The organism is Bradyrhizobium sp. USDA 4353 (genome assembly GCF_054063215.1).
On the sequence record NZ_JBSSGB010000001.1, the window covers coordinates 5,143,771 to 5,256,001 of the forward strand.

General features: G+C 65.9%; 108 protein-coding genes and 1 pseudogene (2 of these 109 running past the window's edge). 75 read left to right on the forward strand and 34 right to left on the reverse strand.

Features of this window, described 5'->3' with window-relative positions:
• The 22 genes from ACVILH_RS23190 to ACVILH_RS23295 all read left to right on the forward strand — a co-directional run.
• Positions 1–37, forward strand: partial view of a DUF5076 domain-containing protein gene (locus ACVILH_RS23190; RefSeq protein WP_008963957.1) — the 3' portion only. 269 nt of this gene lie to the left of the window's left edge; the window shows 37 of its 306 coding nt (coding positions 270–306); the start codon falls outside the window, past its left edge; it ends in the stop codon at positions 35–37.
• Positions 38–39: 2 nt separating this feature from the next.
• Positions 40–1,398 carry a pyruvate dehydrogenase complex dihydrolipoamide acetyltransferase gene (locus ACVILH_RS23195; protein WP_456714953.1) on the forward strand — a complete coding sequence of 453 codons (1,359 nt, stop codon included), beginning with the start codon at positions 40–42 and terminating at the stop codon, positions 1,396–1,398.
• A gap of 160 nt (positions 1,399–1,558) precedes the next feature.
• Positions 1,559–2,980 carry a dihydrolipoyl dehydrogenase gene (lpdA, locus tag ACVILH_RS23200; protein ID WP_456714954.1) on the forward strand — a complete coding sequence of 474 codons (1,422 nt, stop codon included), beginning with the start codon at positions 1,559–1,561 and terminating at the stop codon, positions 2,978–2,980.
• A 128-nt stretch (positions 2,981–3,108) separates the two neighbouring features.
• The gene (locus ACVILH_RS23205) at positions 3,109–4,350 is read left to right on the forward strand and encodes a threonine synthase (RefSeq protein ID WP_456714955.1); all 1,242 of its coding nucleotides are present in this window, start codon (positions 3,109–3,111) and stop codon (positions 4,348–4,350) included.
• Between the two features lie 74 nt (positions 4,351–4,424).
• Positions 4,425–5,396 carry a tripartite tricarboxylate transporter substrate binding protein BugD gene (locus ACVILH_RS23210; protein ID WP_456714956.1) on the forward strand — a complete coding sequence of 324 codons (972 nt, stop codon included), beginning with the start codon at positions 4,425–4,427 and terminating at the stop codon, positions 5,394–5,396.
• A gap of 233 nt (positions 5,397–5,629) precedes the next feature.
• Positions 5,630–7,354 (forward strand): dihydroxy-acid dehydratase, encoded by a 1,725-nt coding sequence (gene ilvD / locus ACVILH_RS23215; protein WP_456714957.1) that lies wholly within the window; start codon positions 5,630–5,632, stop codon positions 7,352–7,354.
• Positions 7,341–8,174, forward strand: a complete 834-nt coding sequence (locus tag ACVILH_RS23220) for a tetratricopeptide repeat protein (protein WP_456714958.1) — start codon at positions 7,341–7,343, stop codon at positions 8,172–8,174. Before ilvD ends, ACVILH_RS23220 begins: the two co-directional genes overlap by 14 nt.
• A 42-nt stretch (positions 8,175–8,216) precedes the next feature.
• Positions 8,217–8,690 (forward strand): GNAT family N-acetyltransferase, encoded by a 474-nt coding sequence (locus tag ACVILH_RS23225; protein WP_456714959.1) that lies wholly within the window; start codon positions 8,217–8,219, stop codon positions 8,688–8,690.
• Between the two features lie 201 nt (positions 8,691–8,891).
• The gene (locus ACVILH_RS23230; protein WP_456714960.1) at positions 8,892–9,941 is read left to right on the forward strand and encodes a substrate-binding domain-containing protein; all 1,050 of its coding nucleotides are present in this window, start codon (positions 8,892–8,894) and stop codon (positions 9,939–9,941) included.
• A 123-nt stretch (positions 9,942–10,064) separates the two neighbouring features.
• Positions 10,065–11,303, forward strand: a complete 1,239-nt coding sequence (locus ACVILH_RS23235; protein ID WP_172131936.1) for an urea ABC transporter substrate-binding protein — start codon at positions 10,065–10,067, stop codon at positions 11,301–11,303.
• A gap of 247 nt (positions 11,304–11,550) precedes the next feature.
• Entirely contained in the window at positions 11,551–12,417 is an 867-nt protein-coding gene (locus tag ACVILH_RS23240; protein ID WP_006614376.1) for a branched-chain amino acid ABC transporter permease, read from the forward strand.
• A complete protein-coding gene (locus ACVILH_RS23245; protein WP_456714961.1) occupies positions 12,417–13,472 on the forward strand; it encodes a branched-chain amino acid ABC transporter permease in 1,056 nt (351 codons plus the stop codon). The genes ACVILH_RS23240 and ACVILH_RS23245 overlap by 1 nt, the downstream gene beginning before the upstream one ends.
• A gap of 1 nt (position 13,473) precedes the next feature.
• Positions 13,474–14,202 carry an ATP-binding cassette domain-containing protein gene (locus ACVILH_RS23250; RefSeq protein ID WP_456714962.1) on the forward strand — a complete coding sequence of 243 codons (729 nt, stop codon included), beginning with the start codon at positions 13,474–13,476 and terminating at the stop codon, positions 14,200–14,202.
• Entirely contained in the window at positions 14,199–14,900 is a 702-nt protein-coding gene (locus ACVILH_RS23255; RefSeq protein WP_456714963.1) for an ABC transporter ATP-binding protein, read from the forward strand. Before ACVILH_RS23250 ends, ACVILH_RS23255 begins: the two co-directional genes overlap by 4 nt.
• Positions 14,901–14,986: 86 nt before the next feature.
• The gene (locus tag ACVILH_RS23260) at positions 14,987–16,501 is read left to right on the forward strand and encodes an amidase (RefSeq protein ID WP_456714964.1); all 1,515 of its coding nucleotides are present in this window, start codon (positions 14,987–14,989) and stop codon (positions 16,499–16,501) included.
• The gene (locus ACVILH_RS23265; RefSeq protein ID WP_434877198.1) at positions 16,501–16,803 is read left to right on the forward strand and encodes an antibiotic biosynthesis monooxygenase; all 303 of its coding nucleotides are present in this window, start codon (positions 16,501–16,503) and stop codon (positions 16,801–16,803) included. The genes ACVILH_RS23260 and ACVILH_RS23265 overlap by 1 nt, the downstream gene beginning before the upstream one ends.
• 547 nt (positions 16,804–17,350) lie before the next feature.
• Positions 17,351–17,800: an urease accessory protein UreE gene (gene ureE / locus ACVILH_RS23270; RefSeq protein ID WP_456714965.1), complete on the forward strand. Its 450-nt coding sequence runs from the start codon at positions 17,351–17,353 to the stop codon at positions 17,798–17,800.
• Positions 17,793–18,470, forward strand: coding sequence for an urease accessory protein UreF (locus ACVILH_RS23275; protein ID WP_456714966.1), 678 nt, complete (start codon positions 17,793–17,795; stop codon positions 18,468–18,470). The genes ureE and ACVILH_RS23275 overlap by 8 nt, the downstream gene beginning before the upstream one ends.
• 12 nt (positions 18,471–18,482) lie before the next feature.
• The gene (ureB, locus tag ACVILH_RS23280; protein WP_456714967.1) at positions 18,483–19,181 is read left to right on the forward strand and encodes an urease subunit beta; all 699 of its coding nucleotides are present in this window, start codon (positions 18,483–18,485) and stop codon (positions 19,179–19,181) included.
• A 3-nt stretch (positions 19,182–19,184) separates the two neighbouring features.
• Positions 19,185–20,891, forward strand: coding sequence for an urease subunit alpha (gene ureC / locus ACVILH_RS23285; protein WP_456714968.1), 1,707 nt, complete (start codon positions 19,185–19,187; stop codon positions 20,889–20,891).
• Complete coding sequence (gene ureG, locus ACVILH_RS23290; RefSeq protein ID WP_456714969.1) at positions 20,888–21,532, forward strand: urease accessory protein UreG; 645 nt, start codon at positions 20,888–20,890, stop codon at positions 21,530–21,532. Before ureC ends, ureG begins: the two co-directional genes overlap by 4 nt.
• Positions 21,529–22,389 carry an urease accessory protein UreD gene (locus ACVILH_RS23295; protein ID WP_456714970.1) on the forward strand — a complete coding sequence of 287 codons (861 nt, stop codon included), beginning with the start codon at positions 21,529–21,531 and terminating at the stop codon, positions 22,387–22,389. Before ureG ends, ACVILH_RS23295 begins: the two co-directional genes overlap by 4 nt.
• Here the strand turns inward: ACVILH_RS23295 and bla are convergent.
• Complete coding sequence (gene bla / locus ACVILH_RS23300; RefSeq protein ID WP_456714971.1) at positions 22,344–23,210, reverse strand: class A beta-lactamase; 867 nt, start codon at positions 23,208–23,210, stop codon at positions 22,344–22,346. The genes ACVILH_RS23295 and bla overlap by 46 nt on opposite strands.
• Positions 23,211–23,227: 17 nt before the next feature.
• A complete protein-coding gene (gene xth / locus ACVILH_RS23305; RefSeq protein WP_456714972.1) occupies positions 23,228–24,019 on the reverse strand; it encodes an exodeoxyribonuclease III in 792 nt (263 codons plus the stop codon).
• Positions 24,020–24,212: 193 nt separating this feature from the next.
• On the opposite strand from xth, the gene ACVILH_RS23310 reads away from it, so the two are divergent.
• Positions 24,213–25,235 carry an aldo/keto reductase gene (locus ACVILH_RS23310; protein ID WP_456714973.1) on the forward strand — a complete coding sequence of 341 codons (1,023 nt, stop codon included), beginning with the start codon at positions 24,213–24,215 and terminating at the stop codon, positions 25,233–25,235.
• A gap of 549 nt (positions 25,236–25,784) precedes the next feature.
• Here ACVILH_RS23310 and ACVILH_RS23315 read toward each other — a convergent pair.
• Positions 25,785–26,312, reverse strand: coding sequence for a flavin reductase family protein (locus ACVILH_RS23315; RefSeq protein WP_456714974.1), 528 nt, complete (start codon positions 26,310–26,312; stop codon positions 25,785–25,787).
• Positions 26,313–26,325: 13 nt separating this feature from the next.
• Positions 26,326–27,573, reverse strand: coding sequence for a styrene monooxygenase subunit StyA (gene styA, locus ACVILH_RS23320; RefSeq protein ID WP_456714975.1), 1,248 nt, complete (start codon positions 27,571–27,573; stop codon positions 26,326–26,328).
• Positions 27,574–27,671: 98 nt separating this feature from the next.
• Here styA and ACVILH_RS23325 point away from each other — a divergent pair, with 98 nt between their 5' ends.
• From ACVILH_RS23325 to ACVILH_RS23335, 3 genes are all read left to right on the forward strand, one after another.
• A complete protein-coding gene (locus ACVILH_RS23325) occupies positions 27,672–28,577 on the forward strand; it encodes a LysR family transcriptional regulator (RefSeq protein WP_456714976.1) in 906 nt (301 codons plus the stop codon).
• A 290-nt stretch (positions 28,578–28,867) separates the two neighbouring features.
• Positions 28,868–29,608, forward strand: a complete 741-nt coding sequence (locus tag ACVILH_RS23330; protein WP_456714977.1) for a metallophosphoesterase family protein — start codon at positions 28,868–28,870, stop codon at positions 29,606–29,608.
• Positions 29,609–30,652: 1,044 nt separating this feature from the next.
• Complete coding sequence (locus tag ACVILH_RS23335; RefSeq protein ID WP_456714978.1) at positions 30,653–32,968, forward strand: ATP-binding protein; 2,316 nt, start codon at positions 30,653–30,655, stop codon at positions 32,966–32,968.
• Between the two features lie 31 nt (positions 32,969–32,999).
• On the opposite strand, the gene erpA is transcribed toward ACVILH_RS23335, so the two are convergent.
• Positions 33,000–33,341 (reverse strand): iron-sulfur cluster insertion protein ErpA, encoded by a 342-nt coding sequence (gene erpA, locus ACVILH_RS23340; protein WP_456717053.1) that lies wholly within the window; start codon positions 33,339–33,341, stop codon positions 33,000–33,002.
• A 140-nt stretch (positions 33,342–33,481) separates the two neighbouring features.
• Between erpA and ACVILH_RS23345 the strand changes: the two genes are divergently transcribed.
• The 12 genes from ACVILH_RS23345 to surE all read left to right on the forward strand — a co-directional run bounded on the left by ACVILH_RS23345 (position 33,482) and on the right by surE (position 45,943).
• Positions 33,482–34,648: a deoxyguanosinetriphosphate triphosphohydrolase gene (locus ACVILH_RS23345; RefSeq protein WP_456714979.1), complete on the forward strand. Its 1,167-nt coding sequence runs from the start codon at positions 33,482–33,484 to the stop codon at positions 34,646–34,648.
• Between the two features lie 8 nt (positions 34,649–34,656).
• On the forward strand, positions 34,657–36,453 hold the full coding sequence (gene argS, locus ACVILH_RS23350; protein ID WP_456714980.1) for an arginine--tRNA ligase: 1,797 nt from the start codon (positions 34,657–34,659) through the stop codon (positions 36,451–36,453).
• Positions 36,454–36,548: 95 nt separating this feature from the next.
• Complete coding sequence (locus ACVILH_RS23355) at positions 36,549–38,108, forward strand: SPOR domain-containing protein (protein WP_456714981.1); 1,560 nt, start codon at positions 36,549–36,551, stop codon at positions 38,106–38,108.
• Between the two features lie 42 nt (positions 38,109–38,150).
• Positions 38,151–39,179 carry a beta-N-acetylhexosaminidase gene (nagZ, locus tag ACVILH_RS23360; protein WP_456714982.1) on the forward strand — a complete coding sequence of 343 codons (1,029 nt, stop codon included), beginning with the start codon at positions 38,151–38,153 and terminating at the stop codon, positions 39,177–39,179.
• Positions 39,176–40,015 carry a segregation and condensation protein A gene (locus ACVILH_RS23365; RefSeq protein WP_456714983.1) on the forward strand — a complete coding sequence of 280 codons (840 nt, stop codon included), beginning with the start codon at positions 39,176–39,178 and terminating at the stop codon, positions 40,013–40,015. Before nagZ ends, ACVILH_RS23365 begins: the two co-directional genes overlap by 4 nt.
• A gap of 19 nt (positions 40,016–40,034) precedes the next feature.
• Positions 40,035–41,204, forward strand: coding sequence for an SMC-Scp complex subunit ScpB (gene scpB, locus ACVILH_RS23370; RefSeq protein ID WP_456714984.1), 1,170 nt, complete (start codon positions 40,035–40,037; stop codon positions 41,202–41,204).
• A 281-nt stretch (positions 41,205–41,485) separates the two neighbouring features.
• Positions 41,486–41,719: a twin-arginine translocase TatA/TatE family subunit gene (locus tag ACVILH_RS23375; protein ID WP_006614346.1), complete on the forward strand. Its 234-nt coding sequence runs from the start codon at positions 41,486–41,488 to the stop codon at positions 41,717–41,719.
• A 104-nt stretch (positions 41,720–41,823) separates the two neighbouring features.
• The gene (gene tatB, locus ACVILH_RS23380) at positions 41,824–42,360 is read left to right on the forward strand and encodes a Sec-independent protein translocase protein TatB (RefSeq protein ID WP_456714985.1); all 537 of its coding nucleotides are present in this window, start codon (positions 41,824–41,826) and stop codon (positions 42,358–42,360) included.
• The gene (gene tatC / locus ACVILH_RS23385; protein WP_456714986.1) at positions 42,357–43,178 is read left to right on the forward strand and encodes a twin-arginine translocase subunit TatC; all 822 of its coding nucleotides are present in this window, start codon (positions 42,357–42,359) and stop codon (positions 43,176–43,178) included. The genes tatB and tatC overlap by 4 nt, the downstream gene beginning before the upstream one ends.
• Positions 43,179–43,306: 128 nt before the next feature.
• Complete coding sequence (gene serS / locus ACVILH_RS23390) at positions 43,307–44,632, forward strand: serine--tRNA ligase (RefSeq protein ID WP_456714987.1); 1,326 nt, start codon at positions 43,307–43,309, stop codon at positions 44,630–44,632.
• 96 nt (positions 44,633–44,728) lie between these two features.
• Complete coding sequence (locus tag ACVILH_RS23395) at positions 44,729–45,085, forward strand: hypothetical protein (protein WP_456714988.1); 357 nt, start codon at positions 44,729–44,731, stop codon at positions 45,083–45,085.
• Between the two features lie 90 nt (positions 45,086–45,175).
• On the forward strand, positions 45,176–45,943 hold the full coding sequence (gene surE / locus ACVILH_RS23400; RefSeq protein WP_456714989.1) for a 5'/3'-nucleotidase SurE: 768 nt from the start codon (positions 45,176–45,178) through the stop codon (positions 45,941–45,943).
• A 33-nt stretch (positions 45,944–45,976) separates the two neighbouring features.
• On the opposite strand, the gene ACVILH_RS23405 is transcribed toward surE, so the two are convergent.
• Positions 45,977–46,360 (reverse strand): response regulator, encoded by a 384-nt coding sequence (locus tag ACVILH_RS23405; protein WP_456714990.1) that lies wholly within the window; start codon positions 46,358–46,360, stop codon positions 45,977–45,979.
• Between the two features lie 278 nt (positions 46,361–46,638).
• On the opposite strand from ACVILH_RS23405, the gene ACVILH_RS23410 reads away from it, so the two are divergent.
• Both ACVILH_RS23410 and ACVILH_RS23415 read left to right on the forward strand, forming a co-directional pair.
• Positions 46,639–47,286, forward strand: a complete 648-nt coding sequence (locus ACVILH_RS23410) for a protein-L-isoaspartate(D-aspartate) O-methyltransferase (RefSeq protein ID WP_456714991.1) — start codon at positions 46,639–46,641, stop codon at positions 47,284–47,286.
• A gap of 107 nt (positions 47,287–47,393) precedes the next feature.
• Positions 47,394–48,860, forward strand: a complete 1,467-nt coding sequence (locus ACVILH_RS23415) for a peptidoglycan DD-metalloendopeptidase family protein (RefSeq protein ID WP_456714992.1) — start codon at positions 47,394–47,396, stop codon at positions 48,858–48,860.
• A 49-nt stretch (positions 48,861–48,909) separates the two neighbouring features.
• On the opposite strand, the gene ACVILH_RS23420 is transcribed toward ACVILH_RS23415, so the two are convergent.
• On the reverse strand, positions 48,910–49,926 hold the full coding sequence (locus ACVILH_RS23420; RefSeq protein ID WP_456714993.1) for an ATP-binding protein: 1,017 nt from the start codon (positions 49,924–49,926) through the stop codon (positions 48,910–48,912).
• 204 nt (positions 49,927–50,130) lie between these two features.
• Between ACVILH_RS23420 and yajC the strand changes: the two genes are divergently transcribed.
• The 5 genes and pseudogenes from yajC to ACVILH_RS23445 all read left to right on the forward strand — a co-directional run bounded on the left by yajC (position 50,131) and on the right by ACVILH_RS23445 (position 54,510).
• Positions 50,131–50,499, forward strand: coding sequence for a preprotein translocase subunit YajC (gene yajC, locus ACVILH_RS23425; RefSeq protein ID WP_456714994.1), 369 nt, complete (start codon positions 50,131–50,133; stop codon positions 50,497–50,499).
• Positions 50,500–50,581: 82 nt separating this feature from the next.
• Positions 50,582–52,184, forward strand: a pseudogene (gene secD / locus ACVILH_RS23430) (protein translocase subunit SecD).
• 8 nt (positions 52,185–52,192) lie between these two features.
• The gene (gene secF / locus ACVILH_RS23435; protein ID WP_456714995.1) at positions 52,193–53,212 is read left to right on the forward strand and encodes a protein translocase subunit SecF; all 1,020 of its coding nucleotides are present in this window, start codon (positions 52,193–52,195) and stop codon (positions 53,210–53,212) included.
• A 54-nt stretch (positions 53,213–53,266) separates the two neighbouring features.
• A complete protein-coding gene (locus tag ACVILH_RS23440) occupies positions 53,267–53,650 on the forward strand; it encodes an Mth938-like domain-containing protein (RefSeq protein WP_456714996.1) in 384 nt (127 codons plus the stop codon).
• On the forward strand, positions 53,647–54,510 hold the full coding sequence (locus ACVILH_RS23445) for a phytoene/squalene synthase family protein (RefSeq protein ID WP_456714997.1): 864 nt from the start codon (positions 53,647–53,649) through the stop codon (positions 54,508–54,510). Before ACVILH_RS23440 ends, ACVILH_RS23445 begins: the two co-directional genes overlap by 4 nt.
• A gap of 12 nt (positions 54,511–54,522) precedes the next feature.
• On the opposite strand, the gene ACVILH_RS23450 is transcribed toward ACVILH_RS23445, so the two are convergent.
• The 5 genes from ACVILH_RS23450 to ACVILH_RS23470 all read right to left on the reverse strand — a co-directional run bounded on the left by ACVILH_RS23450 (position 54,523) and on the right by ACVILH_RS23470 (position 59,266).
• Entirely contained in the window at positions 54,523–55,215 is a 693-nt protein-coding gene (locus ACVILH_RS23450; protein WP_456714998.1) for a TauD/TfdA dioxygenase family protein, read from the reverse strand.
• 242 nt (positions 55,216–55,457) lie between these two features.
• Positions 55,458–56,348, reverse strand: coding sequence for a TauD/TfdA dioxygenase family protein (locus ACVILH_RS23455; protein WP_456714999.1), 891 nt, complete (start codon positions 56,346–56,348; stop codon positions 55,458–55,460).
• A 69-nt stretch (positions 56,349–56,417) separates the two neighbouring features.
• The gene (locus ACVILH_RS23460; protein ID WP_456715000.1) at positions 56,418–57,518 is read right to left on the reverse strand and encodes an AMP-binding enzyme; all 1,101 of its coding nucleotides are present in this window, start codon (positions 57,516–57,518) and stop codon (positions 56,418–56,420) included.
• 7 nt (positions 57,519–57,525) lie between these two features.
• Entirely contained in the window at positions 57,526–58,959 is a 1,434-nt protein-coding gene (gene trmFO / locus ACVILH_RS23465; protein ID WP_456715001.1) for a methylenetetrahydrofolate--tRNA-(uracil(54)-C(5))-methyltransferase (FADH(2)-oxidizing) TrmFO, read from the reverse strand.
• Between the two features lie 154 nt (positions 58,960–59,113).
• Positions 59,114–59,266, reverse strand: coding sequence for a DUF1127 domain-containing protein (locus tag ACVILH_RS23470; protein ID WP_006614327.1), 153 nt, complete (start codon positions 59,264–59,266; stop codon positions 59,114–59,116).
• A 335-nt stretch (positions 59,267–59,601) separates the two neighbouring features.
• Between ACVILH_RS23470 and ACVILH_RS23475 the strand changes: the two genes are divergently transcribed.
• Positions 59,602–60,009, forward strand: a complete 408-nt coding sequence (locus ACVILH_RS23475; RefSeq protein WP_456715002.1) for a hypothetical protein — start codon at positions 59,602–59,604, stop codon at positions 60,007–60,009.
• Positions 60,010–60,078: 69 nt separating this feature from the next.
• Here ACVILH_RS23475 and ACVILH_RS23480 read toward each other — a convergent pair whose 3' ends face one another.
• A complete protein-coding gene (locus ACVILH_RS23480; protein ID WP_456715003.1) occupies positions 60,079–60,894 on the reverse strand; it encodes a lytic murein transglycosylase in 816 nt (271 codons plus the stop codon).
• 204 nt (positions 60,895–61,098) lie between these two features.
• Complete coding sequence (locus ACVILH_RS23485) at positions 61,099–62,010, reverse strand: DUF2189 domain-containing protein (protein ID WP_456715004.1); 912 nt, start codon at positions 62,008–62,010, stop codon at positions 61,099–61,101.
• 401 nt (positions 62,011–62,411) lie between these two features.
• Between ACVILH_RS23485 and ACVILH_RS23490 the strand changes: the two genes are divergently transcribed.
• Positions 62,412–62,819, forward strand: coding sequence for a DUF3597 domain-containing protein (locus ACVILH_RS23490; protein WP_257164951.1), 408 nt, complete (start codon positions 62,412–62,414; stop codon positions 62,817–62,819).
• Positions 62,820–62,913: 94 nt separating this feature from the next.
• On the opposite strand, the gene ACVILH_RS23495 is transcribed toward ACVILH_RS23490, so the two are convergent.
• The 3 genes from ACVILH_RS23495 to ACVILH_RS23505 form a co-directional block, all read right to left on the reverse strand.
• Positions 62,914–63,078 (reverse strand): DUF1127 domain-containing protein, encoded by a 165-nt coding sequence (locus ACVILH_RS23495; RefSeq protein ID WP_456715005.1) that lies wholly within the window; start codon positions 63,076–63,078, stop codon positions 62,914–62,916.
• A gap of 115 nt (positions 63,079–63,193) precedes the next feature.
• Positions 63,194–63,466: a GNAT family N-acetyltransferase gene (locus ACVILH_RS23500; protein WP_009027947.1), complete on the reverse strand. Its 273-nt coding sequence runs from the start codon at positions 63,464–63,466 to the stop codon at positions 63,194–63,196.
• An 18-nt stretch (positions 63,467–63,484) separates the two neighbouring features.
• On the reverse strand, positions 63,485–64,024 hold the full coding sequence (locus ACVILH_RS23505) for a DUF3828 domain-containing protein (RefSeq protein ID WP_456715006.1): 540 nt from the start codon (positions 64,022–64,024) through the stop codon (positions 63,485–63,487).
• A gap of 271 nt (positions 64,025–64,295) precedes the next feature.
• Between ACVILH_RS23505 and ACVILH_RS23510 the strand changes: the two genes are divergently transcribed.
• The 6 genes from ACVILH_RS23510 to ACVILH_RS23535 all read left to right on the forward strand — a co-directional run bounded on the left by ACVILH_RS23510 (position 64,296) and on the right by ACVILH_RS23535 (position 70,667).
• Entirely contained in the window at positions 64,296–65,891 is a 1,596-nt protein-coding gene (locus ACVILH_RS23510) for an acyl-CoA synthetase (RefSeq protein ID WP_456715007.1), read from the forward strand.
• A gap of 6 nt (positions 65,892–65,897) precedes the next feature.
• Positions 65,898–66,755 carry a PCC domain-containing protein gene (locus ACVILH_RS23515; protein ID WP_456715008.1) on the forward strand — a complete coding sequence of 286 codons (858 nt, stop codon included), beginning with the start codon at positions 65,898–65,900 and terminating at the stop codon, positions 66,753–66,755.
• Positions 66,756–66,830: 75 nt separating this feature from the next.
• A complete protein-coding gene (locus ACVILH_RS23520; protein WP_456715009.1) occupies positions 66,831–67,595 on the forward strand; it encodes an AAA family ATPase in 765 nt (254 codons plus the stop codon).
• A gap of 646 nt (positions 67,596–68,241) precedes the next feature.
• Complete coding sequence (locus ACVILH_RS23525; protein WP_456715010.1) at positions 68,242–68,928, forward strand: UPF0149 family protein; 687 nt, start codon at positions 68,242–68,244, stop codon at positions 68,926–68,928.
• A 104-nt stretch (positions 68,929–69,032) separates the two neighbouring features.
• A complete protein-coding gene (locus tag ACVILH_RS23530) occupies positions 69,033–69,602 on the forward strand; it encodes an SRPBCC family protein (protein ID WP_456715011.1) in 570 nt (189 codons plus the stop codon).
• 99 nt (positions 69,603–69,701) lie between these two features.
• Positions 69,702–70,667 (forward strand): YVTN family beta-propeller repeat protein, encoded by a 966-nt coding sequence (locus ACVILH_RS23535; protein ID WP_456715012.1) that lies wholly within the window; start codon positions 69,702–69,704, stop codon positions 70,665–70,667.
• Position 70,668: 1 nt separating this feature from the next.
• Here ACVILH_RS23535 and ACVILH_RS23540 read toward each other — a convergent pair whose 3' ends face one another.
• Entirely contained in the window at positions 70,669–71,307 is a 639-nt protein-coding gene (locus ACVILH_RS23540; protein WP_456715013.1) for an HAD-IA family hydrolase, read from the reverse strand.
• Between the two features lie 342 nt (positions 71,308–71,649).
• Between ACVILH_RS23540 and ACVILH_RS23545 the strand changes: the two genes are divergently transcribed.
• Positions 71,650–71,952: a hypothetical protein gene (locus ACVILH_RS23545; protein ID WP_006609357.1), complete on the forward strand. Its 303-nt coding sequence runs from the start codon at positions 71,650–71,652 to the stop codon at positions 71,950–71,952.
• A 219-nt stretch (positions 71,953–72,171) separates the two neighbouring features.
• Positions 72,172–72,495: a hypothetical protein gene (locus tag ACVILH_RS23550; protein ID WP_456715014.1), complete on the forward strand. Its 324-nt coding sequence runs from the start codon at positions 72,172–72,174 to the stop codon at positions 72,493–72,495.
• Positions 72,496–72,769: 274 nt separating this feature from the next.
• Here ACVILH_RS23550 and uvrA read toward each other — a convergent pair whose 3' ends face one another.
• From uvrA to ACVILH_RS23580, 6 genes are all read right to left on the reverse strand, one after another.
• The gene (uvrA, locus tag ACVILH_RS23555; protein ID WP_456715015.1) at positions 72,770–75,763 is read right to left on the reverse strand and encodes an excinuclease ABC subunit UvrA; all 2,994 of its coding nucleotides are present in this window, start codon (positions 75,761–75,763) and stop codon (positions 72,770–72,772) included.
• A 310-nt stretch (positions 75,764–76,073) separates the two neighbouring features.
• Entirely contained in the window at positions 76,074–76,751 is a 678-nt protein-coding gene (locus ACVILH_RS23560; RefSeq protein ID WP_456715016.1) for an outer membrane protein, read from the reverse strand.
• Between the two features lie 291 nt (positions 76,752–77,042).
• Positions 77,043–77,771 (reverse strand): outer membrane protein, encoded by a 729-nt coding sequence (locus ACVILH_RS23565; RefSeq protein ID WP_456715017.1) that lies wholly within the window; start codon positions 77,769–77,771, stop codon positions 77,043–77,045.
• Positions 77,772–77,986: 215 nt separating this feature from the next.
• Positions 77,987–78,772, reverse strand: coding sequence for an outer membrane protein (locus ACVILH_RS23570; RefSeq protein WP_456715018.1), 786 nt, complete (start codon positions 78,770–78,772; stop codon positions 77,987–77,989).
• Between the two features lie 274 nt (positions 78,773–79,046).
• Entirely contained in the window at positions 79,047–79,802 is a 756-nt protein-coding gene (locus tag ACVILH_RS23575; RefSeq protein WP_456715019.1) for an outer membrane protein, read from the reverse strand.
• Between the two features lie 193 nt (positions 79,803–79,995).
• Positions 79,996–80,748: an outer membrane protein gene (locus tag ACVILH_RS23580; RefSeq protein ID WP_456715020.1), complete on the reverse strand. Its 753-nt coding sequence runs from the start codon at positions 80,746–80,748 to the stop codon at positions 79,996–79,998.
• Between the two features lie 494 nt (positions 80,749–81,242).
• Between ACVILH_RS23580 and ACVILH_RS23585 the strand changes: the two genes are divergently transcribed.
• Positions 81,243–81,740: a single-stranded DNA-binding protein gene (locus ACVILH_RS23585; RefSeq protein ID WP_456715021.1), complete on the forward strand. Its 498-nt coding sequence runs from the start codon at positions 81,243–81,245 to the stop codon at positions 81,738–81,740.
• Between the two features lie 74 nt (positions 81,741–81,814).
• On the opposite strand, the gene ACVILH_RS23590 is transcribed toward ACVILH_RS23585, so the two are convergent.
• Positions 81,815–82,720, reverse strand: a complete 906-nt coding sequence (locus ACVILH_RS23590) for a helix-turn-helix transcriptional regulator (protein ID WP_456715022.1) — start codon at positions 82,718–82,720, stop codon at positions 81,815–81,817.
• Between the two features lie 93 nt (positions 82,721–82,813).
• Between ACVILH_RS23590 and ACVILH_RS23595 the strand changes: the two genes are divergently transcribed.
• Positions 82,814–83,698 (forward strand): SDR family oxidoreductase, encoded by an 885-nt coding sequence (locus tag ACVILH_RS23595; protein ID WP_456715023.1) that lies wholly within the window; start codon positions 82,814–82,816, stop codon positions 83,696–83,698.
• 246 nt (positions 83,699–83,944) lie between these two features.
• Complete coding sequence (gyrA, locus tag ACVILH_RS23600; RefSeq protein WP_456715024.1) at positions 83,945–86,695, forward strand: DNA gyrase subunit A; 2,751 nt, start codon at positions 83,945–83,947, stop codon at positions 86,693–86,695.
• Positions 86,696–86,787: 92 nt separating this feature from the next.
• Here the strand turns inward: gyrA and ACVILH_RS23605 are convergent, their stop codons facing one another.
• Positions 86,788–87,045, reverse strand: coding sequence for a hypothetical protein (locus tag ACVILH_RS23605; RefSeq protein ID WP_006609347.1), 258 nt, complete (start codon positions 87,043–87,045; stop codon positions 86,788–86,790).
• Positions 87,046–87,318: 273 nt separating this feature from the next.
• Here ACVILH_RS23605 and coaD point away from each other — a divergent pair, with 273 nt between their 5' ends.
• From coaD to ACVILH_RS23640, 7 genes are all read left to right on the forward strand, one after another.
• Positions 87,319–87,813, forward strand: coding sequence for a pantetheine-phosphate adenylyltransferase (gene coaD, locus ACVILH_RS23610; RefSeq protein ID WP_456715025.1), 495 nt, complete (start codon positions 87,319–87,321; stop codon positions 87,811–87,813).
• Between the two features lie 68 nt (positions 87,814–87,881).
• On the forward strand, positions 87,882–88,445 hold the full coding sequence (locus tag ACVILH_RS23615; protein ID WP_456715026.1) for a peptidylprolyl isomerase: 564 nt from the start codon (positions 87,882–87,884) through the stop codon (positions 88,443–88,445).
• Between the two features lie 289 nt (positions 88,446–88,734).
• The gene (locus ACVILH_RS23620; RefSeq protein ID WP_456715027.1) at positions 88,735–89,199 is read left to right on the forward strand and encodes a peptidylprolyl isomerase; all 465 of its coding nucleotides are present in this window, start codon (positions 88,735–88,737) and stop codon (positions 89,197–89,199) included.
• 179 nt (positions 89,200–89,378) lie between these two features.
• A complete protein-coding gene (gene queA, locus ACVILH_RS23625; RefSeq protein WP_456715028.1) occupies positions 89,379–90,452 on the forward strand; it encodes a tRNA preQ1(34) S-adenosylmethionine ribosyltransferase-isomerase QueA in 1,074 nt (357 codons plus the stop codon).
• A gap of 228 nt (positions 90,453–90,680) precedes the next feature.
• On the forward strand, positions 90,681–92,144 hold the full coding sequence (locus tag ACVILH_RS23630; RefSeq protein WP_456715029.1) for a DUF7868 domain-containing protein: 1,464 nt from the start codon (positions 90,681–90,683) through the stop codon (positions 92,142–92,144).
• A 10-nt stretch (positions 92,145–92,154) separates the two neighbouring features.
• Positions 92,155–92,940, forward strand: a complete 786-nt coding sequence (locus ACVILH_RS23635; protein WP_456715030.1) for a copper chaperone — start codon at positions 92,155–92,157, stop codon at positions 92,938–92,940.
• Positions 92,933–94,954: a hypothetical protein gene (locus ACVILH_RS23640; protein ID WP_456715031.1), complete on the forward strand. Its 2,022-nt coding sequence runs from the start codon at positions 92,933–92,935 to the stop codon at positions 94,952–94,954. The genes ACVILH_RS23635 and ACVILH_RS23640 overlap by 8 nt, the downstream gene beginning before the upstream one ends.
• 93 nt (positions 94,955–95,047) lie before the next feature.
• On the opposite strand, the gene ACVILH_RS23645 is transcribed toward ACVILH_RS23640, so the two are convergent.
• A complete protein-coding gene (locus ACVILH_RS23645) occupies positions 95,048–96,073 on the reverse strand; it encodes an aspartate-semialdehyde dehydrogenase (protein WP_456715032.1) in 1,026 nt (341 codons plus the stop codon).
• Between the two features lie 271 nt (positions 96,074–96,344).
• Between ACVILH_RS23645 and tgt the strand changes: the two genes are divergently transcribed.
• Both tgt and ACVILH_RS23655 read left to right on the forward strand, forming a co-directional pair.
• Positions 96,345–97,493: a tRNA guanosine(34) transglycosylase Tgt gene (gene tgt / locus ACVILH_RS23650; protein WP_456715033.1), complete on the forward strand. Its 1,149-nt coding sequence runs from the start codon at positions 96,345–96,347 to the stop codon at positions 97,491–97,493.
• 101 nt (positions 97,494–97,594) lie between these two features.
• Positions 97,595–98,989 carry an alpha,alpha-trehalose-phosphate synthase (UDP-forming) gene (locus ACVILH_RS23655; protein ID WP_456715034.1) on the forward strand — a complete coding sequence of 465 codons (1,395 nt, stop codon included), beginning with the start codon at positions 97,595–97,597 and terminating at the stop codon, positions 98,987–98,989.
• Between the two features lie 160 nt (positions 98,990–99,149).
• Here the strand turns inward: ACVILH_RS23655 and ACVILH_RS23660 are convergent, their stop codons facing one another.
• Positions 99,150–99,368, reverse strand: a complete 219-nt coding sequence (locus tag ACVILH_RS23660) for a hypothetical protein (protein ID WP_456715035.1) — start codon at positions 99,366–99,368, stop codon at positions 99,150–99,152.
• 525 nt (positions 99,369–99,893) lie between these two features.
• Here ACVILH_RS23660 and cysK point away from each other — a divergent pair.
• The 7 genes from cysK (at position 99,894) to ACVILH_RS23695 (ending at position 105,979) form a co-directional block, all read left to right on the forward strand.
• Positions 99,894–100,862, forward strand: a complete 969-nt coding sequence (gene cysK, locus ACVILH_RS23665; RefSeq protein ID WP_456715036.1) for a cysteine synthase A — start codon at positions 99,894–99,896, stop codon at positions 100,860–100,862.
• 2 nt (positions 100,863–100,864) lie between these two features.
• On the forward strand, positions 100,865–101,104 hold the full coding sequence (locus ACVILH_RS23670) for a BrnA antitoxin family protein (RefSeq protein WP_456715037.1): 240 nt from the start codon (positions 100,865–100,867) through the stop codon (positions 101,102–101,104).
• Positions 101,105–101,240: 136 nt separating this feature from the next.
• Positions 101,241–101,408 (forward strand): hypothetical protein, encoded by a 168-nt coding sequence (locus ACVILH_RS23675; RefSeq protein WP_456715038.1) that lies wholly within the window; start codon positions 101,241–101,243, stop codon positions 101,406–101,408.
• An 82-nt stretch (positions 101,409–101,490) separates the two neighbouring features.
• Entirely contained in the window at positions 101,491–102,330 is an 840-nt protein-coding gene (locus ACVILH_RS23680; RefSeq protein WP_456715039.1) for a response regulator, read from the forward strand.
• Complete coding sequence (locus ACVILH_RS23685; RefSeq protein WP_456715040.1) at positions 102,327–102,644, forward strand: circadian clock KaiB family protein; 318 nt, start codon at positions 102,327–102,329, stop codon at positions 102,642–102,644. Before ACVILH_RS23680 ends, ACVILH_RS23685 begins: the two co-directional genes overlap by 4 nt.
• Positions 102,637–104,166: a circadian clock protein KaiC gene (kaiC, locus tag ACVILH_RS23690; RefSeq protein WP_456715041.1), complete on the forward strand. Its 1,530-nt coding sequence runs from the start codon at positions 102,637–102,639 to the stop codon at positions 104,164–104,166. Before ACVILH_RS23685 ends, kaiC begins: the two co-directional genes overlap by 8 nt.
• Positions 104,120–105,979, forward strand: coding sequence for a hybrid sensor histidine kinase/response regulator (locus tag ACVILH_RS23695; protein WP_456715042.1), 1,860 nt, complete (start codon positions 104,120–104,122; stop codon positions 105,977–105,979). The genes kaiC and ACVILH_RS23695 overlap by 47 nt, the downstream gene beginning before the upstream one ends.
• A gap of 54 nt (positions 105,980–106,033) precedes the next feature.
• Here the strand turns inward: ACVILH_RS23695 and ACVILH_RS23700 are convergent, their stop codons facing one another.
• The 3 genes from ACVILH_RS23700 to ACVILH_RS23710 form a co-directional block, all read right to left on the reverse strand.
• Entirely contained in the window at positions 106,034–107,452 is a 1,419-nt protein-coding gene (locus tag ACVILH_RS23700) for a caspase family protein (protein ID WP_456715043.1), read from the reverse strand.
• A 165-nt stretch (positions 107,453–107,617) separates the two neighbouring features.
• Positions 107,618–109,078 carry a caspase family protein gene (locus ACVILH_RS23705; protein WP_456715044.1) on the reverse strand — a complete coding sequence of 487 codons (1,461 nt, stop codon included), beginning with the start codon at positions 109,076–109,078 and terminating at the stop codon, positions 107,618–107,620.
• A gap of 214 nt (positions 109,079–109,292) precedes the next feature.
• A complete protein-coding gene (locus tag ACVILH_RS23710; RefSeq protein ID WP_456715045.1) occupies positions 109,293–110,183 on the reverse strand; it encodes a DMT family transporter in 891 nt (296 codons plus the stop codon).
• A gap of 218 nt (positions 110,184–110,401) precedes the next feature.
• Between ACVILH_RS23710 and ACVILH_RS23715 the strand changes: the two genes are divergently transcribed.
• On the forward strand, positions 110,402–110,629 hold the full coding sequence (locus ACVILH_RS23715) for a hypothetical protein (protein WP_456715046.1): 228 nt from the start codon (positions 110,402–110,404) through the stop codon (positions 110,627–110,629).
• A gap of 7 nt (positions 110,630–110,636) precedes the next feature.
• Here the strand turns inward: ACVILH_RS23715 and ACVILH_RS23720 are convergent, their stop codons facing one another.
• The 3 genes from ACVILH_RS23720 to ACVILH_RS23730 all read right to left on the reverse strand — a co-directional run.
• Positions 110,637–111,089, reverse strand: coding sequence for a hypothetical protein (locus ACVILH_RS23720; RefSeq protein WP_456715047.1), 453 nt, complete (start codon positions 111,087–111,089; stop codon positions 110,637–110,639).
• A gap of 37 nt (positions 111,090–111,126) precedes the next feature.
• Positions 111,127–111,477 carry a hypothetical protein gene (locus ACVILH_RS23725; RefSeq protein ID WP_456715048.1) on the reverse strand — a complete coding sequence of 117 codons (351 nt, stop codon included), beginning with the start codon at positions 111,475–111,477 and terminating at the stop codon, positions 111,127–111,129.
• A 295-nt stretch (positions 111,478–111,772) separates the two neighbouring features.
• Positions 111,773–112,231 carry the 3' portion of a formyltransferase family protein gene (locus ACVILH_RS23730; RefSeq protein WP_456715049.1) on the reverse strand. Its footprint extends 135 nt past the window's final position, so only the last 459 of its 594 coding nucleotides appear in the window; the start codon falls outside the window, past its right edge; the stop codon is at positions 111,773–111,775.

Sequence of the window (112,231 nt, forward strand, 5' to 3'; positions counted from 1 at the left end):
GGGCACCACCAGCCCCAGGTCGAAACAAGGTCACTGATCATGCCGATCAACATTCTGATGCCCGCGCTGTCGCCGACGATGGAGAAGGGCAACCTCGCTCGTTGGCTCAAGAAGGAAGGCGACCAGGTCAAGTCGGGCGAGGTCATCGCCGAGATCGAGACCGACAAGGCCACGATGGAAGTCGAGGCGGTCGACGAAGGCACGCTCGCCAAGATCCTGGTGCCCGAGGGCACGCAGGACGTGCCGGTCAACGACGTGATCGCGGTGCTTGCCGGTGAGGGCGAGGACGTCAAGGCGGCCGGCAGCGCGCCGGCGGCGGCTGCGCCGAAGGCTGAGGCCAAGCCAACTGCGTCGGCAGCGCCTGCTCCCGCGCCGACGCCTGCTGCCGCGCCCGCGGCAAAGCCGGCGGCGGCTCCCGCTCCGGCCGCAGCTCCTGCAGCGGCACCCCAGGTCAACGGCCACGCCCGCATCTTCTCGTCACCGCTGGCGCGGCGCCTTGCCAAGGATGCCGGCATCGATCTCGGCCGCATCACGGGCACCGGCCCGCACGGCCGCGTCGTCGCGCGCGACGTCGAGGAGGCCAAGTCCGGCAAGGGCCTGAAGGCTGCGCCGTCGGCTGCTCCCGCTGCCGCAGGCGCGCCGGCCGTGGCGCCGTCGATGTCCGACAAGCAGATCCTGGCGCTGTTCGAGCCGGGCTCTTACGAGGTCATCCCGCATGACGGCATGCGCCGCACGATCGCGCAGCGCCTCACGGCGGCGACGCAGACGGTCCCGCATTTCTACCTGACGATCGACTGCGACATCGGCAAGCTGCTCGCCGCGCGCGAGGAGATCAATGCGGCCGCTCCGAAGGACAAGGAGAAGAAGCCGCTCTACAAGCTCTCGGTGAACGACTTTGTCATCAAGGCGATGGCGGTGGCGCTGCAGAAGATCCCGAACTGCAACGTCAGCTGGACCGAAGGCGGCATGGTCAAGCACAAGCATTCCGACGTCGGCGTTGCCGTCGCGATGCCGGGCGGCCTGATCACGCCGATCATCCGCAAGGCCGAGACCAAGACGCTGTCGGCGATCTCGAACGAGATGAAGGACTTTGCCGCACGCGCCCGCTCGCGCAAGCTGAAGCCGGAGGAATATCAGGGCGGCACCACCGCGGTGTCCAACCTCGGCATGTACGGCATCACGCACTTCACCGCCGTGATCAACCCGCCGCATGCGACGATCCTCGCGGTCGGCACCTCGGAGGAGCGGCCGGTCGTGCGCAACGGCAAGATCGAGATCGCCAGCATGATGAGCGTGACCCTGTCGTGCGACCACCGCGCCATCGACGGCGCGCTCGGCGCCGAGCTGATCGGCGCCTTCAAGCAGCTGATCGAGAACCCCGTGATGATGATGGTGTGAGCCGAAGGGCTCATGCCCGTCATCCCAATCGAACACTTGTAGGGTGGGCAAAGCGCAGCGTGCCCACCGACCACATCGCAAGCTCGTGAGACGGTGGGCACGGCGCTCCGCGCCTTTGCCCACCCTACGAGATGACAACTAAGTTGAGATCGGAGCCGTCATGGCCGACACATCCTTCGACGTCATCATCATCGGCTCCGGCCCGGGCGGCTACGTCACCGCGATCCGCGCCGCGCAGCTCGGCTTCAAGACCGCGATCATCGAGAAGACGCATCTCGGCGGCATCTGCCTGAACTGGGGCTGCATCCCGACCAAGGCGCTGTTACGCTCGGCCGAGATCTATCACTACATGCAGCATGCTGGGGATTACGGCCTGTCGGCGGAGAAGATCTCCTACGATCCGAAGGCGGTGGTGCAGCGCTCGCGCGGCGTCTCCAAGCGGTTGGCCGACGGCGTCGGCTTCCTGATGAAGAAGAACAAGGTTCAGGTGATCTGGGGCCGCGCCAATATCGACGCGCCCGGCAAGATCTCCGTGACCAAGGCCGACGTCGAAGCGCCGAAGGGCGCGCTGGGCGAGGGCACCTACCAGGCCAAGCACATCATCATCGCCACCGGCGCCCGGCCGCGCGTGCTGCCGGGGCTGGAGCCGGACAAGAAGCTGGTCTGGACCTATTTCGAGGCGATGGTGCCGGACAAGATGCCGAAGTCGCTGCTCGTCGTCGGCTCCGGCGCGATCGGCATCGAGTTCGCGTCGTTCTTCCGCACCATGGGCTCCGAGGTGACGGTGGTCGAGGTGCTGCCGCAGATCCTGCCCGTGGAGGACGCCGAGATCGCCGGCATCGCCCGCAAGCAGCTGGAGAAGCAGGGCATCAAGATCATGACCGGCGCCAAGGTCACCAAGCTCGACAAGAAGAGCGACAGCGTGGTGGCGACGATCGACGACGGCAAGGGCAAGATCGAGACGACCGAGTTCGACCGCGTGATCTCGGCGGTCGGCGTCGTCGGCAACATCGAAAATCTCGGGCTCGAGAAGCTCGGCGTGAAGACCGACCGCGGCTGCATCGTGATCGACGGCTACGGCAAGACCAACGTGCCCGGCCTCTATGCGATCGGCGACGTCGCCGGCCCGCCGATGCTCGCGCACAAGGCTGAGCATGAGGGCGTGGTCTGTATCGAGGCGATCAAGGGCCTGCACCCGCATCCGATGGACAAGAGCCTGATCCCGGGCTGCACCTACTGCCATCCGCAGGTCGCCTCCGTCGGCCTCACCGAGGCCAAGGCGAAGGAGCAGGGCCGCGACATCCGCGTCGGCCGTTTCCCCTTCGTCGGCAACGGCAAGGCGATCGCGCTCGGCGAGGACCAGGGCTTGGTAAAGGTGATCTTCGACAAGAAGACCGGTCAGCTGATCGGCGCCCACATGGTCGGCGCCGAGGTGACCGAGCTGATCCAGGGCTATGTCGTCGCGATGAACTTGGAGACCACCGAGGAAGAGCTGATGCACACCATCTTCCCGCATCCGACCCTGTCGGAGATGATGAAGGAAGCGGTGCTCGACGCCTATGGGCGTGTGTTGAACATGTAGTTGCTCCGCCGTCATTGCGAGCGAAGCGAATCAATCCAGGGCCGCGCAAGGACTCTGGATTGCTTCGTCGCTTCGCTCCTCGCAATGACGCCCACCGAATTGCGTTCGCTGCAGGAAAGAAAAATACAATGAAATCCAGCGACAATCTCACCACCGAGCGCCCGACCTTCGTCACGCATCTCGAATGCGCGATGGTCGGTGATCATTATCCGGCGGACCAGGTACACAACCTCTCCAAGGCCGGCAAGCCGCTCTTGGTGCGCTACGATCTCGCAGGCGTAAAGCAGGCGCTGACCAAGGACGCGCTGGCGCAGCGCCCGGCCGACATGTGGCGCTATCGCGAGCTGCTGCCGGTGCGCAAATGCCAGGACATCGTCAGCCTCGGCGAGGTCATGACGCCGCTGATCACACTACCGAAGCTGTCGAAGAAGCTCGGCGGCGGCGAGATCATCGTCAAGGACGAGGGCCGGCTGCCGACCGGCTCGTTCAAGGCGCGTGGCCTCGTGATGGCGGTGTCGATGGGCAAGGCGCTCGGCATCACCCACATGGCGATGCCGACCAACGGCAATGCCGGCGCGGCGCTCGCCGCCTACGCGACGTCCTGCGGCATCAAGACCACGATCTTCTGTCCGGCGGATACGCCGGAGGTGAACGTCAGCGAGATCGAGCTGCAGGGCGCGACCGTCTACCGCGTCAACGGGCTGATCGATGATTGCGGCAAGATCGTCGGCGAGGGCAAGGCCAAGGTCGGCTGGTTCGACACATCGACCCTGAAGGAGCCGTACCGGATCGAGGGCAAGAAGACGATGGGCCTGGAGCTGGCCGAGCAGCTCGGCTGGGACGTGCCCGACGTGATCTTCTATCCGACCGGCGGCGGCACCGGCCTGATCGGCATGTGGAAGGCGTTCGACGAGCTGGAGAAGATCGGCTTCATCGGCGCCAAGCGCCCGCGCATGGTGGCGGTGCAGGCGTCCGGCTGCGCGCCGATGGTCCGGGCGTATGAGCAGGGCGTCGAGCATGCGACGCGCTGGGAGGATGCGCATACGATCGCCTCGGGCATTCGCGTGCCGCAGGCCGTGGGGGATTTTCTCATCCTGCGCGCCGTCCGCGAGAGCAAGGGTTTCGCGATCGCGGTCGATGACGAGGCAATTTCTTCTGCGCTTACCGAGGTCGCGCGCGAGGAGGGCTTCCTGCTGTGTCCCGAGGGTGCCGCGACCTACGCCGCCTACAAGCAGAGCCTCGCTGACGGCCGCGTCACCAAGACCGACCGCGTGATGTTGTTCAACTGCGCGACGGGACTCAAATATCCGTTGCCGAAGGTTGAGCGCACGCTCGATCGCCATCAGCCGATCGACTACACTCAGTTCTGATCGGACGGTCGGCATCGCGGCCTGGCGCCTGATCGTCTGAGAAAGAAGGATCGGGCCGCCCTGGGAGGATCGCGATGCGACGCCTGTTCGGCGCTGTGGTAATGGCGCTTGCCTTGCTTGGTAGCCCCGCTGAGGCGGAGACCTATCCCTCGCGCGCCATCACCGTCATCGTGCCATTCGCGGCCGGCGGACCGTCGGACGCGATGATGCGCATCCTCGCCGAGCACATGAAGCAGACGCTCGGACAGCCGGTGCTGGTGGAGAACGTGACCGGCGCCGGCGGCTCGATCGCGGTCGGGCGCGCGGTGCGTGCGAGGCCCGACGGTTACACCATCAGCTTCGGCCATCTCGGCACGCACGTCGCCAACGGGGCAGTGTATCGGCTCGGCTACGATCTCGTCGCCGATCTCGAGCCGGTCGTGCTGCTGCCGAGCAATCCGATGATCATCGTCAGCAAGAGCAATGTGCCGGCGAAATCATTGTCCGAATTGCTCGCCTGGCTGAAGGCGCAGCCGAATCCGGCATCCGCGGGCACAGCCGGCAACGGCTCGGGCAGTCACATCGCCGGGCTCTATTTCGAGCAGGTCACCGGCATTAAGCTGCAATACGTGCCCTATCGCGGCACGGGGCCGGCGATGAACGACCTCGTCGGCGGGCAGATCGATCTGATCGTCGACCAGACGTCGAACGCGATCAACCAGGTGCGCGCCGGCACGATCCGCGCTTATGCCGTCACCGACGCCAAGCGTCTCGACAGCGCGCCGGAGATTCCGACAACCGATGAGGCCGGCCTTGCAGGCTTCCACATGACGCTGTGGTCTGGCCTCTGGCTACCGAAGGGCACGCCGAAGGAGATCGTCGACACGCTCAATGCAGCGGCGGTCGACGCGCTCGAGGACCCGGATGTGCAGAATCAGATGAAAAACCTGGGGTTGCAGATGACTCCCCGGGATCAGCGGACGCCTGCGGCGCTTGGAACCGTGCAACGGGCTGAGATCGCCAAATGGTGGCCGATGATCCGGGCCGCTGGGATTGTGCCGGAGTAGCAAGGCGGTATCCCAGGCTGCTGAATGGTGGCGCATCGGCCACGAATGTTGCGACGTCGCCACAGTTTACGAAGTTTTGGTAACAATCTCCGGCGCTCCGCAAACGCGCCGCTTTTTGGCCACACCTGATCGTGAAATACTTTGATCAGAATAGTACCTGTGCGTGTGAGGTAGCCGAAAATCCACTTCTGGGATTTTAGCGTTCTCCACAGCGCCGGGAGGCCAGAACAGCGATGGACGCGAAGACCGACATCAAGCGCAGGCTGCCCAGCCGTCACGTGACGGAGGGGCCCGAGCGTGCGCCGCATCGGTCGTATCTCTACGCAATGGGCCTGACCACGGCCCAGATCCACCAGCCCTTCGTCGGCGTCGCCTCGTGCTGGAACGAGGCCGCGCCCTGCAACATCGCGCTGATGCGGCAGGCCCAGGCCGTCAAGAAGGGCGTCGCGCATGCCGGCGGCACGCCGCGCGAGTTCTGCACGATCACCGTCACCGACGGCATCGCCATGGGCCATGACGGCATGCGCTCCTCGCTGCCGTCGCGCGAGGCCATCGCCGACACGGTCGAGCTGACGATTCGCGGCCATTCCTACGATGCGCTGGTGGGCCTTGCCGGCTGCGACAAATCGCTGCCGGGCATGATGATGGCGATGGTGCGGCTCAACGTGCCCTCGATCTTCATCTATGGCGGCTCGATCCTGCCGGGCAATTTCCGCGGCCAGCAGGTCACCGTACAGGACATGTTCGAGGCCGTCGGCAAGCACTCGGTTGGCGCGATGTCGGATGAGGACCTGGACGAGCTCGAGCGCGTCGCCTGTCCGTCGGCGGGCGCTTGTGGTGCCCAGTTCACCGCCAACACGATGGCGACGGTCTCCGAGGCCATCGGGCTGGCGCTGCCGTACTCGGCCGGCGCTCCTGCGCCTTATGAGATCCGCGACTCGTTCTGCATGACCGCCGGCGAGAAGGTCATGGAGCTGATCGCAGCCAACATCCGGCCGCGCGACATCGTGACGCGAGCCGCGCTTGAGAATGCCGCGGCGGTTGTGGCGGCCTCCGGTGGCTCGACCAATGCTGCCTTGCACCTGCCTGCGATCGCCCATGAGGCCGGCATCAAGTTCGACTTATTCGACGTCGCCGAAATCTTCAAAAAGACACCTTATATCGCGGATTTGAAGCCGGGTGGCCGCTATGTCGCCAAAGACATGTTTGAAGCTGGCGGCATTCCGCTCTTGATGAAGACGTTGCTCGACCATGGCTATTTGAACGGCGACTGCCTCACAGTCACCGGCCGGACGATCGCCGAAAACCTCAAAGGCGTGAAGTGGAATCCGCACCAGGACGTGGTGAGGCCGGCTGACCAGCCGATCACTGCAACCGGAGGTGTCGTCGGTCTGAAAGGCAATCTCGCGCCAGAGGGCGCGATCGTGAAAGTCGCGGGCATGTCGAACTTGAAATTCACTGGGCCGGCCCGCTGCTTTGATCGGGAAGAGGATGCCTTTGAGGCCGTGCAAAAGCGGACCTATCGCGAGGGCGAGGTGATCGTCATTCGCTATGAGGGTCCGCGCGGCGGCCCGGGCATGCGGGAAATGCTGCAGACCACGGCGGCGCTGACCGGGCAGGGCATGGGCGGCAAGATCGCGCTGATCACCGATGGCCGGTTCTCGGGCGCGACCCGCGGCTTTTGCATCGGCCATATCGGACCGGAGGCGGCCATCGGCGGGCCGATCGCCCTGGTCGAGGATGGCGACATCATCGAGATCGACGCCGAGGCAGGTATCCTTAACGTCAAGTTGAGCGATGCTGAGCTCGCGTCACGGAGAACCAAGTGGACGCCGCGTGAGACGCATCACACGTCGGGCGCACTTTGGAAATATGCCCAGCAGGTCGGGCCGGCCGTGGCGGGTGCCGTCACCCACCCAGGTGGTGCGCAAGAGAAGTATTGCTATGCGGACATCTGATCGGATCATTTTTGCATTGCTGCTGGGGGTTGCCCCGCTCGCGTTGCCGTCGCCGTCGTTCGCGTTCGATGGCGCGCCGGTCAACCAGGAGCCGGCCATCCCCGTGGCCGGGCCGCAGGCGGGCGCCGGTGCGCTGCGCAAGGCCGTGCCCGCGACCACCGCGACCACCAACCCCACGCAGTCCCTGACCGCGCTGCAATATGCGGCGGAGGAAGGCCACCCCGTTGCGCAGTTCAAGCTCGGCCGGATGTATGCCGCCGGCGACGGCGTGGCGCGCGACGACATGCGCGCCTTCGACTATTTCAGCCGCATCGCCAATGCGCATGCGGAGGATAGCCCGTCTGCGCCGCAGGCGCAGATCGTCGCCAACGCCTTCGTCGCGCTCGGCCGCTACTACCTCTCGGGCATCCCGAACACGAAGGTGAAGCCGGATCCGGACCGCGCGCGCGAGATGTTCTCCTATGCCGCGTCCTATTTCGGCAATGCCGACGCCCAATACGATCTGGCGCGGATGTACCTGAAGACGGCGGACGCCTCGCGCGACGATTTCCGCTATGGTGCGCGCTGGCTCGGCCTCGCCGCGCAGAAGGGCCAGCATCAGGCCCAGGCCTTGCTTGGCCAGATGCTGTTCAACGGCGACCGTCTGCCGCGGCAGGCGGCGCGCGGCCTGATGTGGCTCACTCTGGCGCGTGACAGCGCCGGTCCGGACGAGGCCTGGATCAAGGAGAGCTACAACCGCGCCTTTGCCAAGGCCTCGGACGACGACCGCGCCACGGCGCTGCAGATGCTCGAGAGCTGGGTGCAGGGCAAGCGCGAGTAGCAGGGGGCAGCATCGCGCTCCCTCTGCGAGAGGGAGATTGCGATGATCATCCGCGATGCGACTGCTGACGACGCCGCGGCCGCCTGCGCCGTGGTGCGCGCCTCCATCATCGAATTGTGCGAGGCGGATCACCGCGGCAATCCGGACATCCTCGGCCGCTGGCTTGCCAACAAGACGCCGGAGATCGTTGCAGGCTGGGCCGACGGGCAGGGAAGGTCGCTGCTGGTCGCGGTCGAGGAGGGCGTGATTCTCGCCGTCGGCGGCCTCGCTCATCCCAACGAGATCACCGTGAACTACGTCTCACCGCAGGCGCGCTTCCGCGGGGTGAGCTCGGCCATGGTGGCCGTGCTGGAGCAGCGGGCCGCGGCCCTCGGCGCCCGTGAGATCGAGCTGTTGAGCACCGAGACGGCGCACCGATTCTATCTCGCCCGCGGCTATGTCGATGTCGGCACGCCCGCCGGCAAGTTCGGCACCGCCGCGTCCTATCCGATGCGCAAGACCCTGCTCGCGCGTTGAGTCGCGGATCCCGCGGACCGCTCTCCGCGCCGCCGCCGCGGCTGCCTAATGATTGAGCGAGCGTGAGCTGATGTTTTGATCAGCATCGGGCGCGCTGCTCGAAATTGGCGACATCTCGTCCGCAAACGACGGCCCTAAGCCCGAATCGCGCTTGGCACGATTCGTGAGTGCGAATGCCCTGCAGCAGCAGAGGCGGCCCATTTGCGCAGCGTTCGGATCGGCCTGATCATTCCCCAGAGCGGCTCGGCAGGGTTGTGGGCACCCTCCGCCGAAGCCTGCGGTCGGCTGGCCGTGACCGAGCTTAACCAGGCTGCGGGAATCCGCCGCAAGCCGGTGGAGCTGGTCGTCATCGACGGCGGCGCCACCGGCGCCAGCGCCGGACAGGCGGCCGCGGAGGCGGTCGATGAGCTCGCGGTCGACGGGCTCATCGGCATGTTGCCGAGCTATGCGCGCGATCCGGTGGCACGCGCCGCCCGCGGCCGCGTGCCGTTCCTCTACACGCCGCAATTCGAGGGCCTGTCGCCGGACAGCGATGTCATGACCACGGGCGAGACGGCCGACGAGTTGCTGGCGCCTGCGATCCAGTGGCTGTCGGAGTGCAAGCGCGCCCGCCGATTCTTCCTGTGCGGCAACGACTACATCTGGCCGCGCTCCTCGCTCGCCATCGCCAGGCGGCTGATCGCGCGCTTCGGCGGCACGGTGACCGGCGAGCACTACGTTCCGGTCGGCGCCCACGATCTCGACGAGATGATCGAGCGCATCAAGGCGACACGCAGCGACGTGGTGCTGCCGGTGTTCCTCGGCTTCGACTGCATCGCCTTCAACCGCGCGTTCTGCGAAGCCGGTCTCAGCCGCCACGTGCTGCGCTTCTCTTCGGCCTTCGACGAGACCATCATCTACGGCCTCGACAGCAGCGAGACCGAGAACGTCTTCGTCGCCTCGAGCTATTTCGCCTCGCTGCGCTCGCACAACAACGGTGCGTTCCTCGAGCGTTACTACACCGCCTATGGCGATAATCCGCCGCCGCCGAACGGCTATGGCGAGTCCTGCTACGAGGGCATCCACGCGCTGGCCGCGCTGATCGAGCGCGCTGAAAGCTTCGACACGCGCGATATCCGGCGCGTCTTCGGCCGCACGCTGCAGGGCCGCACCGCACGCGGCAATGATGCGCAGCCGGTGGTTGGTGGCCGCCATCCGATCCATCTCGCCGAACTCGACGGCTACGATTTTGCCGTCGTCGCCTCACGGTAGCGATCGCGCCCACGCGTAAGGCCACGGCAGGGGGCGGCAAAAAATAACTTGCCATTTCAAATATTGTAATTTTAAACTTTGACCAACTCGTGAACCCGCATCACCAACCCATGGGGACCCCTGATGACTCTTTCCCGCCGTCGTTTCCTGCAACGCTCGGCCATCGCGACCTCGACCCTGATCGCGGCACCCGCGGTGTTCCGCTCGGGTGCGCTCGCGGCCGAGAACCCGATCACCGTCGGCAGCCTGCACGACCAGTCCGGTCCGATCGGCACCTCCGGCACGCCGATGGTCTATGCGCTGCAGCTCGCCGTTGAGGAGATCAACGCGGCCGGCGGCCTGCTCGGGCGGCCGCTGAAGGTGATGCACTACGACACCCAGTCCAACATCCAGCTGTACTCGCAATATGCCCAGCAGCTGGCGGTGAAGGACAAGGTCGACGTCGTGCATGGCGGCATCACCTCGGCCTCGCGCGAGGCGATCCGCCCGACCTTCGACCGCTTCAAGGTGCTGTACTTCTACAACACGCTGTATGAAGGCGGCGTCTGCGACCGCAACACCTTCTGCACCGGCACCACGCCGGCGCAGACGGTCGAGAAGCTGGTGCCGAGCGCGATGAAGAAGGCGGGCAAGAAGGCCTACATCATCGCCGCCGACTACAATTACGGTCAGATCACCGCGAAGTGGATGACCAAATACTGCAAGGACAATGGCGGCGAGATCCTCTCGACCGACTTCTTCCCGCTCGACGTCACCAATTTCGGCTCGACCATCTCGAAGATCCAGGCGGCCAAGCCCGACCTCATCCTGTCGGCGCTGGTCGGCGGCAACCATACCGCGTTCTACCGGCAGTGGACCGCTGCCGGCATGAAGGGCAAGATTCCGATCGCCTCGACCACCTTCGGCCTGGTCAACGAGCCGTCGACGCTCGATGCCGCCGAAAGCGACGCGATCATCGGCGCATACGGCTATTTCGAGGAGCTGACCACGCCGGCCTCGAAGAGCTTCGTCGAGAAGATCAAGAAGGCGCATCCGGACTCGCCCTATATCAGCGAGCTCGCCTCATGCACCTATGAGGGCGTCATGCTCTGGGCCGAGGGTGTCAAGAAGGCCGGCAGCATCGACCGCATGAAGGTCATCGAGGCGCTCGAAAGCGGCCTCGTGTTCGACGGTCCGAGCGGCAAGGTCTCGCTGGACAAGCCGACCCACCACACCGTCCGCAACGCGTTCCTCGCCGAGGTCAAGGATCGCAAATGGTCGGTGCTCGAGACCTACACCGACGCCAAGCCTGCGGACACCGCGAGCGTCTGCGACCTCGTCAAGAACCCGAACGACGTCAAGCAGTACATCATCAATCTCTGATGCACGGCAGTCCCCGGTTTGCAGGCCGGGGTAGACAGCGTGCCTGCCGCCGTCCTTCGAGACGCCCGCCTCCGGCGGGCTCCTCAGGACGAGGGCATGCTGCAAGGCGAGAGATGAGACCCTCATGGTGAGGAGCGCCGCGCGCGGCGCGTCTCGAACCATGAGGCCCCCATACGATGCTAAGTCATCTGCGGTGTCCAATGTTGTTATGGGCCTCGCAGCTACTTGAAGCCCGGAAAGACCCCGCATGGCGATCTACGTCATCCTCGCGCTCGACGTTCTCAACGGAATCTCATCGCTGTTCCTGCTGTGCCTGGGACTGGCGATCATCTTCGGCATGATGAAGATCATCAACCTCGCCCATGGCGAATTCATCATGTTAGGGGCCTATGCGACGGTGATCTCGGCCAATGCCGGGGTGAACATCTGGATCGCGATGCTGATCATCGCGCCGCTGTTCGTCGGCATCGTCGGTCTCGTCATCGAGCGCTGCCTGATCCGGTTCCTCTACGGCCGGCTGGTCGATTCGATGCTCGCGACCTGGGGCCTCAGCCTGCTCATCATCGGCATCATCACCACGATCTACGGCAACACCCAGCAGGGCGTGCCGACGCCGCTCGGCGGCTTCTCGATCGGCTCCTACCAGTCGAGCTACTACACGCTGTTCCTGGCGCTGATGGCCGCGGTGATGATGGCGATCATCTACGGCGTGATGCGCTACACCCGCTTCGGCCTGGTCGCCCGCGCCACGATGCAGAACCCGGCAATGGCCGCCACCCTCGGCGTCAACCCGGCCCGCGTCTACATGAGCACCTTCGCGCTCGGTGCGGCGGTCACCGGCCTCGCCGGCGGACTTCTTGCGCCGGTCTCCGGCATCACGCCGGTGATGGGCGGCGCCTATGTCGCCAAGGCCTTCATGACCGTGGTCGGCGGCGGCGCCGCCATCCTCTCCGGAACGCTGTCGGCGGCGAGCCTGTTCGGCTCGGTCAACCAGGTCGGCGCCTACTTCACCACGCCTGTCTATGGCGAGGTCATCGTCTTCACCACCGCGATCGTGCTGATCCGCTTGCTGCCGCAGGGCATCTCCGGGCGCTTCTTCAAGGGGAACCTGTGATGGACAAGCGCCTTCGTCTCGCTTTGCAGGCCGCGGGAACCGTCATTGCCATCGGCGTGATCGCGATCGTGCCGAGCGTGATCGAATTGTTCGGCCTGATGCAGTTGACCTTGTTTGCCGCGATGTCGGTGCTGGCGCTGAGCCTCGCCTTCATCTGGGGCTATGGCGGCATCCTGTCGTTTGGCCAGACCGCCTTCTTCGGCCTCGGCGGCTACGCCTACGCGATCGCGGCCGTGAACTTCCAGGACTCGACTCCGGCGATCCTGCTGGCGATCGTGGTGCCCGCGCTGTTCGCGGCCATCCTCGGCTACTTCATCTTCTTCGGCCGCATCTCCGACGTCTATCTCGGCGTCATCACGCTGACCGTCACCCTGATCCTGTTCAACTCGGTCAACTCGACATCGGGTGACGCCTACAAGATCGGCAAAGCCTTGCTCGGCGGTTTCAACGGCATGCCGGCGGTGCCGACCTTCAACATGCCGTTCGATCCGTCGACGGTGCTCTCGCCCGAGCAGTCGTGGTGGACGACCGCCAATGTGCTGCTCGGCGTGTTCCTGCTGCTCAGGCTGCTGCTGGCGTTGCCCGCCGGGCGCATCATCGTTGCCGTCCGCGAGAACGAGGTGCGCGCCTCGCTCCTCGGCTATGATCCGCGGCTGGTGAAGTGCCTCACCTTCATCCTCGGCGGCGCCATCGCCGGTCTCGCCGGCGCGCTCTATGTCAACTGGGGCGCCTTCGTCAGCCCGACCATCTTCAGCCTGTCGCTGTCGGCGGAGATCATCATCTGGATCACCGTGGGCGGCCTCGGCACCTTGTTGGGGCCGATCATCGGCTGTGTCGTGATCGAGTACATCGTCGCCTATATCGGCTCACAGCAGCTTCTGAACTCGAACCTCGTGCTCGGCGGTGTGCTGGTGGTGTTCGTGCTGCTGCTGCCGAAGGGCATCGTGCCGACCGCGCATGATCTCGTGATGCGGCTGATCCCGGACAGGAAGCCGAAGACTAAGGGCTCGCCGGTCTCATCAGCGGCGGCGCCGCATCCCGCAGGAGCCGAATGACATGGCGGATCTCGTCCCTCTGCTCAAGGCCGAGCACCTGACGATGCGCTTCGGCGGCGTGGTCGCCAATGACGACATCACCTTCACGCTCCAGGAGATGGAGCTACGCTGCCTGATCGGCCCGAACGGCGCCGGCAAGAGCACGTTCTTCAAGACGCTCACGGGCCAGCTAGTGCCGACCTCCGGCACCATCGCGTTCCGCGGTATGCCGATCGCGGGCAAGGCCTCGCACGAGATTGCGCGCATGGGCATCGGCATCAAGACCCAGGTGCCGAACGTGTTCAACGGCCTCTCAGTCCGCGAGAACATCTGGATGGCGGTGCGCCGCAAGGCGACGCCGCGGCAGCAGGGGCCTGCAGTCGACGCGGTGCTGGAGATGATCCGGCTGACGGACTACGCCGACAGCATCGTCGCGACGCTCTCCCACGGCCAGCGCCAATGGGTCGAGATCGGCATGGTGCTCGCGGCCGAGCCGGAGCTGATCCTGCTCGATGAGCCCGCCGCCGGGATGACCGACGAGGAGACGTTTCACACCGCCGCGATCATCCGCGAGATCAACCAGACCCGCGCCATCGTCGTCGTCGAGCACGACATGGAGTTCATCAAGCAGATCGCCAAGCGCGTCACCGTGTTCCACCAGGGGCGCGTGCTGGTCGAGGACACCGTCGACAAGGTGCTCGCCGATCAGCGCGTGCGCGACGTCTATCTCGGCAAGAAGGTGGCGGCATGAGCGCGCTTCTCGAGGTCAAGGGCCTCAAGTCCGGCTATGGCCGGATCCCGATCCTGTTCGGCGTGGACCTCACGGTCGCCGACGGCGAGTATCTCGGCATTCTCGGCCACAACGGCATGGGCAAGACCACGGCGCTGCGCACCTTGATGGGGCATCTGCCGACCACCGACGGCTCGGTCGTATTCGCCGGCAAGACCATCACGCATCTCAAGCCGCACGAGCGCTCGCGGCTCGGCATCGGCCTGGTGCCGCAGGGCCGCGAGATCTTCCCGGATCTCTCGGTCATGGAAAACCTGCGCATGGGCCTTGCCGCGGCTCCGAAGGAGGATCGCAGCGTCATCGACGCCGTGCTGCAGGATTTTCCGCGCCTGGTGCGGCTGCTCGACCGCCGCGGCGGCGCGCTCTCCGGCGGCGAGCAGCAATTGCTCGCGCTGGCGCGCTGCCTCTGCACCAAGCCCAAGCTCATCCTGCTCGACGAACCGACCGAGGGCATCCAGCCCTCGATCATCGAGGAGATCATCGAGACCCTGCTGGCGTTGAAAACGCGCTGGAAGATGTCGCTGATCGTCGTCGAGCAGAACCTGGAATTCATCACGTCGTTGTCGGACCGCATCCTGCACATCCAGAAGGGACGCATCACCGAGGAGCTCGATCGTGAGACGCTGCTGGCCCGGGAAGGTCAGATGGTCCCGAGCTAGACGAATTCCGGCGCGGCTGCGCCGGCGTAATTGAACTGCACACTCCCTGTCTTTGCCAAGCTTGTCCTCACAAGAAAGGATGACTCATGTCCATCAAACGCCCGAATGCCGAGGAAGTCGCCGATCTCGCCGCCAGCCTGCACATGAACATGACGGTCGAGGAGGCCGCCGAATATCTGTCGCTGATGGGCGGCATGTTCGACCAGTACGACATCGTCGACGAGCTGCCGAACCCGTTGCCGCCGGTGAAGTATCCGCGCACGCCGGGCGCCAAGCCGCCGGCGAAGGAGAACAAGTACAACGCCTGGGCGATCAAGACCGAGGTGAAGGGCGCACCCTCCGGCAAGCTCGCGGGCCGCACCGTCGTGCTGAAGGACAACGTCGCGCTCGCCGGCGTCCCCATGATGAACGGTTCGACCACGCTCGAAGGCTTCATTCCCGCAGCCGACGCCACCATCGTCACCCGCATCCTCGATGCCGGCGGCACCATCGTCGGCAAGGCCGTCTGCGAGCATTTCTGCCTGTCCGGCGGCAGCCACACCTCCGATCCCGCGCCGGTGCACAATCCCTTGAAGATGGGCTATTCGGCCGGCGGCTCGTCCTCGGGCAGCGCCGCGCTGGTGGCGGCTGGCGAGGTCGATATGTCGATCGGCGGCGACCAGGGCGGCTCGATCCGCATCCCCGCGTCCTATTGCGGCATCTACGGCATGAAGGCGACCCACGGTCTCGTGCCCTATACCGGCGTGATGCCGATCGAGTCGACCATCGACCACACCGGCCCGATGACGGCCAACGTCAAGGACAACGCGCTGCTGCTCGAAGTGCTGGCCGGCGCCGACGGCCTCGATCCGCGGCAGTATGCACCGAAGGTCGCCGCCTATACGGAGTCGCTTGGCAAGGGCGTCAAGGGCCTGAAGATCGGCGTGCTCAAGGAAGGTTTCAGCGCGCCGAACATGCAGGAGGGCGTTGTCAGCAAGGTCAAGGCCGGCGCCGAGCGGTTCGCCAAGATGGGCGCGTCAGTGTCGGAGGTCTCGATCCCCGAGCACATGCATGCGCTGGCGGCGTGGAATCCGATCACGCTGGAAGGCTTCCTGGTGCAGATGATGCTCGGCAACGGCATGGGCTTCAACTGGAAGGGTCTGTACGACGTCGGTCTGCTCGACGCGCATTCCGGCTGGCGCACCCGTGCCGACGATCTCTCAGTGACCCTGAAGCTCACCATGCTGGTCGGCCAGTGGGGCCTCGAGCACTATCGCGGCCGCTACTACGCCAAGTCGCGCAACATCGCGATCCAGGCCAAGGCGGCCTATGACGCGATGTTCGGCTCCTACGACCTCTTGCTGATGCCGACCTTGCCGTGCGTCGCCACGCCGATCCCGGCCAAGGACGCGCCGCTCGCCGAAGTCGTGCAGCGCGCCTTCGAGATGACGGCGACCACGAGCCCGTTCGATGTCACCGGCCACCCGGCGATGACCGTGCCGTGCGGCCTCTCCGACGGCCTGCCGGTCGGCCTGATGCTGATCGGCAAGGACTACGCCGAGGCCACGATCTACCAGGCGGCGGCGGCGTTCGAGGCCGACGGCGACTGGAAGAAGTTCTGATGATCACCATTACCGCGGTCATCAGGGCCAAGGCGGGACACGAGGCCACGATGCGCGACGCCCTCGTCGCGGTCGCGGCCCATGTCGCCGCGAACGAGCCGGAGACGATTGGGTTCTTCATCTCGCAGAGCGAGACCGAGCCCGGTCTGTTCACCACCTATGAGCGCTTCGCCGACAAGGCCGCGATGGAGCGCCACAACGGCTCTGCCGCTGTGGCGACCTTCTTCGGCATCGCCAAGCCGATCCTCGACGGCGAGGTCATTCTCGTGACCTCGCAGGAGGTGTCGGCGACGATGCGGTAGGGGGAGGGGAGAGATGAGAAATCCAACCGTCCTTCGAGACGCCCGCCAAGTGGCGGGCTCCTCAGGACGAGGGCGGTGGGTGTGGTGCGGTGGAATGTCTTCAGTTATCGAGACTCAACCAATGAGGACAGACTTCGGCCGGGCAAGCTCCGCCGGCTCAACGATCTCGATGAGCACGTTGTTCATGGTCATTTGTTCGGACAGTCCAGCACGAGGCTCGCTGCTCGCCTCTCCCCGCGTGCGGGGAGAGGCCGGATTGCATCGAAGATGCAAGCCGGGTGAGGGGGGCTCTCCGCTGGGTCCGGTGCCCGTGGCTGCCCCTCACCCCAACCCTCTCCCCGTGAAGGACGGGGAGAGGGAGCACACCGACATGGCGCGACGCTCTCGGCTCCCAACCCTCTCCATGAACACGCCTCTTGGCGTGTTCATACTCCGGTGTGCAGTGCCCCTTGGCTTTTGACCCTCATGGTGAGGAGCCCGCCCCTTGGCGCGCGTCTCGAAGCATGAGGCCTCAACGCGTGAACTGATAACAAAGAGGACCACGCCGATGCTCCGTCTGCACGGCATCATGGGACGCGCCGACGACAAGATCTACGCGCGGCAACTGCACACGCTGGAGCATCGCGGCGGCATCGAGCTGCTGTTCGTGCCGCCGGAAGATTCCGGCCGCAAGCGTTTTCGCCTGACCACCGACCGCGGCACCGACTGCGCGGTCAGTCTCGATCGCGACGAGGAGCTCATCGACGGCGCGCTGCTGCATCTCGACACCGACCGCGCGATCATCGCGCGTTTCGGCGAGCAGCAGGTGCTGCGCCTGAAGGCCCGCGACGAGGCGAGCGCGCTCAAGCTCGGGTGGCACGCCGGCAATCTGCACTGGCGCGTGCGCTTTGAGGGGGATTGTCTCGTGGTCCTGCTCGATGCGCCGCTCGCCACCTATCGCGCCCGCATCCAGCCGCTGCTCGACTCCGGCGAGGTGGTGGAGCACGCGCATGTTTGACCGCGGCGAGGCGCTCGCGCTGCTGCAACTCGGCGACAGCGCCTTTCCTGCCGGCGGTTTTGCGTTCTCCTGGGGCATCGAGGGGCTCGCGGCCGATGGCCTGCTGTCCGATCGCAGCGATCTCGACGGCGTCATCGCCGACCACCTCGCCCAACGCTGGGCCAGCATGGATCGCATTCTGCTGCGCCGTGCATGGTACGCGAGCGACAGCGACGCGATCGCTTCTGTCGACCGCCTCGCGGAGGCCACCACACCGTCGGCAGAGATGCGCGAGGGATCGCGGCGCGCGGGCAGGGCGCTGCTCGGCGTCTGGGTCAAGCTCGCAGGTCCACTCTCCGTGTCCTACCGCGCGCGTGTCTCGGCGGATGCGAGGCTTGGCCATCTCGCCGTGGTGCAGGCGATCACCGGCCGTGACGCCGGCTTGACCTTGGATGCCGCCGAGCTCGTGTCAGGCTGGACGCTCATCACCGGCCTCGTCAGCGCCGCGGTGCGGCTCGGCCTGATCGGCCACATCGACGCGCAGCAGAGCTTGGCGCGTGCCCGCGCGCTGCTTGCAGATCTGCTTACTGATACGCCCGACGACGACGCGATGCCGTCGAGCTTCACGCCTTTCATCGATATCGCCGTGTCGCGCGGGCCGTTGCGGCACGTGCGCATGTTCACGACCTGAGGTGCCCTGGCCATGATGAACCTGTCGCCCACGGAGCTCGATCGTCTCGTCATCTTCAACGCCGCGCAGATGGCGCGGCGCAATCGCTCGCTGGGCATCAAGCTGAGCCATCCCGAGGCGGTCGCGTACATCACCGATGAGGTGATGACCGCCGCCCGGCGTAATCTACCCTATGCCGAAATCCGCGACATGGCCGGCCGGTTGCTCACGACTGATGACGTCGAGCCCGGCGTCGCCCAGATGATCCCGATGCTCTATGTCGAGCTGATGTTCGCCGAGGGCACCAAGGTGATGGCGCTGTTCGAGCCGATCCAGCCGGCGGAGGGCGCTGCGACTGATGACGTCGTGCCCGGCGAGATCATCGCCGGCGGCGACGACATCGCGATGTTCACCGAGCTGCCGGCCGTGACCATCGACGTCGTCAACACCGGGGATCGCGACATCCAGGTGCGCAGCCACACCCATTTCTTCGAGGTCAACCGCGCGCTGCGCTTCGACCGCGCCGCCGCCTGGGGCATGAAGATCGACCGGCCCGCGGGACTCGGCATGCGCTTCGAACCTGGGATCTTCAAGTCGGTGCGGCTGGTGCCGATCACGGGCGACCGCATCGTGCGCGGCCAGGCCGGGCTGGTCAACGGCCCGCTCGACGCGCCCGGCGCGCGCGACGCCGCGCTGAAGCTCGCGCAGTCGCGCGGCTATCTCGGAGCCTGAGCCATGGCAACACTGTCACGGCAAGCCTATGCCGAGCTTTACGGTCCCACGAAAGGGGACCTCGTTCGGCTCGCCGATACCAGCCTGCTCGCCGAAATCGAGCACGACTACACCACCTACGGCCATGAGCTCCTGGTCGGCGCCGGCAAGAACATCCGCGACGGCGAGGCTGTCGCCGCGCACCGCACGTCCACTCACAAAGCGCTCGACGTCGTCGTCAAGAACGCGACCATCGTCGATGCCGTCATCGGCATCGTGAAGGCCGATATCGGCATTCGCGACGGCCGCATCGTCGGCATCGGCAAGGCCGGCAATCCCGACATCATGCCGGACGTGCATCCGGACATGGTGGTCGGCCATACCACCGCGCCGATCGCGGGCGGTCCGTTCATCGTCACGGCCGGCGCGATCGAGAGCCACGCGCATCTGATCTCGCCGGAGCAGTCCGATCATGCGCTCGCCGGCGGCACCACCACGATGGTCGGCAATGGCTCGGGGCCGGTGTTCGACGTCGGGTCCGGCTCGGGGCCGAACTTCGGCCACTTCCTCAAGTCGATCGAGTTCTCGCCGCTGAACTACGCGCTGTTCGGCCGCGGCGGCTCCGATCCGGCAGCCGTCGAGGAGGCGGTCGCGGCCGGCGGCATGTCGGTCAAGATCCACGAGGACTTTGGCGCATCGCCTGACGTGATCGACAAGACGCTGATCGCGGCGGATCGCAACGATTTCGCGGTCCATCTGCATACCGACTCGATCAACGAATACGGCTTCTGCGAGGACACGATGGCAGCGGTCGATGGCCGCACCATCCACATGTATCACGTCGAGGGCGCCGGCGGCGGCCATGCGCCCGACCTGCTCAAGGTGGTGTCATGGCCGAACGTCATTCCGTCCTCCACCAACCCGACCAATCCCTACACCTCCTATGGCATGGAGGAGGGCGTGCCGATGACGATGATCTGTCATCAGCTCAACTACAATGCGCCCGAGGATGTCATGTTCGGCGAGTCCAGGGTGCGCGCGCAGTCGATGGCGGCCGAGGATTTCCTGCACGACATGGGCGCGATCTCGATCTTCGGCACGGACACCCAGGGCATGGGCCGGCTCGCTGAGAACGTGGCCAAATGCTGGCAGCTCGCCAGCGTGATGAAGGACCGCATCGGCCGCCTGCCCGAGGAGACGACTGTTCGCGCCGACAATGAGCGCATCAAGCGCTACGTCGCCAAGCTCACGATCAATCCGGCTGTCGCCGTCGGCATCGATCATGTCGTCGGCTCGATCGAGGTCGGCAAGATGGCCGATCTCGTGCTGTGGCCGCGCGCCTCGTTCGGGCTCAAGCCTTACATGGTGATCAAGAACGGCTTCCCGGTGTGGGCGGCGATGGGCGACGGCAATGGCAGCCTCGGGCTTTCGGAGCCGATGATCCAGAAGCGGATGTGGGGCGCGCTCGGCGCGGCTCCACAAAGGCTCGGCGTCAACTTCATGTCGAAGCTCGCGGTCGATGCCGGCGTCCGCGACAGGCTGGGCCTCGGCCGCGAGACCGTGCAGATCAAGAACGTCCGCCGCCTGCGCAAGACCGACATGATCCGTAATGCCGCGATGCCGCATGTCGAGGTCGATCCGCAGACCTTCGAGGTCCGCGCCGACGGCAAGCTCCTGATGTGTCCGCCGGCCACATCCGTGCCGCTCGCCCGGAGGTTCATGCTGCGATGAGCCGTCTCGCTCTCACTTGCGCCGACGCACCGATGACCGCCGCGCGCGTCGGCATCGGCGGCCCCGTCGGCTCCGGCAAGACCGCTTTGGTCGAGCAATTGATCCCGGCGCTGCAGGCACGCGGCATCGACATCGCCGTCATCACCAACGATCTCGTCACGGCTGAAGACGCCGAGCGCGTCCGCCGCTCCGGCCTGATCGATCCCGAGCGCGTGTCAGCAGTAGAGGCGGGCGCCTGTCCGCATACCGTGATCCGCGAGGACCCGACGCTCAACATCGAGGCCGCCGACGAATTGGAGCGGCGGTTTCCCGGCGTCGAGCTGATCCTGCTGGAAAGTGGCGGCGACAATCTCGCCTCGACCTTCTCGCGCGACCTCACCGATTTCTGGATGTTCGTCATCGATGTCGCCGGTGGCGACGACATCCCGCGCAAGCGCGGCCCCGGCGTGATCCGCGCTGATCTCCTGATCATCAACAAGGTCGATCTCGCACCGCATGTCGGCGTCGATCTCGCGCGCATGCAGCGCGAGGCGACGGAGGTGCGCGGCGGCCGGCCGGTGCTGCTGACGAATTGCCGGCGCGGCGAGGGGATCGACGCGATCGTCGATCTGCTCGAACGCGAGGTGCTGTTCCGCGCGTGAGTGTATCAGCCCCAGACAAGCCGCGGCTCGATCTGTCCTTCGTCCACCGCGGCGGCCGCACCGTGATCGACCGGCGCCTGTTCGCCTGGCCGTTCGTGCTGACGCGCAGCTTCCACACCGATGCCGCGCGGCCGGATGTTCTCAGCGTCATCCTGCAGACCGGCAGCGGCGCCGTGCACGGCGAGGACCGGTTGACGCAGCGGTTCATGCTCGCCGAAGGGGCGGCTGTCTGCGTCACGACGCAGGGCGCGACCTCGGTGCACCGCGCCGAACCGGGTACGCGCGCCGTCGAGCATGTGGTGCTGCATGTCGCCGGTGGCGCGGCGCTCGACTACCGGCCCGAGCCGCGCATCCTGTTTCCCGATGCCGCCTTGTGTCAGGTGCTGGAGCTGGACTGCGATGCTGACGCCGTCGTGCTCGTCACGGACGCGTTCACGATGCATGACCCGGACGGGCAGGGGCGCCTGTTCCGCGAGCTCGATTCCACGCTCATCGTCCGCCGGCAAGGCCAAGAGCCGCTTCTGATCGACCGCATGCATCTGGTGGAGCCCGTGACATCGCTGTTCAAGGGCCGCCGCGCCTTCGGATCGGCCGTGCTGATGCTGCCGCAGACGCACGATTGTCTCGCGCTCCGTCTGCGCCTTGCCGACGCGCTCAAGCGCTTCGATGATCTCTATGCCGCCGCGAGCCTCCTGCCGGAGAGCGCCGGCATCGGCGTTCGGCTCGTAGCGCGCGAGGTGCGCCAACTGCGCGCCGGCTTCGACGCGATCGCAGCGCTGGTTCGCGACCTTGATCTTGCCGCGCGCGCCGCTCAGGCGCCGAGCGCAGCGGTGACCGCGCGGCCCACGGCCGCGTGAGCCGCGTTGCGCTTGTCGTCGCTGGCCTTGGTCTCCGTGAGATAGCTCGTCACGATCACCGGCGCGCGACCGGCAGGCCAGATGACCGCGACATCGTTGCTGCTGCCGTTCTCGCCGGAGCCGGTCTTGTCGCCGACACGCCATGAGCCGGGCAAGCCGGCCCGCAGCTTGGCCGCGCCGGTTTTGCAGCCGACCAGCCAGCCATTCAAAATGTCGCGCGAGCCAGCTGACAGCGTGTTGCCGGTCGTGAGCTTCGCCAGCGTCGTCGCCAGCGCGGCCGGGGTCGTCGTGTCCCTGGGATCATCAGGCACGCTCTCGTTCAGCGCGGGCTCGATGCGGTCGAGCCGGGTGATCGCGTCGCCAAAGCCGCGGATGGTTCGTGTAAGGCCGGCAGGGCCGTCGAGCGTCGCCAGGAGCAGGTTCGCGGCAGTGTTGTCGCTCAGCGTCACCGTCGCTTCGCACAACTCGCCAATTGTCAGACCGGCAGGGCCGACATGCAGCTTGGCGACCGGCGCGTAGGACAGGATGTCTGTTTGCGCGATCGGGATCGGTCGCGACAGCTGCTCGGCCCCGGCATCGACCTTGGTCAGAATCGCGGCGGCGAGCAGCGCCTTGAAGGTGCTGCACATCGGGAACCGCTCATCGAGCCGATGGCCGCTGAGCGCGCCGCTTGCGGTGTCCAGCAGCGCCACACCGAGACGGCCGCCGCTATCGGCCTCGATGCCGGCAATCGTCTGTTGGAAGTCGGCCGCCAGCGCCGGCTTCACGAACAGAGGCACCAGCGCGAGCGGAAACATTTGCCGCCGTGTGACCATCGGCATCGGACCTGCCTTGGATGCTACGCCGTCTCCAGATCGAAATCGGCCCACACCGGCACATGATCGGACGGCTTCTCCCAGGCCCTGACATAGCTGTCGATGCCGACCTCGACCAGCCGGTCGCTGGCCTGCGGCGACAACAACAGGTGATCGATGCGGATCCCCATGTTCTTCTGCCAGGCGCCGGCCTGATAGTCCCAGAACGTATACTGCCCCGGCGCATCGTTGACCGCGCGCAGCGCGTCGGTCAGCCCGAGGCCGAGCAGCGACTGAAAGCTCTCGCGCGTCTCGGGCCGGAACAGCGCGTCGTCGAGCCAGGCCTCGGGATTGGAGACGTCGGCGGCCGCCGGGATGACGTTGAAGTCGCCGGCGAGGATCAGCGGCTCCTCGGTCTTCAGCCGTTCACGCGCATAGTCACGAAGCCGCGACATCCATTTGAGCTTGTAGGGATATTTCTCGGTGTTCGCCGGATTGCCGTTGGGCAGATAGAGGCATGCGATGCGGACGACGCCGCTCTTCAAGCTGACCACGCCTTCGAGGAACCGCGCATGCACGTCCTCGGCATCGCCGTCGAGACCCGATTTGGTCTCGTCGAACGGCAGCTTCGACAGCAGCGCGACGCCATTGAACGTCTTCTGGCCGTGGGTGACGACGTTGTAGCCGAGCGCCTCGATCTCCAGCCGCGGGAAGGCGTCGTCCGTGCACTTGATCTCCTGCAGGCAGACGATGTCCGGCGAGCACTCCTTGAGCCAGGTCAGGAGGTGCTCGATCCGTTGCCGGACCGAATTGACGTTCCAGGTGGCGATGCGCATGGCGGGTTCCAGGAGCCTTTAGGAAACAGGAGCCTTCAGGAGAGACGGCCCGTTAGACCAAGCCGTGAGGCCCCGGGTCAAGGCGATTGGCCGCCGGACTCACAGGCCGGCGCAACGAGGCCATGCATGGTCACCCCATGGCGGCGGACGGCGCGTCCGCGTATTCATACGGCCAACACTCAGGGAGTTCATCATGGACCAGCGACGTCTCGGCCATTCCGGCCTGCGCGTGCCGGCGCTCAGCTTCGGCACCGCGACCTTCGGCGGCAGCAACGACTTCTTCAAGGCCTGGGGCGGCACCGATGCCGAGGGCGCGGCGCGGCTGATCGACGTCTGCCTCGATCATGGCCTCTCCATGTTCGACAGCGCCGACGTCTATTCGGACGGTCTTGCCGAGAGCATTCTCGGCCAGGCGATCAAGGGTAAGCGCAACCGATTGCTGATCTCGACCAAGGCCACGTTCCCGAAGGGGGCCGGACCGAACGATTACGGCTCGTCGCGGCAGCATCTGATCGAGGCGATCGACGGCTCGCTGAAACGGCTTGGCGTCGATCATATCGACCTGTTCCAGCTGCACGGCCAGGACTACAACACGCCGGTCGAGGAGACGCTCTCCACGCTCGACCAGTTCGTGCGCGCCGGCAAGATCCGCTACATCGGCTGCTCGAATTTCTCCGGCTGGCACCTGATGAAGTCGCTGTCTGCCTCTGACCGCTACGGCTATCCGCGCTACGTCGCGCACCAGGCCTATTACTCGCTGCTCAACCGCGACTATGAGTGGGAGCTGATGCCGCTCGGCATCGACCAGGGCGTCGGCGCCGTGATCTGGAGCCCGCTCGGCTGGGGCAAGCTGACCGGCAAGATCCGCCGGGGACAGCCGGCCAAGCCCGGCACCCGCGCCCACGACATCGCCGGCACGGGTCCGCATTACGAGGAGGAGCGGCTGTATCGCGTCGTCGATGCGCTCGACGGCGTCGCCAGGGAGACCGGCAAGACCATCCCGCAGGTCGCGCTGAACTGGCTGCTGCAGCGCCCGACGGTGTCGACCATCATCGTCGGCGCCCGCGACGAGCGCCAGCTGGTCGAGAACATCGGCGCGGTCGGCTGGAATCTCACGGCAGAGCAGGTGGCGACGCTCGATGCCGCCAGCGACATCCCCGCGGCCTATCCGGTCTGGCACCAGCGCGGCTTCCCGATGCTGAACGAGCCGCGCTGATCTCAGGCCTGCGGAACGGCTGTGGATCATCAGCCGCAGGCCGCGCACCTGCGGCGCCGCTGCATTTGACGCCGCTGCCCGGCCGGCAGTAAAATCAAGGTTCGATCGTCACGTGGCCGCGCTCCGGTCATCCTGGAGCCGCCACAACGGGGGGCATCGACCCCGGACCGATCGGCGGTTGAGCCTCACGACTGTGCCGGACCCGCAGTCTTCAATGTGACGATGTTTGGCTCACTAAGTCGTCCCGGCGAACCGCATCGGGTTTCGTTGTTATATTGATCGCGATGTCAGTGAATGCGCCCTCTCCCCCCAAGGCGAAGCGAAGCTTCGCTAGGGTGGGAGAGGGCATGTAGGACAGCGCGACGAACTCGGTTGGGTGAGGGGTTTCTTTCCACGAGCATTGCTCGCGGAGAGAAACCCCTCACCCAACCGCGTTCGCGGATAGGCCGCACATGCCCTCTCCCGCAAGGGGCGAGGGCGCTGTATCGGGCAGTACGCGTTGCGGCTCGAGTGAGGGCGAAGCGTTCGGCGGCCCATACTGCTACTCCATCAAATACTCCACCCCTCCGCCGGATAGGCCAGCGCATCGCCCGGCGATATCTCCGCGCCCACCCCATTGCGGAAGCGGCTCGCATAGAATGCCAGCGGCAGGCCGTCGCGATGCCGGCACCAGCGGACCTCGCCGATGAAGAGGGTGTGGTCGGCAATTTCCACCGCGTCGACCACCTCGCAGCCGAACTGCGCGATGGCCTGCGGCAGCAGGAAGAAGCCGTCGCGCGCTTGCAAGGCGGGCGCACCTTGCGCCAGCGCCGCGCCGGCGAAGTGCCGGCCGATCGCGACGTCATCGGCCGCGAGCACGTTGACCGCATAGCGGCCGGACGCGCTGACCGCCTGCCAAGTGCGGCCGCGCTTCAGCGAGACCAGCACCGTCGGCGGCTGCATCGAGACCGTCGTGAAGCTGTTGGCCGTCATGCCGATTGCCGCGCCGTCGGCATCGCTGCTCGTCACCACCGTCACGCCGGTGGAGAACCGCGAGGCGGCTGCGCGAAAGCTCGCGGGGTCAGGATGATGGCTCATCAGCTGCTCCGCCTCACGCCGCAAGCTGCGTGTGCTCGTCGATCCAAGCGTGAATCCGCCGAACGCTCGCCAGGCGATCCCATTGCCGCTCCGGATAGTTGAAATTGTCGGTGAACTCGTCGCAGAGCGCGCGGTTCTGCGCCATGGTGAAGATCAGCCGGCCCATCGCCTCCGACGGCGGCTGCAGCATCAGGTTGGTCCAGCGCGACGCCGCGATGACCCGGTTCTCGCGCGCGCGATCGACCGTCTCCACGAAGCGGTCGTCGAACGCCACGGCGTCCACGATCGCCTTGCCGAGCTCGAACGCGGCGTAGGAGGCCATGTTGGCGCCTTGGCCCATCATCGGATCGACCACCGAATGCACGTCGCCCAGCGCGATCGCGAGTCTGCCGTCGTCGAAGCTGACCGAGGAGCGCCGCACCGTCGGCACGACAGCGCCTTGCAGCAGGTCCAGCGGCTGCAGATCGAAGCGGTGCGTGTCGATCTTGTTGTAGGTGTGCGGATGGTGCTTCTCGAGCTTGTCGAGCATCGTCTGCCGGAAGCCTGCGGGATCGGCATCGTAGTTGAGCGACACCAGCTCGGCCATGTCGCCGCCGGGGATGTTCTCCATCAGCAGCGCCGTCTTCATGCCGCCGAAGGTCAAGGTCGGGATCACGATCATCTCGCCATGCCCCGGCGAGACCGAGAGCGTCACGCCGCGCGGATCGTCACCGTCGGGGCTGCCATGATCGACGCCGTCATACAGGCCGACGCAGAGCAGGCGCTGCGGCTGGTTGTAAGGCGAGAGCTCCGGCCGGTGGCTGAACATCCGCCCGAGCGCGCCCTTGCCGGTCGACACGACCAGCAGGTCGAAGCGTGACACCAGCGCCGGAATGTCGTCGTCCTGGATGCTGGCATATTCGATGCTGCCGCCGCGATCCTCAAAGTCCTTCATCAGCGCCGGCAAATAGATCCGGTAGTCGACGGCGCGGCTCGGCTGCTTGAACGCGCCGCGGAAGAGCAGGGGACTGACCGGGAAATTGAAGAAGTGGTCATGGTGATGATAGACGACATCCGGGTCGTCCCAGTGGTTCACGCCGAGCTCGTTCTCGCGCGCCACCGTGATGCCGTGATGCGCCACGGTATTCATCAGCCGCGTGGCAGCATATTGCTCGGGCTCACGGTCGGTCAGCACGGTGGCCTGGATTCCGTGCTTTTGCAGATAGAGCGCCAGATGCAGCCCGCCGATGCCGGCGCCGACGATGCCAATCGACTTCTCCATGGGTCTCCCTCCCTCGTGATTTTTTTGAGAGGCTAGACCAGTCCTCCCGATGCCGTATACGGAATGGCAAGAATAAAACTCATTCCGGGGAGGAATGGATGGACCGGATCGACGCGTTGCAGACCTTCATCCGGGTCATGGAGGCCGGCAGCTTCACCCAGGCCGCGGCTGATCTCGGCCTCGGCCAGCCCGCGATCACCAAGCGCATCGCGCTGCTGGAAGAGCAGTTCGGCTGCCGCCTGTTCGTGCGGACCACGCGCAAGCTGCGCCCGACCGCAGAGGCGGACCGGGTGCTCAAGCTCGCCAAGGACATCGTTGCCTTGTTCGAGAGCGCTGGCGTGCCGTCGCCGCGCCGTGTCGGCGCGCCCTCGGGCACCCTGCGCATGACGGTGCCGACCTCGTTCGGCCGTTATTTCTTTGCCGACATCTTTGCGGAATACGGCCGGCGCTATCCCGAGGTGCGGCTCGACATCCGCTTCACCGAGCAGTTCGTCGATCTCGTCGAGACCGGCACCGAGCTCGCCATCCGCATCGGCGTACTTTCTTCGAGCTCGCTGGTCGCGCGCCGCGTCGGGACGGTGAAGCGGCTGCTGGTCGCGTCGCCGGCGCTGCTGACAAGACACCATCCGCCGCGCCTGCCCAACGACCTGCGCCAGCTGCCCTGCGTGACCTATTCGCGCCTGTCACCGAAGAACGAATGGAGCTTCGAATCCGAAACCGGCCGCCACGTCGTCGGCATCACGCCCTCGCTGACCTGTGACGACGCGGACATCATGACCCTGGCCGCACTCGAAGGCCTCGGAGCCGCCGTGCTGCCGGACTGGTGCGCGGTCCAACACATCGCCGCCGGCAAGCTGATCCACCTGCTGCCCGACTACGACGTGCCGTCGCTGCCGCTCCACGTCGTCTATCCCGATCCACAATGGATGTCCCACCGCGCGCGATTGTTTCGCGACCTGATCATCGAGCGCGCGGACGTGTTCGCGATCGGCACGGCGCAATGAGAACCGTAGGGTGGGCAAAGGCGCGCAGCGGCGCGACAGCGTCGTGAGCACCGTGCCCACCGTCTTGCCACGCAACGCGTCGATCGATGGTGGGCACGGCGCGCGCGATCCCGGCACACATCGATAGCGTGCCACGCGCCTTTGCCCACCCTACGGCTCCGTTGTCATTGCGAGCGAAGCGAAGCAATCCAGGGCTGCGCGCGGATTCTGGATTGCTTCGCTCGCAATGACGAGGATGCTACACTCTGCCAACAACGACCAGCGTGAGACGGGACTGTGAGGGGACGACGATGCGGCTGGCTGTGATCTCCGACGTACATGGCAATCTGCCGGCACTCGAAGCCGTTCTCGCCGACATCAAGACCCGCGGCGTCGATGCCACCGTTAATCTCGGCGATTGCGTGACCAGTCCATTGTGGCCGCGCGAAACCTTCGAGCTGCTGCAGACGCTCGCGCTGCCGACCGTGCGCGGCAATCACGACCGTTGGATCGAGGAGTTCGCGGAAGAGAAGCTGTCTCCCGCCGGGCGCTTTGCGCGCGCCGCGCTGACAGCCGAGCAGCGCCGCGTCTTGCATGCTCTGCCGCCGCGGCTCGCGCTGGAGCAGGGCATCCTGGCGGTGCACGGCACGCCCGACGACGACTGCGCGCTGCTGCTGGAGGAGATGCTCGACGACGGCCGCTACGTCCCGGCGGGCCGCAACGTGCTCGCCGCGCGTCTCGTCAATCTCGGCGGCGCCACGCTGGTGCTGTGCGGCCACAGCCATCGCCAGGCGATGGTGCAGGTGCCGCGCGGTCCGCTGGTGGTCAATCCCGGCAGCGTCGGCTGCCCGGTGTTCGCGGACATTCCAATCGCGGCGCAGCTCGACTATCGCTCACCGCACGCGCGCTACGCCGTGCTGACCGAGCGCCGCGGACATTGGCAGGCGGAGCTGCTCGCGCTCGCGTATGATTGGGATCGCGCAGCGGCGCGTGCTGCTGAGAATGGCTTTCCGCATTGGTCAGGCGGGTATGCCTCCGGCGCCGTGATCTGAATGCGCATGAGCCGCTCGTAAGAAGCCCGACGAACCGGGGAACCTGCAGGTGTATTGCTTACGCCGAGGCGAACTATTCACGCGACCCGTTTCCACATCGTCATGGCCGGGCTTGTCCCGGCCATCCACGTCGTGCTGCAGGCCGAGAAGACGTGGATGCCCGGCCTACGCCGCGCCGAAGGGGCTTCGGCCCCGCAGGCGGGACAGGCCCGGCCATGACGGAGCAATTAGCTCACAGACTCGTTCGTCGCGATCGTCCCGTATTCGGATAGCCCGTCGGGCAAATCGGTCTGCTTGTTTGCGCGCAGTCGCCTGCATCCAACGGCGCTGCCCGGCTTTGGATCCGCCTGCGCGCGTAAACCAATTTATTCAGCCGCATCAAGCTGATTTGGCCTGTCCAGTCCTGGCGCGAAAAAGATTGGTGTTTCGTAATTTCAGAATTCGTGCTTTCCTGCCTCTTGTCCCACCCCGGCACGAGGGGCGTATCGCGATCGTCACGACACGCGGGGTGGGATGCGATGGGCGCTTGGAGCCGCAGCATGGTGTGATGCCGTGCGGACGAACGGCTCCGGCGCACGCCGAAATCGCATGGTCCTGGTCTCCCGATGCTGAGGCCACGCCGGTGGTGACGATGATCGCCGGTAACGGGGGCAAGACAGCCGGTCCCCGGGGAGAGTGCGTATAACGCGTAGAGCCGTCGTGCAGGGGATGCCGGTTGACCGGCTGGACCTGTGGTGACTGCCGCCTGCTTTGTTTTCTGCAGGCGGGCCATGGGTTGCGGCCAGCGCCCGGCATTCCCTGCGCCCTCGTTTTCAAGGAGGGTGAGATCGAGAGGCAAAACTCGGGCAGATCATGCTGCGAGATCGACGAGCCGTGCTCGCGCGTCCCGGCGTCCGGTGAAGCGCCCGACCCATTCCGGGTTTGCCGGTGCAGCGCAGGGGCGGGGCGGGACCTGGTTCCGTACTTCTACGGGCGAGACAATTAACGCCGCTGAAGCAGCCGATCAGGCATGGCAGGGGATCACAAGGAAAGCACTGCGTCCGCATGAATTGGCCTGGGGATCCCACGAGCTCGAAGCGAACCGCAAGCGCCAGTCCGGTGGGCGCTTTCTTCCTTTGGATCGGCGGCTTCGCTGCCATCGAAGGTCTCGACGACGAAGCTCTGACCGAGCGCGATCGCCGGCGCATCCGTGCACGGCAGATCGATGCCGTCGCGCGCCTCGTCCCGGTGACGATCGGCATCAACTTCGCCAACGCCGCCATCATTCTCGGCGTGTTCTGGAACACCGTCTCCAATCTCTTCCTCACCGCGTGGGGCGTGGCGATCGCCGTCGCCGGCGGCATGGCGCTGCGCGGCTGGTGGCGCGCGCGCAAGTCGCGGCCGCAGGAGGCCTCCGAGCGCGCCATCAACCGGATGACGCTGCAGGCGTTCTTCCTCTCGGCCGTGTGGGGCTCGCTGCCGCTGATTGTGATGCCGCAGGTCGATCCGCATCTGCAGATCATCGTGGGATCGCTGATGACCGGGATGATCTCCGGTGGCGCATTCGCGATGTCCAGCGTGCCTCGCGCCGGTCTGACCTACACTTGGACCATGATGCTGTGCTCGGTCGGCTCGCTGTTTCTGTGCGGCGGCGCGACCTATCTGGTGCTCGTCGTCTTCCTCGGGCTCTACTCGTCCTTCATGGTGCGCCACCTGGTGTCGCACGGCAACGTGTTCCTGGAGAACCTGAAGGCGCAGATCCGCCATGAGCGCCAGAACGAGACCATCTCGCTGCTGCTCAAGGAATTCCAGGAGAACGCCGCGAGCTGGCTGTGGCAGACCGATGCCGAGGGCCGCCTGATCGACGCGCCGCAGCGTTTCGCAGACGTCGCGCAGCTGCCGCTCGATCAGCTCAAGGGCGAGCGGCTGATCGATACGCTGAAATATCTCTGTCCGACCGATACGGCGACGCTCAAGACACTTGCGGATCGCATGACGCAGCGGCTGTCGATCCCGGAAAGCCTGATCCATGTCGTGGTCGCCGGCGGCGAGCGCCGCCGCTGGGCGCTGACCGCGCGGCCGGCGCGCGACTATGAGGGCAGGTTTGCCGGCTATCGCGGTTTCGGCCGCGACGTCACCGAGCGCTGGCGCGCCGAGCAGGCGGAAGCCGAGAGCAGGGCCAAGTCCGACTTCCTGGCGATGATGAGCCACGAGATCCGCACGCCGATGAACGGCGTGCTCGGCCTTGCCTCGACCCTGCTGGAGACCAAGCTCGACGACGATCAGCGCCACGCGGTGATGACCATCCGCGAGTCCGGCGACAATCTGCAGCGCATCCTCAACGACATTCTCGATCTGTCGAAGCTCAACGCCGGCAAGCTGGAATTCGAGACCGTCGATTTCTCGCCGGCGGCGCTGGTCGAGGCCGTCACCGCGATCATCGGCGTCAACGCCAAGACGAAGAGCCTCTTGGTCAACGCCGACATCGATCCGAAGCTGCCGCCGTCGCTGAAGGGCGACGTCGCGCGCATCCGCCAGGTGCTGATCAATCTCGCCTCCAACGCGGTGAAGTTCACCGAGCAGGGCGGCGTCACCATTGCCGTTGCCTGCCGCACGCGCGACGATCACAAGGCGACGATCGAGTGGCGCGTGTCCGACACCGGCATGGGCATTCCTGCCGATCGCGTCGGCAAGCTGTTCACCGATTTTGCGCAGGCCGATGCCTCGATCAACCGCCGCTTCGGCGGCACGGGACTCGGACTTGCGATTTCCCGGCGCATCATCGAGCAGATGGGCGGCACGATCGCGGTGTCCTCCGTGCAGGGCGAGGGCTCGACCTTCCGCTTCAGCCTGACCTTGCCGTGGAGCGACAAGCAGATCTCCGATCAGCGCGGCGACCGCGTCGGCGCCGGCGACCTGAAGGCGCGCATCGAGGCGCTCGGCCGCCCCTTGCGCGTGCTGATCGCCGAGGACGACGCGACCAACCGGATGGTCGTGTCGAAGATGCTGCAGGAGTTCGGCGTAGACAAATGCATTGTGCCGGACGGCCTGCAGGCGGTGAAGGCGGCTTCCGAGCAGGAGTTCGATCTGGTGCTGATGGATGTGCGCATGCCCGAGATGGACGGCATCACGGCGACGCGCACCATCCGCGGCAAAGGCGGACGGCTCGCCGAGCTGCCGATCATCGCGCTGACCGCGAACGCCTTCCCCGACGACATCAAGCAGTGCCGCGAGGCCGGCATGACCGACTTCCTCGCCAAGCCGCTGCGCAAGCCGGCGATGGTGGCCGCGATGCTGAAGGCGATCGGCACGCCCGCGCCCAGCGTCGAGGCGCCGGCACTGGCGCCGTCGGATAGTCCGGCGGCAACTGCCGAGGTCTGAGACGGAGGAGGATCAGACGGAGGAGGGGGCGTTAGATCGAGAAGCTGGTGCCGCAGCCGCAGGAGGCGGTGGCGTTGGGATTGTTGATCCGGAACGAGGCGCCCATCAGGTCGTCGACGAAATCCACCTCCGAGCCCGCCAGGAACGGCACCGAGGCCGGATCGACCAGCACCACGGCGCGGTCGCGGGCGATGACCAGATCGTCGTCCGCCTTGGTGCGATCGACGTCGAACTTGTACTGGAAGCCCGAGCAGCCGCCGCCCTCGACCGAGATGCGCAGCATCGCGCCGGCCGCTTCCTTGCCGAGGATCTCTCCGATGCGGCGGGCGGCGCGTTCGCTGATGGTGACGGGGCCGGTCGCGGCGTCAGTCATCGAGGCATCGGTCGTCGAGGCGTCGGTCATGGCAGGAGGTCTCCGAATAGCGCGTCATGCCCTATTCATTTGGTCTCGGGCATTCCCCATAGTTAAGTGGGCTCGCCAGAGGAATCAAACCGCAAAAGGAACAATCGCCCGTGTCGGTCGGAATGGCTGCCCCCCGCGCTCCCTATTCCTGCGATCCCGATCGCAGCCGGGGCCGCCTGTTCGCCGAGCCGCCGTCGCGCACCCGCAGCCCGTTTCGCCGGGATTGCGACCGGGTCATCCATTCCACCGCCTTCCGGCGCCTGAAGCACAAGACCCAGGTGTTCGTCTTCCACGAAGGCGACCACTACCGCACCCGCCTGACCCATTCTTTGGAGGTCGCCCAGATCGCCCGCGCGCTGGCGCGCCAGCTCGGCCTCGACGAGGACCTGACGGAGACCTTGGCCTTGGCGCATGATCTCGGCCATCCGCCATTCGGCCATGCCGGCGAGCGGGCGCTGAACCGCTGCATGGCCGACCATGGCGGCTTCGACCACAATGCCCAGACATTGCGCATCGTCACCTCGTTCGAGCAGCGCTACCCGGATTTCGATGGGCTCAACCTGACCTGGGAATCGCTCGAGGGGATCGTCAAGCACAACGGCCCGTTGCAGGGGACGATCCCCGCGGGCATCGCCGAGTTCAACGCCGGCTTCGACCTGGAGCTGTGGAGCTACGCCTCGCTCGAGGCCCAGGTGGCCGCGCTGGCCGACGATATCGCCTATGACGCCCACGACATCGACGATGGGTTGCGCGCGGGCCTGTTCGTGGTCGACGACCTCAAGGAGGTTCCGCTGCTTGCGGCGATGATCGAGGAGATCGACCGGCACTATCCGGCGCTCGACGCTATCAGGCGCGGGGCCGAGCTGGTGCGCGAGCTGATCTCCTACCTGATTGCAGCCGTCGCAGCCGAGGCCGAGCGCCGGATCGCCCAGGCGAAGCCGGTCTCGCCGCATGACGTCAGGCGCCACCCAAATGCGCTGGTGGCGTTTCCCACTGACGTTGCCGAGCACGAGGCCACCATCAAGGCGTTTCTCTGGCAGCGGATGTATCGCCACGAGCGGGTGATGCGGGTGATGCGCGACGCCGAGCGCATCGTCGAGGACCTGTTTGGCCGCTATCAGCAGGACGGCGCGACCTTGCCGGCCGGCTGGCTCGACGGCTGCGCCGGAGAGGGCGATCGGGCGCGCCGGATCGGCCACTTTATCGCCGGAATGACCGACCGTTTGGCGTTAACCGAGCACCACCGGCTTTTTGACTCGACTCCGGATTTGCGTTAGGCGCGGGCATGGTTGAACAAGCGTCCACCCCCTATCTTTTTGCCGACATGCTGGCCCGCGTGCACGCCATCTGCGCCGCGCTCGCCAAGGATGGCGGCTGGCCCGAGGGCATCGATTTCTCGCGCGTGGTGGTCGAGCCGCCGCGCGATCCGAGCCATGGCGACATGGCGACCAACGCCGCAATGGTGCTGGCCAAGGAGGCGAAGGCCAAGCCGCGTGATCTCGCCGAGCAGATCGCCGAGCGCCTGCGCGCCGACGAGCTCGTGGCCAAGGTCGACGTCGCCGGTCCCGGCTTCATCAACCTCACTCTGCAGCCGGTGGTCTGGGCAAAGGCGCTGGCGACGATCCTGCGCGAAGGCGCCGGCTACGGTCGCGTTGCGCCGGTGCCGGGCGCGCCGAAGGTCAATGTCGAATACGTCTCGGCCAATCCGACCGGGCCGATGCATGTCGGCCATTGCCGTGGCGCCGTGTTCGGCGACGCGCTGTGCAGCCTGCTGCAGTTCGCCGGCCGCGACGTCACCCGCGAGTACTACATCAACGATGCCGGCGCGCAGGTCGACGTGCTCGCGCGCTCGGCGTTCCTCCGCTATCGCGAGGCCCTCGGCGAGGATATCGGCGCGATTCCGGACGGGCTTTATCCCGGCGACTATCTCAAGCCGGTCGGGCAGGCCCTCAAGGCGGAGCATGGCGACAAGCTCAAGGCCATGCCGGAAGCTCAGTGGCTCCCGATCGTGCGCGACAAGGCGATCGCGATGATGATGGACGAGATCAAGGACGATCTCGCTGCGCTCAACATCCGGCACGACGTGTTCTTCTCGGAGCGGTCGCTGATCACCGGCGGCAACAACAAGGTTGCCGAGACGATCGACTTCCTGCGCGAGCGTGGCGACGTCTATGAGGGTCGCCTGCCGCCGCCGAAGGGCGCGCCGGTCGAGGACTGGGAGGATCGCGAGCAGCTCCTGTTCCGCGCCACCGCCTTTGGCGACGACGTTGATCGCCCGCTGATCAAGTCGGACGGCAGCTACACCTACTTCGCCTCAGACATCGCCAACCACCGGCACAAGTTCGAGCGCGGCTTCGCCGACCTCATCGACGTGTTCGGCGCCGATCATGGCGGCTACATCAAGCGCATGCAGGCCGCGGTGAAGGCGGTGACCGCGGCGCAGGCGACGCTCGACGTCAAGGTCGTGCAATTGGTCAAGCTGCTGCGCAATGGCGAGCCGGTGAAGATGTCGAAGCGCTCCGGCGACTTCGTCACCTTGCGGGAAGTTGTTGATGAAGTGGGGCGCGATGCGGTCCGTTTCATGATGCTCTATCGCAAGAACGACGCCGTGCTCGATTTCGACCTCGCCAAGGTCATCGAGCAGTCGAAGGACAACCCGGTCTTCTACGTCCAATACGGCCATGCCCGCGGTTATTCGGTTTTCCGCAATGCCCGCGAGATCTTCCCGGACCTGCCGGAGGATGAGGCGGCCCGAATCGCGTTCCTGAGCAGCGCGAAGCTGGAAAAACTGTCCCACCCGACCGAACACGGCCTCTTGAAACAGCTGGCGCTTTACCCACGTACGGTGGAGAGCGCGGCGCTGGCGCATGAGCCGCACCGGGTCGCCTTCTACCTCTATGAACTTGCAAGCGAATTTCACGCCCACTGGACGCGGGGGCGGGATTTGCCCTATTTACGCTTCATTATCGATGATGATGCAGAATTGACCAAGGCACGTTTGGCCATGGTTCAGGGCGTCGTCTCGGTACTGGCGTCGGGACTTGCGATCTTGGGCGTTAATGCTCCTGATGCAATGCGCTGATTGGGGGAAACACGCGACTTCAGTTGGGGGCCTCAATCTGGCAGGGTCCGCCTTAGGACGCATATGCGGCTCACCCGCAGGGACGCTTCATCACGATGGCTGATCGTTACCAGGACAGACCCTTTCCCGCTGACGGTTTTGGCCGCGGTGGAAACCAGTCGGGCGATGCCGATCCGCTCGCTGAGCTCGCCCGTCTGATCGGACAGAACGACCCCTTCGCCCAGTCCGGCCGAGGCACCCCGCAGGCTCAGCCGCGGCCGATGGCCCGACCCGCCGCGCCCGTTCCGGAGCAGCCGGCACCCGGCATGCCGCCGGCCGGTGCTCCTGCCTGGATGCAGCGTGCCCAGCCGGCCGCCGCCAACCCGTTTGCCGATATGGGGCGCGAGTCTCCGCAGCCCGCGCCGGCGCCGCCAGCGTTTCCGGCCGGCTATCAGGATCCGCGCGCGCAGCCGGCCTTCCCGGACCAGGATTTTGCGCCCGCCGCTGCACCCCGGCCGCAGCCCGGCTTTCCCAATGCCGAGTTCGCCGATCAGCTCTCCAAGCTCGACTACAGCGTCGGCGACTCGCGGCACGGCTTTGCCGAGAACGATCGCGACTACGACCGCGGCAACGGCTTCGACGACAACGAGCCCGATCCGTCGCGCTATGACGATGCGCTGTTCGGCCAGATGGGCGGCGGCCAGCAGGGCTTCCAGGGCGACGACGGTTTCCAGGACGGCCAATACGGCTATCAGGACGGCTACGACGAGGGTGAGGAAGAGGAGCGGCCGCGCCGGCGCAGCGGCATGAGCACGGTGCTCGCGGTGCTGACGCTTGCGGTGGTCGGCACCGGCGGCGCCTATGGCTACAAGACCTACATCTCGTCGGCGCGGACCGGCGAGCCGCCGATCATTCGCGCCGACAACAGCCCGACCAAGATCATGGCGCAGCAGGATCCGACGCCGAAGGTGCCGGACCGTCTGCTCGGTAATGACGGCGGCGAGAAGCTGGTGTCCCGCGAGGAGACGCCGATGGACCTCAACACCCGCGGCGGCAGCAATCCGCGCGTGGTGTTTCCGCAGATGAGCCAGAACGGATCCCCGCCGCCGGCGAGCATGCCGAGCATCACGCCGGCGCAGATCGCCAACGCCAACGGCACGCTACCCAACAGTGATCCGCGTCCGATCAAAACGCTGTCCGTCACCGGTGGCAATCAGCCGCCCGCGACGGCTGATGCGCCGACGCCGGCCGCGCCCGCGACCAAGGCGGCCGCCAAGGGCCGCAAGTCGCCGGCCAATGCCAATGCGTCGGCGGCGACCGACAGCCCGATGCCGCTGACCCCGCAGCCGGCCGCGGCGCCGACGCCCGCACGCATCGCGACCGCCGTTCCGGTCACCGAGCAGACCCAGACCGAGCGCACCGGCGGCTATCTGGTGTCGATCTCGTCGCAGGCCAGCGAGGCCGAGGCGATGTCGTCATACAAGGCCGTCCAGGACAAGTACGGCGCCGTGCTCGGCAAGTATGAGCCGATCATCAAGCGGATGGATCTGGGCGACAAGGGCGGTGTCAAGTACCGCGCGGCCGTCGGCCCCTTCGCGACGAAGGAAGAGGCCAACAAGATGTGCGGAACGTTGAAAACTGCCGGCGGACAGTGTTTCCCGTTTAGCAACAATTAAGGCTCGCTTGACCGACCCTGAGGCGGGGTCTATGCGGCCCGCATGACCCTGCGGGCTTTCATTACCGGCATCTCCGGCCTTGACCTCACCGAGGCCGAGCGCGCCTTCATCCGCGATGCGAAGCCCTGGGGCTTCATCCTGTTCAAACGCAACGTCCATTCACCGGACCAAGTGGCTGAATTGGTTCGGGAATTGCGGAGTTGCGCGGGCCACGCCGACACCCCAATCCTGATCGACCAGGAAGGCGGACGGGTCCAGCGCCTGGGGCCGCCGCACTGGCCGGCCTATCCGCCGGGTGTCGTGTTCGACCGCCTCTACGACCTTGATTCGGCCGCAGGCCTCCGTGCCGCCTGGCTCAGCGCCCGCCTGATCGCCGACGATCTGCACAGGCTGGGGATTACCGTCGACTGCCTGCCGCTGGCCGACGTCCCCATCGCCGGCGCCGATGCCGTGATCGGGGACCGGGCCTATGGCACGAATCCAGCCAAGGTGGCGGCGATTGCCCGGGCGGTCACCGACGGGCTGGAGCAGGGCGGCGTGCTGCCGGTGCTCAAGCACATCCCGGGGCACGGCCGGGCCAATGCCGACAGCCACCACCGGCTGCCGACCGTCGACACACCCGAAACGGAGCTCGACGCGACCGATTTCGCCGCCTTCCGGCCGCTCGCCGACCTGCCGATGGCGATGACTGCACATGTTGTGTTTAGCGCAATCGATGCCGCCCATCCGGCCACGACTTCTGCGACAATGATCCAGTGGGTGATTCGCGAACGGATCGGGTTCCAGGGTTTGTTGATGAGTGATGACGTTTCCATGAATGCTCTGGCCGGATCGATCGCCGAGCGCACGCGCGCGATCGTCGCGGCGGGTTGCGACATGGTTCTGCATTGCAACGGCAAGCTCGACGAGATGCAGGCCGTCGCGGCCGAGACGCCGGAGCTGGCCGGCGAGGCTCTGATCCGCGCCGATCGCGCGCTGGCGGCGCGCAAGGCACCCACGGGCTTCGATCGCAACGCCGCGCGCGCCGAGCTCGACGCGCTGATCAACCGGCTGGGACCCGCGAGCGCATGACCGCTGAAATTCTGTCGTTTGAAACCGGCCGTCCCACGACGGAGCTGGCCGAAGCCGAACCGGCGTTGGTCGTCGACGTCGAGGGCTATGAAGGCCCGCTCGACCTGCTGCTCGCGCTGGCGCGGCAGCAGAAGGTCGATCTCGCCAAGATCTCGATCCTGGCGCTCGCCGACCAGTACCTCCAGTTCATCGAGGCTGCGCGAAAAATCCGGCTCGAGCTGGCCGCCGACTATCTCGTGATGGCGGCGTGGCTCGCCTTCTTGAAATCGCGCCTGCTGCTGCCGGAGCCGCCGGCGCAGGAAGGCCCGAGCGCCGAGGAGATGGCGACCGCGCTCGCCAACCGGCTGCGCCGGCTGGAGGCGATCCGCGAGGCGGCCAACCGCCTGATGAACCGACCGCAGTTCCAGCGGGACGTGTTCCCGCGCGGCAATCCCGAGGCGATCGCCGAGGTCCGCACACCGAAGTTCACGGCAACCCTGTTCGACTTGCTCTCGGCCTATGCCACCCAGCGCCAGGCGCGTGTGGTGACGTCAGTCCATATGGCCAAGCGTAACGTCTGGTCGCTCGCCGAGGCACGCGCGACGCTGGAGCGGCTGGTCGGCATGACCGAGGTGTCTGACGACTGGGGCTGTCTCGACGATTACCTGCTGAGCTACGTGCCTGAGCCCACGCAGAAGGCCACCGTCTTCGCCTCGAGCTTCGCGGCCGTGCTGGAGCTGGTCCGCGAAGGCAAGCTCGAACTGAACCAGAAGCAGGCGTTCGCGCCGCTGTATTTTCGTAAGCGTCCACCGAACCAGCCCGGCGCCATGGCTGCGCCGGACTTGACGGTTGAGTAACGAAGAAGGAGACCCTGCCATGGCAAGCTTGGCGGAACTGCGCATGGAAGAGCCCGACGAGATCGCGACCAGCGAGCCCGAGGTGCGCCCCGAAGAGTTGCGCATCCTGGAAGCTCTTCTGTTTGCCTCGGCCGAGCCGCTTGAGCAGGCGACGCTTGCCAAGCGTATGCCCGAAGGTGTCGACATCAAGGCCGCGCTGGCGCAGCTGCAGGCGGAATACGCCAATCGCGGCGTCAACCTTGTGCGCGTGGCCAGCAAATGGACCTTCCGCACCGCCGGCGATCTCGCCTGGCTGATGACCCGCGAGAGCACCGAGACGCGCAAGCTGTCGCGCGCCGCGATCGAGGTGCTGGCGATCGTCGCTTATCACCAGCCGGTGACGCGTGCCGAGATCGAGGAGATCCGCGGCGTCGTGACCTCCAAGGGCACGCTCGACGTGCTGCTGGAGACCGGCTGGATCAAGCCGCGCGGCCGCCGCAAGACGCCGGGCCGGCCGCTCACCTTCGGCACGACCGACGCGTTCCTGGCCCAGTTCAGCCTGGAAACCCTGGGCGATCTGCCGGGCCTCGAGGAGCTCAAGGGCACCGGCCTGTTGGATTCGCGGCTGCCCACCGGCTTCACCGTGCCGACGCCGTCGGACGACCCCACCCTGCGGGAGGACGAGGAGCCGCTGGATCCGGGCGATCTCGACCTGGCGCTTGCGCCTGCCGTCGAGGCCGAGCCGGGCCAAGGTCAGGCGGCGGCCGAGGCCGAGACGTCCGAGGCGGAAACGGCTGTCGGCGAGACGGGCTTCGTGGAGACCGGCGTTGCCGAGACGCTGGCCGACACCGCAGAAGCGGGAGTGGCTGAGAGCGAGGCTGACGCTCTGGACGGCGAGACCTCGGCGGAGCTGACCGTCGGAGATCTCGAGATCTCGCCGTGGGAGCCGACGACGGAGATCGGCGAGGCTGACCTCGAGGCCGAGGAGCTTGCTGTCGAGGAGCTTGATGTCGAGGAGCTCGAGCGCGAGGAGCTTGAAACCGACGAGCCCGCCACCGAGCAGGACGACGAGGCCGTCGCTGAGCTGTCCGACGGTTCGGCGGAGGACGAGACCGAGTCCGATATCGATGATGACGCCGAGGCCGAGCTCGAGGTCGACGAGGGTGACCACGATACCGACCAGGACGGCTCGCCGGACCGTGAGGCGTAACGGCCGGTGCGCCGTTAACACTCGCGTTATTACGTAGCTCCGGCCGTGATTTGCCGGAGCTTAAGTGCTTGTTTTTGGGGGCGGCGACGCCTACCTTCCGCCCCAGATCGGGCTATCCGCGCGCCGTTTTCGGCCCCAGCCGCATGGTGTTCGTTGCTGTTTCGCAATCGAATGCTAGAAGCGAAGTGTCGCGGCCAAGCCCATGGATATGGCGCGGTTTCGGCGGTAGCGTCGACGGGCAGCTTAAGGGAAGGCTGCGCCGGTGTTTGGAGGGTTGCAGGATGGGTTCGCTTAGCATTTGGCACTGGATCGTGGTGATCGCGGTCGTCCTGCTGTTGTTCGGGCGCGGCAAGATCTCCGATCTGATGGGCGACGTCGCGCAGGGCATCAAGGCCTTCAAGAAGGGCATGCAGGACGACGACAAGGCGCCGGAGAAGACCGAGCCGGTCAAGTCGATCGATCACGGCGCCACGCCTTCGGCCACCCGCACGGATGTCGGCAGCAAGGCCGTTTGATCTGCGCGTGAAGGGCGCGGGCGGCGCGCGCTCCCGCTTGGGGTGGACCTGCTCGGACGGGGCAGGGCGGGACCAGAGACGTCGTCGCGTAGGCGGATTGTTAGATGTTCGATATCGGGTGGAGTGAGCTGCTCGTCATTGGGGTCGTCGCACTGATTGCGATCGGCCCCAAGGAGCTTCCCGGCGTCCTGCGCATGGTCGGCCAGTGGATGGGCAAGGCCCGCCGCATGGCCTCGGAATTCCAGGGTCAGTTCCAGGAAGCGATGCGCGAGGCCGAGATGGCCGACCTCAAGAAGAGCTTCGACGAGGTCAAGGAGGCTGCGAGCGGCTTCTCCCCCAGCGGCATGATGTCGTCGCTGCAGCGCGACGTCGACAAGGCGCTGGACATCGAGGGCGTGGACAAGCCCGCAGAGCCGATCATTCCGACCTCGCCGGAGCCGGTTGCTTCCGTCGAGACGCCCGTGACGCCGACCACCCCCGAGCCGCCGCGCCCCGAGACGTTCGTCGAGGCCGAAGTCCATCAAGCCGTGGGCGAGCCGCTGGCCATCGTCCGCGAAATCAAGCCCGAGCCGCAGCCGCAGCCCGTTGATGGCGCTGCGCCGGTCGAGGCCGAACGTCTGAAGGACGCCAAAGCGTCATGACCGTCGAAGATATCGAGGCCAGCAAGGCCCCGTTGATGGATCACCTGATCGAGCTGCGCTCGCGGCTCATCAAGGCGCTGCTCGGCTTCGGCGTGGCCTTCATCTTCTGCTTCTTCTTCGCCAAGCAGATCTACAACATCCTGGTGCTGCCGTTCGTCTGGGTCGCAGGCGCGGAGAACAGCAAGTTCATCTACACGCAGCTGCTCGAATATTTCATCACGCAGCTCAAGCTCGCGATGTTCGGCGCCGGCTTCATCTCGTTCCCGATCGTGGCGACGCAGATCTACAAGTTCGTGGCGCCGGGACTCTATCGCCACGAGCGCAATGCCTTCCTGCCCTATCTGATCGCGACCCCCGTCTTCTTCGTCCTCGGCGCCATGCTGGTCTATTTCGCAGTGTGGCCAATGATCGTGCGCTTCTCGCTCGGCATGCAGCAGCTTGGCGGCCCCGAGACGGCGCAGATCGCGCTGATGCCCAAGGTCGGCGAATATCTGTCGCTGATGATGTCGCTGATCTTCGCCTTCGGCATCGCGTTCCAGCTGCCGGTGATCCTGACGCTTCTCGGGCGCATCGGCATCGTCACCTCGCAGATGCTGAAGGAGAAGCGGCGCTACTTCATCGTCATCGCCTTCATCATCGCCGCGGTGCTCACGCCGCCGGATGTGCTGAGCCAGGCGTCGCTGGCGCTGCCGCTGATGGCACTCTATGAGGGCGCGATCATCGCGGTCGGCATCGTCGAGAAGCAGGCGGCGGCGGCCAAATCCGGTTCCGGCTCGTCGTCGGGCTCGGGCAACCTGCCGGCCAATCCGTCCGAATAGTGGGATCAGGCCGCCCGGGTCCGTCCGGGCGCCTGTTCCCATCGGCGGCCTTTCGGGGTAGTGCAAGCGCGCCGTCGAAAGCCGCGGCGACTCAGCCCCTGTCTCTTCGTTCCCAGGACCGAACGACCATGCACGACATCAAATCGATCCGCGACAATCCGCAAGGTTTCGATGCGGCGCTGACGCGCCGGGGTCTGTCGCCGCTGTCGTCGCATCTGCTCGCGATCGACGAGCGGCGGCGCGCGGCGATCCTGGCATCCGAGCAGGCGCAGGCGCGGCGCAATGCGGCGTCGAAGGAAATCGGCGAGGCCAAGAAGGCCAAGGACGACGCCCGCGCCTCGGCGCTGATGGACGAGGTCGCCAAGCTCAAGACGACGATGCCGGAGCTCGAGGCGGCTGCAAAGCAAGCCGACGAGGAGCTGGCGCGCGAGCTTTCGGCGATTCCCAACCTGCCGCTCGACGAGGTGCCGGACGGCAAGGACGAGCACGACAATGTCGAGCGTCACGTGTTCGGCGCCAAGCGCAACTACGCCTTCGCCCCGAAGCCGCACGACGAGATCGGCACCGCCCTCGGCATGGACTTCGAATCGGCGGCGAAGCTGTCCGGCGCGCGCTTCGTCGTGCTGAAGAAGGGACTGGCGCGGCTGGAGCGCGCGATCGGTCAGTTCATGCTCGACCTGCACACCACCGAGCACGGCTATACCGAAGTCAATCCGCCGCTGCTCGTGCGCAACGACGTCATGTTCGGCACCGGGCAGCTGCCGAAATTCGAGGACGATCAGTTCTGGGCGGTGAGGGGCGAGCTGCTGATCGCGCCCGACGAGCGGCTCAAGACCGACCGGCTCGGCCTCATTCCCACGGCGGAAGTTGCGCTCACTAATCTGGTGCGCGAATCGATCGTCGACGAGAAGGAGCTGCCGATGCGGCTCACGGCGCTGACGCCGTGCTTCCGCGCCGAAGCCGGCGCGGCCGGACGCGACACCCGCGGCATGATCCGTCAGCATCAGTTCACGAAGGTCGAGCTGGTGTCGATCACGACGCCGGAGACCAGCAAGGACGAGCATGAGCGCATGCTGGCCTGCGCCGAGGAGGTGCTGCGCCGGCTCGATCTGCATTATCGTGTCATCACGCTGTGCACCGGTGACATGGGTTTCTCGTCGCAGAAGACCTATGACATCGAGGTCTGGATGCCCGGGCAGGGCGATGGCGGCGCCTTCCGCGAGATCTCGAGCTGTTCGGTCTGCGGCGACTTCCAGGCGCGCCGCATGGATGCGCGTTCCCGCGGCAGCGACGGCAAGCCGCGCTTCGTGCACACATTGAACGGCTCCGGCACCGCCGTTGGCCGCGCGCTGATCGCGGTGATGGAGACCTATCAGCAGGCCGACGGCTCGATCGCCGTGCCCGACGTGCTGCAGCCCTATATGGGCGGTCTCAAGGTGGTGGCTGCTCAGTAGGCGGCGAGCTCCTTCGGCGCGCGGTCGCCGCTTGCGCGGCGTCCGCCGATCCGTATTCTCGATGCTGTTCAGCGGCTGCTTTTCAGAGTGGGCGCCATGGCCCTGCATCGGGATATTTTCTGGATTGGACGGCAATGGGCCGTCACCGGCTCCGGCATCCAGGCGGTCGACCAGCGCCTCAAGGGTGCCTTCGACGTCGATCGTGCCGCGGTGTGGGACGACGGCCTGGCCGAGGCGCTGAGCGCTCAGCCCTGGTTCAACGGGGCTGACTTCGAGAAGGCGCTGAACATGGCGCGGGCTCGGTTTCCCGCCGAGCCGCGGCCCGAGGCTGCTGCGCCGCCGCCGGTTGCGCCGAAAGCAACTGAAGCATCTTCCCCCTCCGCTGGTCCGCTCCGGCTGGGCGCGGGCGGCAAGCTCGCCAGGTTCTTGCCGCAGTGGCGGGTCCGCTCCTGAACCGCCCAAACGAGCCCCGCGCCGGTTTGCCTCGATACCGCGCAGCAGCTAAGACACCCCCGACACTGTCTTGAGCTGGAAAGGGTGGCCATGCGGATTCTCTGCACCAATGACGACGGGATCCACGCGCCTGGCCTGAAGGTGATGGAGGAGATCGCGCGCGCTTTGTCCGACGACGTCTGGATCGTCGCGCCCGAGCTCGACCAGTCCGGCGTGTCGCATTCGCTGTCGCTCAACGATCCCTTGCGGCTGCGCGAGGTGGGCCCGCGGCATTTCGCGGTGCGCGGTACGCCGACCGACTGCGTCATCATGGGCGCGCGGCATATCCTGGGAGAGAAGCGTCCGGATCTGGTGCTGTCCGGGGTCAACAAGGGCCGCAACGTCGCCGAGGACGTGGTCTATTCCGGCACCATCGCCGGCGCCCTCGAAGGGACGATCCTCGGCCTGCCGTCCTTCGCCCTGTCGCAGGAGTTCAGCGTGGCGACGCGCGACAAGCCGTCGTGGGACACCGCGCTCAAATTCGGGCCGCAGATCGTGCGCAAGGTGCTGGATGCTGGCGTGCCGAAGAACACCGTCATCAACGTCAACTTCCCGTCCTGCTCGCCCGACGAGGTCCGGGGCATCGTCGTCACCCGCCAAGGCAAGCGCAATCTCGGCTTCCTGAAGGTCGACGAGCGTCGCGACGGACGCGGCAATCCGTATTTCTGGATCGGCTTCGATCGCGCCGCCGCCCTCGATGTCCCCGACGAGGGGACCGATCTCGCGGCGCTGGCGGCGCACTATGTGTCGGTGACGCCGCTTCGCCTCGATCGCACCGATGAGGCGTTCTCCGGCAAGCTTACGGATATCCTCGGCTGACGGCCGCGGGCCAACCTCTGGCAGAGCCGCTTTCTAGCCCTGCGGCTCGGTGCTGCGCAGAGCGTGCTCGATGGCCTTGCTCAGCGTCTCCAGCTGAAACGGCTTCTGCAGGGCAGGCCGGTCGCGATAGTCCTCCGGCAGGCCGGACGAGCCATAGCCGGTCGCGAAGATGAAGGGACGATTGCGAGCCTTGATCAGGTCGGCCACCGGCGAGATCACCTTGCCGTTGACGTTGACGTCGAGGATAGCGACGTCGAAATAGGTGCTCTCGGCGAGCTTCATCGCCTCGCCGATCTCGCCGGCCTCGGCCGCGACGGTGTAGCCGAGCTCCTCGAGCATGTCGGCCACCATCATCCTGATCATGACTTCGTCTTCAACCAGAAACACAGAGCCGCGTGGCGGCCGCGGTGCAGTCATGATGTCAGTCCTTGCCCATACCCAATGTCACGCTCGCAAATAACCGCTCGCAACGCAACGTCAACAACGTCGTCCTTGGCACGTTGTGTCCGCGCGGCGTGGGCAAAATCGTCCCGGAAGGTGAACGACGTCGGTCGCCGCTGGTTCCCTGCGCGGAACGGTTTTGTGGCGGCGATCGGAAGCGGTCCTCCGTAGTCGCCGCGGTGGTGAGGAATTCGCTGCGCAACACGCAGGCGATGCTCTAAATTGTCTAGAGGCGAACAACCCGAAACGGCGCGATGCCCCCGACCCCTCCGCCCGAGAAGATGATGTTTCAGCTGACCCTGCGCCGCCGCGGGATCAGCGATCAGGCCGTGTTGCGGACGATGGAGGAGGTGCCGCGGGAGGAGTTCGTGATGCCGGCCGACCGGCCGGACGCCTATCGCGACAGCGCCATGGCGATCGCCTGTGGGCAGACCATCAGCCAGCCCTTCGTCGTGGCCTATATGACGGAGCAGCTGAAGCTACAGAAGACCCATCGCGTGCTCGAGATCGGCACCGGCTCGGGATACCAGGCCGCGGTGCTGTCCCGGCTCACCGCCCACGTCTTGACGGTGGAGCGATTCCGGACCTTGGCCGACAAGGCGCGGGAGCGGTTGGAGAAGCTGAGCTGCTTCAATGTCGAGGTCCTGCTCGGCGACGGCTATGCGCTGCCATCAGGCGGCGGCCAGTTCGACCGCATCATCGTCACGGCCGCGATGGACGAGATTCCCCAGAGCCTGCTCGACCGGCTGGAGCCCGACGGTATCCTGATCGCACCTGTTGGGCCCGCTCACGGGGTGCAGACGCTCGTGAAGGTCACCCGGAGCGGCGATCATTTCGAGCGAAAAGAGCTCGTCGACGTGCGATTTGTGCCGGCAATTCCGGGGATTGCGCGCGAACTTTAAACGAGCGGATCAGCAAGTCCGCCAACGCTTTATTCGCGGCTTAAGCGCTTATTTACCGCGGCTGTGTTTACTCGAATTCGTTGTTTGTTGCGTACGAGTGAGTAACCATGCCCGCTACCGTCGAGTTGCTTCGCTCGCGCCGCCTGCCGCAGGTTGCGGCGCTGGCGCTGATGTCGTTCGGCGTCGCCGGCTGCAGCGCCGATATGTCGACGCGGCTGTCCCAGACGCAAAATCCCTTTTCCAACCCGTTTGCCTCCGACTCCACCGGATCGGTGCCGGCGCAGCCGGCGCGGCAGCATCAGCAATATAGCCAGCAGCAATACACTCCGGCCCCTGCGCCGGCGCCGGCCTATTCGTCCTCGGCCTTGCCGCCGCCCGCGGTCGGTGCGCCCCAGTCTTATCCGTCCGGCGGTGGCGCCGGAGGCGTGTCCGGAGGCGGGCGCGGCGTGGCATCCTATGCGCCGCCCGCGACCATCCCGGCAGCACCGGCACCGCAGGCTTATGCGCAGCCGGCGCATTCCTACGCGCCGCCGGCACAGCCGCAGCTCGAGACCACCGGCGCCGTGCCGCCGCGCTCGGTCGCGGCCGCGCGTCCGGCGGGCGGCACCAAGATCATCGTCGGCACCAGCGACACGCTCGACATCCTCGCCAAGCGCTACCGCGTGACGCCGGCTGAGATCCTCGCCGCCAATGGCTACAAGGGGCCGCGCGCGCTGTCGCCTGGCCAGCAGCTGATCATCCCGCATCCGGGAGCAGGGGCGGTTGCCGCCGCTCCGGCGGCGCAGCCGGTTGCCGCCACAGCGCCGATGGTCGCGCCGAAGCCGGTCGCCGCCGTTGCGCCCGCGACGCCGTCCACGGTGCATTTCGTCAATCGCGGCGAAACGCTCGCCAGCATCGCGCGCCAGAATCACGTGACGGCGGCCGAGCTCGCCCGCGCCAACAATCTCGACCAGGCGTCGCCCCTGAAACTCGGTGCCAGGCTGACCGTCCCTGGCAAGCCCGCAGCGGTCGCTGCTGCTGCGCCCGTGGCTCCGGTCGCAACCGTTCCCCAGGCGGTTGCGACCGTGCCGGCGCCGCTGCCGACCACGCGAGTGGCCGCCGCCGGTCCGGTGCAGAGCGCCCGGCTGGCGCAGGCCAATCCGGCGCCCGAGAAGGAAGAGGAGCCGGCGCGTCCGGCCGAGACCACGAGCTCGCTGCCGACCTTCCGCTGGCCGGCGCGCGGCAAGGTGATCACGAGCTACGGCGCCAAGACCAACGGCAAGTCCAATGACGGCATCAACATCGCCGTGCCCGAGGGCACCCCGGTGAAGGCCGCCGAGGACGGCGTCGTGGCCTACGCCGGCAATGAGCTGAAGGGTTATGGCAACCTGGTCCTGGTGCGGCATTCCAACGGCTATGTCACCGCATATGCCCATGCGAGTGAGCTGATGGTGAAGCGCGGTGATCCGATCAAGCGCGGCCAGGTCATTGCCAAGTCGGGTCAATCGGGAGAGGTCGGATCGCCGCAGCTCCACTTCGAGATCCGCAAGGGATCGTCGCCGGTTGACCCGCTGCAATTCCTCAACGGGGCGTAACGACCGAGTGTCGTCTGCCCATCATCGTTGAAGCGGAAGGCCGCGCAGATTACTGCGCGGCCTTTTGCGTTGTCAGCCGCACCCCGAGCCGGCCGGCGAGGTCCTGCGTGAACTGCCAGGCGACGCGGCCGGAGCGGGAGCCGCGCGTGGTGGCCCATTCGAGCGCCTCGCGCTGCAGCTCGTCATCGGCCACTGCAATATTGAAATGGCTGCAATAACCCCGGACCATCGCGAGATACTCGTCCTGGCTGCAGCGGTGGAAGCCGAGCCACAGGCCGAAGCGGTCGGAGAGCGAGACCTTCTCCTCGACGGCCTCGCCCGGATTGATCGCGGTCGAGCGCTCGTTCTCGATCATGTCGCGCGCGAGCAGATGGCGGCGGTTGGAGGTCGCGTAGAGAATGACGTTCTCGGGCCGGCCCTCGATGCCGCCTTCGAGCACGGCCTTGAGCGACTTGTAGGACGCATCATTGCCGTCGAATGACAGGTCATCGCAGAACACGATGAAGTGGAAGGGCGCGGCGCGCAGGATATCCATCAGCGCCGGCAGGCTCTCGATGTCCTCGCGGTGAATCTCGATCAGCTTGAGCCGGTCGGCCGGCTTGCGCGCGAGATTGATGGTGGCGTGGGCGGCCTTCACCAGTGACGACTTGCCCATGCCACGCGCGCCCCACAGCAGGGCATTGTTGGCGGGCAGGCCATTGGCGAAGCGCTCGGTGTTCTCGATCAGGATGTCGCGCATCCGGTCGATGCCCTTGAGCAGGTCGATCTCGACGCGGCTGACGCGCGGCACGGTCGAGAGCCGGCCGTCCGGATGCCAGACGAAAGCGTCGGCCGCATCCCAGTCCAGCGCCGGCTTCGCACTCGTTTGAGTTGCCGCCAGATGCGCTGCAATCGCTTCCAGCGCGCGGGCGATCCGCTCGGGCGTGTCGTCGGGCGCAGGGCCGGCGGGACGTTTTGCCGCGACCTTCGACGGCTTTTGCACCGCGGGTGCGGAGCCTTTGGCGGCGGGTTTGGGAGCAGCTTTCGGGGCGGGGCGGGGCGGGGCTTTGGCTGGTTTTTTCGACATCTGCAAGTTCCTGATGGGGCAGCCATATCGGGCCGCGTCGGCCGCCGCAAGCGGGGCGAAATCAAGGGGCGGTGCGCCTTGCTATTGGGACCGCGGCCGCTATATTCCGCGCGAAATTCGCAAGAGGCCGGCCCGCGCCAACAGAATGCGTGGTTCGCCGGCTATTTCCGTCTCACCGGGCAACGGCCCACGAGGATCGACCGCATGCTGATTACCCCTGCCTATGCCCAGGCCGCCGGCGCTGGCGACACCAACAGCATGCTGATGTCGCTGCTGCCGTTCGCGCTGATCTTCGTGATCATGTACTTCCTGATCCTGCGGCCGCAGCAGAAGAAGGTCAAAGAGCACGCCGATCTCGTCAAGAACGTCCGCCGCGGCGACACCATCGTCACGCAGGGCGGTCTGGTCGGCAAGGTCACCAAGGTCGTCGACGACGACCAGGTCGAGTTCGAGATCGCCGACGGCGTCCGCGTCCGGCAGATGCGCCAGATGATCACCGGCGTCCGCACCAAGGGCGAGCCGGCCAAGGCGGATTCGAAGACTGACGCGAAGGACGAGAAGGCGGCGAGCTGATCTCGGCTTGGCTGGAGTCACGCCGGCCTCTGTCGGATTCTGATTTCCCCGGGCCGGCTTTCGGCCCTTACGGACACCTCTCATGTTGTATTTCACGCGGTGGAAGGCGCTGGGCATCATTCTCACGGCGCTCGTGGTGTGCCTGTGCGCGGTGCCCAACTTCTTCCCCGAAGCGACCGTCAAGACCTGGCCCGCCTGGGCGCAGCGCCACATCGTTCTCGGTCTCGACCTGCAGGGCGGCTCGTATCTGCTGCTCGAGGTCGACTCCAACTACGTCAAGAAGGAGCGGCTCGATGCGGTGCGCGACGATGTGCGCCGCACCTTGCGCGATGCCAAGATCGGCTACACCGGATTGGCGAGCAAGGGCGATGGCGTCGAGGTGCGCATCACCAAGGACACCGACGTTCCGACCGCGCTGTCCAAGCTGCGCGATCTCTCGCAGCCGCTCGGCGGCCTCCTGGGCTCCAGCGGCCAGCGCAGCCTTGAGGTCAGCGACGCCGGCAACGGCCTGATCCGGCTGACGATCCCGCAGGCCGCGATCACCGAGCGCGTGCGCCAGACCATCGAGCAGTCGATCCAGATCGTCGAGCGCCGCATCAACGAACTCGGTACTGTCGAGCCCGTCATTCAGCGCCAAGGCACCGACCGCATCCTGGTGCAGGTGCCGGGATTGCAGGATCCGACCGAGCTAAAGAACCTGCTCGGCCGGACCGCCAAGATGGAATTCCGCATGGTCGACACCACGGTGTCGCCCGAGCAGGCGCTGCAGGGGCGGGTGCCGCCGGACTCCGAGGTGCTGCAGAGCGCCTCGCCGCCAAACCAGCCCTATGTCGTGAAGAAGCAGGTGCTCGTCTCCGGCGGAGATCTCTCCGACGCGCAGACCGGCTTCGACCAGCGCACCAACGAGCCGATCGTCTCGTTCCGCTTCAACTCGGCCGGCGCGCGCAAGTTCGCGCAGGCGACGACCGAGAATGTCGGCCAGCCGTTTGCGATCGTGCTCGACAACAAGGTGATCTCGGCGCCCGTCATCCGCGAGCCGATCACCCGGCGGCTCGGGCCAGATCTCCGGCAATTTCACCGTGCAGTCGGCCAACGAGCTGGCCATCCTGCTGCGCGCCGGCGCGTTGCCGGCGCCGCTCACGGTCATCGAGGAGCGCACCGTCGGCCCAGGTCTCGGCGCGGATTCGATCGCCAAGGGCGAGCTCGCCTCCTATGTCGGCTCGATCCTCGTCATCGTGTTCATGCTGGTGACCTACCGGCTGTTCGGCGTGTTCGCCAACATCGCCGTGGTCGTCAACGTCGCGATGATCTTCGGCGTGCTGTCGCTCTTGAATGCGACGCTGACCTTGCCGGGCATCGCCGGCATCGTTCTCACCGTCGGCATCGCGGTCGACTCGAACGTGCTGATCTATGAGCGCATCCGCGAGGAGCTGCGCGGCGGCCGCAATGCGATCTCGGCGATCGATGCCGGCTTCAAGCGCGCGCTGGCGACCATTCTCGACTCCAACATCACCACCTTCATCGCCGCCGCCGTGCTGTTCTACATCGGCACCGGCCCGGTGCGCGGCTTTGCCGTGACGCTCGGCATCGGCATCCTCACCACGGTCTTCACCGCCTTCACGCTGACCCGTCTGATCGTCGCGTGGTGGGTGCGGTGGAAGCGGCCGCAAAGCGTGCCAATCTAGGAGCTAAAGTGACACACTGGGTTCTCATCGGGCTTGGCATCCTGATCGCGGTGCTGACGGTGGTCAGCGCGCTCGGCCTGCTGCCGTCGCTGCGCATCGTTCCCGACGACACGCATTTCGACTTCACGCAGTTCCGGCGCATCAGCTTCCCGATCTCGGCGGCGCTGTCGATCCTGGCCATCGTGCTGTTCTTCACGCACGGCCTCAATCTCGGCATCGACTTCCGCGGCGGCAGCCTGCTCGAGGTGCGGGCGAAGTCGGGCACTGCCGATATCGCGGGAATGCGCGCGAAACTGTCGACGCTTGGTCTGGGCGAAGTGCAGTTGCAGCAGTTCGGCGGTCCTGAAGGGGTGCTGATCCGCGTGGCGGAGCAGCCCGGCGGCGACATCGCGCAGCAGGAAGCCGCCAACAAGGTCAAGGAAGCGATCGGCGATTCCGTCGAGTATCGCCGCGTCGAGGTTGTGGGTCCCCGCGTGTCCGGCGAATTCCTCGCCGTCGGCATGCTCGGCCTGATGCTCGCGATCGTCTCGATCCTGATCTATCTGTGGTTCCGGTTCGAGTGGCAGTTCGCGCTCGGCGCCATGATCGCCAACGTCCACGACATCGTGCTGACGATCGGCTTCATGTCGATCAGCCAGGTCGATTTCGACCTCACCAGCATCGCGGCGCTGCTGACCATTCTCGGCTATTCGCTGAACGATACCGTCGTCATCTACGACCGTATCCGCGAGATGCTCAGGCGCTACAAGAAGATGCCGATGCCGCAGCTCCTCAACGAGTCGATCAACTCGACCTTGTCGCGCTCGATCATCACCCACGTCACGGTGACGCTCGCCTTGCTGGCACTGCTGCTGTTCGGCGGTCCGGCGATCCACAGCTTCACGGCGGTCATGATGTTCGGCGTCGTGCTGGTCGGCACCTACACCTCGATCTTCATCGCGTCTCCGATCCTGATCTATCTCGGCGTGCACGCGATGCGCGCCGAGGCGCAGGACGACAAGCCGGCGGCGAAAAAGAAAACCCCGTGATTCGAAGGAGGCTGCCTTTGGATCATATCCAGAGGCAGCAAGTTGATCTCGGACATGGCCACTGCGAACGACACACCCCACTTTCCGCGGTCCGCGCCGATCGACGGCTATGGCAAGGGCGGCTTCGCATTTGCCGACATGTCGCATCGCGGCTCGCTGCTGTGCCTGCCGGATTCGATCTGGGCCTGGGACGTCACCCAGCCAAGCCACATCGACCGCTATTCTCTTCAGCGCGTGTTCGATGCGGCGAACAAGATCGATACCTTGATCGTCGGCACCGGAAATGAAGTCTGGATTCCGCCGGCCGCGTTGCGGACCGCATTGCGCAATGTCGGCGTCGTGCTCGACGCGATGCAGACGGGACCTGCGATCCGCACCTACAACGTCATGATCGGCGAGCGACGGCGGGTTGCGGCCGCGCTCATTGCCGTGCCATGAGCGAGCCGAACGCCTCGAACGACGCCGCGTTCTGCGCGGGCCTCGTCCGCGAGCATGATTTCGACCTTTATGCTTCGACGCTGTTCGTCACGGCGGAGGTCCGGCGTGCGCTGCTGTCGCTCTATGCTTTCAACGTTGAGATCAGCCGGATCCGCGATGTCGTCTCGCAGCCGCTGCCGGGCGAGGTGCGCCTGCAATGGTGGCACGACACTTTGACGGGGGACGAGCATGGCGGCGTCGAAGGCAATCCTGTTGCTGCCGAGCTGCTGCTGACGGTGCAGCGCTTTGCGCTTCCGGTCGATCGGCTGACGCGCCTGGTGGATGAGCATCAGTTCGACCTCTACAACGATCCGATGCCGACCATGGCCGCGCTTGATGGCTATCTCGGCGACACGCGCGGAACGCTGTTTGCGTGTGCCGCCCAGATCATGGCGCCGCCGTTCGAGGGCGCGGATCATCTGGCGCACCACGCCGGCATTGCGCTCGGGATTCTGCAGGTGATCGCGTCGTTACCGCGGGATGCCGCGCACCGGCAGCTCTATATCCCGCTCGATCTGCTCACTCGGCATCGGGTGAGCCAGGAGGAGATGTTCGCGGCCACGGCCACGCCGGGCATCATGGCGATGCTCGCTGATCTGCGCGAGCAGGCGCGGCAGCATCTCGATCACACCCTGCAACTGGCGAGCGACGCACCATCCGCGGTGAGGCCCGCGCTGTTGCCGCTTGCGCTCGTCCGGCGCGATCTGGCGCGCGCCGAACGCGAGTCGAATGATCCGTTCCAGCCGCAGCCGCGCTCGCGTCTTGCGACGCTCTGGACGCTGTGGCGCGCGGCCAGAACGGCCAGCTTTCGCGCGCGTTGATGCGTCGCCGCCTCAGGCGATCGGCATCGCGCTCCAGAGCGGCGGGCTGTGCAGCAGCCGCGGCATGTCCGGCGCCTCGTGGCGGTGGATCGTGCAACGCGTGTCCCACACGATGAGATCGCCGCCGCGGCAGGTGTGTGTCCAGCTGAACTCGGGACGTTCGGCGAGCTGCCAGAGGTCATCGAGCAGCGCGTCGGATTCGTCCTGCTCCAGGCCGACGACATAGGAATGTCTGCGCTGGCCGAGCGCCAGCATCGATCGGCCGGTGTCGGCATGCAGGCCGACCAGCGGGTGCACCGGGCCTGCAACGATGGTGCGGCGGCCGTCGTCGGCCATATCGATCGTGCGATGCCGAACCTTGAGATGCGCGACGCGGCTGCGCAGCGCCGGCGACAGCGCGTCATAGGCCGCGTAAAGGCTGCAGAAGGACAGGCTGTCGCCGAACATCGCGCCAGGGGACGTATAGTGTAGATCGGCATGGCCGAAGCGCCGGCTGAACGCGGCGATATCGCGCTCGGTGAGACGCTGGCCGCGCACGAGCAGCACCTGATGCTTGAGCAGCGCGCGCATGAAGGAGGCGAACGCCCAGTCGTCGAAGGATCGGAGGTCGACATGGCAGACCTCGGCACCGAGCGCCTTTCCGGTCGGGAGCACCTGGACGAGGCTGCTTTCGGCGCTTCGAGCAACGTTGCTTCTGTGACTCACGTGCGTCGTCTCCCAAGTTTCACCAGCGCTGCCAATCAACCACGGTAATTTGTCGGGGTTGTTTCGGCTCGGAGGCAATTCGCGGAAGGATCGCGGCACGATCTGCCGATTGTCGGCACACTCTGCCGCAGTGAGTCGGAAGTTGGACTCTTCAAGGCATCGCGCGGAGAAATATCGAGCAACTTGCGACTCAGTCGCAGGCATTATGCTGCTCAGACAGGCGCATCCGCCTTGCGAACGAATCAGTGCGGCCGTTGAGTTCCCTTGATCTGAGTCCGGTGCATGATTCGCCTCGCATGATCATCGAACGGATCGCGCCGATGCATCGTGCAGCGATTGTCCCAGATGACGAGATCGCCGACCTTCCACACATGCTCCCAGGCGAATGCGGGCCGCGCGACATAGCTCCAGAGCTCGTCGAGCAGCGCTTCAGAGTCGGCGAGCTCGAGTCCGACCAGATACGCGTTGCGCCGGCGGCCGAGATAGAGCATCTGCCGACCGGACTCGGGATGTGTGCAGACCAGCGGATGAACAGCGCCGGGGGAGGTGCGCGGATCATCCGTCGGCGTCACGCCCTGGCGCACGAAGCCGCCGCTGTTGTAGGTGCCGTCGTGCTTGATCTTGAGATCGGCAATCCGGCGCTTCAGATCAGCAGGAAGCGCGTCGTACACCGCGTACATGCTGCAGAACGAGGTGTTGCCGCCGACGGGCGGGATCTCCAGGGCATATAGCGCGCTCGCGATCGGGGGCGTGTCGAGATAGGACATGTCCGTGTGCCAGACGGCTTCGCCCGCTCCTAGGCTGCCGATCGCCTGGCCGTTCACCTTCACATTCGAGACGATGTAGATCTCGGGCAAGCCGTCGACGAAGCGGCGGCCGTTTTCCTGGATCGGCGCAAAGTCCAGTTCGCCGAAGCGGCGGCTGAAGGCGATCAGGTCCTGATCGCTCAGGCTCTGGCCGCGCACCAGCAGCACGGAATGGTCGTGGAAGGCGCGGAGCAGAGACGCGAACGCCTGATCGTCGAGATGCCGGAGATCGACGTTGCGGATCTCGGCGCCGAGCTGCGCGCCCATCGGAACGATCTCGATGGACGTTGGCCGGGAGGCTTCAGAGACGTGGGTTTCAACGTTCATGGCGAGTCCTCCCGATCGATCCTGCGGCCCACGCAGACTAGCGCGGGCGGTCTTCGAAGTCTCGTGCGCTCACGTCGACGGCAGCTTCAAGTCCGCCTCGAAATTGAATCGGTCGCGCAGGTTCTTGCGCGAGTCCAGGATGTCCTTGAGGAAGGCGCGGTCGCTGTCGCTCGTGATCATCGGCTCGATCAGGTCGATCTGGTTCATCGCGACCAGCTGCAGCAGCTCGGTGCGCGGCCGTCCGCTGGCGTCGCGCGGCAGGGCGTGCACCACCTGAATATGCTCCGGCGGCTTCGGGCCTTTGGCGGAGGCCAGCTCGGTTTGCAATTGAGTCTCGAGGGCAGCCTGTTCCGCCTCGACGAAGGCATAGAGACCGACGCCGGTGCGGCGGTCGGCAAAGGCAACGATGGCGGCGTCCCGTACGTCGGGGTTCTTGCGGATCATCTCCATCAGCACCGGGGCATCGTTGACGAGCCGTCGCCCACCGCCTTCGCGGTCGGTGAAGTTGAAGATGCCGCGGGTGATCGCGCGATAGACCTTCTTGCCGGTCATCAGCCAGATGCGCGCGAACAGTGATTTGCGCGCCAGGATCTTGCGCTCCTTCGGCGTTAGCGCCTCCGGCGCATAGGTGCGCTTGTGCTTGAGGAGATGGCGCAGGTCCTCATAGGCCGCGATCCGAAACAGCCGGCTGCGCTTGTCGAAGCAGGCCGCGAGCTGGAAGTCGGTGACGTAGCAATGGCCGTCATGGCCGACGAGCCAGTTCTGCTCCTTGGCGAGGTCGTTGTGCGTGATCCCTGCGCGGTGCAGCCGGCGCATCATCTGCTTAGCCGAGCGGAAGTAGGCCACGTTGCCGTGCGGCTTGGCCAGATGCAGCGCCACGCCATTGATGAAGCCTCGCACCAGCGCGCGATCTCCGGCCCACAGCAGGTCCGGGCCGGCGTTGAGGCCCTTGGCGCGGGCGAGCGCCTTGCGCTCCCGTGCGAACAGATGGCGGGCCAGCACGAAGGACCACCACGGCACCTCGTCGAGACGGCGCAGCACGGCGTCGACCTCGCCGGTGTCGCTCTTGAAGCGGCCGCGCTCGACGGTGGAGAACACGTCGCGCTTGAGCAGCACGCCCTCGCTCCAGCGCGAAGCCAGCAGGGCGGAGTCGGTCTTCGGCAGGCTCATCGCGATCTCACGCAGCGGCCGCGACGCGCAGATGCTCGGCGATCCAGCGGTCGAGATCCGCCAGCGCCCGGGCGCTCATCGCCTGCTTCTTGGCGACCGTCTTCTCATTGCCTTTGAGCCGCGTGCCGTCGGGCTTCCTGGTCGGAGCCACCGTCAACGGCGGGAACAGGCCGAAGTTGATGTTCATCGGCTGGAAAGACCGCGTCGCGCCGTCGATCGTCTCGATATGGCCGCCCGTGATGTGGCCCAGCAGGGCGCCGAGCGCTGTTGTCGGCGGCGGCGCGGCGAGGCTTGCGCCACGTGCCTCGGCCGCGGCGTACAGGCCGGCGATGAGGCCGATGCTTGCGGACTCCACGTATCCCTCGCAGCCCGTCATCTGTCCCGCGAAGCGCAGCCGCGGCTGCGCGCGCAGGCGCAGCTGCTGGTCGAGCAATTTTGGCGAGTTGAGGAAGGTGTTGCGGTGCAGGCCGCCGAGCCGCGCGAACTCCGCATTCTCAAGGCCCGGAATGGTGCGGAAGATCTGCTGCTGCGGGCCATATTTCAGCTTCGTCTGGAAGCCGACCATGTTGTAGAGCGTGCCGAGCTTGTTGTCTTGGCGCAGCTGCACGATGGCGTAGGGCTTCACGGTCGGATTGTGCGGATTGGTCAGGCCGACCGGCTTCATCGGGCCATGCCGCAGCGTCTCGTGGCCGCGCTCGGCCATCACCTCGATCGGCAGGCAGCCGTCGAAGTAGGGCGTGTTGGTCTCCCATTCCTTGAAGTCGGTCTTCTCGCCGGCGAGCAGCGCGCCGACGAACGCGTCGTACTGCTCCCTTGTCATCGGGCAGTTGATGTAGTCGGCGCCCGTGCCACCGGGACCGACCTTGTCGTAGCGCGACTGGAACCAAGCCTGGGACATGTCGATCGTGTCCTTGTGCACGATCGGCGCGATGGCGTCGAAGAAGGCGAGCGCGCTCTCATCGGTCAGCCCGCGGATCGCCTCGGCCAGGGACTGCGAGGTGAGCGGGCCGGTGGCGATGATGACGTTGGTCCATTCGTCGGGCGGCAGGCCGGTGACCTCGCCACGGCGCAGGTCGATCCGTGGATGGGCTTCCAGGGCGCTTGCAACGGCCGCCGAGAAGCCGTCGCGATCGACAGCCAGCGCACCACCGGCGGGGACCTGATTGGCGTCAGCCGCCCGCATGATCAGCGAGCCGAGCCGGCGCATCTCGGCGTGCAGTAGCCCGACGGCGTTGTTGGCGGCATCGTCGGAGCGGAAGGAGTTCGAGCACACGAGCTCGGCAGGCGTCGCGGTGCGGTGCGCCTCGGTCATGCGCTCCGGCCGCATCTCGTGCAGGACGACGTCGATGCCGGCCTCGGCGAGCTGCCACGCGGCTTCAGAGCCAGCGAGGCCCGCGCCGATCACGTGAACGATATTCAAAGGTGATTTGGTCCCTGTCATCGCGGGACAGGTAACGCTTTTCCCGACCGGTGCAAATGCGCGAGTGAGAGGCGGCGCGAGAAACCGGCCGCGTGTGGCAGGGACAGGCGGGCCCAAAAACGGCAACGCCCGCAGCGAGGCGGGCGATGTCCGGTCGAGATCGGAAGATGGCTGATCAGCCGTTGTAGTGACCAGCGGCAACGCGCGGAATGTCCGAACGGTCGAGACCGATGTCGGCGAGCTCGCGATCGCTGAGCTGCGACAGCTCGGCAACGTTGCGCTGATACTCACGGAACGCCTGAACCATGCGGATGAGCGAGAGCAACATGAGAAATCTCCTTTAGTTCGCGATTCAGTTCTTCGTTGGAACCTCATCGTTGAAATGAACATAGAAGAGATTGTTGCGATGCGGAAGCGCTGATGTTGCGATGCAGCTAAACCGTTGGCGCATAGCTTCAGTAACGCTCGGGTAAGAATCGGGCAGGGCTGCCAAGCGCCACGCTATTCTCCCGTAAAACTCCTGTATTCATAGGATAATTCGATCGGTCGTTCGATCGAGCTGATCAAAAAATCCGGCCGTGAGCCATGTTGTGCGGTGCGAAGGCTTTGTGGCGAGCGTCGCTCTGCGTGCCTGACTTTCGCTGATGAACTATAATTCAGTGTTTGTGGAGCGACCCTGAAAACAAGTTCTCGTTCACGGCGCGCTCTCAGGGATTTCATTTCGCGCGCAGGTCGGCTGAGTGCGACAAAGTGTCGCGGTTGTCGGCGATGATGCCGACGTCGTCGCACCAGCGAGGAAGAACAATGAACAGCAAACTGTTGGGGGCCGCGCTCGTCACTGCGGCAGTTGTTGCGATTGGACCGGTTCAGGCGGCGAGGATGAACGGCGCCGGCTGCAGCGGGGCCAATCTGGAAAAGACCGAGACGGCGATCGAGGCCATGGCGGATGGCGACGCCCGGTTTACGGCGCAGCGGGAGATCGCGGCGGCCCAGGATGCGCTGCTCAGCGGCAAGATGGGCGCGTGCAGCATGCATCTGACCAAGGCGATGCAGGCCGGAATGATCAAGTAAGCGCGGTAGTCTCTCCATCATTCACCAGCGGCCGGTCGCATCCCGCGATCGGCCGTTACTCTCTCCGGCCTATGGCGCGCGCGCCAGCTGGGTCGCGAAGGTCGCGATCGTCCGCGCATAGACCTCGCTCTTGTTCCACTGCTGGATCACCGCAAAATTGGGACTGCCGGGCTCCCAATCCTTGCCCTTCTGCCAGCCATAGCCCTTCAGATAGTTGGCGGTGGAAGCGAGCACGTCCGGCGCGCTGCGGATCAGGTCGCGCTTGCCGTTGCCGTCGAAATCGACCGCATATTTGATCCAGGATGACGGCATGAACTGCGTCTGCCCGATCTCGCCGGCCCAGGCGCCGCGCATCTCGGCCGGCTGCAGGTCGCCGCGGTCGACGATCCGTAGTGCGTCCAGCAGTTCGCCCCGGAACTGCTCGGCGCGGCGGCAGTCATAGGCCAGTGTCGCGAGCGCTCGAATCGTGGGGAATTTTCCGACATTGACGCCGAAATCGGTCTCCAGCCCCCAGATGGCGACCAGCACCTCGCCGGGCACGCCATAGGCCTGCTCGATCCGGGACAGCACCGAGCCGTATTGCTTGAGCATGTTCGAGCCGCGGGTCAGGCGCGGCGGCACCATCCGGCCGGAGAATTCCTCGAACGTCTGGCTGAACACCTTCTGGCTCTTGTCGCGGTTGAGCACGCTCTGGTCGGGCGTGAGCCCCGAGAGAGCCGCGTTGATCGCGTTCTGCGAGATGCCCTTGGCCGCGGCCTCGGTCTTGAACTCACCGAGCCAGCCGTCGAAGTTGCCTGTGCCGCAGGGAACGGCTGCGTTTGCTGGAGAGGAGACGGTGAGCAGGGCGGCGAGGCAGGCGGAAGCAGATAGAATGCGGACGGTCATCGAAACACCTGGACGGCAATGACATCAAATAGGAGCGGGGACTTGCTCCATGTCGGGCGCAACCGCGGCAGCAACAAGGCCGCCCGATCACGTTGACGTCGGATTTCGTGAGCTGCCACCGAGCCTCCGGCCGTCGTCGTTTCATTTCGTAACATCGCCGCCGGTCCGAAGGCCGGCGGCATCAGTCCTTCCATCGAATCATCCTCACATCTGGTCACGCGAGCGCCACGGGAAGAGATTGGCCGGGAAATCGGCAGCCGGCTTCGACGGGCGTGGCGCCGGGGGAGCGATCCTGGCGGCATCCGGATGGATCGCAATCGCCTCGCGGTAGAGATGCCAGGTGGCATGGCCGAGCACGGGGATGACAACGGCCAAGCCGAGGAAGAATGGGAGCGTACCCGCGACCAGCAGCACGGCGACGATGAGGCCCCAGGTGGCGACGGCGACCGGGTTCTTCGCAACCACGCGCAGCGAGGTCACCACGGCTTCGAGCGCGCCGGCGTGACGGTCGAGCATCAGCGGGAAGGAGACGATGCTCAGGCACAGCGCCAGCAGCGCGAACAGGAAGCCGGCGCCGCAGCCGACCGCCATCAGCCACCATCCTTGCGGCGTGGTGAAGACGCGCTGAACGAAATCGCTCACACCCGCGGCGCCGCCATAGCCGAACACCGCGACATAGATCGCCTGCGCCGTCGCCACCCAGGTCACGAACAGCGCCAGCAGCAATGTCCCCAGCCCGAGCATCGAGCCGAACGAGGGCGAGCGCAGCACCTCGAACGCATCCCAGGCGCTCGCGTCCTCGCCGCGATCGCGGCGGCTCGAGAGCTCATACAAACCGAGTGCGGCGAACGGGCCGAGCAGCGCAAAGCCGGCCGCGAGCGGGAATAGCAGCGGCAGCACCGCATAGCCGAACACGGCACGCGCCAGCACCAGGCCGAGCACGGGATAGATCGCGCACAGCATCACGGCGTGGCTTGGAACAGCCTTGAAATCATCCCAGCCGAGCCGCAGCGCGCGCATGAGACTCGAAAAGTCGATCGTCCGAATCGTGATCTCGGCCGCGACCTCGTCGGCAGGCCGAACATGTGCGGCGACATTGCTGTGATAGGTGGCCATCGTCGTTCGCTCCCTCATGCCTTGTGAGGCGCTTCCCAACCACGCAGGCCGGGCTGCGCTTGTCGTTGGACGGATCGCGAATGGCCAGACGCGAGGAACCTGTGGACGGCCAGTCGCGAACGGAAGTGAGAAGCATAATGTGGAACGTGACGGCGCCTACTCACGCCTCGGTGAGGAATGTGAATGTCGCAGTGCATTAGGGAACCGGGACAGCGCGATGAAGCTGAGCATTCCCCGGACAAAGTCATTCCGCCGTCATTCTGCCTTCGGTAAGCTCCACAACGGTCGCCGTGTTCGGGCTGGCAGGTGACCGCCGCGCGAAGGGGCTGTGACGGGCAGCTCCGCAACGGAACACCGCCGACCGAGTTCTTCATTCGATCTCTATCCATTGGGAGCCACTGATGAGCGTTTTCGGAAAGATCATGGGCGCGATTTTCGGCCATCATGCCGAGGCTGCGCCGGCCGGCGGCGGCACGCCGGCTGCAGGCGGAACCGCGCCCGCCGGTGGCACGGCCGCGGCTCCGGCGGCTGCACCTGCTGCAGCGCCGCAGAGCGTCGATGTGGCTGAGATCGTCGATAAGGCCGCTGCGGCCAAGCACGAGAAGCTGGAGTGGCGCACCTCGATCGTCGATCTGATGAAGGCGCTCGACATCGATTCCAGCCTGGCGGCGCGCAAGGAGCTCGCCAAGGAGCTCGGCTATAGCGGCGACACCAACGACTCCGCCAGCATGAACGTCTGGCTCCACAAGCAGGTCATGAGCAAGCTCGCGGCCAATGGCGGCAAGCTGCCGCCGGAGATCAAGCACTAAAGATCTGCTCTGAGCTGTCCAAAAGCGAAAGGCCCGCCATCGCGCGGGCCTTTGTCGTATTTGCTGACGTGCTGAGCGGCACCGCGTGTGCGCCTCAGGCGTGTACGAAGGCGGCGCGCTCCCACGCCTCGGCGTGCAGCTGGTCGCGGGTGAAGCCGATGTCGCGCAGCGTGCGCTCGTCGAGCTGATCGACATAAGCGAGCTGGGTGCGATAGTGGACGTAGCGCTTGAGTGCGTCGAAAATGGCCGTGATGAACATGAGCCTCTCCCCATTGGTCTGGTTGTTTGTACGGCGGAGAATTGCTGATCCATTCGGGTAGCCATGGGGTTAAAGAAGCGGCTTCAATCGTCGCGCTCGGTAGTTCTACGGGCCGTCAGGCCATGATGTCCCGGTTCTCCGGGTGGTCGCGGAGGTAATCGGCGACGAAGCTGCAGCCCGCGGCGACCTTGCGTCCCTCGGCGCGGATCAGCTCCAGCGCGCCCTTGACCAGCTCGGAGCCGATGCCGCGCCCGCGCAGCGGACGCGGCGTCTCGGTGTGGGTGATGATGACCGCCTGCGGCGTCGCGCGGTAATTGGCAAAGGCGATGTTGCCGTCGATGTCGAGCTCGAAGCGGCTCTCGGCCTTGTTGTCGCGAACGGCGGTCATGGTCACTCCTCTTGGGCGCTACCTTCGTTTCGGTTGATCGGTCTGCTTGATGAACTCGGCCAGCATGTCGCGGATCGACCACGGCTTGCCGTCCACGGCGCCGCGGATGTCGTCGATCCTCCATTGGCCGGCCTCGCGCACGAGGTCGTAACGAATGACGTTGTCGGCCTGTTCCTTGCGCTCCAGGCGATGGCCGGTGATGGTGACCGCGATGGTCGCCTTGTCGGCCTCCTGCTTCTCCGAAACCACCTTGAACGAGGCGACGTCCGGATCCTGCGAGTTGGTGATCGGATCGAAATCGACCGCGCCGACCTCGCCCTTGGGTGTGCGCGCATCCATCTTGGCCCATTGAGCCGCCAGCGCCTTCGACAGGTACTTCGCGCGTGCGGCTTTATCCGCGATGACGAAGTTGCCGCCGTCCTCGCCCTTGCCCTTGGCCACGCGGGTATAGATCGCAGTCATCATAGCGGCGGGATCGCTGGCTGAGGTCTGCGCGTGCAGCGATGGGGCGGCGAGCACGCCGAAAAGGCCGAGAAGCAGGAAGCGACGATCGATCATGGGTGTCCTCAAATCCAGATTCGGCGCGCGTTGAAATGGGAGGAATCCGCGGCCGGCACGGGTTTGTCGCACGGCCTCCGCATTCGTTCGAACGGCCGGACTGCATGGGAGCGATGGGCAGGGCGGCCTTGCGAGGCTGCGGCGGAGCACGATAAAGAGGCCGGATGGTAACGGGCGGCTGAGATCGCCCGACGGATCGATCGAGGGGACGCTGCCATATGAATCTGGTCACGGGGCTATTCATCCGCGTTATCAGCACGAGGGCGCGTCGATGACACACTTGCGCATGTCCCGCCGGGTGATGAACCTCGCGCATATCGTGACCCAGAACGGCCGCAGGCTCGGTGAGCGCATCGGCTTCGTGTGGGGCGAACGGGCCTGGACCTGGCGCGAGATCGACGCGATGGTCTCGGCGCTCGCGGCGGCCTTGGCCGAGCAGGGCATCGTCAAGGGCGATCGCATCCTGGTGCATTCCAAGAACTGCGAGGAGATGTTCGTCTCGATGTTCGCCGCGTTCCGGCTCGGCGCGGTCTGGGTGCCCACCAACTTCCGCCTGATGCCGGATGAGGTCGCCTATCTCGCCACCGCGTCGGGCGCCAAGGCGTTTCTCTGCCACGGCGATTTTCCCGAGCATGCAGCGGCGGTGACGACAGCAGCGTTCACCTGGCGCATCGGTGAGGGCGGCACTTTCGGCACGCGATCCGTCGCCGAGGCGATGAAAGCCCACGCCGGCGCTGACGTTCCGAACGCGGCGGTCGAGCACGACGATCCCTGCTGGTTCTTCTTCACCTCGGGCACCACGGGTCGTTCGAAAGCAGCGGTGTTGACCCATGGCCAGATGGCGTTCGTCATCACCAATCATCTTGCCGATCTGACTCCGGGCACCACCGAGAACGACGCCTCGCTGGTGGTCGCACCGCTGTCGCATGGCGCCGGCGTGCATCAGCTGATGCAGAGCGCGCGCGGCGCCAAGACGGTGCTGCTGCCGAGCGAGAAGTTCGACATCGCCGAGGCCTTCCGCCTGATCGAGACGCATCGCGTCAGCAACCTCTTCACCGTGCCGACCATCCTGAAGATGATGGTCGAGCATCCCGCTGTCGATCAGTTCGATCATTCCTCGCTGCGCCACGTGATCTATGCCGGCGCGCCGATGTATCGCGAGGACCAGAAGCGCGCGCTGGCGCGGCTCGGCAAGGTCATCGTGCAGTATTTCGGCCTCGGCGAGGTCACCGGCAACATCACGGTGTTGCCGGCTGCGGCCCATGAGGAAGAGGATGGTCCGCAGGCGCGGATCGGTACTTGCGGCTATGAGCGCACGGGCATGCAGGTCTCGATCCAGGACGATGGGGGACGCGAGCTGAAGCCGGGCGAGACCGGCGAGATCTGCGTCATCGGCCCGGCGGTGTTCGCCGGCTACTACGACAATCCCGAGGCCAATGCGAAGGCGTTTCGCGACGGCTGGTTCCGAACCGGCGATCTCGGCCACATGGACGCGCAGGGGTTTGTCTACATCACGGGACGTGCGTCCGACATGTACATCTCCGGCGGCTCCAACATCTATCCGCGTGAGGTCGAGGAAAAGATCCTGACACACCCCGATATCGGCGAGGTCGCGGTGCTCGGCGTGCCCGATCCCGTGTGGGGCGAGGTCGGTGTCGCCGTCTGCGTCGCGCGCGAAGGCGCAAAAGCGCCGAGCGAGAGCGACATCGCCGGCTATCTCGCGACCAAGCTGCCGCGCTACAAGATGCCGAAGCGGTTCTTCTTCTGGGACAGCTTGCCGAAGTCCGGCTACGGCAAGATCCCGAAGCGCCTGGTGCGCGACGAGCTCGAGGCGCGCGGGCTGCTCGATCTCACCAGGCAGGGCTGACGCGCAATGCGATCCATCACCCAGCCCGGCACGCCCATTGCGGACCGCATCCAATGGGTCGAGGCGCGCGGCCGCGCGTTCACCTTCACGATGGAGCCGGGCGTGCCGCTGCTGGAAGCGGCGCGCCGCGGCTTCGCGGCGCACGGCTTCGCCGGTGGGGTGCTCGACATCAAGCGCGGCGCGCTCGGGCCGTTCGCCTATGTCATGCCGGCGCTGTCGAAGACGCCTGACTATGCCGCGTTCTACAGCGAGACCTATCGGCCCGCGGGTGTCACGCAGCTGACGACCGCGACGATGACGCTGGGGGTCCGCGACGGCGCGCCGTTCTTTCATTGCCACGCGCTGTGGACGGAAGAGGGTGGTCGCGCCGGGGGTGGACACATCCTGCCTGAGGAGACGATCGTCGCCGAGCCGTTCGAGGTCGCGGCGTTCGGTCTCGATGGCGCGATCTTTGCGGCGGAGCCTGATCCCGAGACGGGGTTCAAGCTGTTCGGCCCGGTGGCGGCAGCGCCGAGCGGCGCCTCCACGGATCGCCGCGCCTTCGCGTTGCGGCTGCGCCCGAACCAGGATTTTGCCGGCTGCCTCGAAGCGTTCTGCCGGGATCATGGCATCCGCGAAGCCCTGGTCCGCGGCGGTGTCGGCTCGACCATCGGCGCGCGGTTCGAGAACGGCGGGGTCGTCGAGCCGTTCGCGACCGAGCTGACCATCACCGCCGGCGCGATTGCGCCCGGCGCGGATGGGCTGGAGGCCACGCTGGACGTCGCGCTCGTCGACTACACCGGTGCATTGGCCCGGGGACGGCTGGTGCGCGGCGACAATCCGGTGCTGATGACGATGGAGCTGGTGCTGGAGGTGGTGGCGTAGCGCGCTGCGGGCGGTGGTCGATTGCGTCGCGATGTGCGACATTGCTGCTCGTATCATTCAGGTTGTGAAAGCATCATGGCGAGGAAGCAGCGTGAGATCCGGCTGCCCGCACCCTATCTGAAGCGGCTGTGGCTCGATCCGGCCAAGATCGCCGATCGCGCCGCGTACCCGTTCTGCCTGCCGTTCCTGCAGGACGATTTCGAGATCAGCTTCTCGCATGCGATCACCATCATCGTCGGCGAGAACGGCACGGGAAAGTCGACCTTGCTCGAAGGCATCGCGGCGCTCGCCGGCTACGATGAGGCCGGTGGCGGCAAGGGCTATATGCCGGTGGACCATAGCCGTGCCATCGAGCGCATGGGCGGGGCGCTGGCCGATGCGCTGCGTGCGAGCTGGCTGCCGAAGATCACGCAAGGATGGTTCTTCCGCGCCGAAAGCTTCTTCTCGGTCGCGCGCTATCTCGACGAAGTCGCGATGTCCAGCGGCGGCGCGCCGCCCGACTTCCTGTCGCATTCCCACGGCGAAGGCTTTCTCCGCTTCTTCGAGGAGCGCTGCCGGCGCCAGGGCATCTACATCTTCGACGAGCCGGAATCGGCGCTGTCGCCGGCGCGGCAGATCGAGTTCTTGAAGCTGATGCGGCGGATGGACGAAACGGGACACTGCCAGGTGCTGATGGCGACGCATTCGCCGGTGCTGATGGCCTATCCCGGCGCGACGCTGCTGCGCTTGACGAAGTACGGCCTGGAGAAGGTCGCGGTGCAGGACACCGATCATTTCAAGGCGCTGCGCGAGTTCTGCAACGATCCGGACGGGTTCGTGCAGGGCGTGTTCGCGGAATAACTTGCGTGACGAAGAGACATGAATCCTCGTTCTCGCGATGCATCCGCATCCGAGCTTTGATTGTCGTTCCGCCCTCACCAATGAGAGGGCGCAGGGAAGGCCGGGTGCAGGCCGCACCCATGGCCCGCCTGCAGAAAACAAAGCAGGCGGCAGTCACCACAGGATTGGCCGAGCAACCGGCCTTCCCTGCGCGACGGTTTTAACGGCTTATACGCGCTCTCCTCGGTGCACCGGGCTTTCTGGCCACCGTCATCGCAAGCGCCGCGTCAGCAACGCCCGCGATTTGACCTCAGCGTCGGGAGGTCAGGACCACACGATTTCGCCGTCCGCCACGCGACCCGTCGTCTTGCGCAAAAGCGCCGGGCCCGTGACGTCCATCGCATCCCGCCCTCCACGCCCGTGACGACCGCGAAGCGCCCCTCTCGTGAGAGCAGGACGGCGACAGGAAAACCGAAATTCGATAAAGACGAAAGCGGAATATTTTTCACGGCGGGACTGGACAGCGGTGATCCGATTGATTGTGCGCCGAAATTTAGGTTTTGCGCGCAGCATCGGTTTGGTGTCAAAACGGCCCTCTCACGGCTGCGTCGCGTGGCCGCCGGGCAAATCAGGCCGGGATGTCGGCGCGGCAAGAGCAGGGTTGCAGATGGCGGATCAGACCAACTCTCACGTGGCGCTGGAGCAGGCGCTGCTCGCGCTCGACGACCGGGCCATGGTGCTGGAGGAGCTCGACGGCTTCATCGCCGGTCTGCTGATCCTGCCCGAACAGGTGCCGCCCGGCGAGTGGTTCGCGGTCGCTTTCGGTCTCGGCAAGGGACAGCGCACGGTGTTTGCCAGCATCGATCATGCCAATGCGGTGCTGGACCTCGTGAGGGCCTATCATGACGCCATTGCGCGCACATTGGCGCGCACGCCGGAGCTGTACCAGCCGCGTTTTCCGGTCGATCCAGACACTGGCGATGTGGTGTGGGAGCTGTGGATCGACGGCTTTGCCAGAGCCACGGATCTGCGTCGCCAACGATTCGATGCCTATGAGCTGGTTGGGGGCGAAGTCGCCATCGCCGCGCTGGGCCTGATCACGATGATCGGTGCGACTCTCGACGACGATCCGGATCCCGTCGAATATCGAAATCTCAGTCGCAACGCGCCGAGAAACATCCGCGATGCGGTCCTGACCCTGTATCAATACCGGAACAGCGGGGGGCCATTGCCCGGTACGCCCTCTTTCGAGGACATTCCGAATCCGTTCGCCTCGCTTGCCAAGACCGGCCGCAACGATCCCTGTCCGTGCGGTTCCGGCCGGAAATTCAAGCGCTGTTGCGGCGCGAATTGAGGCGGCCACGACACGGTCTTTTTTGTTGCAACAATCCGCTGCGGTGCAAAGATGCGTTGCCCGTGCCGGATGTGCGGGCCGATGAAAGTGACCGAGGAAACGAGATGAGGATGGTGTTCGGCAAGGCGCTGACCGCGACGGCGGCGCTCGCGATCGCAACGACGGCTCTGACAATTTCGGCCCTGACCACTGCGGATGCGCACGGGCCCACCCGGCGCAAGGTGCAGGAGCATGTCGAGATCAACGCCGCGCCCGCCAAGGTGTGGGCCGTCATGGGCAACTTCCAAGACATGAGCTGGCTCGTCCCGGTCGAAAAGACCGAGGGCGACAAGGGCAACGAGATCGGCGCGACCCGCAAGCTGACCCTGAAGGGCGGCGCCACCGTCGATGAGGAGCTCTACAAATACGACGCCGAGAAGATGAGCTACTCGTATCGCATCACCGCCGTCGATGTGAAGGTGCTGCCGGTGACGAACTACTCGTCGACGATCGCGGTGACGCCGAGCGCCGACGGCAAGGGCAGCGTGGTCGAATGGACCGGCGCCTTCTACCGCGGCTTCCCCAACAACGACCCGCCGCCGGAGCTGAACGACGAGGCCGCCGTGAATGCGGTGAGCGGATTATACAAGGGCGGGCTGGAAGGGCTGAAGAAGAAGGTGGAGAGCGGGAGCTGACCTGACAGAGTGACCGTGATGAATCACTCGTGTCTCCCAGCAAACGCTGCGCTCCCTCTCCCCGTTCTTCACGGGGAGAGGGAGTGCACCGCCGATGACGTGCCATCTCGGCTTCATCGGAGAGCACGACGTCTGATCTCTGGCGTTCTCGGAGCTTTTCTGTTCGGCACCATCCCCCTTCACGCCGAGGAAGCCTTCGTCACCAACCAGCTCAGCGATGATCTCACCATCGTCGATCTTTCGACCTTCAAGCCCGTGGCGACCATTCCGATCGGCGGCAAGCCGGCCGGTGTCGCCGTCGCCGCGGACGGCCGCTTTGCCTATGTCGCAAGCCCCGATGACAAGGCGGTCAGCGTCATCGATGCGGTCGCGCGAAAAGTCGTTGGCCGCGTCGAGGTCGGCGGTGGGCCGCTCGGGATCGCGGTGGCTCCGGACGCAGCGACCGTTTATGTCGCCGATTGGTACAACGCGACCATCCGGGTGATCGATGCGAAGACGCTAAAGGTCACCGGCAGCATCGCGGTCGGCGCATCGCCCTCGGGGCTCGCACTGACGCCGGACGGCAAGCTGCTGCTGTCAGCGGATCGCGACGATGACATGGTCTCGGTGATCGACGCCGCCACGCGGCAGCGGCTCAAGACCATCAAGGTCGGCACCCGGCCGTTCGGCGTCACCATCGATGCCGAGGGCAAGCGCGCTTACACGGCTAATGTCGGCTCCAACGACGTCTCGGTGATTGATCTTGCCGACGGCCGTGAGATCGGTCGCATCAAGACGGGCCTGCGGCCCTATGCGGTGGCGCTGGCACAGGGCAGGGGCTTCGTCACCGATCAGTATGACGGCACGGTGAGCGTGTTCGATGCTGCCAGCCTGCAGCCGGTCAAGCGCATCACCGTCGGCGACTATCCCGAGGGCATCGAGGCCACGGCTGATGGCCAGCGCATCATCGTCGCCAATTGGGAGAGCAACATCCTCAGCATCATCGACGTCGCAGCGCTGAAGGTGACGGCCGAGATCAAGGTCGGTGACGGCCCACGCGCGTTCGGCGCGTTTCTGCGCAGGTGAGCTACGAGCTGGCCTTCGCCACCAGCTTCTCCACGATCTCCTCCATCCGCGTGAACACCAGCTCCGGCTGGCGGTCGCGCAGCGCCTTCTCGGCGGCATAGCCCCAGGTCACCGTGCCAAAGGCAATGCCGGCCGCGCGCGCCGCCTCGATGTCGCGGGTTTCGTCGCCGATGGCGATCGCCTCGGCGGGCGCGACGCCGGTGCGCTTCACCACGCGCCTGAACTTGCGCGCCTTGCCATACAGCGCGGCCGAGCAGTCGAAGGCGGTGAACAGCGCCGCCGACGCGCCGAGCTTCTGGCGCGCATTGGCCTCGGTGTCGGATGAGACCAGCGCCAGTCGCAGGCCCGTATCGGCCAGCGTGGCCAGCATCGTCTCGACGCCGGCAAACAGCGGAATGCTGGCGGCCTGCTCGGTCTTGAGCCGGCGAATGTGCCGCGCAATCAGCGGCAGCTTCCATCTGGCAACGCCGAGATGGTCCAGCACCTCTGCCGTGGAGGAATGGCGCAGGCGCTCGACATCCTCATCGACCACGGGCCGAAAGCGATAGCGCGCCGCGACCGTATTCACGTTGCGGCGAAACCACGGGAAGCTGTCGGCCAGGGTGCCGTCGAGATCGAAGATGACGAGAGAGTAGGGCATCGGACCTGAGGGCAGAGGAGGGAGGACGCTTCACCGGCAGCGTGAGAGGCCGGGGACGGCTTCGCACTTAGCAACAAGGACCTGCTGCGGCAATGGATCAGGCCGACGACGTCCGGCGGGTGCTCCGGGCGCAGGATTGATCAGGATTTCCGTGACGCTGGCGATGTGCAGAGGCGCGGTGCGGACGGCATGTCGCGCCTTTTTCCATGCGTGTAGATCGATGTGCGCAAGGGCCCGAGGCGATCTCTCTGATCACGATTGCCTCACGGCTTTTGTGAGGGTGCGTTGCGGAACGGTGCCGCAATGCGTCCGTTGACCCCGCACGCAAGCAAGGAGAACAACATGCAACGCACGATCAAGATGGCGGCGCTCGCCGCGGCAACCCTCGTCATCGGCACCGCCGCCGCGTCCGCGCAGGGCTATGCCCGCTACAACGATTCGATGGCCTTCGTGCCGCCGGCGCAGAGCTATGATTCCGAGCCGGTTTATGGCGCCGTGCAGGCTCCGGCCTACGCACCGGGCCCGGCGGCCTGGGGCCGCGGCTTCAACGGCACCAACCATCCGACTCCGGGCTCGACCCAGGGCGATGTCGGCCCGCAGGGCAACAACAACGGCACGCAGACCGGCATCTATCGCCAGTGGTAACATCATCGACGCGATAACGCCGTCGGTGTGAGTTCAGCAGACCCGTCGCTCGCGAGCGGCGGGTTTGTTGATACGTTTGCCAGATGAGTTCGCGGATCACCGCATCGCACGAATGTGAGCGCTGCGTTGTGTCGCACAATTGTTGGAGCGACCGCCGGAACCTCCGCCGGAGTGCCGTCGTTTGTTCCTCGATTCAATTAGGAACAACGGAGCAAGTTGATGCGCATGATCACGATGGCCGCGCTGGCGGCGGCGACGGTGGTGACGGGCACGGTCGGCGCCACGGCCGGCGAATACGGCCCCGGCGGCTACGGCTATGGCGGCCAGGTCACCAGCACCTACGCCTACCGCGACTCCTACGCCTGGGCGCCGGCCCCGGTCTACGAGGAAGGCTACGTCGCCGTCGCGCCTGGCCCGTATGACGGCCCTGGCTGGGGCGCCGGCTATAACGGCACCAACCACCCGACTCCGAGCTCGACCCAAGGCGACGTCGGCCCGGGCGGAAACAACAACGGGACGCGATCAGGGTATTATCGGTGGTGAGTTGAGGTATAGAGCAATGATCGAGCCCGTCGCTCTTGGCTGAGCGACGGGCTTTCGTTGAGGCGACGGCTGCTGCCGCGATCGTCATTGCGATCGTAGCGAAGCAATCCAGACCCTAGCGCTCTGCCCTGGATTGCTTCGCTACGCTCGCAATGACGGCGTAACAAATATCCATTGTCCCCGTAGCTCGGATGAGCGCAGCGATATCCCTGGTCATCGCCGGCGTCCGAGGAGAACCCGGATGTCGCTATCGCTCATCCGGGCTACGGCTGCGCTACTCCGCCGCCTCGCTCGCAGCCCCACGGCCGCGCTTCTTCGGCTTGGCGGACTTTTCCAGCACCGGCTTCAGGAATTGCCCCGTGTAGCTGCGCGGCGCCTTGACGATGTCTTCCGGCGGGCCCCAGGCGACGATCTCGCCGCCGCCATCGCCGCCTTCGGGGCCGAGGTCGATGACCCAGTCGGCGGTCTTGATGACCTCGAGATTGTGCTCGATGACGACCACCGTGTTGCCCTGGGCGACCAGCTCGTGCAGCACCTCCAGGAGCTTCTTGACATCGTGGAAGTGCAGGCCGGTGGTGGGCTCATCGAGGATGTAGAGCGTGCGGCCGGTGGCGCGCTTGGACAGCTCCTTGGCGAGCTTAACGCGCTGCGCCTCGCCGCCTGAGAGCGTGGTGGCCTGCTGTCCGACATGGATGTAGTCGAGGCCGACGCGGCGCAAGGTCTCGAAGGTGTCGCGCACGCGCGGCACCGCCTTGAAGAACTCGGCCGCCTCCTCGACGGTCATGTCGAGCACGTCGGCGATCGACTTGCCCTTGAACAGCACGTCGAGCGTTTCGCGGTTGTAGCGCTTGCCCTTGCAGACATCGCAGGTGACGTAGACGTCGGGCAGGAAGTGCATCTCGATCTTGATGACGCCGTCGCCCTGGCAGGCCTCGCAGCGGCCGCCCTTGACGTTGAAGGAGAACCGGCCGGGCTCGTAGCCGCGCGCCTTCGCCTCGGGCAGGCCGGCGAACCATTCGCGGATCGGCGTGAACGCGCCGGTATAGGTCGCGGGGTTGGAGCGCGGGGTGCGGCCGATCGGCGACTGGTCGATGTCGATGATCTTGTCGATATGCTCCAGGCCCTCGATGCGGTCATGCGGCGCGGCCGCCTCGTTGGCGCCGTTGAGCTTGCGCGCGATCGCCTTGTAGAGCGTGTCGATCAGCAAGGTCGACTTGCCGCCCCCGGAGACGCCGGTGATGGCGGTGAACAGGCCGAGCGGGATCTCGGCCGAGACGTTCTTGAGATTGTTGCCACGGGCGTTGACGACCTTGATGGTGCGGCGATGGTTCGGCGGCCGCCGCTCCGGCACCTCGACCTCGAGCTCGCCGGTGAGATATTTGCCGGTCAGCGACTTCGGATTGCGCATGATCTCGGCGGGCGTGCCCTCGGCGACGATATGGCCGCCATGGGTGCCGGCGCCCGGACCGATGTCGAGCACGTAGTCGGCCAGGCGAATGGCGTCCTCGTCATGCTCGACGACGATCACGGTGTTACCGAGGTCGCGCAGCCGCTTCAACGTGTCGAGCAGGCGGGAGTTGTCGCGCTGGTGCAGGCCGATCGAGGGCTCGTCGAGCACGTAGAGCACGCCGGTCAGGCCCGAGCCGATTTGCGAGGCCAAACGGATGCGCTGGCTCTCGCCGCCGGACAGGGTGCCGGAGGAGCGCGCCAGGGTCAGGTAGTTCAGGCCGACATCGAGCAGGAAGGTGAGACGGTCGCGGATCTCCTTCAGGATGCGCGTCGCGATCTCGGTCTGCTGCGCGTTGAGCTGCTTCGGCACCTCGGCGAACCACTCGCCGGCGGCCTTCACGCTGAGATCGGAGATCTCGCCGATATGCTTGCCGCCGACCTTGACGCACAGCGCCTCAGGCTTGAGCCGAAAACCCTTGCAGCCGGCGCAGGGGACGTCGTTGAAGTATTTGCCGAGCTCCTCGCGGGCCCATTCGCTTTCGGTCTCGCGGAAGCGGCGCTCGATGTTGGTGATGACGCCCTCGAACGGCTTCTTGGTGTCGTAGGCGCGGACGCCGTCCTCATAGGTGAACTTGATCTCGTCGTCGCCGGAGCCGTGGAGGATCGCGTTCTGCGTCTTCTTCGGCAGGTCCTTCCACTTGGTGTCCAAGGTGAACTTGTAGAATTTGCCGAGCGCGGTCAGCGTCTGCAAATAATAGGGCGAGGACGACTTGGCCCACGGCGCGATCGCGCCCTTGCGCAGGGTGACGTCCTTGTCGGGAATCACGAGGTCGGCGTCGACATGCTGCTCGACACCGAGGCCGCCGCATTCCGGGCAGGCGCCGTAGGGATTGTTGAACGAGAACAGCCGTGGCTCGATCTCGGGGATGGTGAAGCCGGAGACCGGGCAGGCGAACTTCTCCGAGAACAGGATGCGCTCCGGCCCGCTCTTGTCGTGGATCTTGGCAGTCTTCTTCTTTTCCTTCTCCTCGGCCGGCGCGGCGGAGGCGGGGGCATCGGCGAACTCGACGACGGCCAAGCCCTCGGCGAGCTTCAGCGCGGTCTCGAAGCTCTCGGCGAGACGCTGGCCGATGTCCGGGCGCACGACGATGCGGTCGACGACGACATCGATGTCGTGGGGAAACTTCTTGTCGAGAGTGGGCGCCTCGGCGAGCTCATGGAAGGTGCCGTCGATCTTGACGCGCTGAAAGCCCTTCTTGAGATATTCGGCGAGCTCCTTCTTGTACTCGCCCTTGCGGCCGCGCACGACCGGCGCCAGCAGATAGAGGCGGGTGCCCTCGGGCAGCGCCAGCACGCGGTCGACCATCTGCGACACCGTCTGGCTCTCGATGGGCAGGCCGGTGGCGGGCGAGTAGGGCACGCCGACGCGCGCCCACAGCAGGCGCATGTAGTCATAGATCTCGGTGACGGTGCCCACAGTCGAGCGCGGATTCTTCGACGTCGTCTTCTGCTCGATCGAGATCGCCGGGGACAGGCCGTCGATCTGGTCGACATCCGGCTTCTGCATCATCTCCAGGAACTGGCGCGCATAGGCCGAGAGCGATTCGACGTAGCGGCGCTGGCCTTCGGCATAGATGGTGTCGAAGGCGAGCGAGGATTTGCCGGAACCTGAGAGCCCGGTGAACACCACGAGCTTGTCGCGCGGGATCTCGACGTCGATGTTCTTCAGATTGTGCTCGCGGGCGCCGCGGATGGTGATCGCCCGCAGGCTCGACGAGTTGGCTTGCGCGCGCTGCTTGGCCTTGAGCACTTCATCCATGACGATTCGTCCCACGGCGCGAGGCTGCGCCATCGTTGCAGGCGCGTTCTGCCGGAAACCGGCCCTCGGACGCCAGGGGGAAAAGGTATCGTCGGAACGTAGGAAGAACGAGGCTGGATTTCCAGTGCCCCGAGCGAATCATCAACAATGCGCTCGCAGCATGGCAGCGAGTGGCAGGAGCGGAACCGGTCCGCCATTCGCGGGGCAGGTGCGGCCGGTCCGGCGATCAATCAAGACATGGAGGCGGCAAAGAAAAAGCCTCCGCTCTTGTGGAGCGGAGGCCTGTGCGTTGGCCCGGAGGCCGAAGTTCTTAGAAGTGGTAGTTCACGCCGACCTGAACGGAGTGGATGTCGTACGAGCCCGAAGCCTGGGTCGCCGTCACGCCGAGCAGGTTGAAGGTGTAGTTCTGGCTGGCGAAGCTCTTGTAGAGGTACTCGCCCTTCAGCGACCACTTCGGAGCGAACATGTATTCGACGCCAGCGCCGACGGTCCAGCCGTTGTGAACGTGGCTGTCGGAGGCGGTTGCAACGCCAACGATGCCAGCGCTCAGCTTCGTGTCAGCCCAGGCGTAACCACCGGTCGCGTACAGCAGGGTCGGGCCGAAGGCGTAGCCGATACGGCCACGAACGGTGCCCCAGTCCTGGATCTTGGCAGCGGCGTTCACGCCGAGGTTGCCGACGCCCGGGACGAACACGACGCCGGCGGCCGAACGATTGATATCAGCCCAGGCAGCGTCAGCCTCGAGACCGAACACGACAGCGCCCTGCTGCCAGTTGTAGCCGACGGTGCCGCCGGCGAAGCCGCCCTTGATGCCATCATCGGTCTGGCTGGCGTAGCCGCCCATCGCACCGATGTAGAAACCGGTCCAGGTCTGCACCGGCGCGAGAACCGGGGCCTTGGTGTAGGTCGGACGCGCAGCAAGATCGGCAGCGGCAGCGGGAGCAGCCAGGGCGGCCAGGGCCACGGTCGCAAGCAGGATCTTCTTCATTCTTGTCTCCAGTTTATTCCTCGAAGTCCGCGTCGCACCGAAGCTTTCACGCACGAAACAGACTCACCCGTTCAAGTTGACGATCACCCTATAGCCGGGTTCCGTGCGGATTACCGTCACCCTGAAGCCACACTCGCGGCCAAACCGCGTTTTTGCGGGCAGGGACCCGAAAGCCATTGTGACTCAAATGCTTGGTTCCGGGTGTGGCCGGGAGATCGAGGTGTCATCCAGGCAACAAAAAAGGCCGGCTTTCGCCGGCCTTTGGAACTCGTGGTTGGTTGGATCGGTCGATCAGTATTTCGCCACGACGGGGCCGCCGAAGCGGTAGTTCACGCGCGCCGTGAACAGGTCGACGTCCTGCTTGATGTTGTCGGTCTGGGTGAACACCGCGCCGCGGAACGGAACGTTGGTGTTGCCCATGAACAGGTGGTCGTACTCGAGGCCGACCGACCATCCCGGCGCGAAGGCGTATTCGACGCCGGCGCCGACGGTGGCGCCCCATTTGTGCAGGGTCGTGGCGGCCAGCACGCTGTTGATCACGCCGGAGAAGATCTCGTACCTGGTGTCGGTGAACGCCGCGCCGCCCTTGGCGTAGATCAGGGTGTCGCCGAAGGAATAGCCGATCTGGCCGGTGAACAGGCCGAAGGCGTTGAGCTTGGTGCGGTTGCGATCGGGCGCGAACACCGGGGTGACGTTGTTGCCGGTGAGATCAGCCCAGTTGCCCTGCGCCTCCAGGCCGAACACGACCGAGCTCATCTGCCAGCGATAGCCGAACTGACCGCCGACCGTGCCGCCGGTGGCGTTGTGGCAGCCCTCGGCCGGGCCGTTCACGATCGTCCAGCAATTGCGGCTGGTGCCGTAGCCGCCGTTGATGCCGAGGTAGAAGCCGCTCCAGTCGTTGATGGCGACCATCATCGGCGGCGCCTTGGTGTACGGGCGGGCCGCCAGGTCGGCCGCCGAAGCGGACGTGGCGGTTGCGATGCCGACGAGAGCCGTCGTGATCACAAACAACTTCTTCATCAAATTCTCCCCCAAGGAGTTGGAATGACAAGCGATGGAAAAATTCATACACGCGGCATCCCGGAGATGCTGTAACGCGCCTGCCACAGGGGGTAAAAAGCGTTATAAATCAAATATTTAACACAAAACCGCCGCGCCGATGCCGAGCTGCGGACATGAAAAAGGCCGGCGTCATCGCCGGCCTTTGGAAGGGCTCCGAGAAGCCGCTTTTTCGCTCAGTAGCGGGTGCCGGCGGGGCCGCCGAATCGGTAGTTCACCCGCACCGTGGCCATGTCGACGTCCTGCTTGATGGTGTCGACGCGCGAGTTCACCAGGGCCGTGGCCGGGAAGGTGATGTCGCGCGAGCCCATGAAGAGATGATCGTACTCGACGGCGACCGACCAGTTCGGCGCGAAGCCGTATTCGACGCCGGTGCCGACGACGCCGCCCCAGCGGGTCTCGCTGGCGGAGTCCAGCGGGGTCCCGACGGCGAACGGTGCGGCGGCATTGGCGGTGCCGGTGTATTTGTTGTGCGTGACCGCGGCGCCGCCCTTCACGTACCAGAGCACGTTGTCCCAGGCGTAGCCGACCTGGCCGGTGAACAGGCCGATCGCGTCGGTCTTGGTGTTGTTGGTGATGCCGGCCGCAAAGGCTGCCGTGCTGGCGTTCGACGATTTCAGGTCGGTCCAGTTGCCCTGAGCCTCCACGCCGAACACCCAGTTGGCGGCCTGCCAGCGATAGCCGACCTGGCCGCCGATCAGGCCGCTGCTCGCCGTGCGGCAGCCCTCGGACTGCGTCGGCGCGACGGGGAGGCCGCCGACATTGTTCAGCGTCCAGCAATTGCGGCTCCAGTCGGCGCCGCCATTGAGGCCGAGATAGAAGCCGGCCCAGCTCGGCAGCGGCGTGACATAGGCCGGCGGCGGCGCCTTGCCATACGGACGCGTGGCGAAGTCGGCGGCGGATGCCGGAGCCAGTCCGAGCAATGCGGCGCCGGCAGTCACGATCAAGGTGGTCTTCTGCATAGGTTCTCTCCCCAGTCCCAGAACGAGCCCGCCGGATCCCTCCGATCCGGCCGTTTGTCGTTTGCTGCTGGTTGTAGGAGAGAGTGATTTCTAAAGCGGTGACCGGCTGCGCAGGCCCGGCCAGATGTGTCGATCGTGCTTAAGCGGACGTAAATGGGGCCGCGGGGTCGCGGGATGCCGCAGGGCAGGGCGTGCGAGGCCGGTGCTCGGGCTCACGCCAAGCCGTGGCAGAAAGCCGGCGGCAGCCGGGCGAGATTGCCGCGCGCGGCGCGACTCAGTGCTTGGAGACGACCGGGCCGCCCCAGCGGTAGTTGACGCGCACCGTCGCCATGTCGACGTCCTGGCCCACCGTGTCGGTCCGGGTCGCCGCGCCGCCGGGGATGCCGGTGAAGTTCAGGGCCTTATTGCCCATGAAGATGTGCTCGTACTCGGCGCCGACCGACCAGTTCTTGCCGAAGCCGACCTCGACGCCGGTGCCGACGGTGGCGCCCCAGCGCGTGCTGCTGAACTGATCGAAGGCCGTCCCCGTTCCGGTGGCGAGACCGGTGTATTTCTCGCCGGCGACAGCAGCGCCGCCCTTTACGTACCAGAGCACGTTGTTCCAGGTGTAGCCGATCTGGCCGGTGAGCAGGCCGACGCCGTTGATCTTTGTCTGGTTGGTGACCCCCGGCGCAAGCTGGCTGGCGTTGCTGCCCTTCAGATTGGCCCAGTTGCCCTGGCCCTCGACGCCGAACACCCAGCTGCCCGCCTGCCAGCGATAGCCGATCTGGCCGCCGGCCAGCGCGCCAGTTGCATCATGGCAGCCCTCGGCATTGGTCGCCGCGACGCCGCCGAACGTGACGTTGTTGGTCCAGCAGGTGCGGGCCGAGCCGCCACCGGCGTTCAGGCCGATGTAAAACCCGCTCCAATCATAGATCGTCGCGATCATCGCGGGCGCCTTGGTGAAGGTGCGCGCGGGCAAATCGGCTGCGATCGCCGGCGCAAGCCCCAGCGCCAGCGAGGTTGTCGCCCCCAGCAACAGCCTTCTCATCGCAGTCCCCAAACCAAGTCCGACGCCCGCACGCACGCTCTCACCAACGCCCACCCGCGGAGCCTTGATAGACCCTTCTGTCGCAAAAAGCCGTCACCCAAAGGACACAGCGGCTCAGCAAGTGTCGGTTCTGACACGCAAAAAAAGGCCGGCGCGAGGCCGGCCTTTCGTCATATTCGCGTCCAGCGAGTAATCAGTAGCGCGACACGCTCGGGCCACCGAAGTGGTAGACGATGCCGGCCTTGACGGTGTGGACGGTGTCCTTCCACTCAGACCGATTGCCCGCAGCCGGGGTGTACTGGAGCGAGCTCGTGCCGAAATCGAGGTAGTTGTACTCGACCTTGGCCGACCAGTTCTGCGCGAACATGTATTCGGCGCCGGCACCGATCGTCCAACCCCAGCGCCAATCGTTCTGCGACGCGCCGGCCGCAGCCCCGAACAGGCCGGGATCGTAGCGGTGCTGCAGATCGCCCACTGTCGCACCGCCGCTGATGAAGAACAGCGCCGGACCGGCCGCCCAGCCGAGGCGGCCCTTGATGTCGCCGAAGCCGCGCAGCCTGGTGAAGTAGCTGTCGCCGAAGCCGGCGTTGATCACGCTCGAGCGGCCGTTGATGTCCGCCCAGTGATAGTCGCCTTCGAGACCGAACACGACGTTGTCGACCTGCCAGTTGTAGCCGATCACGCCACCGGCGAAGCCGCCGTTGAAGTCGTAGCGCTGCGTGCCGGCGAAGCCGACCGCGTTCGGCGCGCCGAAGAAGGTCTCATCGCTGCGGCCCCAGCCGCCGCCGCCCTGCAGACCGAGATAGAAGCCGGCCCAGGTCGGAAGCGGAGCGGGCGCGGCCACCGGCGCCTTGGTGTAGGGGCGAGCGGCCAGATCGGCGGCCCCTGCGGGGGCCAGCGACCCCAAGACCATCAAGCTGGCAGCTGCAAGAAAGAATTTCTTCATCCCAAGATTCATCCCAAGTCTCATCCCAAGTCTCCCGCGTTGGGCGCCCCGATGTCGTCCCCGGAGGCGCTCGTCTTTGAGGTGGCGCGACCGCCTTGGCGGCCTCAATCCATCCGCAAATATACGCGATTCAACCCTGGATACCGTCTCCCAAAAGCCACAGGCGAGGAGGATGTAAGGCGATCTAAGTTAATGAAAGTTAATCGCTTTTTCGTGATCTGGGGAACTTTTTCCGGGTTCCAGGCAGGGAACTTTGGGTTCCCTGTGGTTCCCTTGGGTTCCCGTGAACTCGCTGTCTGGTTGTAATTCCAGGCGCGCGAACAAAACTGGAACAATCGTCTGCGGGCTGCTATATGTGGATAAGCAGCGAGAAAGCAGGTGGCTGGCGCGGCAACCGTATAGGGTCCGGCCGAAGAGGAAGAGGTCAGCCACCTTGCGCCGAGAGGCCGGTCGGCAGGACCGGTCCGGTGATCTGAAAACCGCGGGAGAGTGTGATGGCGGGTAGCGTGAACAAGGTGATTTTGGTCGGCAATCTGGGCAAAGACCCGGAGATCCGCCGCACCCAGGACGGTCGGCCGATCGCCAATCTGAGCATCGCGACGTCGGAAACGTGGCGCGACAAGGCGACCGGCGAGCGTAAGGAAAAGACCGAGTGGCACCGCGTGGTGATCTTCAATGAAGGTCTCTGCAAGGTCGCCGAGCAGTATCTCAAGAAGGGCTCCACGGTTTATATCGAGGGCGCGCTGCAGACCCGCAAATGGACCGACCAGAGCGGCGTGGAGAAGTACTCGACCGAGGTGGTGCTGCAGGGCTTCAACTCGACCTTGACGATGCTGGGTGGCCGTGGCGGCGGAAGCGGCGGCGGCAATTTCGCCGATGACATGGGCGGCGGCGATTTCGGCATGAGCAGCCCGTCCTCCGCGCCGGCGCCGCGCCGTCCGATGGCCGCCGCCAGCCGCAACAGCGACATGGACGACGACATTCCGTTCTGAGGTTCAAGACCGGCGCTGCACCTTCGCTACGGCGCGATGTGCAGCGTTGTTCGAGGTCGGCGATGAAGCGCGCATCAAGCGCGGGCGTCGTGCTCGGAGTTTGAGAGGCGCTGTCTCACCATCGCGCGAATACGATCGGTCAACGCGACGTCCACCGGATTGTAGACGATCATGCTGAGATCCGGGCGGCCATCGACCAGGAAGGCCGAGTATTCCAGTTCGATCGCACCGAAGCTGGGGTGGGTGAGGCGCTTCACGCCCTCGCCGTGAACGACAACGACATTCTCGTTCCACAGCGCCGCGAAGTCCGGGCTTGCGCGGCAGAGCTCGTCAACGAGGTGCTTCACCTCGGACGTCGCGCCGGCGCGGGCGACGTCGGCCCGGAAGGCGCCCACGACGAAGCGGGCGAGCGCATCCCAATCGTGTTGCGCGTCGCGGATGTGCGGCTTGGAGAACAACAGGCGAAGAACGTTGCGCTCCGCCGGCGGCAGCTTGCCGTAATCCGTCAGCACCACGGCGGCAGCCTGATTCCAGGCAACGACATCCCAGGTCGCGGTCTTGATCAGGGCCGGGCTGGCTTCGAAACTGTCGAGCAGGCGCTGCAGCCGCGGCGTCACGCCCTCGAACGGCTTGTAGCGGACCTCCGGAGGGCGCCCAAGTCCGAGGATGAACAGGTGCTCGCGCTCGGGCTCCGTCAGCATCAGGCTGCTTGCGATCCGGTCCAGCACCTCGGCCGATGGAGCGCCGCCGCGACCTTGCTCGAGCCACGTGTACCAGGTGGCGCTGATGTTGGCGCGTTGCGCCACCTCCTCACGGCGCAGCCCGGGCGTTCGCCGCCGTCCGGAAAAACCGAAGGCGGCCGGGTCGAGCCGCGTGCGGCGATCCCTGAGATAGCTGCCGAGGGGATTGTCGGCGCCGCCGCCGGTGCTTGGCCCGATGCTTGGCCGTATGCTTGGCTGGGTGCTTGGCCTGTTAGTCATTATACCCGGATAACCTCACGTCTTTAATGCGATGAAGAACTATCCCAATCATGCGGCGGCGAACAGCTTCGCCGCCATCGATTGGAGACACTCATGCGTGTATTTGTCACCGGAGCCACGGGCTTCATCGGATCGCGGATCGTGCCGGAACTGCTTCAGGCCGGTCACGAGGTCATCGGAATGACCCGCTCGGACGAGGGCGCGCGGCGCCTGGCAGCGGCCGGCGCGGAGGTCCATCATGGCACGCTCGAGGATCTGGACAGTCTGCGCAGCGGTGCCGCCAAGGCCGACGGCGTGATCCACGTCGCGTTCGATCATGATTTCTCGAACTTCCTCGCCAATTGCGAGAAGGATCGGCGCGCGATCGCGGCCTTGGGCTCGGTGCTGCGCGGCTCCGACCGTCCGCTGCTGATCACCTCCGGCACCGGCATGGGCAGCGCCGGTCCCGGCAAGCCCGCCGACGAGGACATTTTCGACCTGACTCAGGCCAATCCGCGCTCGGCCTCGGAGGTCGCCGCCAACGCGCTGCTTGACGACGGCGTTGACGTGCGGATCGTGCGCCTGCCGCAGGTGCATGATCAGGTCAAGCAGGGCCTGATCACGTACATGGTGGAGATCGCGCGCGCGAAAGGTGCGTCCGCGTATGTCGGAGACGGCAGCAATCGCTATCCCGCAGCCCATGTGACCGACGTGGCGCGGCTCTATCGGCTCGCGCTGGAGAAGGGCGCGCCCGGCGCGCGCTACCATGCCGTGGCCGAGGAGGGCATCGCGCTGCGACGGATTGCCGAATTGCTCGGCAAGGGTCTCGGCGTGCCCGTCATCTCGCTGTCGGCCGCAGAGGCGCAGCAGCACTTCGGGTGGTTGGCGATGTTTGCGGCGATGGATCTGTGGGCGTCGGGTGCGAGGACCCAGGATCGGCTCGGCTGGCGGCCGACCGGGCCAGGGCTGATCGCCGACCTCGAGCAGATGCGCTACTGAGGTATCCGGGCTGTCCTCGGAGCTCGAGGCTTCGTGTCTCGGACGCGTCTCGGAAGCAGGGCGAGCGAGGGCACTTTGGCGAGGTCTCCGGCGGGCTCGCGCGGCAGCTTCGGCTCACTCCTTAAGTAACTGGAAATGCGGCCAAAAAATCCTTCCGCCGGGAGCGGCGGGGGGTGGCCTGTCGCGACGCGATGCGCTATATGATTCCAAGCGATTTTCGCGTGTCAAAACCGACCGGTATCCCCTTTGTCCGACCAAGAAGATGAGAAGCCCGGCGAGCCGGGCGGACCTTCCGACATTCGTCCCGTCTCCATCCTCGATGAGATGAAGCGCTCCTACCTCGATTACGCGATGAGCGTGATCGTGGCGCGGGCGCTGCCCGATGCGCGCGACGGCCTCAAGCCCGTGCACCGGCGCATTCTCTACGGCATGTATGAGAACGGCTTCGAGTGGAACAAGCCGTACCGCAAGTCGGCGCGCACCGTCGGCGACGTCATCGGTAAATATCATCCGCACGGCGACCAGTCGGTGTACGACGCGCTGGTGCGCATGGCGCAGGACTTCTCGATGCGCGTGCCGCTGATCGACGGTCAGGGCAATTTCGGCTCGGTCGACGGCGACATGCCGGCGGCGATGCGCTACACGGAATCACGCCTGACCAAGATCGCGCAGTCGCTGCTCGACGATCTTGACAAGGACACCGTCGACTTCCAGCCGAACTACGACAGCTCCGAGAAGGAGCCGTCGGTGCTGCCGGCGAAGTTTCCGAACCTGCTGGTCAACGGCGCCGGCGGCATCGCCGTGGGCATGGCGACCAACATCCCGCCGCACAATCTCGGCGAGGTCATCGACGCCTGCATCGCGCTGACCGACAATCCGGCGCTGTCGATCGACGAGCTCAACCAGATCATTCCCGGGCCGGATTTCCCGACCGGCGGCATCATTCTCGGCCGCGCCGGCATCCGCTCCGCCTATCACACCGGCCGCGGCTCGATCGTGATGCGCGGCAAGGTCACGATCGACACCATCCGTCGGGATCGCGAGGCGATCCTGATCACGGAGATCCCGTACCAGGTCAACAAGGCCTCGATGGTCGAGCGCATCGCCGAGCTGGTGCGCGAGAAGAAGATCGAGGGCATCTCCGACCTGCGCGACGAATCCGACCGCGACGGCTTCCGCGTCGTCGTCGAGCTCAAGCGCGACGCCGTGCCGGATGTGGTGCTGAACCAGCTCTACAAGTTCACGCCGCTGCAAACCAATTTCGGCGCCAACATGGTGGCGCTCGATGGCGGCCGGCCGCAGACCATGAACCTGAAGGATCTGCTTCAGGTGTTCGTGGCGTTCCGCGAGCAGGTGGTGACGCGGCGGACCAAGTTCCTGCTCAACAAGGCGCGCGACCGCGCCCACATCCTGGTCGGTCTCGCCATCGCTGTCGCCAATATCGACGAGATCATCCGCGTGATCCGGACCTCGCCCGATCCGAACACCGCGCGCGAAACCCTGATGTCGCGCGACTGGCCGGCGCAGGACGTCGCGGCGATGATCACGCTGATCGACGACCCGCGTCACCGCATCAATCCCGACGGCACCGCGCGGCTGTCGCTGGAGCAGGCCAAGGCGATTCTCGACCTGCGCCTGCAGCGCCTCACCGCGCTCGGCCGCGAGGAGATCTCCGAGGAGCTCGACAAGCTGGCGGTGGAGATCGCCGACTATCTCGACATCCTGCGCTCCCGTGCCCGCGTCCAGGACATCGTCAAGACCGAGCTGTCGGCGATCAAGGCCGAGTTCGCCACGCCGCGCCGCACCGTCATCGCCGAGCAGGAAGGCGAGATGGAGGACGAGGACCTGATCCAGCGCGAGGACATGGTCGTGACCGTGTCCCATGCCGGCTACACCAAGCGCGTGCCGCTGTCGGCCTATCGGGCGCAGCGCCGCGGCGGCAAGGGCCGCACGGGCATGCAGACCCGCGAGGAGGATTTCGTCAGCCGGCTATTCGTCGCCTCGACGCATACGCCGGTGCTGTTCTTCTCGTCGCGCGGCCAGGTCTACAAGGAGAAGGTCTGGCGGCTGCCGATCGCAGCGCCCAACGGCCGCGGCAAGGCGCTGATCAACATCCTCCCGCTGGAGCAGGGCGAGCGCATCACCACGATCATGCCGCTGCCGGAGGATGAATCATCCTGGGCTAATCTCGACGTGATGTTCGCGACAACAGGCGGCAATGTCCGCCGCAACAAGCTGTCGGATTTCGTCGATGTCCGGCGCTCCGGCATCATCGCGATGAAGCTCGACGAGGGCGAGGAGATCGTCAACGTCCAGATCTGCACCGAGCGCGACGACGTGCTGCTGACTGCGGCCGGCGGCCAGTGCATCCGCTTCCCCGTCACCGATGTGCGCGTGTTCACCGGGCGTACCTCGATGGGCGTGCGCGGCATTGCGCTCGCCGAGGGCGACAAGGTGATCTCGCTGTGCATCCTGCGCCATGTCGAGACCACCTCGGACGAGCGCACGGCTTATCTGAAGATGCGCCGCGCGATGGCGGGCGAGACGACGGCGGAGGAGCCGGTCGAGAGCGAAGGCGATGAGGCTGCGGCCGGCGCGATCCAGCTCTCGCAGGAGCGCTATGTCGAGATGTCGGCGCAGGAGCAGGTGGTGCTGACCGTCTCGGTCAACGGCTACGGCAAGCGCACCTCGTCCTACGAGTACCGCACCACCGGTCGCGGCGGCAAAGGCATCGTCGCGATGTCCGTCAACAACCGCAACGGCAAGCTGGTCGCCTCATTCCCGGTCGAGGACAGCGACCAGATCATGCTGGTGACCGACAAGGGCCAGTTGATCCGCTGCCCGGTCGACGGCATCCGCATCGCCGGCCGCTCCACCCAGGGCGTGATCGTGTTCAACACGGCTGACGATGAGCATGTCGTCTCGGTCGAGCATATCGGCGAGGAGGCCGAGAACGGCACTAGCGGCAATGGGACCGAGGGCGCGAACGGCGAATGACATGGGGAATAGCGAATAGGGAGTAGCGAATAGGGCAGAATCAGATCCCACCTACTCGCTACTCGCTACTCGCTACTCGCTACTCGCTACTCTCACTGCGTCCGCTCGACACCGACGATCCGCGCCTCGCGGATCGTCGATTTCGTTCCGGCGCCGCGCAGGCACGAGGCTTCGAAATTCGGCCAGGCCTGCTGCGAGCAGTCGCGGCCGATCGGGCGGAAGTCCAGGCGGTCACCCTTGGCCAGCGGCTGCGGCACGCTGGCATTCACCTCGGGAGCGAGGCCGGGCAAGACGGTGAGGGCGGCAGCCACGAAGCCGGCTGCTGCGACGGCAGAAAGCGCTTTGATCATGACGGTCCCCTGTGGTTGGGCCGTTCGGCCCGTCGTTCGTTAAGGATTTATTAACCGGAGCCGGTTTCGAGACGCTTTCGCGCGGGCAGCGATTTGGTTTCGCGCCTGCGGGCTTGTGTTTCGTGGCCGAGGTTCCGAGGAAATAATCGCGGTAAGGGGCGGCAGTTCCGGCCGACTTCGTCGCAGCGCACACAGGCAGGGGCGCCATCACAGCCGCGACAGCACGGGTGAGGGCGGCTTGCCCGCCTGTTCCCGCCGGTATAGGACGGGCGCATGCAACGCATTGCGCTCTATCCGGGCTCGTTCGATCCCGTCACCAACGGCCATCTCGACGTGGTCCGGCAGGCCGTTCATCTCTGCGACAAGCTCATCGTCGCGGTCGGCGTGCATCACGGCAAGAAGCCGCTGTTCTCGACCGAGGAGCGGCTGGCGATGGTCCACGAGGTGTTGAGCCCGATCGCCGCGGCGGCCGGCTGTGCCTTCGAAGCGTCCACCTACGACGATCTGACCGTCACCGCCGCGCAACGGGCCGGTGCGATCATGATGATCCGGGGCCTGCGCGACGGCACGGATTTCGACTACGAGATGCAATTGGCCGGCATGAACCAGACCATGATACCGGAGGTTCAAACCGTGTTCGTTCCGGCCTCGGTTGCTGTCCGGCCAATCGCGGCCACGCTGGTGCGCCAGATCGCCGCCATGGGCGGCGACGTCTCTCACTTCGTTCCCGCCGCTGTCGCCGCGGGCCTCAAGGCGAAATTCAACTGATCAGTCCGGCGTTGGCCGTCCGGCACTGTGTCGATCTCTTCACACCGTCAAATCTCATCGGAGTTGCCATGATCCGAGCTCTCGCATTCGTCGTCGCCCTCGTGTTCGCCGTGCCTGCGCTGGCGCAATCGCTGCCCGCCGGGCTCGACAAGCAGAATGCGCTGGTCATCGACACCACCAAGGGCCGCATCATCATCAAGCTGCGCACCGATCTCGCGCCCCAGCACGCCGAGCGCCTGAAGACCTTGGCGCGCGAGGGCTTCTACAACAATGTGCCGTTCCACCGCGTCATGGACGGCTTCATGGCGCAGACCGGCGACGGCCAGAACTTCAACGGCACCGGCGGCTCGAAATATCCGAACCTGAAGCAGGAGTTTTCGCAGACGCCGTTCAAGCGCGGTACCGTCGGCATGGCGCGCCGCGGCGACAGCGTCGATTCCGCCAACTCGCAGTTCTTCATCTGCTTCGGCGATGCGTCCTTCCTCAACGGCCAGTACACGGTGATCGGCGAGGTCGTGCAGGGGATGGACGTCGTCGACAAGCTGAAGAAGGCGCCTCCGGGCTCGGCGGGTGGCGCCGTGACCGATCCGGACAAGATGGTCAAGGTCCAGGTCGCTTCCGACATCAAGTAGCCCGGATCAATCGCTGGAGCGAGCAGAGCACCCGGGCTTCGGGCCCGGGGTTCCCGCACAATTTAAGGAACCCTTTGCCACGCGCCGCCCCCTGCATCGACAGGCCGGGCGGCTTCAGCTTTAAGCGCGTTGGGTCTATTCTGGACCCGCATCGCCCCGGGCCTCGTTGTGCCCGGAGTGCCGTCAGGAGGGGTGGCGGCCGCACATGAGAAGGCGCCGCGACATGTCAGACCCCGGACTGTCCGTTGTCCTGCCCCTCATCAATTCAACCAGAACCTGAGAGACCAGAATGGCTGCGACCGAAAATACCTTGATCCTCGAAACCACCCAGGGCCCCGTCACCATCGAGATGCGTCCCGATCTCGCGCCTGGCCATGTCGCGCGCATCAAGGAGCTCGTCCGTGAGGGCTTCTATGATGGCATCGTCTTTCACCGCGTGATCGACGGCTTCATGGCGCAGACCGGCTGTCCGCAGGGCACCGGCATGGGCGGCTCCGGCAAGAAGCTGAAGGCCGAGTTCAACGCCGAGCCGCATGTCCGCGGCACCGCCTCGATGGCCCGCGCCGCCAGCCCGGATTCCGGCGACAGCCAGTTCTTCATCTGCTTCGACGACGCCCGCTTCCTCGACAAGCAATACACCGTCTGGGGCAAGGTCACCGAGGGCATGGAGAACGTCGACAAGATCAAGCGCGGCGAGCCGGTGCAGAACCCAGACAAGATCGTGAAGGCCTACATGGCCGCCGACGCGGCGTAACGAACGGCCTCTCCATGAACACGCCGATTGGCGTGTTCATGGTCGACCCCGTTGGGAGCCAACCCCTCATGGTGAGGAGCGTGCGCAGCACGCATCTCGAACCATGAGGCCACAGTCGGGCCTCATCCTTCGAGACGCGCTCCTCAGGATGAGGTTTCCGGCAGTCGTCCAGATCGACGATGCGCACTGACCTCTTCGATTTCCATCTTCCCCCCGAGAACATCGCGCTGCGGCCGGCGAGCCCGCGGGAGTCCGCGCGCATGCTGGTGGTGCAGGGCGACGGCGTGCTGCGCGATCGCACCGTCGGCGATCTGCCGGACTGGCTGGAGCCCGGCGATCAGCTCGTCGTCAACGACACCAAGGTGATCGCCGCGCAGCTCTCCGGACGCCGCATCAGCCGCGAGACCGAGGCCAAGATCGAGGTGACCTTGATCAAGCGGCTCGACGGCTCGCGCTGGCAGGCGCTGGTGCGGCCGGCCAAGAAGCTCGCGCCGGGCGACACGATCCGTTTCGGCAATGAGGGCAAGGTGTGCCTGCTCGGCCATCTCGATGCCACCGTCGAGGCCAAGGGCGAGGAGGGCGAGGTGACGCTGTCCTTCGTCTTCCACGGCCCCGCGCTCGACCAGGCGATCGCCGATCTCGGCCGGCCGCCGCTGCCGCCCTATATCGCCGGTAAGCGCCCCGCCGACGAGCAGGATGCCGCCGACTATCAGACGATGTTCGCGGCCAAGGAGGGCGCGGTCGCCGCGCCCACGGCTGGCCTCCATTTCACGCCGGCGCTGGAGCAGCGCCTGCGCGAGCGCGGCGTCGGGCTGCAACGCGTCACCCTGCATGTCGGCGCCGGTACCTTCCTGCCGGTGAAGGTCGATGACACCGAAGGCCACCGCATGCATGCGGAGTGGGGGAGTCTCACGGCCGAGACCGCGGCCGCGCTGAACGAGGCGCGCGCTAAGGGCGGGCGCATCGTCGCGGTCGGCACCACCTCGATGCGGCTGTTAGAGAGCGCCGCGCTGCCGGACGGCACCATCGCGCCGTTCGAGGCGGAGACCTCGATCTTCATCACGCCCGGCTATCGCTTCCGTGCCGTCGACATCCTGATGACCAATTTCCATCTGCCGCGCTCGACCCTGTTCATGCTGGTCTCGGCCTTTGCGGGACTCGAGACGATGCAGGCGGCCTATGCGCATGCGATCGAGAGCGGCTACCGCTTCTATTCGTATGGCGATGCGTGCCTGTTGTTTCGCGCCGAGTAGCGCATCCACCAACCAACGACTCTTTACCGCAGCGCCGTCTGCCGCAGTGACCTGCGGCAGAGTGTCGGCGCATGCCTGCGAGCGAGTACTTGCCTGATCGGCAATTTGCGCTAGTATCAAACCATTGCAGCAATGATTGATTGTGGGGTGCGTCACACATCGCGGCCGCCCCATCTCGTTAGTTCGTTGAGACGACCAGACAGCTTTTCGACAGGAAAGGATTTTGTCATGGGTGCGGTTCGGCAGGACGTTGCGAAGCTGGGCGCCGGTTGGAATAAGACTTTGCTGAACTACGCGCTCGCCATGCGAGCGCTCGATGCATTACCGATCAGCAACCGCAACAGCTGGAAATTTCTCGGCGCCATGCATGGCTTCGACGAGGACCTGTGGCGCAGCGAGGAGCTGATCGGCGCAGGACCGGTGCCGGCCGACCTGACCAATGGCACCTATGGTGATCAATGCCAGCACGGCAGCTGGTATTTCCTGCCCTGGCACCGCGGCTATCTCGCGACCTTCGAAGCGATCGTCGCGGCCAAGGTGAAGGAGCTCACCGGCGACGACTGGGCGCTGCCGTACTGGAACTATCTCGATGCGAGCAACCCGGATGCCCGCAAGGTGCCCGCGGCGTTCATCGCCGACAAGCTGCCGAACGGCGATCCCAATCCGCTGAAGACCTATCCGCGCCGCCCGGGCCTGAGCGCCTTGCAGCCGGGCCGGCGCGACGCCTTCAGCCTCGCTGCGGCGCACGAAACCGACTTCACCGTCGCCGGCGGCATCGGCTATGGCGGCGGCATCACCGGGGACTTCATCCAGTTCGGCAACTGGACCGGCGATCTCGAGAACAATCCGCACAACACGGTCCACCGGCTGGTCGGCGGCTACATGACCGATCCGCGGCTCGCCGGGCTCGATCCGTTGTTCTGGCTGCATCATTGCAACATCGACCGGATGTGGGAGGCCTGGATGCGCGCGCCGGGCAAGAAGATGACCCGGGACTCGCGCTGGCGCGAGGGACCGGCCGACCGGCCCTTCCTGATGCCACAGCTGGGCGGCGCCGATCCCGGCATCACCTTCGGCGGTTCCGACACGTTGACCGGCGGTCGTTTCCATCCCACCTATGATGATCTGACGAAGGGGACGGGCGTCGTTCCGGGAGCTGTCGCCATGGCACGTGTGGGCATGGGTCCTTCGCATCAGCAGACGGTGGAGCCGATCGGCGCAAATGCCGGCGCGGTGAGCGTCGGCAGCAAGCCGGAAAGCAGCCTCGTGACGCTGGAGCCGCAGGCGACGACGGCCGGAGTGGCCGCGATGGGCGCCACGACGCCGGGAGCGAAAGTGAGCCGGCTGTATCTCGCGCTCGAGGCCGTCCGCGGCCAAGCTCCGGCGCCGCAGATCGACGTCTACGTCAATCTGCCCGAGGGCGCCGACCCGGATGCGCACCCGGAATTGCACGCCGGCAATCTCACGATGTTCGGCCTCAACGTCGCCTCGCGGCCGCATGGCCGTCACGCCGGAAACGGCCTCGGCTACACGCTCGACATCACCGAGCTGGCGCAACGCCTGGAGCAGGCCGGCGGCTTCGATCCCAACAAGCTCCGCGTCACCCTGGTGCCCGGCGAGCATGTCAGTGATCAGCAGCCGATCACCGTCGACAAGATCAGCGTGCTGAAGCGCACCGGCATCGTCGGCTGAGCGTGCTCCGATGCCGCGCGCGGCGATCTTGCGGAGCTTCGCTCATCCGCCCTGGCGGATGTTGTTTGCCGCGGCCGGATGCGGTCTCGTCCTGTCGGCCTATGGCATGGCAACCGCGACCGTGCCGCTGCTCTGTCGCGCCAGCGCGATCAGCGAGCTGACCGCGGCGAACGTCGCCGACGCAGTCGCCGTCGCGATCGCGCTCAATCCGCCGGGGCCGCTCATGGCCGGCTGGGCGCTGATGTTGCTGGCGATGATGCCGCCGCTGCTCGCCGCGCCCTTGATGCACGTCTGGCGGTCGAGCTTGCCGCAACGCCGCGTAGGATCGCTGGCGCTGTTCCTGATCGGCTATGGCGCGGTCTGGATGGCCGCCGGGCCGCCGCTGATCGTGCTCGCCGTGACGCTGCGTATGCTGGGCGGCGGCAGCCCGTGGGTGACCTTTTTGCTCGTCATCATGGCGCTGGTCTGGAGCGCCTGTCCCTGGCAGCGCGCCATGCTCAACCGCGGCCACTGTCAGATGCGGATCAGCCTGTTCGGCTGGGCGGCAGCGAGCGACTGCGTGCGCTATGGCGTCGTGCATGCGATCTGGTGTGTCGGCTCGTGCTGGCCGTGGATGCTGGCGGCGGTGGCCGTGCAGGACTGGCATCTGGCAGCCATGCTGGCCGTCGGCGCGATCATGCTCGGCGAGCGGCTGGCGCCGCCGGAGCCGCCGCGCTGGCGCTGGCCGGCGCTGCTCAGGGCGATCGACCCGCGCTCGGCGCGGGCGCCGCTGCACGGCCTGCTTCGCCATGGGTAGGCGCGCCTGTCTCGCCATCGGCGTGGCCAATGTGCTGCCGGTCAAGGCCAATGCACCGGCGTCGTTCGCCAATCTCGACGGCGCCGTGATCGCCGCACGCGCGCTCGGCGACTGGGCGCGGCGCTCGGACTTCGGGCCTGATAACGTCGCGGTGGTCGACGACGGCAGGGTCGACGGCAAGGCCAACCCGGTGACCACTGCGCGGGTGCAGCAGGCCGTGGATGCGTTGCTGTCGGCCGACAAGGGCGGCATCGATCATCTCGTCCTGGCGTTCTGCGGCCATGGCCTGACCGATGCGAATGTCGGCTCGATCTCCTGGCTGTTCAGCGACTCGCTGCTTGAGCGCTATCGCGTCGTCGCCGATAATTTCATCGAGGAGCTGCTGCATCACGACGTCCAGCGCATCACCCTGATCTCCGACGCCTGCCGCGAGGCTCCGAAGGATTTCGATCTGATCCGGCTCGCCCCCGTGCGCGGCATCACCGTGCAGGGCGAGCGCGTGGAGAGCCCGAAATTCGATCGGTTCTCCGCCTGCCAGGATGGTCAGCAGGGCTTCATGGTGGTCGAGGAGAACTCGAACAGTCCGGGCAAGTGCATCTTCTCCGGCGTCATCGTCGACGTGCTGTGGGGCAAGGAGCCGTCGGCGATCAGCAACGACGTGATCACCACCAACACCTTCGGCGTCTGCGTGCGCAACCGCACTGCCCAGCGCGCGAGGGATTATCGGCTGAAGCTCAATCCGCAGTGCCAGGTCGATCCGGAAGCGGCCGTGCTGTACGACAAGAACAAGCCGCCGTCGGAGAGCGGCATCGCGTTGCAGCCATGGCCGGCGATCGGCGAGGCATCGACCAGGGGGCAGGCGCCGCCCGCGCCCGATGCGGCCGAGGCGGCGCGCAATCTCGAGCTGGTCCGCACCGATGCGGCGTTCCGCGACCGTGTTCTCGGACCAGGGTTCGGCTTGAACAAGCTCGGCTTCGGTGTCTCCAAGGAGACGCTGCCGATCCCGCGCGCGAGCGAGGACATGCTGCACGATCTGATCCGGCTGCGGGCCACGCCGTCGAACCGGAGCCGTCGCGGCACACAGGAGTCGCGCCGTGCGGCGGAGGCGCTCGCGCTGCAGCTCGAGGCGGATGCCGTGGCCGAGGCGCGCGCCAAGGCCGCCGGCGAGTTTCGCCGCAGCGTCACGCAGATCAAGCCGTCGCCGGGGCCGGACGGGTCGAACCTGATCATCGCTGGAGACGCCACGCTCTGGTCGCGGCAGCCGCCGCAGTCGGGCCGTCACACCGCGGCGCGCATGGGCTTCCGGGTCGGCGCGGACCCGGAGGGCCTGCCGGTGCTGGTCGAGCTCGCCGATGGCAGCTTCGTGCCGGTCGTGCCCTACGACGAGCTGTATGTCGTCGTGAAGCAAAGCGCGACGGGCGACGTGATGCTCGCCTATGGCGAGCACGACGCGCGGGAGGCGTTCCGCAATGCGCTCGCGGCGATTGCCGATTTCGCGGCGGGTCGGATCGGCCCCGATCAGCTTGCCGGGCTGGCGGCGCAGCTCCTGCTCGCCAAGCATGTGAATCCTGCGCTGGGCGCGATCTGCGCCCATCTGTATCGTGCGATGGCCGACTTCGACAGCATCCGCCGGCTGGCTTACGTCTATGTCGCGCACAAGCAGGCGGTGCCGTTCGACATCGCGCTGCTCGGGGCCATGAATGTCGTGCGCGGCCCGGACGGCGCGCTGACGCTGGAGATTCCCGATGTCAAGGCGCGCAGGACGCCGGACGGCGGCCCCGACCTGCCGGACTTCGTCACCCGCAGGACGCCCGCGGCGCGCGGGACAATCGCGGGGCGTTGCCCATGGCTGGCCGCCGGCTGGGACTACGTGACCGATCCCAGGCCCGCGGCAGCCGCTCTGGTCGAGGGTCTGGGTGCGCATGCCGCCGAGATCCGTCGCAGCGGCTTCACCGTGCTGCCTGACGGAGCCGGCCGCCAGCTCGCCAAGCAATGGGGCCTCACGCCGCAGTGAGTGGGGGCATGCGCCGGCAAAGCCGCTTCGCACGGCGTTGCGGCAGCCGGACTGGGCACCAGGCCGGCTGCCGTCGCATCGCGCCGTGCGGCCTCAGGCCATCACCCGCTCGGGCAGCAGCTCGGCGATCTGCACCGCGTTCAGCGCGGCGCCCTTCAGCAACTGGTCGGCGGCGACGAACATCGCGATGGAATGGCCCGACGGATCCGACAGATCCTTCCTGATGCGACCCACCAGCACGTCGTCCTGGCCGGAGGCGTCGACCGGCATCGGGAAGTAGTTCTTGGCGCGGTCGTCGACGATGCGCACGCCCGGGGCGGTCGCGAGGATGCGGCGGACGTCATCCTCCGTGATCGGCTTCTCGCACTCGAAGGTGATCGACTCGCAATGCGCGCGCAGCACCGGCACGCGGACGCAGGTGACGCCGATCGCGATGCCTTCATCCTCGAAGATCTTGCGGGTCTCGTTGATGACCTTGGTCTCCTCGTCGTTGTAGCCGGTGTCGGGGTCGATGGCCGTGTTGTGGCTGAACAGGTTGAAAGCGAACGGATGCGGCATCACCTTGGGCGCATAGACCTGGCCGTTGAGGTTGGCGCGGGTCGACTGCACCAGCTCGTCCATCGCCGCCGCACCGGCGCCGCTGGCGGCCTGGTAGGTCGAGATGATCACGCGCTTGATGCGGTTCTGCTGGTGGATCGGCCACAGCGGCACCAGCGCGGTGATCGCGGCGCAATTCGGATTGGCGATGATGCCCTTGTGGTCGCGGATGCGGCGGGCGTTGATCTCGGGGATCACCAGCGGCACGTTCGGATCCATGCGGAAGGCCGAGGAATTGTCGACCACGACAGCGCCGGAGCGCACCGCGATCGGCGCGAACTTCTTGGAGATGCCGCTGCCGGCCGAGAACAGCGCAATGTCGACGCCCTCGAACGAGCGCTCGTTGAGCTCCTCGATCACGATCGTCTGGCCGCGGAAGGTGAGGGTCTGGCCGGCCGAGCGGGCGCTCGCCAGCGCCTTCAGTCTGCCGACGCGGACGTTGCGGCGGTCCAGGGTGGCGATGAACTCGGCGCCGACGGCGCCGGTGACGCCGACGATGGCAATGGTGGGATCTTGCGGCACTTCTCAGGTCTCCGGTTGAAATTTGGGCATAAAAAAAGCCCCGGACCTTCATCAGGCGGGGCTTCGGTTCGAAGATGGTCGCGATATCGTTCGATTACGCGCGCACGCCTCCCGAGTCCCCCTGGGGCTTGGTGGTTTTCGTCGTGCGTTTGGTCGCGTTGAACATGGTGCGGGACCATAGGGATGTGAGGTTCCGGCGTCAACGGCCCTGATCAGGCAAACATCGCCGATCGCGGTTGAATCGGGGGCCGTCCTGACGCAATAAGCCGCCATGAGCTCCCCAGCTAACGACCTTCCCAACCATTTCGAATTGCTCGCGACCTCCGGCGCGGCCCGCACCGGTCGGCTGACGACGCCGCATGGCGTGGTCCGCACCCCAGCCTTCATGCCGGTCGGCACCGCCGGGGCGATGAAGGGCATCCACTGGCGCGACGTGCGCGAGGCCGGCGCCGATATCGTGCTCGGCAACACCTATCATCTGATGCTGCGGCCCACCGCGGAGCGGATCGCGGCGCTCGGCGGGCTGCAGCGCTTCACCGGCTGGGGCGGGCCGATGCTGACCGATTCCGGCGGCTTCCAGGTGATGTCGCTGTCGGGCCTGCGCAAGGTCACCGAGCAGGCCGTGACGTTCCGCTCGCATATCGACGGCGCCAAGATCGAGCTGTCGCCGGAGCGCGCGATCGAGGTGCAGCGGCTGCTCAATTCCGACATTGCGATGCAGCTCGACGAATGCGTGCGGCTGCCGGCGGAGCCCGCCGACATCGAGCGCGCGATGCGGCTGTCGCTGCGCTGGGCCGAGCGCTGCCGCCGCGCCTTCGAGAGCGCGCCCGCCGGCTACATGCTGTTCGGCATCGTGCAGGGCGGCGACGTGCCGGACTTGCGGGTGGCGAGCGCGCAGGCGCTGGTCGACATCGGCTTCCATGGCTATGCGATCGGCGGCCTCGCCGTCGGCGAGCCGCAGGCCGTGATGCTGGAGATGATCGAGGCCACGGTGCCGGCGCTGCCGCCCGACCGGCCGCGCTATTTGATGGGCGTCGGCACGCCGGACGATCTCCTGGAGTCGGTGCAGCGCGGCGTCGACATGTTCGACTGCGTGCTGCCGACCCGCAACGGCCGCCACGGCGTCGCCTATACCCGCTTCGGGCCGGTCAACCTGCGCAACGCGCGCCATGCCGATGATGCCCGGCCGCTCGACGAGGAGAGCCCGTGGCCGCCGGCGCGCAGCTACGCGCGCGCCTATCTGCATCACCTGATCAAGGCCGGGGAGGCGCTCGGCGCGACGCTGCTGTCGGAGATCAACATCGCCTATTTCCAGCAGCTGATGGCCGGGATGCGCGAGGCGATCGCGCAAGGGTGCTTCACCGAGTTCTACGAGCGCACCAAGTCGGATTGGGCCCGCGGCGATATCGCCCCGCTGTGAAATTGCCAGCACAATTCAAAGCTGCGTGATCCAGATTTGTCGTGCCAGTCACACGCCTGCAAGGTATCACTATTATGATACCGTGAGCGCGGAGGTGGACGTTGGGCCGGCTGATCATTGTTTCCAATCGGGTCAATCCTCCGTCGAGCGCGGGCGACGAGAGCGTCGGGGGTTTGGCCATGGCGCTGGCGGCCGCCTTGCGCGGCAGCTCGGGACTGTGGTTCGGCTGGACCGGGAAAACGGCCAGTGCCTATTCCGGTCAACTGAAGGTTGAGCGCATCGGCGGCGTCATGACCGCCACGATCGACCTCGACGAGGCGGGGTTCTGCAACTACTACAACGGCTATTCCAACAAGACGCTGTGGCCGCTGCTGCACTACCGGCCCGACCTCGCGGTCTATGACCGCGACTTTCAACACGGTTACCGGCTGGTGAACGAGCGCTTTGCAGACGCTCTTGCACCGCTGGTCGAGCCTGACGACCTGATCTGGATCCACGACTATCACTTGATCCCGCTGGGGCGCGAGCTGCGCCGCCGGGGATTCGCGAACCGGATCGGCTTCTTTCTCCACGTGCCCTGGCCGGCCGCGCAGGTCTTCGTCAATCTGCCCGAGCACCGCGACCTGGTGCAGGCGCTGTTTGCGTATGATCTGCTCGGCTTCCAGATCCAGGACTATCTCCAGGCCTTCGAGGACTACGTCGTCTCGCAGGCGGCCGGCCGGCGAACGGAGGAGGGGCTGCTCTCGGCCTTCGACCGTTCGGTCGAGACCGGCGTCTTTCCGATCGGCATCGATGCTCCGGAATTCGCGCGCCTGGCCCGCACGCAGACGGCGCGATCCAGCCGCGAGCGGCTGATCGGGGCGACCGCCGGCCGGAGGCTCATCGTCGGCGTCGATCGCCTGGATTATTCCAAGGGGATGGAGGAGCGCTTTCTCGGTTTCGAGCGGTTTCTTGCTGAAAACGCCGAGCTGCGCAGCAAGGTGCTGATGCTGCAGATCGCGCCGGTCAGCCGCGAGCAGGTGCTTGCCTATCAGGAGATCCGCAGCCGGCTGGACGCATTGTCGGGGCGCATCAATGGCGAGTACTCCGATGTGGACTGGACGCCGCTTCGCTATGTCAACAAGAGCTACCGGCGGGATGAGCTCGCCGGCATCTATGCCGCCTCATGCGTCGGGCTGGTGACGCCGCTGCGCGACGGCATGAACCTGGTCGCCAAGGAATATGTCGCAGCCCAGGACCCCGAAGATCCCGGCGTGCTGATCCTGTCGCGGTTCACGGGCGCGGCCCGCGAGTTCGACGCCGCGTTGCTGGTCAACCCGAACAGCCGGGAAGAGGTCGCGGACGCCTTGCGCCGGGCGCTGGCCATGGACCGCGCCGAGCGCATGGCGCGCTGGCGGGCGCTCTACGACGTGGTCAGCCGGAACGATGTGCAGGCCTGGCGCGACAGCTTCGTTGCGCGCCTGAGGGCGACGCGTGGTCTGCCGATCGCCGCTTGACCGTTGTCTGCCGTCCGCGCGCGACTTGCCGCCCGAGAGAGCCGTGATTGCTCGAAATCATGGGACAGGCGACACGCCTGCAACCGTCAATCATGCCGGGTGAGGGGCAAAAATCTTCGTTGCGGGACGAGATGCCGCCCGCATCACCGTTTCGAGCCGCTCAGTTGCAGACGAAACGGGTTCGGAGCGCGTGCTTCGTCACGAAGCCGTAGCCGCAGGTATCGCAGGTCCAGAGATAGCTGATCACATTGTCGGCGAGATAGGCCGAGGCCTCTGCCGCAATCATCGAGTCGGAGCAGACCGGGCAGGTCGGCAAGTCGCAGCCGCGAGGATCGGGCTTCGGTGATGCGGTCGAAATGAGATCAGCGAGTGCTGACATAGGGACCTCCTGGGACAATCTCTTTGTCGTCGTCTTCTGTTTGAATGGCGTCAATTTGAGCGCGTCGCGTTTCGAACGAATCTGAGTCCTAATCGTCCGATTTCCGACACTTCCAAGTTTCAACTCGTCCAACTTCCAACGGGTCTGAAGTGCGTCACACGAATTCAGTCACACAAAGAGTTTGTCTGGTGGTCTCTTCTTATAAAATCCGATTTTAGAAGATCTGTTCTACAAGGGCGGCTTGGTGTGGCATCAACATCCGCTTATACCATTCCCAAGATGACATCTTGCTGATGCCCGCTCGGCTGCGTTCGATCCACACCGTGAATCTTCGGCCGAAGATACACCGAGTGTATTGACCTTGTCGCAACACAAATGCGTAGGTTTTGCGCAATTTAACGACGACTTGTTGTGCGTCGCGGCGATCATACCATCGCGCAAACGTGCTTGCGCAGCGCAGCAGGCTCGCTGAAGATAGTCAGAACCTCTGTCGATACCGCGCCGATGTGCGCAAGGAGTGATGTCATGGATTCGTCTGCTGCGACACAGCGCCCCGGACGCGGCCGCGTATTTGACTCAATTGTCGACGCATTCGGCAATACACCGATTGTGCGCTTGCGAAATCTGCCGGAGCAGCACGGCGTCAAGGCGACCATCCTGGCCAAGCTGGAATACTTCAATCCGGCCGCCAGCGTGAAGGACCGCATCGGCGTCGGCATGATCCTGGCGATGGAGCAGGCCGGTGTGCTCAAGCCGGACTCCGTGCTGATCGAGCCGACCTCCGGCAATACGGGCATTGCGCTCGCCTTCGTCGCGGCGGCGCGCGGCTACAAGCTGAAGCTGGTGATGCCGGAATCGATGTCGGTCGAGCGGCGCAAGATGCTCGCCTTCCTCGGCGCCGAGATCGTGCTGACGCCGGCTTCGCAGGGCATGAAGGGCGCGATCGCTACCGCTGAGGAGCTGTTGCGGACCACGCCGAACTCGGTGATGCCGCAGCAGTTCAAGAACCTCGCCAACCCGGAGATCCATCGCCGCACCACGGCCGAGGAGATCTGGAACGATACCGACGGCAACATCGATGTGTTCGTGGCCGGCGTCGGCACGGGCGGCACCATCACCGGGGTCGGCCAGGTGCTGAAATCCCGTAAGCCGGGTCTCAAGGTGGTGGCCGTCGAGCCGGAGGAGAGCCCGGTGCTGTCCGGCGGCCAGCACTCGCCGCACAAGATCCAGGGCATCGGCGCCGGCTTCGTGCCTGATATTCTCGACCGCGCCGTGATCGACGAGATCGTCAAGATCAACAGCGCGACCGCGATCGAGACCTCGCGCGCGCTGGCGCGCAATGAGGGCATTCCCGGCGGCATCTCCTCAGGCGCTGCGATCGCGGCCGCGATCGAGCTCGGCAAGCGGCCGGAGAATGCGGGCAAGACGATCCTGGCGATCGTGCCGTCGTTCTCGGAACGTTATCTGTCCACGGCGCTGTTCGAGGGAATCTGATCATGGCCGATCAGCCGCGGCGTCCCCGCACGCTCGCCGACGCCCGCACGGAGGCGGAGGCGGCGTTCAAGAAGGTGACGACCAAGCCGGTCGAGGCGCCGCCGAAAAGGGCGGCCGTCCCCGGCGTGCGTGAGCAGATCACCTTGCGGATCGATCAGGACGTGCTCGAGCACTTCCAGTCCGAGGGCCCGGGCTGGCAGGACCGCATCAATGCGGCGCTGCGCAAGGCGGCGGGTCTATAGCTCGACACCAAGTCCCGAGCCTGGAGGCGGAGCGATCCGATGCCCTCCAGGCTCGTCCGTTATGGACGGGGCAACTCTCCAGTGAGGCTGGCTCCCATCCGCACCGCTGTACCCGGTGGGGAGCAGGATCGTCCCCATGGTACCATCGGCGTCGCGTCAGCGCAGATCGCCCAGTGGTAAACTGGCGCAGGTGCTCGTGCTGATGGAACTTTTCCTTCTCATCGCGTCGATCCTGATCTATCGTCTTCATACTTCCTTTGTAGTTCTCTCGCGTTTCCCGTCCGGCGAAACGGCGATGTCGTGACGAGCAAGTGTCTGCCGCGCATCGTCTGCCCTGCCGGAGTTGTCCCGACTGAGCGATTTCGACGCCTCTCCGGGAGCGATTCATGAGCGCCGAAGCTGAGCCGCCGGTTCGTGTGCTGCTCATCGAGAGGAGTCCGGCGAGCGGACAGGTGGTGCGGGATGCGATCACCGGCCACGCAATGATGGATGGCGGCGAGTTGTTGTCCGTTGCAACAATGGCCGACGCGCAGGTCATCATGGCGCAGCAGCCGATCGACGTGGTGGTGCTGGACGTCAGCGGCTCGGACGCCAAGAGCGTCGCGAGAGTGAGTGATCTCAGAGCTGTCGGGAAGGACATTCCGATCGTCGTCATCAACGGACCGGCAAGCGCCGAAATCTCCGCGGCCTATGCGCAGGCGGGAGCGCGTGACTACCTTCCTGAGGGCGATGTCAAACCTTCGACGTTGCCGCGCGCGCTGATCTCCGCGACCGGTCGGCGACGCAAGGATCGCATCCAGGACAACAGGCGATCGCTGGCCAACGACCGCGACCTGTCCTCCGCCGGCCGGGTCACCAGCGTCTCGGCGCATCTGGCCGGACATGGCTCTGTCAGGGAGCGCAGGCCCGAGGCCTTCAACGGCCTCGTGGAGCAATATCTGAGCCTGTTCCTCGACTATCAGGACCCGCGCGGCGAGCCGCACGCCCGGCCGCTCGCCATGATGGAGAAGATTGCGACGGCGATCGGCGATGAGGGCGGCGGGCCGCGCGACCTGCTCGATCTCCACGTTCTCGCGCTCGAAAGAGCGATCGGCGGGACGACGGTCGAGCGGACGAGCACGCTGGTGTTCGAAGGCCGGCTGCTCGCGCTCGAGATGATGGGGCTTCTGGTCGACTATTACCGGCTCGGGCATCGACGTCGCATTGCACCGGGAGACAGGGCATGACCCTGCAACTCGGATTGTTCATTACAGGCCAGACATCGAATTCGCTGCGCGCGATGGAGAACCTGCGCAGGATCTGTCAGCAGGAGCTGAACATGCCCTGCGAGATCGACATCATCGATGTCTTGGAACATCCCGAGATCGCCGAGCAGGAGAAGATCGTTGCGACACCCACGCTGGTGAAGCGGCATCCCGGCCCGGTGCGAAAGATCATCGGCGATCTCAGTGACACCAGGAAGGTTCTGCTGGGACTCGGGTTTCCGCAGAGTGCGTCCATGGTGCGCGCCGGAAAGGAGGAGGGGTCCGGGAATGAGTGAGACGAGAGCTCTCGAACTCGACAAGCTGCGCACGGGGATTGCCGGCTTCGATCAGATTTCGAACGGTGGCCTGCCACTCAATCGAAGCACGCTGGTCTCCGGCACGGCCGGCAGCGGAAAGACCGTGCTGGCGCTGCAGTTTCTCGTCATGGGCGTGCAGGCCTCCGCCGAGCACGGTGTCTGCGTCACGTTCGAGGAGGCACCGAACGATCTGATGCGCAACGTCGCTTCGTTCGGCTGGGATTTCGAAGCCATGAACCGCAACGGCCAGATCGCGATCATCGATGCCACGCCGGAGCAGGGCGAGGAGATGGTCGAGGCGGGCAGCTACGATCTCTCGGCGCTGATGGCCCGCATCGAGAACGCGATCCGGAAGGTCAATGCCAAGCGGGTGGTGCTGGATTCGGTCGGCGCGCTGTTTCCGCAGTTCTCCGATGCCAATGTGGTGCGCCGAGAACTGCACCGGATCGCCAGCGCGCTGCGGCTGCTCGGCGTGACCACGATCATCACGATGGAACGCCTCGAGGAGGACGGCGGACTGGCGCGCTTCGGCGTCGAGGAGTTCGTGGCCGACAATGTCCTGGTGCTGCGCAACCGGCTCGAGCACGAGAAGCGCCGGCGGACCATCGAGATCCTGAAATTCCGCGGCGCCACGCACCAGAAGGGCGAGTATCCCTTCACGGTCGATCACGCCGAGGGCATCACGATCATTCCGCTCTCGGCGATCGAGCTGAAGCAGCGCTCGAGCGATCTGCGGGTCTCCTCCGGCGTGCCCGAGCTCGACCAGATGTGCGGCGGCGGCTTCTACCGCGATTCCATCATTCTGGTGAGCGGAGCCACCGGCACCGGCAAGACGCTGATGGTGACGCACTATCTCAAGGCCGCCATCGAGCGCGGGGAGCGCGCGCTGCTGATCGCGGCGGAGGAGAGCCGGGAGCAGTTGACCCGCAATGCATCGAATTGGAACGTCGATTTCGATTCCGCGGAGAAGGAAGGTCTTCTCCGCATCATCGCAAGATACCCCGAGACCATGGGTCTCGAGGATCACCTGCTCTACATCCAGCGGGAGATCAACCAATTCCAGCCGAGCCGGATTGCCGTCGACAGTCTGTCGGCGTTCGAGCGCGCCGGCTCGCCGAAGTCCTATCGGGAGTTCGTCATCGCGCTGACGAGCCATATCAAGAAGGTCGGAATCACCGGGCTGTTCACCAACACGACATCGATGCTGATGGGCGGCGAGTCGATCACCGAGACTCATATCTCCACCATCACCGACATGATCGTGCTGCTGCGCTACGTCGAGCTCTACGGCATGATGCGGCGCGGCCTGGCGATCCTGAAGATGCGCGGAACGCAGCACGACAAGGACATCCGCGAATACGTCATCGACGGCCACGGCATGCATCTGGTCTCGACCTTCCGCGACGTGCACGGGATTCTGACGGGGGCTCCCACCTACATGTTTGCACGCGAGCGTGAGCATCTGGCCGAGATGTTCGGCGGATCGAAAAGCGAGCTCTAGGCGAGGAACATCCGAGATGGACGCATCACCCTATCGCGTGCTGGTGATCGGTGGCGGGTCCGCAGATCCCTCGCTGGCGTCGGGACGAGGTGCGGGCGAGGAGAGCGCCGATATCGACCTCAGCCGGGTGGCGACGATCGCGGAGGCGCGCCGCAGGCTCGAGACGGCCTCCTATGACACCATCCTGATGAACCTGGCGTCCTCGCAGATCGCCGGCGCCATTCCGGAGGATCTATGCGCTCTGGCTTCCGCAAGCCCGGTCGTGCTGCTCAACCAGGCCGCGGCGGATGCGCGCGACGGAGCCGGGCTCGGTCTGCTGCTCGGCGCGTCCGCGGCGCGCGCATTGTCGGCTGAAAGTCATCGTCACTTCGGCCAATTGCTCGAAGCGGTGCCGGACGCATTGATCGTCACCAATCAGGACAATGAGGTCGCATTCGTCAATCGGGCGGCCCATGAGCTGTTCGGAAAGGCGCGCGACGACTTTATCGGCGAGCGGGTGAGCTTCGCCGTCGGCGAAGGCGAGATCTCGGAGATCGAGGTCTATCGCGGCAAGGACGTCCGGCGCTGCGAGCTGCGCGTGTCGCGCTGCGAATGGGAGGGCGCGCCGGCCCAGCTTCTCCTCATTCAGGACGTGACCGAGCAGAAGCGGCTGAACGAGGAGCTCCGTCAGTCCCAGAAGATGGAGGCGGTCGGGGTGCTTGCCGGCGGGATCGCGCACGACTTCAACAACCTTCTCGTCGTGATGATGGTCTATGCCGAGATGCTGCGTGAGGAATGCCAAGGCGACGATCCGCGCCTGCCGGATGTCATGGAGCTGATCAAGGCGGTCGATCGTGGGCGGGACCTGACGCGGCAATTGCTGGCCTTCTCACGCAAGCAGCCGGCGACGCTCGCCTCGCTCGATCTCGGCTCCACCTTGAGGGACCTGCAGAAGATGTTTCGCCGGCTGCTGCCGAGCAACATCGAGATCAACACCGACGTCGAGGAGCAGATCTGGCCGGTGATCGCGGACCGGGTGCAGATCGAGCAATTGATCATGAACCTCGCGCTCAATGCCCGCGATGCGATGCCATCAGGCGGGCAGCTCTCCATCATGGTGGCCAACAGCACGATCGAGCGCAGTGACGAGGGCATCGAGCCGGGCGACTACGTCACGATGACCGTGAGCGATACCGGGACCGGCATTCCTCCCGACGATCTGCAGCGCATCTTCGATCCGTTCTTCACGACCAAGGTGCGCGGCGGCGGCACCGGCCTTGGGCTTGCGACGTGCTATGGCATCGTGAAGCAGGCCGGAGGCAGCATCGCCGTCAAGAGCGCGATCGGCGAGGGAACGAGCTTCGTCGTGCTGCTGCCACGCGCGGACAAGGCGCTCCCAACGGAGGCCGTGGCGGCTCCTCGCGCTCACGAAGCCAGTGGCGGCGAGCGCATCCTGCTGGTCGAGGACAATTCGCTTGCCCAACGCGCAACCGCCGCGATGCTGCAGCGCGCCGGCTACGCGGTCGAGCCCGTGGGCAATGGCGAGGAGGCGCTTCGCTTCCTGCGCGATCAGACGGCCGTGGTGGATCTGGTTCTCAGCGACGTCGTGATGCCGCAGCTCAGCGGGCCGGAGCTCGCGCGGCAGTTGGCCGTCTCGCATCCCGAGCTGCCGGTGCTGTTCATGACCGGCTATTCGAACGATCCCATCATCGGCGATTCCGGCGAGCACCGGATCGGCGGCCGGCGGACGATCATGAAGCCGTTCAAGCGCGAGGAGCTGCTGGCCTTCGTCGGCGACGCCATCGAACGCAAACGGGGGGCCGAGGCCGACTGATACGCGCCGCCGGGCGACGCGTCTCCCGATGTCCACGCCTTGCAGAGGCTGCGATCAGCGGCGGAAGGCGCCGCCCAGCATTCCGCCCATCACGCCGCCGATGAAGGCTGCGCCGGCGTCCGGGCCGGTGCGGTGATAGCCGCCGCCACCGCCGCCGCTGCTGCGTTGCGCACGGCGGGCGGGGCGGGCCTCGTCGCTGGCGCTGGCGGTTGCCGCGGCCGGGATGATCTCCGCGAGCAGGGCCTTGTGCTGCAGCTTGGTCAGATAGCCGCTCGACGGATAGCCGCGGGCGGCCTGCCAGCGCTTGAGCACGGCGCGGGTCGGCTCGTCGAACTTGCCGGTCGCCTTGGTGTCGAAGCCGAGCCCGGTGAGGCGGCGCTGCACGTCGCGGCGCAGGCCCTTGTCGAGACCGATCTGGTCTTCGGTGATCTGCGTGCCCTGTTCGGTGAAGGTCGCGGGATCGACCCCCGTGGTGAGGTTGCGCGTCGTGGTGGACGGGCCATTCTCCAGAGAGGCGACTCGCGCCAGCGCCAGCGACCTGAACTGGCCGTTGGGATAGTTGGTGAGATAGGCCTTGAGCTCCTCGGCCTTGTTGGAGTCCTTCACCGAGCGCCAGAACTCCAACTCGACGTCGCTCGCGGGCTGCACGGCTGCAACGACCGTCGGACCGGCGCCTGTTGCCGCCATGCCCGCCGCCGGGTTGAGATAGACGGCCCCGATCAAATTGGTATGGCCCCAGGGCAGCTGGCCCTTGCCGGTCTCCTCGTTGACCTGGGCGCGGACAGAGGTCATCGCCTGCTGGATCTCGACGCCCGGCTTGGTGATGTGCGCGATCAAAGCGCGCGTGAACGGGCTGTTGGTGCCGGCCTCGCCGTCGAGCGCCGTCTGGCCGGGGCCGGTGGCAAACGCGATCAGGGTGCCTTCGCCTGATTTCATCTCGGCAAGCCCGGTCTGCACCGCGACGCTGCGGGTCGAGGCCGTCGACCTGATCTTGGCGGCGAACGGATTGTCGCGGCAGGCATCGAGGAACACCAGCTTCACCTTGGCATCCGCCAGCGTCTGCTCGAGCGTGACGTCGACATTGATGGCGGCGCCGAGCTTGGCGTCCATCTCCGACTTGATGTCGGCGTCGATCGGCAGCAGGTAATTGGTCCCGGAGATCGCGATGCCGTGGCCGGCATAATAGAACACGGCGACGTCGGCCCCCTGGCTGCGCCGGCCGAACTCCAGCAGCTTCTCGGTCATCTGCTCGCGATTGAGGTTGGTGCCCTCGACGACGTCGAAGCCGACATTGCGCAAGGTGACCGCCATCGCGCCGGCATCGACCGGCGGGTTGGGGAGCTGGGCCACGTTCTTGTAAGCGCCGTTCCCGACCACGAAGGCGACGCGCCGGTCGGCCAGGGCGGTATCGGTCGCCAGCGCGGACATGACGAACGCCACCACGAGCGCCGGAATAAGGCTGATCCCCCGCATCTGAAATCCCCTGGCCAAAGCAGCATGAGCGACTGAAATTCGCCGCCATGTCTACACCAAAAAGCCGTGATTGGCCCAAGTCAAATCAGCGGTTGCGCAACCCGTGCAGCAAACAAAAGCCCGCGCCTTGCGGCGCGGGCTGAGCCTCTTCGAATGAATCCGTGGTCAGCGGCGCAGCGCGCTGCCGAGCACGCCGCCCATCATGCCGCCGATGAAGGCGGCGCCGGCGGCATTGCCGGCGTTGTCCTGCGGCGGCGGGTTGCGATAGACCGGCGCGCCCTGCGGCGGCGGGTTGCCCGCGGCAACGTTGCCCGCCGGCTTGGGCCGGCGCGGCTTGGCCTCGTCGCCCACCGCGGCGGTGGCCGGCGCCGGCTGCGGCTCTGCCAGCAGCGCCTTGTGCTGCAGCTTGGTGAGGAAGCCGGTCGACGGATAGCCGCGCGCGGCCTGCCAGCGCTTCATCACGCCGCGGGTCTCGTCGTCGAACACGCCGGTCATCTTGGTGTCGAAGCCGAGACCGGTCAGGCGGCGCTGCACGTCGCGGCGCTTGGTCTTGTCGAGGCCGATCTGGTCCTCGCTGACCTGGGTGCCTTCCTCGGTGTAGGTCAAGGGATCGACGCCCTTGGCGACGTTGCGGGTCGCGGTGTTGACGGCGCCGGTCTCGATCGAGGCGATGCGCGCCATTGCCAGCGACTTGAACTGACCGTTCGGGTAGGTCGAGAGATAAGCGTTGAGCTCCTCGGGCTTGTTTGAGTCCTTCACCGAGCGCCAGAACTCGAGCTCCGCCTCCGCGGCCGTCGGGCTCGTCGCGGCAGCGGCCGGCGTCGTGCCGGCGATTGCAGCGGTCGTCGCGGGCGCGGCCGCGGGATTGAGATAGACGGCGCCGATCAGGTTGGTGTGACCCCAGGGCAGCTGGCCCTTGTTGGTCTCCTCATTGACCTGGGCGCGCACCGAGGTCATCGCCTGCTGGATCTCCACGCCGGGCTGGGCGATGTGCGAGATCAGCGCGCGGGTGAACGGGCTGTTGGCGCCGGCGTCACCATCGAGCGCGGTCTGACCGGGACCGGTCGCGAACGCGATCAGGGTGCCTTCGCCGGACTTCATCTCGGCCAGACCCCTTTGCACCGACACGCTGCGAGTCGGCGAGTTCGACTTGATCTTGGCGGCGAACGGGTTGTCGCGGCAGGCGTCGAGGAACACCAGCTTGACCTTGGCATCGCCCATGGTCTGGTCGAGCGTGACGTCGATGTTGATCGCCGAGCCCAGCTTGACGTCCATCTCGGATTTCAGATCGGCGTCGACCGGCAGCAGATAGTTGGTGCCGGCGATCGCGATGCCGTGGCCGGCATAGTAGAACACGGCGATATCGGCGCCCTGCGCCTTGCGACCGAAGTCGAGCAGCTTCTCGGTCATCTTGTCGCGCGTGAGATTGGTGCCCTCGACGACGTCGAAGCCGACATTGCGCAAGGTCGCCGCCATCGCCTTCGCGTCGACCGGCGGGTTCGGCAACTGGGCCACGCTCTTATAGGCGCCGTTGCCGACGACGAAGGCGACGCGCCGGTCGGCCTTGGCGGCTCCAGCCGTCAGCACCATGCAGAGCAGCGACAGGGTGATGGTGAAAAAGCGCATCAGGAGATCCCCCAACGATCAAGCGAAGCGGTCACTGCAGCATTTGTCGTCGTTCGGGCCGAAAAGTCTTGTTCCGGAAGAAAAAATCTCGCTTTTGCCACAAATCAAACCGCGAGTGTTGCGCGCATCCAACGTCGATCGCGTGTATGCCAGGGGTTTCCGTGAGAGATGTCACAGACCAGCAGGACGGCGCGGCCCCCGAACAAGGTCCAGGTTAGCCCTGAGCCGAGGTGCTGACGGCGACCCGCTGCGGCTGGGGCGGGCGCAGGTTCAACAGATTACCGGCGAGAATCAGTACGGCGCCCAGCACGGTGAAGCCGTCGAGCCGCTCCGAATACACCAGCCAGCCGACCGTGGCGGTCAGCGGCACGCGTAGGAAGTCCATCGGGATCACGATGGTGGCGTCGGCATAGAGCAACGCGCGCGCCATGCAGAAATGCGAGAAGGTGCCGCAGAGGGCCACCAGCACGATCCAGCCCCAGGCCGTGGCCGAGGGCCACGACCACAGCAGCAGCGTCGGAGCCAGCCCGGCGACCGCCTGCACCGTCAGCATCCAGAAAATGATCGAGACGGTCGGCTCGGTGCGCGTCAGGAGCTTGACCAGCGCGACCGAGATGCCGAAGCCGACGGCGGCGGCGAGCGCGATCAGCTGGCCCGGATCGATCGCGCCGGTGTCCGGCCGCACGATCACCACGACGCCGACGAGGCCGAGAACGATCGCCGCGAGCTTGAACAGGGTGATGCGCTCGCCGAGGAAGGTGGCCGCCAGCAGGGCGGTCCAGATCGGCATCGTGAACTCGATCGCAACGACCTGGCTGATCGGGATCAGCGTCAGCGCCAAGAACCAGCCGAGCTGCGCGCCATAGTGGATCAGGTTGCGAGCGGCGTGCAGCTTGAGCCGTGTCGTGCGCAAGGTGGCAAAGCCGCCGCTCAGCGCAATGACCGGCGACAGCATCACGAGGCCGAGCAGGCAGCGCAGCTCCATCAGCTCGAACACATTGAGCTCGCGCATGGCCTCGCGACCGGCAACCGCCATGACCAGCATCAGGCTGAGCCAGCCCGTCATCCACAGCGCGGCCATCAATTTCGAAGCAGGGCGGGTCATGCAGCAGGAGAGGCGAGGCGGCGGGAGCGGCTGTATCACCTCGCGTGCACAGCTTTGCAAATGAAATCAACGGTGCAGTGCATCAGCGGGGGGCCTGGCCGACGGACGACGCTGTTGAGAAAAGCGTGGAGTGTGACGGCGTTTCGTCCTAAAGCGACCGCCGCGAAACAGCCAACGCGAAACAGCCAACGCGAAACAGCCAAGGGCAGCTTTGACACATGACTGAACGTGCCGCCTCAGCCGACTTCCTGACCGCCTTCGCCACCGGCTGGCCGGAGCGCGAGCCTCACCTGATGGTGCTGTCGCTGACTACGCATAAGGGCGTGCAGGATTTCGCCATGACCCGCGAGCAGGCGCTGCTGGTTGCCAAGACCATCAAGCGCACCGCGGCGCAGCTGGCGCCGGCCCCGGCAGGAGCTCCGGCGCCGGGAATCAAGCGCGCCTGAGCGCCTATCACCGCGATAGCGAGATGTTCGCTGCGCGGAACTGGCTGTCGGCGCGGATCGACACCGTTTGCTTGTTGCCGCGGGTGGCCAGCGCGATGTTGGCGTTGAAGCCGGCGGTCGACGCGGCCAGTTGGAAATTGCCGCCGCCGCCACGCCCCTGCAGCACGCCGCTGACGCCGCGGCTGGTCTCGGTCCAAGTGCCCGAGATGGCGGAGCCTTCGGCGATCACCTCGGCCTGGAGGCCGAACTTGTAGGCGTCGCTCGCGCAGGTGAGCACAAGGGTCTTGCGCGGTCCGGAGACGCCGTAATTCGCCCGGCAGCGGATTCGTTCGGTCGAGCCGTCCTCGAGGGCGACAGTGCCGCCGCCGCCCCAGTTTCCGGCCATGCCGGTGAACGGGCCGGGATCGGCGCGTCCCGGCGATGCCGCGATACCGGCGGCCAAAACGACGACGGCGGCCATGAGCCGCCGCGTGACGTGTTGTAGAGTGCCGACGCCGTTACAGGCGCGAGGCCTGCCAGCGACCGCTGCACGGAATGCCTGCCGAGGCTCCGTTCCACTTGCCCGAGCCAGAATTTCCGCTGAGCTGCCCATTTGCGTATGCGCCATTGATCGAGACCTTCACGAGGCCTTCGCGCCCGATCGACCCCGATACGTTGGCGCCAGCCGCGGAAATCCTACCGTCTGCAACCGTCAGGGTCGAGCTGGCCGTGGGCTCGCAGCTCCCGCTGCTGGTGACGATGGTGACCTGCCACTGGCCGTCATAAGGCGACTGGGCGAATGCGGGGGCGGCCGAGCTGCCCACCAGGATCGACGCGGCGAAAGCCATTCCAATGCGGTCGAGACGCATGAATCTTGTCCCTCAATATCGTTGATGAGGTCAGCTTATTTGGACGAATTGTGACGAAAATTTGCCGCAGTGCCGCAACCAAATTTTATTGAGCAGTTTCAGTTCGTTAAGGATTAACGCGAAACCCGCTTTGGAGGCATTCGGGCGGCATTGTGGGCAAACTGCGCCTTCGCGCACAACATGAGCAGATGGCAGCCACAGCCTTGCGTTGACTGCACCGATGTTCGCCGTGAACCGCTTCGGCGGACCTGCGGTGTTGGCGATGTCTTCCTGGTCCCGCGAACGACGACGGCGCTCAATGCGGCGTGATGCTGGGCGCCTTGGTCGCGAACTGCTCGTCCTGGGGCTTGGCTGGAATGCTGCCGGTCGCCTTGGCTGATTCGACGACGTCGCCGAGCAGCTTGAGGCCGAGCGGCGCCAGCGCGCGCTCCCACAATTCGCGGGCGGTCTCGCCCTTCCGGACGAAGCACCAGTCCTGCGCGGCGATGGCGCCGGCGTCCATCCGCTCGGCGAGGTGATAGATCGTGCCGCCGGCGACCGGATCCCCCTCCTTGATGGTCCATTCCACCGCAGCGATGCCGCGGTGACGCGGCAGCAGCGAGGGATGGTAGCCGATGCCGCCGAGCTTGGCGGCGGCAACGGCCTCCTGGGTGACGCGGGCGTGGCTATGCGCGGTCACGATCAGGTCGGTGCCAGGGGCGATCTCGCTGGCCGGCACGACCTTGGGATCGGCCTGCACCACGACCTCGATCCC

Bases quoted from the DNA above. Each gene is read 5' to 3' on its own strand.
- ACVILH_RS23195 (WP_456714953.1), top strand. From the start codon at position 40: ATGCCGATCAACATTCTGATGCCCGCGCTGTCGCCGACGATGGAGAAG.
- lpdA (WP_456714954.1), top strand. From the start codon at position 1,559: ATGGCCGACACATCCTTCGACGTCATCATCATCGGCTCCGGCCCGGGC.
- ACVILH_RS23205 (WP_456714955.1), top strand. From the start codon at position 3,109: ATGAAATCCAGCGACAATCTCACCACCGAGCGCCCGACCTTCGTCACG.
- ACVILH_RS23210 (WP_456714956.1), top strand. From the start codon at position 4,425: ATGCGACGCCTGTTCGGCGCTGTGGTAATGGCGCTTGCCTTGCTTGGT.
- ilvD (WP_456714957.1), top strand. From the start codon at position 5,630: ATGGACGCGAAGACCGACATCAAGCGCAGGCTGCCCAGCCGTCACGTG.
- ACVILH_RS23220 (WP_456714958.1), top strand. From the start codon at position 7,341: ATGCGGACATCTGATCGGATCATTTTTGCATTGCTGCTGGGGGTTGCC.
- ACVILH_RS23225 (WP_456714959.1), top strand. From the start codon at position 8,217: ATGATCATCCGCGATGCGACTGCTGACGACGCCGCGGCCGCCTGCGCC.
- ACVILH_RS23235 (WP_172131936.1), top strand. From the start codon at position 10,065: ATGACTCTTTCCCGCCGTCGTTTCCTGCAACGCTCGGCCATCGCGACC.
- ACVILH_RS23240 (WP_006614376.1), top strand. From the start codon at position 11,551: ATGGCGATCTACGTCATCCTCGCGCTCGACGTTCTCAACGGAATCTCA.
- ACVILH_RS23245 (WP_456714961.1), top strand. From the start codon at position 12,417: ATGGACAAGCGCCTTCGTCTCGCTTTGCAGGCCGCGGGAACCGTCATT.
- ACVILH_RS23250 (WP_456714962.1), top strand. From the start codon at position 13,474: ATGGCGGATCTCGTCCCTCTGCTCAAGGCCGAGCACCTGACGATGCGC.
- ACVILH_RS23255 (WP_456714963.1), top strand. From the start codon at position 14,199: ATGAGCGCGCTTCTCGAGGTCAAGGGCCTCAAGTCCGGCTATGGCCGG.
- ACVILH_RS23260 (WP_456714964.1), top strand. From the start codon at position 14,987: ATGTCCATCAAACGCCCGAATGCCGAGGAAGTCGCCGATCTCGCCGCC.
- ACVILH_RS23265 (WP_434877198.1), top strand. From the start codon at position 16,501: ATGATCACCATTACCGCGGTCATCAGGGCCAAGGCGGGACACGAGGCC.
- ureE (WP_456714965.1), top strand. From the start codon at position 17,351: ATGCTCCGTCTGCACGGCATCATGGGACGCGCCGACGACAAGATCTAC.
- ACVILH_RS23275 (WP_456714966.1), top strand. From the start codon at position 17,793: ATGTTTGACCGCGGCGAGGCGCTCGCGCTGCTGCAACTCGGCGACAGC.
- ureB (WP_456714967.1), top strand. From the start codon at position 18,483: ATGATGAACCTGTCGCCCACGGAGCTCGATCGTCTCGTCATCTTCAAC.
- ureC (WP_456714968.1), top strand. From the start codon at position 19,185: ATGGCAACACTGTCACGGCAAGCCTATGCCGAGCTTTACGGTCCCACG.
- ureG (WP_456714969.1), top strand. From the start codon at position 20,888: ATGAGCCGTCTCGCTCTCACTTGCGCCGACGCACCGATGACCGCCGCG.
- bla (WP_456714971.1), bottom strand. From the start codon at position 23,210: ATGCCGATGGTCACACGGCGGCAAATGTTTCCGCTCGCGCTGGTGCCT.
- xth (WP_456714972.1), bottom strand. From the start codon at position 24,019: ATGCGCATCGCCACCTGGAACGTCAATTCGGTCCGGCAACGGATCGAG.
- ACVILH_RS23310 (WP_456714973.1), top strand. From the start codon at position 24,213: ATGGACCAGCGACGTCTCGGCCATTCCGGCCTGCGCGTGCCGGCGCTC.
- ACVILH_RS23315 (WP_456714974.1), bottom strand. From the start codon at position 26,312: ATGAGCCATCATCCTGACCCCGCGAGCTTTCGCGCAGCCGCCTCGCGG.
- styA (WP_456714975.1), bottom strand. From the start codon at position 27,573: ATGGAGAAGTCGATTGGCATCGTCGGCGCCGGCATCGGCGGGCTGCAT.
- ACVILH_RS23325 (WP_456714976.1), top strand. From the start codon at position 27,672: ATGGACCGGATCGACGCGTTGCAGACCTTCATCCGGGTCATGGAGGCC.
- ACVILH_RS23330 (WP_456714977.1), top strand. From the start codon at position 28,868: ATGCGGCTGGCTGTGATCTCCGACGTACATGGCAATCTGCCGGCACTC.
- ACVILH_RS23335 (WP_456714978.1), top strand. From the start codon at position 30,653: ATGAATTGGCCTGGGGATCCCACGAGCTCGAAGCGAACCGCAAGCGCC.
- erpA (WP_456717053.1), bottom strand. From the start codon at position 33,341: ATGACTGACGCCGCGACCGGCCCCGTCACCATCAGCGAACGCGCCGCC.
- argS (WP_456714980.1), top strand. From the start codon at position 34,657: ATGGTTGAACAAGCGTCCACCCCCTATCTTTTTGCCGACATGCTGGCC.
- ACVILH_RS23355 (WP_456714981.1), top strand. From the start codon at position 36,549: ATGGCTGATCGTTACCAGGACAGACCCTTTCCCGCTGACGGTTTTGGC.
- nagZ (WP_456714982.1), top strand. From the start codon at position 38,151: ATGACCCTGCGGGCTTTCATTACCGGCATCTCCGGCCTTGACCTCACC.
- ACVILH_RS23365 (WP_456714983.1), top strand. From the start codon at position 39,176: ATGACCGCTGAAATTCTGTCGTTTGAAACCGGCCGTCCCACGACGGAG.
- scpB (WP_456714984.1), top strand. From the start codon at position 40,035: ATGGCAAGCTTGGCGGAACTGCGCATGGAAGAGCCCGACGAGATCGCG.
- ACVILH_RS23375 (WP_006614346.1), top strand. From the start codon at position 41,486: ATGGGTTCGCTTAGCATTTGGCACTGGATCGTGGTGATCGCGGTCGTC.
- tatB (WP_456714985.1), top strand. From the start codon at position 41,824: ATGTTCGATATCGGGTGGAGTGAGCTGCTCGTCATTGGGGTCGTCGCA.
- tatC (WP_456714986.1), top strand. From the start codon at position 42,357: ATGACCGTCGAAGATATCGAGGCCAGCAAGGCCCCGTTGATGGATCAC.
- serS (WP_456714987.1), top strand. From the start codon at position 43,307: ATGCACGACATCAAATCGATCCGCGACAATCCGCAAGGTTTCGATGCG.
- ACVILH_RS23395 (WP_456714988.1), top strand. From the start codon at position 44,729: ATGGCCCTGCATCGGGATATTTTCTGGATTGGACGGCAATGGGCCGTC.
- surE (WP_456714989.1), top strand. From the start codon at position 45,176: ATGCGGATTCTCTGCACCAATGACGACGGGATCCACGCGCCTGGCCTG.
- ACVILH_RS23405 (WP_456714990.1), bottom strand. From the start codon at position 46,360: ATGACTGCACCGCGGCCGCCACGCGGCTCTGTGTTTCTGGTTGAAGAC.
- ACVILH_RS23410 (WP_456714991.1), top strand. From the start codon at position 46,639: ATGCCCCCGACCCCTCCGCCCGAGAAGATGATGTTTCAGCTGACCCTG.
- ACVILH_RS23415 (WP_456714992.1), top strand. From the start codon at position 47,394: ATGCCCGCTACCGTCGAGTTGCTTCGCTCGCGCCGCCTGCCGCAGGTT.
- ACVILH_RS23420 (WP_456714993.1), bottom strand. From the start codon at position 49,926: ATGTCGAAAAAACCAGCCAAAGCCCCGCCCCGCCCCGCCCCGAAAGCT.
- yajC (WP_456714994.1), top strand. From the start codon at position 50,131: ATGCTGATTACCCCTGCCTATGCCCAGGCCGCCGGCGCTGGCGACACC.
- ACVILH_RS23440 (WP_456714996.1), top strand. From the start codon at position 53,267: ATGGCCACTGCGAACGACACACCCCACTTTCCGCGGTCCGCGCCGATC.
- ACVILH_RS23445 (WP_456714997.1), top strand. From the start codon at position 53,647: ATGAGCGAGCCGAACGCCTCGAACGACGCCGCGTTCTGCGCGGGCCTC.
- ACVILH_RS23455 (WP_456714999.1), bottom strand. From the start codon at position 56,348: ATGAACGTTGAAACCCACGTCTCTGAAGCCTCCCGGCCAACGTCCATC.
- ACVILH_RS23460 (WP_456715000.1), bottom strand. From the start codon at position 57,518: ATGAGCCTGCCGAAGACCGACTCCGCCCTGCTGGCTTCGCGCTGGAGC.
- trmFO (WP_456715001.1), bottom strand. From the start codon at position 58,959: ATGACAGGGACCAAATCACCTTTGAATATCGTTCACGTGATCGGCGCG.
- ACVILH_RS23470 (WP_006614327.1), bottom strand. From the start codon at position 59,266: ATGTTGCTCTCGCTCATCCGCATGGTTCAGGCGTTCCGTGAGTATCAG.
- ACVILH_RS23480 (WP_456715003.1), bottom strand. From the start codon at position 60,894: ATGACCGTCCGCATTCTATCTGCTTCCGCCTGCCTCGCCGCCCTGCTC.
- ACVILH_RS23485 (WP_456715004.1), bottom strand. From the start codon at position 62,010: ATGGCCACCTATCACAGCAATGTCGCCGCACATGTTCGGCCTGCCGAC.
- ACVILH_RS23490 (WP_257164951.1), top strand. From the start codon at position 62,412: ATGAGCGTTTTCGGAAAGATCATGGGCGCGATTTTCGGCCATCATGCC.
- ACVILH_RS23495 (WP_456715005.1), bottom strand. From the start codon at position 63,078: ATGTTCATCACGGCCATTTTCGACGCACTCAAGCGCTACGTCCACTAT.
- ACVILH_RS23500 (WP_009027947.1), bottom strand. From the start codon at position 63,466: ATGACCGCCGTTCGCGACAACAAGGCCGAGAGCCGCTTCGAGCTCGAC.
- ACVILH_RS23505 (WP_456715006.1), bottom strand. From the start codon at position 64,024: ATGATCGATCGTCGCTTCCTGCTTCTCGGCCTTTTCGGCGTGCTCGCC.
- ACVILH_RS23510 (WP_456715007.1), top strand. From the start codon at position 64,296: ATGACACACTTGCGCATGTCCCGCCGGGTGATGAACCTCGCGCATATC.
- ACVILH_RS23515 (WP_456715008.1), top strand. From the start codon at position 65,898: ATGCGATCCATCACCCAGCCCGGCACGCCCATTGCGGACCGCATCCAA.
- ACVILH_RS23520 (WP_456715009.1), top strand. From the start codon at position 66,831: ATGGCGAGGAAGCAGCGTGAGATCCGGCTGCCCGCACCCTATCTGAAG.
- ACVILH_RS23525 (WP_456715010.1), top strand. From the start codon at position 68,242: ATGGCGGATCAGACCAACTCTCACGTGGCGCTGGAGCAGGCGCTGCTC.
- ACVILH_RS23530 (WP_456715011.1), top strand. From the start codon at position 69,033: ATGAGGATGGTGTTCGGCAAGGCGCTGACCGCGACGGCGGCGCTCGCG.
- ACVILH_RS23540 (WP_456715013.1), bottom strand. From the start codon at position 71,307: ATGCCCTACTCTCTCGTCATCTTCGATCTCGACGGCACCCTGGCCGAC.
- ACVILH_RS23545 (WP_006609357.1), top strand. From the start codon at position 71,650: ATGCAACGCACGATCAAGATGGCGGCGCTCGCCGCGGCAACCCTCGTC.
- ACVILH_RS23550 (WP_456715014.1), top strand. From the start codon at position 72,172: ATGCGCATGATCACGATGGCCGCGCTGGCGGCGGCGACGGTGGTGACG.
- uvrA (WP_456715015.1), bottom strand. From the start codon at position 75,763: ATGGATGAAGTGCTCAAGGCCAAGCAGCGCGCGCAAGCCAACTCGTCG.
- ACVILH_RS23560 (WP_456715016.1), bottom strand. From the start codon at position 76,751: ATGAAGAAGATCCTGCTTGCGACCGTGGCCCTGGCCGCCCTGGCTGCT.
- ACVILH_RS23565 (WP_456715017.1), bottom strand. From the start codon at position 77,771: ATGAAGAAGTTGTTTGTGATCACGACGGCTCTCGTCGGCATCGCAACC.
- ACVILH_RS23570 (WP_456715018.1), bottom strand. From the start codon at position 78,772: ATGCAGAAGACCACCTTGATCGTGACTGCCGGCGCCGCATTGCTCGGA.
- ACVILH_RS23575 (WP_456715019.1), bottom strand. From the start codon at position 79,802: ATGAGAAGGCTGTTGCTGGGGGCGACAACCTCGCTGGCGCTGGGGCTT.
- ACVILH_RS23580 (WP_456715020.1), bottom strand. From the start codon at position 80,748: ATGAAGAAATTCTTTCTTGCAGCTGCCAGCTTGATGGTCTTGGGGTCG.
- ACVILH_RS23585 (WP_456715021.1), top strand. From the start codon at position 81,243: ATGGCGGGTAGCGTGAACAAGGTGATTTTGGTCGGCAATCTGGGCAAA.
- ACVILH_RS23590 (WP_456715022.1), bottom strand. From the start codon at position 82,720: ATGACTAACAGGCCAAGCACCCAGCCAAGCATACGGCCAAGCATCGGG.
- ACVILH_RS23595 (WP_456715023.1), top strand. From the start codon at position 82,814: ATGCGTGTATTTGTCACCGGAGCCACGGGCTTCATCGGATCGCGGATC.
- ACVILH_RS23605 (WP_006609347.1), bottom strand. From the start codon at position 87,045: ATGATCAAAGCGCTTTCTGCCGTCGCAGCAGCCGGCTTCGTGGCTGCC.
- coaD (WP_456715025.1), top strand. From the start codon at position 87,319: ATGCAACGCATTGCGCTCTATCCGGGCTCGTTCGATCCCGTCACCAAC.
- ACVILH_RS23615 (WP_456715026.1), top strand. From the start codon at position 87,882: ATGATCCGAGCTCTCGCATTCGTCGTCGCCCTCGTGTTCGCCGTGCCT.
- ACVILH_RS23620 (WP_456715027.1), top strand. From the start codon at position 88,735: ATGGCTGCGACCGAAAATACCTTGATCCTCGAAACCACCCAGGGCCCC.
- queA (WP_456715028.1), top strand. From the start codon at position 89,379: ATGCGCACTGACCTCTTCGATTTCCATCTTCCCCCCGAGAACATCGCG.
- ACVILH_RS23630 (WP_456715029.1), top strand. From the start codon at position 90,681: ATGGGTGCGGTTCGGCAGGACGTTGCGAAGCTGGGCGCCGGTTGGAAT.
- ACVILH_RS23635 (WP_456715030.1), top strand. From the start codon at position 92,155: ATGCCGCGCGCGGCGATCTTGCGGAGCTTCGCTCATCCGCCCTGGCGG.
- ACVILH_RS23640 (WP_456715031.1), top strand. From the start codon at position 92,933: ATGGGTAGGCGCGCCTGTCTCGCCATCGGCGTGGCCAATGTGCTGCCG.
- tgt (WP_456715033.1), top strand. From the start codon at position 96,345: ATGAGCTCCCCAGCTAACGACCTTCCCAACCATTTCGAATTGCTCGCG.
- ACVILH_RS23660 (WP_456715035.1), bottom strand. From the start codon at position 99,368: ATGTCAGCACTCGCTGATCTCATTTCGACCGCATCACCGAAGCCCGAT.
- cysK (WP_456715036.1), top strand. From the start codon at position 99,894: ATGGATTCGTCTGCTGCGACACAGCGCCCCGGACGCGGCCGCGTATTT.
- ACVILH_RS23670 (WP_456715037.1), top strand. From the start codon at position 100,865: ATGGCCGATCAGCCGCGGCGTCCCCGCACGCTCGCCGACGCCCGCACG.
- ACVILH_RS23675 (WP_456715038.1), top strand. From the start codon at position 101,241: ATGGTACCATCGGCGTCGCGTCAGCGCAGATCGCCCAGTGGTAAACTG.
- ACVILH_RS23680 (WP_456715039.1), top strand. From the start codon at position 101,491: ATGAGCGCCGAAGCTGAGCCGCCGGTTCGTGTGCTGCTCATCGAGAGG.
- ACVILH_RS23685 (WP_456715040.1), top strand. From the start codon at position 102,327: ATGACCCTGCAACTCGGATTGTTCATTACAGGCCAGACATCGAATTCG.
- kaiC (WP_456715041.1), top strand. From the start codon at position 102,637: ATGAGTGAGACGAGAGCTCTCGAACTCGACAAGCTGCGCACGGGGATT.
- ACVILH_RS23700 (WP_456715043.1), bottom strand. From the start codon at position 107,452: ATGCGGGGGATCAGCCTTATTCCGGCGCTCGTGGTGGCGTTCGTCATG.
- ACVILH_RS23705 (WP_456715044.1), bottom strand. From the start codon at position 109,078: ATGCGCTTTTTCACCATCACCCTGTCGCTGCTCTGCATGGTGCTGACG.
- ACVILH_RS23710 (WP_456715045.1), bottom strand. From the start codon at position 110,183: ATGACCCGCCCTGCTTCGAAATTGATGGCCGCGCTGTGGATGACGGGC.
- ACVILH_RS23715 (WP_456715046.1), top strand. From the start codon at position 110,402: ATGACTGAACGTGCCGCCTCAGCCGACTTCCTGACCGCCTTCGCCACC.
- ACVILH_RS23720 (WP_456715047.1), bottom strand. From the start codon at position 111,089: ATGGCCGCCGTCGTCGTTTTGGCCGCCGGTATCGCGGCATCGCCGGGA.
- ACVILH_RS23725 (WP_456715048.1), bottom strand. From the start codon at position 111,477: ATGCGTCTCGACCGCATTGGAATGGCTTTCGCCGCGTCGATCCTGGTG.